Raw genomic sequence first — 115,343 nt, forward strand, 5'->3', positions numbered from 1 at the left:
GCTTTCGCTTTGTTTTCAGCGTCCAGTTTGGCTTTCGCCAAAGCGTCTACTTTTGCTTTTTGTACGGCCAATGCATCAATTTTTGCTTTATTTTCAGCTTCTGATTTTGTTTTTGCTAAGGCTTCGTTTTTGGTTTTTTCTTCGGCGTTTAGTTTTGCCCGGATTATAGAATCTATTCTGGCTCTGTTTTCGGCGGCTTTTTTTGCTCTGGCTAAGGCGTAAGCTTTGGCTTTTTCTTCAGCGGCTTGACGGGCTTTGGCTAAGGCCTCCGCTTTGGCTTTGGCTTCTGCTGTTTGTTTCGATTTGATTAAGGCGTCAGTTTTTGCTTTTGCATCAGCGGCTTTTTTAGCTTCTGTTAAGGCAACTGATTGTGCTCTTGCATCCGCGATGCGTTTGGCCTGCGCAATAGAATCGGCTTTTGCTTTTTGTTTTGCTTCAGCGAGTTGTTGCTGTCTTTTTTCTTGCTGTTCTAATCTTAAAGCTTCTTTAAGTTCTCTTAGTCTTTGCGCGTCTTTTGGAGATAGAAGCGGAGAATCTTTTTGCTTCGCAGCAACATATTTTTTCTTTTGTGCTGGCGGGATAATCGAACCCTGTTCGTCTTCGTCGTTGTAATAAAATGTCTTTTTGTTGAATTTGTAAGCAAAAACAATTTCGTGGGAAGCACCAAAATTGGATAAATTTCCGGTGCCTTTTTCGAAATTGTATTCAACAGAAATCTTTGGTGAGATGTTTACTCCAAGACCGGCACTCATTCCGTAAACGGAATTGTAACCTGCCTGAGCCCAAATTCCGCTTGGAACAGCAAATAAGACTAAGCCGGAAACTTCTGTTTTGTCTTTTTTCAAATCGGTTTTAATTAATGCCGAAAATTTACTTTTGTCAAAAAAACCATAGGTGTCAAGATAACCGGTGTGCATAATGTGAGCTTCAATGCTTCTTTCGGGATCATCCTGAACAATTTTTGAAGTTTTAAGGTTGTACAAAACCAAGTTGTTTACCGAAACCCCAAAATCCAGAAAAGCCGTTCCGTAGTTAACACCCGGATTGATGGTAATGAGGGAATTGTTAGGAATATTATTCAGTGAAGGATCATCGTAATTTGTAATCACTCGGCCTTTGTTGATGCCGCTTTTGTAAAAACCAAGATTTAATCCAAAGGTTAAATTATTGTCTTCCTGAAGCATGACGTTGTGTGCAAAATTGACGACTCCTCCAAAAGTGGAAAGGACACCGTAATTTTGTTGGAATAATCCAATGGCTGCTCCCTGATTTTCGGTTATCCTGCCGGAATAACCAAATAAATAAGTTTGTGGAGCATCATCAAATTGAACCCATTGTTTTTTGGTATAAAAACTAATATAAGAGCTTTGTTCGCGAACAAAACTAAAAGCAGGATTAATTAAATATCTGTTGAATTTTAAAGAATTTCTTATAGGAATACGGTACGAAACAACGCCGTCTTCCTGCGCCTGTAGCTGCTGGAGAACACAAAGAAATAAACTTAAAATTATAACAACATTCCTCATTTTATTTCACTAGTGTTATAGACCCCTTTTTGGTTTTTTGATCTTTTGTGGTAATGATATAGTAATACACCGGATTTACATTTTTGAAAGTAGTGCTGGTTTCCGGCCAGTTATTTTGATAATTATTGGTTTTCAGTACAATTTCTCCCGTAGCGTTCATCAATATAACTTCGGTATCGGTTCCGCTGGTATATTCCTGAGGAATAATCCAGGTATCGTTGAATCCGTCGTTATTGGGACTCACTAAATTGGGAATTTTTTCTGCATTAGAATCTACTGAAGAAATGATTCTGAAGGTCAGTTCCTGAGATAAGACGCATCCGGAAGTTTGGGTAATTGTCACTTTGTAATTTCCTAATGTGCTTGCCTGATAAGAAGCTGCGGTTGCATCAGGAATAAGAGTTTCGTTTAAAAACCACTTGTATTCCGGATTGATAGCATTTGTGGTAACAGCTGCTGACAGTGTTTCACCCGAATTAATAAAATTTGTTTCCGGAACATCGATGCTGCTTGTAAACTGATACGATTGTAAATTAATGGCAGCTGTTGCGGTACATCCTCCAAAATTTACGGCAACGGAATATTGTCCCGCCTGAGTTGCGGTGTAGGTTTGATTGGTTGCTCCTGAAATTGCTTTACTGTCTTTGTACCACTGGTAGCTGTTTCCGGAAACCGTACTCAGGGTGGTAGTGCCATCATTAGAACAAAACGGATTGCCCTGACTGGAACTGATGGTAGTGCTGTTTCCCGAAGCCGATTCGCTTACGGTTACTTTATTAGAATAAGAATCTGAAGTACAGGAGCCATAATTGGTTTTTACATAATACACTCCGGGTTGGGTTACTGTTAAATTGTTTCCCGTTGCAATGGGAGTTGTGCCGGGTTCTTTGTACCAGTTAAATGTTAGTGATGGGTATTTTAACGGCGAATCATTATTGCCGGTTCCGGGATTATCGATGTTTAAAATATAGCTTGCCCCCGGGCAATAAGAGGCAGTGGAAACTAAATTGTTAATTGAAAACGGGCTGTCCTGAATTTTGTAATAAGCAGGAAATGCGACTGAATTTGAACTGCTTGTGGCTGGATTGGTGCTTTTTATTCTCAATTTATAATTTTCTCCGCCCGTATTTGTGGGAATCGAAAAGGCTACGTTCGCAGGAGAAACAGTAATTGCACCCGGATTAGAAGTATAAAGTACGGTAGGATTGGCAAAAGTTCCGTTAGCATCCGAAAGTTCTACTCTAAATTGATTATTTGGTCCCAGTGTTGCGGGATCGAATGTAAATTGTACTTCGAAAGTATTAAAAGTATTATTGGCACAAATTTGATTAAACTCAAAAGATGGATTTCCAATAACTAACTGAGCATAAATTTCTTTAGTTAAAGGGGAAAGAAAAAAAACGAGACATAGGAAATAGTTGTGTAGTTTTTTGCTCATTATCTTCGGCGGTTTAATTATTTGTCCTTCGCATTTCGGATTTAATTAATTGATTTTGAATTGGTTTTAAGTTATTCGTTAGAAACAGTAATCTTTCCTATTCGCAATCTGTAATCGGGTTTTTTATCATCTGAAGTGTTTATGAAAGTTTCAACATTGTCGCTTTTAGCATAAACATTGGAGAAGGCGGCATTACCATACCAGTCTTCTAAATCTTCGTTGTTTTGATTAAATTCGGTAAAAATATTGCCGTTGCAGGAGTTGAAATACATGTCTTCAAAGCTTAATTTTCGCAGGTTTTCATCGTTAATTTCAATTTTGTTGCTTAGTAATACGGCCGGATTAAATCCGGAAACAACGGTTCTTTTAAAGTTTATTTCAGCATTTTCGGCAATGTAAATCGCTTCTTTGATAAGGCCGGACTGAATGTCGGCATTGATGTTTTCGCTGTCGTTAACCAGTGTCATATTAGTAGCGGTCACAAAGGTTTGTTTTTTAGAAAAATCAACTTCTTCTTTTTTGTCATACGAAGCTACATTCATACATCTTGAACCTAAACTGCTGGTTAAAAAGGAAGAACGAACCGCCAGTGAATTGTTTATTTTGCATTGAGCACCATAGTTGAATTTATAATCGTCCCGACTGCATTTGTACGAAACCATTTTGTTCATGTTAAGATTACCGCCGTATATTTCAAAAGAATCTCCTGCGGCATAGCTTACCATAATGTTTTCTAATACGGTTTTGTTTCCTACTCCGGCTAATAGTAATCCGTTGAAGTTTTCTTCACCTCTTATTTTTTTTCCGGCAAATTCAATACGTACATATCTCAAAATCCCGGAATTGCTTTCAGAGTTTTCACCTCCATAAGTTGTTAAAGAAGTATCCAAACCCAGATTTATCGAAGAGGAATTTCCGAATTTGTTAATTGGAGCGTCTCCTAAAACGATAATTCCTCCCCAGTCGCCGGCTTTTTTTAAACCCTTATTTGAGGTAAAAATAATTGGATCTGTTTCGAGTCCGTCGGCAATTATTGTAGCTCCTTTGGTGATAATCAAAGCGGCATTTGTTGCATAATCACCAATGATTGTTGTTCCGGGTTCGATGGTTAAAACAGCGTTATTGGTAATATATACATTTCCCTGTAAGATGTATTTGTTTTTCTTGTATAATTTGGTATTAACCGCAATATTGCCTGCTAATATTTGGTCGGCTTCACCATAATCGACTTTGTTTGGTCTAAACTCGGTCCAATTATTTAACCAATTGTTCGAACCAGTGATTCCTTTTTCCTGTTGAGCCTGAGCGCCAACAACGACCAAAAGGAAAATGCTTAAGATTTGGGATATGCTTTTCATAGGTTGCTAAAGTTTAATGGTTAATGTTAATTGTTTGGTTCTTAGTTATAAAATTAAGAATGCACCGGGTATGTATTGAATTGGTCGAATGAGTTATAATGCGCCTTTTTTTGTTTTGGCTAAAGGTTTAGCACTTATATTTCATTAAATTCATGCAAAGCTTTCAGTGTGTTCTCATAGAATAAAATGGCTGCAATTAAATTTTTAGTGTCCGAATAAGGCATCATTCTTTTTTGAAATTCAGTTGTTACATTTAGAAAATCAGCTGTGCTTTCTTCTTGTTCGGTTAATGATTTTTTGTTTTCGTTATTGTCCGGAATTCCTAAATCGGTCAAAGTAACGCCTGGTTTAGTAGCCAAAGCAATATAAGGCAGTGTTTTTACCAAAACAGTGATGCGTTCCGTATATAAATCCAATAGTTCTCCTTTTTTCATTTCCTGAAGCTCTTTCAGGTTGTGGTATTTTTTAATCGTGGCGCTAGTGCTAATGATGCTTTTGGATGCTTTTTTATCCTGAGCAGATGCCAGATTTATAGTTGTTAAAAAAAGAAAGCTTAGGAAAATAATTTTACTTTTCATGAAATGAGAATTATAAATTAATATTATTCAAACAAAAATAGATAATTAATCCCTATTAACAACTTTCTTGGAGCTTTTTTCTTTGTAAAAAGATTACAAAATTTTAAAAAAAATGCATTTTGTCCGATAAATTTGTATTTTAAACGATGTTTTTGTGGTTTTTGAAAATCCTAAAAGCCTTAAACAACGGAGCTTTTGTTTATAAGATGTTGAAAAAAAATAAATTAGAGTGATTTTTGGAATTATTTTTTTGTTTATCAAATAATTACTTACAATTTGTTTTTTCGGATAGAGATTTTTGAAAAAAATATTGAAAAATAAAGGGTTTTAAAGCTTTTTTTCGGGTAAATAAATTAGTGTTTTGGTGGTGAAAACACATTTGAAAAAGAAGAAATTGGACGGAAAAAATTATTTAACCTGATTGTTTTGACTACGATATTCTCCCGGCGTCAAACTAACGATTTGTTTGAAGATTTTCGAAAAATGAGGTAAATTAGAGAAACCGGTATCTAAGGCAATTTCTAAAAAAGTCTTGTTAGTAGTTGTAATAAGATATTGTGCTCGTTCTATCTTTTTTTCGTGAATGTAATTTAAGGGTCTTTGTCCGGTATGTATTAGGAATTGTTTTGAGAAATAATCCTGATTTTGATTGACTCTTTGGGCTAATTCAGCAATAGTTAAATTTTTGTCCAAATGAAGCTGGATGTAGCTCATTGTGCCTAAAATTTTTGAAGGAGTGCTTTGAGGAGTGCTTGGTTTGAAATTTTTAGTACTCAAAAATTTGGAAATTAACAGGAGCAGTGTCCCCTGATTTTCAAATTTCAAGTGTAGTTTGAGTTCTTTGTTAAGTGCTTGATATTCCTTGTAATAAGCTTCTTTTTCATAAACTTTAGGATTGTCAGAACGATTAATTCCTCTGCCGGGATTGTTTTGAAGCATTTGTTTGATAAGAGTGATGTCGGTTTCAGTGGCGGGTAATTTCATCACATTTCTATTTTGATTAAACAGTGAAATTCCATCGGGAGATTCTTCAAAAAACTGGATGAAATATTGGCTTAGGTATTTTTCACAGTTTAAATTACAAATGGTAAAACTTGGTATAAGATATAGAAATCCGGGTTCTAAAAGCAATTTTCCTGAATTATCCGAAATAGAACCCATGCCTTCATCTATGTAATAAAGTCGGTAATACGGACTAATTACATTGTTGAAATTCCATTTTTGATTCAGTTTTACATAATCAATGTGTAGCAGTGAAAAATAATATTTAAAAATGTTTTTGGACATAAAGTGTTTTTTGGTAAAAAAAGTCGGTTTTGTATAATAAATAATCGGTTTTAGGTAAAAATAGAAGTTGAAGCCTTGTTTATATTTGTGATTATATCCTTTTATTAAGAATCAAAAATAATGAATAATATATTTTTAATCTTAAATATTTGTTTAAAATATAAAATGAATTTGTTTTTGAGTAATTGATGTTCAATTTGATAAAATGAATTTGTTGAAATAATTAAAAATATAAAGTCGGAAATAAATAAATGACTTTTTCAAAATAAATACAAATGAACAGAAGAAATGCTTTGAAATTAGGTGCATCGGCACTGGCGGGACTTTATTTATCTCCTCTATTAGGACAATCCTCAATTTTGAATGCTGCTAAAATTGACGGTCCATTCCAGCCTGCCTGGGATTCCTTAGGGAAATATCAGGTGCCGGATTGGTTTCGGGATGCTAAATTTGGTATGTGGGCGCATTGGGGACCTCAGTGTGAACCCGAAGCAGGCGATTGGTATGGTCGGGGAATGTATGAAGAAGGCTCTCGCCAATATAAATTTCATGTTGAAAAATATGGACATCCTTCAAAATTTGGTTTTAAAGATGTAATTAATATTTGGAAAGCCGATAATTGGAATCCGGAGGAATTGGTGAATTTGTACAAAGATTCCGGAGCCAAATATTTTATGGCTATGGCTAATCATCATGATAATTTGGATTTGTATGATAGTAAATACCAGCCACAATGGAATTCGACCAAAGTGGGACCTAAAAAAGATATTATTGCCGGATGGGAAAAGGCTGCCCGAAAAGCAGGATTGCCTTTTGCGGTAAGTGTTCACGCGGCTCATGCCTGGAATTGGTTTGATACTTCTCAGGGTGCCGATAAAAACGGTTTGTTAGCAGGAGTGCCTTACGATGGAAAATTAACTAAAGCGGATGGAAAAGGAACCTGGTGGGAAGGTTTGGATCCTCAGGATTTGTATGCGCAAAATCATGAATTAAGCGCTAAACCATCAGGGAATTCGTCTGTACACAGTCAGTGGGATTGGGGAGATGGAGCTTCAGTCCCTAACTCGGCTTATTGCGAAAAATTTCACGATCGTACCATTGATTTGATTGACAAATACAATCCGGATATGGTTTATTTTGATGATACCGCATTGCCGTTATGGCCAGTGAGCGATGCTGGTTTGCGTATTGCGGCACATTTGTACAACAAAAGTTTGCAGAAAAATAAAACCGTTCAGGCGGTAATTACCGGTAAAATTTTAACCGAACAGCAGCGCAAAGCTATCGTTTGGGATATTGAAAAAGGGCAAAGTAATAACATCGAACCTTTGCCTTGGCAAACCGATACCTGTATCGGGAACTGGCATTACGATAGAAGACTCTATGATGAAAAGCGCTATAAATCGGCAAAAACGGTTATTCATACGTTGGTAGATGTGGTGAGTAAAAACGGAAATTTGATGTTAAATATTCCGGTGCGTGGCGATGGAAGTATTGACGAATTAGAACATGAAATTGTTAAAGAAATTGGTGTTTGGATGAAATTGAACAGCAAAAGTATTTATGGTACACGTCCCTGGAAAATATTTGGCGAAGGTCCGCAACAGGCAAGTGCAGGAGCTTTGTCTGCTCAGGGTTTTAATGAAGGAAAAGGAAAGCCTTATACTTCTGAGGATTTCCGTTTTGCACAAAAAGATAAAAAACTGTATGCTACGGTGATGGCCTGGCCGGAAAATGGGATGGCGGTAATAAAAAGTTTGGCAAAATCTAATTCGTATCATACAGAGAAAATTAAACAAATAAAATTAGTGAGCACCGGAGAAAAGTTGAAGTTTAAACAAACCGAACAAGGGCTTGAAGTGTATTTCCCGAGTCAAAAACCGGAGGCTTCGTATGCTAATGCGTTGGAAATTGTTTAAAAAACCATGCTGTTTATGAAAATTGAAAGATTATGCTTTGCCTGTGATTTAATTGATAATCCAAAGTTGATGGCTAAATATAAACGTTATCATTTAAAAGAAAATGCCTGGCCGGAAATTACTCAAAGTATCAGGGATTCCGGAATAGTCAATTTGGAAATATATTTATTAGCAAACCGCCTGTTTATGATTATGGAAGTGAATGAAACTTTTAGTCCGGAACGCAAACAAGAGATGGATGCGGCTAATCCAAAAGTGCAGGAATGGGAAAAGTTGATGTGGCAATTTCAACAGGCGCCTCCGGGAGCAAAAGAAGGGGAGAAATGGTTGCCTATGGAAAAGATTTATAAATTGCCTGACAATTAAACAACCTGTCGCTGTTGTCATTCTATTGTTGTTTAGGTTTTAAATAAGCTTTTTGCGTCTTTAAACTTTACCATCTAAAATTTTAGACTTATCCATTTTCTGCTATCTTTGCTTCATGCAATTTTCGGAAATTTTAGGACAGGAACATATAAAAAATCATCTTACCCGAACAGTCGATTTGGGTCGGATTCCACACGCGCAACTCTTTGTCGGACCGGAAGGCAGCGGAACTCTGGCACTGGCCATTGCCTATGCACAATATATTTTGTGTAATAATTCGGGAGGCGAAAATGATGGTGAAAATCACGCCTGTAATATTAAGTTTCAAAAGTTATCCCATCCTGATTTGCATTTTGCTTACCCAACAGTAACTACTGATGAAGTAAAGAGAAATCCACGAAGTATCGATTTTATCGCCGATTGGCGTGAGTTTGTGCTTCAAAATCCCTACGGCGGTTTGTTTGACTGGTACGCCGTTTTAGGGGTGCAAAATAAGCAGGGGGAGATTCGTGTAGATGATGCTCAGGAAATCCTGAAATCCCTTTCTTTAAAAGCCTACGAAGGTGGTTATAAAATTATGATTGTCTGGATGGCTGATAAGATGAATATTGCAGCCTCCAATAAATTACTGAAATTAGTAGAAGAACCGCCTGAGAAAACCATTTTTATCCTTATTTCCGAAAACGAAGAAGATATTATTCAAACCATTCGTTCTCGTTGTCAGGTGTTGCATTTTAACGGATTGAGCGAGGCTGTAATTGCCGATGCTTTGGTGGCTCGTGAAGGAATAGATTCTAAATTGGCAACTAAATTGGCACATCAGGCACAGGGGAATTTTAATACGGCTTTGCAATTATTGCATGATAATGACGAAGAACATCCGTTTGAACAATGGTTTGTTACCTGGGTTCGTGCGGCTTTCAAGGCTAAAAAAGATGCAGCAGCTATTCAGGATTTGATTCTTTGGAGCGAAAAAATCGCAGCTTTGGGAAGAGAAGCTCAAAAGAAATTCCTGCAATTTTGCATGGAAATGTTCCGTCAGGCTTTGTTGATTAATTATGAAGCACCTGCCTTAGTATATTTCGAACCAAAAGTCGATAAATTCAAATTGGAAAATTTTGCGCCTTTTGTAAACGGAAATAACATTCAGGATATTTTCAAAGAACTTTCAGATGCGATGTATCATATCGAACGCAACGGAAATGCCAAACTTATTTTAACCGATTTATCAATCAAACTGACACGTTTAATCCATAAAAAATAACTGTTATGAATAATCCTGCTTCATTTTTAATTTTGGTGTTCTTCGGGATTACCTATTTGCAATCCAGTTATGAAAAACTCTTTTATTGGGAAGATAATTTGAATTGGTTAAAAGGACATTTTGCCCAAACCCGATTAAAAAATCATGTAAAATTAGCGCTGATTAATCTGGTAATAATGGAGCTGATTTCAACCATTTTGTGCTTTGTGGGCTGTGTCGAATTGTATGTTAGCAATGGAAGATTATTTGGTTTTTATGGTGCGATATTTTCAGCTATAACTTTGCTTATGATGCTTTTTGGTCAGCGATTGGCCAAAGATTACGATGGTGCCCGAACCATTGTGATTTATTTTATTCCGGCAGTAATGGCGGTGTATTGGTTGAATTAGAAATCAATTGCAATGGCAATGACAAAAAACAATGTCGAGTAAATTTGAATTCAAAAATCCAAACCTGATAGCTTTACTAGAATTGGTAAAGTAATCTAGAATCAAAAAAATAAAAAGTATGCCATTAACCCCTAAACATCCATCGGAATCCTTAACGGTATTAACTGATTTGGTTTTGCCAAGTGAAACCAATCACATTCATAACTTATTTGGGGGTGAATTATTAGCCCGAATGGATCGTGCGGCCAGTATTGCGGCGCAAAGGCATTCCAGAAATATTTCGGTTACTGCTTCGGTGAATCATGTGGCTTTTACCAAGGCTATTTTGCTGGGAAGTGTGGTAACAATTGAAGCTAAGGTTTCCCGGGCGTTTAAGAGTTCGATGGAAGTGTATATTGATGTTTGGGTCGAAGACAGGAACTCGGGAGTTAAAACCAAGGCTAATGAGGCCATTTATACTTTTGTTGCTGTTGACGAAAAAGGAACGCCGGTAGAAGTTGCCCAAATCATTCCTGAAACCGAACTGGAAAAACAACGTTACGATGCCGCTTTAAGACGCAAACAGCTGAGTTTGGTATTGGCCGGAAAAATGAAACCTGAAGAGGCTACGGAGTTGAAGGCTTTGTTTGTGTGAATGTTATATAAATAAAATAGATTCTGTTTTATTTTATGTAATTTTGATACTATAATTTTATAAAAATGAACCTGATAGAAAGAGTAAATAAAGAAATATTCGCTTTGTGCAAAACACATAAAGTCAAATCTTTGTATGCTTTTGGTTCTGTTTTAACGGATAAATTCACTCCTGAAAGTGATGTAGATTTAATAGTTGATTTTGAACCCATAGACGTTTTAGAATATGGCGACAATTATTATAATCTTAAGTTTTCTCTTGAAAATATTCTAAAAAGAAACGTTGACTTATTAGAGGAAAAAGCCATTAAAAATCCCTATTTCCGAAAAACATTAAATCAAAATAAAAAATTGATTTATGGATAACAGTATTAAAACCTGGCTTTTTGATATTTTAAATTCTATAAATGAAATAGAAAGTTATTTTGTAGATACTCCTAAATTGTTTGAAGTGTATCAAAATGATTTAAGAACCAAAAGAGCAGTAGAAAGAAATATCGAAATTATTGGTGAAGCAATGAACCGCATTCTTAAAGAAGATAAATCTATCGAAATTTCAAATTCCAGAAAGATTGTTGATGTTCGAAATCGAATAATTCACGGTTACGATTCTGTTTCAGATGATGTAATTTGGGGAATTGTCATTAAAAACTTGCCTGTTTTACAAAAAGAAGTTGAAATATTATTAGAGGAATAGTAATAGGAAAAACTACGGAGTTAGAAGTGTTGTTTGTTTAATAAGTTATTTTTTTGATTTGAAATCTTCGCATCAAAAAAAGAAGTATTTTTACGAACATAAAAAATGAAATGAATCAGCGTTGATTGATTTTAAATCTTTTAAAAAAAATAATTTAACGATAGAAAAGCGAAATAGAAGATGAGTACAGAGAAAGAAGCCAAATTAAAAGCGTTACAGCTTACCCTTGATAAACTTGATAAAACCTACGGAAAAGGGACCGTCATGAAAATGGGGGATAAGGCGATTGAAGAAGTTGAGGTAATTTCTTCGGGATCTTTAGGTGTGGATTTAGCCTTGGGAGTAGGTGGATATCCAAAAGGAAGAATTATCGAAATTTATGGTCCGGAATCTTCAGGTAAAACTACTTTAACCCTTCACGCTATTGCCGAAGCGCAAAAAGCAGGTGGAATTGCAGCTTTTATTGATGCGGAACATGCCTTTGACAGAAATTATGCTGAGAAATTAAATGTAGATATTGAAAATTTAATTATTTCGCAACCGGATAATGGTGAGCAGGCTTTAGAAATTGCTGAAAACCTGATTCGTTCAGGAGCAATTGATATTGTGGTAATCGACTCGGTAGCAGCTTTGACTCCAAAAAGTGAGATTGAAGGCGAAATGGGAGATTCTAAAATGGGGCTTCATGCCCGTTTGATGTCACAGGCTTTGAGAAAACTAACCGCTACGATTAGTAAAACTAATTGTACTGTTTTCTTCATCAACCAGTTGAGAGAGAAAATTGGGGTGATGTTTGGAAATCCTGAAACAACTACCGGAGGTAATGCTTTGAAGTTTTATGCTTCGGTACGTTTAGATATTCGTCGTTCGTCTCAAATTAAAGACGGAGAGAATGTTATTGGAAACCGAACTAAAGTTAAAATTGTTAAAAATAAAGTGGCACCGCCTTTCAAAGTTGCTGAATTTGATATCATGTACGGCGAAGGAGTTTCTAAAACAGGAGAAATTTTGGATTTAGCAGTAGAATTTGAAATCGTAAAAAAATCAGGTTCCTGGTTTAGTTATGGTGAAACCAAATTAGGACAAGGTCGTGATGCGGTAAAATCCTTAATTAAAGACAATCCGGAATTAGCCGATGAACTGGAGGAAAAAATCAAATCCAGAATCAAAGAATTGGCTGATAATTAATAAAATACAGTTTGAAATTATAGAAAATGCCCGGTTTTTTGCCGGGCATTTTTTTGTTCAAAAAAGGTGTTATTGTAATTTTTTTGAAAAAAAATCGTTATATAAAGCAACCTTTTTAAATGTTCACGCTCTTTATAAAAGAAACCTAACGAAAGATTGTTAATTTATAAAATCAAAAGAGAATGAAAAAAATTGCTTTATTATTAGTTTTAATGACCACTTTTTTAAGTTGTAGTATTGGTGATTCGGATACGTATACTAATTATGTTTTGCCGGTAGATAGTTATACTTTGCCGGAAGGGACTTTAGAAGTTGGTCAGATTTATCAGGTAAAATTAAAATATGATAAACCGGGTGATTGTTTTAATTATAGAGGAGTTTATTATTATAAAGTTGAAGGGACTAAGGAAAGACTTATCGGTGTTTTAAATGATAAAAAAGATGGTGATACTTGTTCAGATGATTCTACTGAGCTAACGGAAGTGTCATTTAATTTTCAACCCGAAACTGCAGGAACTTATACTTTTAAATTTTATAAAGGAAAAGATGTAGATGATGCAGATGATGATGGGAATACTACCGAAGATCTTTTTGAAGATGTTGAAATCGTTGTAAACGAAGCGCCATAAAAACTTTTTTTGCCCTAAAATGAAAATGCACCTGCCTTGGCGGGTGTTTTTTTTATATGGTTTCCAGTTTTTTTTCGTTTTCAAAAATCACTAACTGCTGGTAAATGGTTTTATATACATCTTCTCTAATGGCTTTTCTGTGCGATTCGTTTTTGCTAATGGTGTCCTTCGGGTTGTGAATTTTTACTCTCATAATACCCGGACTTCCGGCAAAAAAAGTATAAGGGAAACGCTCTTTGTTGTCTCCAAAACTGATAGGTAAAATAGGAATTTGATGTTGAATAGCCAGTTTAAAAGCGCCTTCTTTAAAATGATCTAAAAGAATCGATTCGTCATCCGGAACACCGCCTTCCGGGAAAATACAAACACTGAGTCCGCGCTCGATTCGTTTGTGAGCTTTCGTAAAAACAGCCATTCGACTTTGGGAATCTTTTCGATCCACGAGAATACAAGTCCTTTTGTAGAAAAAACCAAAAACCGGGATTTTGGCTAACTCCTGTTTGCCCACAAAAACAAAAGGATTTTTGATTACAGCCAGCATCAGCATAATATCGGTCATCGAAGTATGATTGGCTACAATCATATAACTTTTATGAGGGTCAATTTCCTGTTCGTTTTCTACTTTGTAATAAAATCCCATGCCAAAAAGGATGAATTTGGCCCAAATTCTGGCTATCATAAAAAAATAAGGATAACCTTTTTCGGAAAGAATTGTAAGGATTAATATAGGAAATAGTAGGATTATAGGAAGTGCCATGAGGATGTAAAACCAAATGCGCCAAAGAATCCAAAAAATTATTTTTATGCTTTTCATGTTGTCAAATTTACTTTTTAACCGCAAAGTTTGCAAAGATTTTCGCAAAGTATAATAAGGAATGGATCTGTTTTTAGTGAAATTAATTAAATTTGATAGGAATTAACTGCAAGAAACAAAGTAACGATGACAGAAAATGGTATTTCAAAAATTATAATCGGTTTAGCGATTGAAGTTCATAAAGCGCTTGGTCCAGGGTTGTTGGGAAGTACTTACTAAAGAATGTTTGTTTTATAAAATAAATAAGTCTGGGTTTTTTGTTGAAAAAGAGAAATCAATGCCCGTAATTTTTGAAGAAGTAAAATTAGATTGTGGTTATCGGGTTGATTTACTGGTAGAAAATAAATTAATTGTTGAGCTTAAAAGCGTAGAGTCTTTGAGTGAGATACATCTTGCTCAGACTTTGACATATTTAAGATTGGGGAATTTTAAACTTGCTTTATTAATCAATTTTAATGAAATACTTCTAAAGAACGGAATTAGAAGAGTAGTTAATAATTTATAAAATTTTGAAATGTATGTCGCTTTGCGAAAAACTTTGTGACCTTTGCGTTAGAAAAAAACACAAATTTTGTGAACTTTGCGAAAACTTTGCAACCTTTGCGGTTTAAAAATTTCAGCTAGAGAAAAATATATAATGGCAAAAATACTTACGGGAGTTCAAAGTACCGGAACTCCACATTTAGGAAACTTACTTGGAGCAATCATTCCGGCAATTCAATTGTCCAACAATTCAGCAAATGAATCTTTTCTTTTTATTGCCGATTTGCATTCGGTAACCCAAATAAAAAACGGAGAAATCTTAAGAAACAATACCTACAGCGTTGCCGCTGCCTGGTTGGCTTTTGGATTAGATGTGAACAAAGTAGTTTTCTACAGACAGTCAGATGTGCCACAAACAGCAGAGTTGTCCTGGTATTTGAGTTGTTTTTTTCCGTACCAACGATTGACTTTAGCGCATTCTTTTAAAGATAAAGCAGACCGTTTAGATGATGTAAATGCAGGTTTGTTTAGCTATCCGATGTTGATGGCGGCTGATATTTTATTGTATGATGCCGAGTTTGTTCCTGTAGGAAAAGACCAATTACAACATTTGGAAATGACACGTGATGTGGCTTCCCGTTTTAATCATCAAATGGGGGAGACTTTTGTTTTGCCTGAGGCCAAAATTCAGGATGATAGTATGTTGATTCCGGGAACTAATGGTGGAAAAATGAGTAAATCGGCTAATAATATCATTAATATTTTCCTTGAAGATAAAGCGTTACGCAAACAGGTAATGAGTATTGAAACCGATAGTACGCCACTTGAAGCACCAAAAAATCCGGATACTTGTAATGCCTTTGCTATTTATTCGTTGTTGGCCAATGAAGAGCAAATTGCACAAATGAGAGCCAATTATCTGGGTGGAAATTACGGTTATGGTCATGCCAAACAGGCTTTGTTTGAGTTAATCTGTGATAAATTCAAAAACGAAAGAGAAAAATACCATTACTACATTAATAATCTTCAGGAAGTGGATGCTTTGTTGAAAATAGGAGCTGAAAAAGCTTCGGCTGTAGCCAATGGTGTTTTGGCCAGAGTAAGAGAAAAATTAGGTTTTGAACCGAGATAATTTTTAATAAAAATAATTTACCGCAGATTCGCAGATTATAATTTTAAAATCTGTGAATCTGCGGTTTTTTCTTTTCTAAGTTTTATGCTTTACAAAAGTTACAAATTATTAATTTATGGCATCATCCAATTGTTTTATTAATGTTTCTCTATTCATTGGATAACCTGCTTTTGAAAGTTCATAGCTTCCATCTTTTTTCAGAATAATATAAGTTGGATAACCTTTTCCTTTTGTTTTAGTCATGATGTCATTAGTCAATGCGTCATTGGCAAGTATATGATTCCCTTCAATGCTATGGTAGGCAATCATTTTTTTCCAGTTTTCAGGGTTATGAATATCATAATTAGCTATGTATAAAAATTGGAGTTCTTTGTTTTTGAAATATTCATGTAAAGCCTGGCTGTGTTGAGTAATTTCTTTTTTGCAAGGGCTACACCAAGTTCCCCACATATCTATTAAAACAGTTTTTCCTTTAAATTGATTGATGACTTCTTCAAAAGTTTTTAATTCTTCTCCTTTTTCAATAAAAGCCATTTTCTCGGTTAAAGTTTTGTTGTTATTTTCAATGATTTTATTGATTTTAGGTTCAAATTGAGCGATGTATTTACTGTTAGGGAATTGTTTCTTGAAATTTTCAAATATTTGAGGAAGGTTTTTATTGTTTTCTTGTTCAATAGAACCCTTGAATAAGATTGCATATGCAGATTCAGCTGATTTTCCGGTATAGTATTTTTGGATGATTTTCTCAGTTAATATATTTTCTGGATCGTCTATAAATAACTTGTTTCCTTCTACGATAGAACTATTGTACCATTCTTTGTAAAACTGTTCTTTGTTCTCTCCAGAAGATTCTTTCCAAAGTTCTTCTTTGGTACGGAGTAAAATGTCTCTAACAAGGTGTTGATAAGATTCTGAAATTAGTGCTTCGTCATTACTTATCTTTATTTTTGAAAATAATTTATTGCGGTAATTTTTCCATTTGTCAATATTTCGAGCATAGGAATCTCGAATACTAAATTTGTTATTGTGTTCAAAAGTATAGTATTCTTGAGGGGCTAAATATTCTAAATTAATTTGCCATGATTTGATGAATTCTTTTGTAGGTTTATATTTTGTGATATAATTTTCCAATTGTAATTTGTTGTTGTGAGTGATACGTTCAAGTTCGTTATAAACCTTGTCAGGTAGGGTGTCTCCTTTGAATTTTTGAAGATCAATATATTTTGATATATCTAGAAATTGATTGTTTTCTTTATGTTTACCGCTGACTTTAATGTTTTTAGGATTTAATGAAGTGTCGATGTTGATGTTAAGGTTGTCTCCGGGGGTCAGAAATAAATGGTGTAAAAGTCTTGTTTTAGAGTTTTTATCATAATATTGGAGGTGAATTATTTGGGGGTTTGAAAGCTTAATTTCCTGATAAAAATTTCCATTTTGATCAAGTTTTACATTATATATGCTGTTTTTTTCTTCTTGGCTGTAATATTGTGTTGCTAGTACTATTCTGAAGGATTCGTTTTTAACATTTTCGAAAGTCCCTTTTATAAGGGCTTTTTGTGCAAAAGACGCAATTGAACATTGTAAAATAAGAAAAAACAGCAAAGAAGTTTTTTGAAAAAATGAATGAGGAAAGGTTGTGGGTTGATTCATAAGTGTATGGTTTTTAATAGATAAATTAAAAATATTAAATAAAAACTTACAAAAATTAATTAATGTATAAGCTTTAACAAATATTTAGCATCTTTGTCGGGTATTTAACCTAGGCAGTTTTTGCAATTATATAAAGCTTGTAAAATGAATAAATCTGCGAATCTGCGGTTTTTTTAAATCGCCTCAAACAATTTTCCCGGTAAAGGTCTAATCACGCCTTTCAATTCCATATTTAATAAAATACTGGAAACTCTGTAAATAGGAAACTCACATTCCAGTGCAATAATATCCATTAATTCTTTTCCTGTTTTTATGAGGTAATCGTATATTTTTTGTTCTTCATTGTCGAGGGAAACGAATAATTGTTTTTGTATGCTTTTGGTTTCTTCTTTGATGTCCCAATTGAGCATATAAACCAAATCGGCGGCATTGGTGAGTACATTTGCTTTTTGGGTTTTGATAAGGTGATTACAGCCGGCGCTGTATTTGTCGGTGGTGCGACCCGGAACGGCAAAAACATCCCGGTTGTAATCATTAGCTATATTAGCGGTAATTAACGATCCGCCTCGTTCTGCGGATTCAATTACAATTGTGGCTTCGGCAATTCCGGCTACAATGCGGTTTCTTTTTACAAAATTTTCTTTGTCTGGATTGCTGCTGCTCCAAAATTCCGTCATAAAACCGCCGTTTTGTTCCATTTTGGCCATGTATTTCTTGTGGTTTTTGGGGTAAATTTGGTTCAAGCCATGAGCCAAAACGCCTATGGTTTGTAAATTATGTTCCATTGCCAACTGATGAGCAACAATGTCAACGCCATAAGCAAATCCGCTAACAATAACGGGATCTAAGGGGGCTAAATCTTCAATGAGTTTTTTGCAAAACTCCGTTCCGTAAGAGGTAATCTGGCGGGTTCCCACAATGCTGATGATTTTTCGGTTTTTTAAATCGATATTGCCAGAAGTGAATAAAATTACCGGCGCGTCAACACAATGTTTGAGTTTGTCAGGATAATTTTCGTCCTGAAAATAAGTAACATTGATGTCGTTTTTTTCAATAAATGCTAGTTCTTTATGTGCTTTGTCAAAAACGCTTTCGTCTTTCAAATTTTTGAGAAGCATGCTTCCAACGCCGTCAATAGAAGCCAAGTGTTGCTTTTTTGTTTTAAAAACCGCTTCGGCTGAACCACAATGACTGATTAGTTTTTTGGCCATGATGTCGCCTACGCCTTCAATTTTAAGCAAAGCCAGAGTGTAAAATAAATCCGATGTTGTCATGCTAAATATTTGAGATTGAAATGTATAAATTTTCGCTGGAATTGTTAATAAAAATTGTGAATAAAATTTTGATAACTATATTGGATGTTTAACTTTGTATGTATGAATATAGAACACTACATAAGCCAGCTATTATATCGTTACCAATGTGTTACCATTCCTGGGTTTGGTGCTTTTTTGACCGAAATCCAATCGGCACAGTGGGTTGAGAGCGCAAATTCTTTTTATCCGCCTAAAAAATTAATTTCTTTCAATACCAATATTAAAAACAATGACGGTTTGTTGGCTAATCATATTGCCAGAACCGAAAAAACCTCTTATGAATATGCTATTAGTGCAATTCAATATGAGGTGTTGAATTGGAAAAAGGAATTGGAACAAAACCGAACTTTGACGGTTAAAAATGTAGGTAGTTTTGTTTTGAATGCTTCTGATAATTTAATTTTTACGCCGTCGGAACAAAAGAATTATTTAACGAGTTCTTTTGGTTTGGCTTCTTTTATTGCTCCGGTTGTTAAAAGAGAAGTTGCTGAAGAAAGCATGTCGGCTGTTGAGGAAACAGAAGTTATTGCTTTGGTTCCGGAAGAAAGAAGTGGTCAATCTTATTTAAAATATGCGGCTATTTTTATTTTGGGATTAGGTTTGGCAGGAACTGCGGCTTATTCGGTTTACAATAATCAAATTGAAACGCAAACGATTTTAGTGGAGAAAGCAGTTCAAAAGAAAGTAGAATCTAAAATTCAGGAAGCGACTTTTTTTATCAAAAGTCCGATGGCTCCGGTGACCCTTTCTGTAAAAGCAGATAAAGAAGAAGCTAAAGAAGTAAAAATGCCTTATCACGTGGTGGCCGGTGCTTTTAGAGATGAAGCAAATGCGGAACAGGTGGTTAAGCAATTAACAAAAGCAGGCTTTAAAGCCAGAAGATTAGAAAAAAATAAATATGGTTTGTATCCGGTTCTTTACGGTAGTTTTGCAACTTATGCCGAAGCTCAAAAAGTAAAGAATGAAGTTCGCGCCTCTGAAAATCCCGAAGCCTGGTTGCTGGTGGAATCTTTATAATTTCAAAGCCTTTCTTAACGGAAAGGCTTTTTTTTTATTTCCTTTTTTTCTGTTGTTGCAGTTGAAATTTTCTGGGGCTAATTCCGTTGCGTTGTGAAAAAGTAGAAGTGAAATGCTGTAATGACGAAAAACCGCAACTAAAGGCAATTTCAGTCATGCTAATACTTGGATTGGTTTTGAGTAATTGAATGGCTTTTTCAAGTTTTAAACTGATGATAAAACTGTTGGGAGGAAAACCTGTAAGTTTTTTAACCTCATAAGTGAATTTGGTTTTTCCCATGTTGAAAACGGCGGCCAAATCTTCGATGTGCCATTTTTTAGTTAGATCACTTTCAAGTAATTGGGTGAGTTTTTCAATGAAAGTATCACTTTCCTGATTTTTATGGATTTTATTCGAAAGTTGGCGATGCAAATCGATAAACAAATTTTCCAGAATATTTTGCACTTTGATTTCAAAACCTTCTTCCTGATAAGCCAGTTCGTTTCGCAGTTCATCAAAATATTTCTTGAAATTCCTGGCTTTTTCAATAACGGAATTATCGGCGTCGCCAATCATTTTTCCTAAGTTTTCCTGAAATGCTGCAGGTAATTTGCTCCAGTTTCCAAAGTTTAATGCTTTTTCATTTGTGAATTCCTGAGGTTTGATAATAATCCAGTTAATCTGACCAATATCCATAATCCCTGAAATGCTGCCGTTTTCGTGCCAGGGAGCCGTTACCGATAAATTTTCGGGAAACAATTCAATTGCTTTGCCTTCAATAACCCAGTCGTATTTTCCACTGTTTACATAATGAATTTCGATTCCGTCATTAAGGTGCGGACGCATGCTGTCGTCAATGCGTACTTTCGAGAATTTCATGCTGCCAAATTGTTTGATGAAAGGCAATTTTTTTAGTGGTCCGGGATTGTTTTCGTGCCACCAAACTCCGTAATTTCCATGCTCATCTTTTTCTCTAAGGTTTTTTGGTAACAAAAAGGAATTCATAAAACAATTTATATTAAATTGGTATAAAGATAATTATTAAATTTATTTGTTAGAAAATTATCTGTTTTTATAAAATCGACCGTTGTTTAAAAGTATGATTTATTTTGAATAAAAATAGGTAACTTGCCCATTACAATTTATTTATTTAAAGGGTATTAGAGTCGGAAGACTTTTTTTTAACTTTAAAAATGATAACGTTTACATTTTGAGTTTGCTTAAAATGATAAGGTTTTGGGGATTAGGACGTTTTTGAAATTTATTTATAATTAAAAAATCATTATATGTTTTTAAAAAATCGATATGGTTTATTCGCTTTTTTAGCGTTGTTTTTTACTGCTCTTTCCATGCAGGCTGCGGATATTTGGGTGGCAACTAATGGAAAAGATACCAATGAAGGAACCAAAGAAAGCCCGCTGGCAACCGTACACATGGCTTTGCGAAAAGCCAGAGAATTACGCCGACTAAATGACGTTTCTATCAAAGGCGGAATCCATATTATTATCAAAGACGGAACTTATTATTTTGATGAAGCTTTATTCGTTAGACCGGAAGATTCCGGAACTGCAGATAGCCCGACAACTATTGAAGCTGATGTGAATGCAAATCCAATTTTTAGCGGGGGAATTGCCATTAAAAACTGGAAAAAATCAACTACTGTTATCAACGGACAGAAAGCTGGTACGGTTTGGATAGCCAATGCACCACAAATTGCCGGAGAAGTGATTAATTACCGCCAACTTTGGGTGAATGATGTAAAAGCTGTTCGTGCCAAAAGTACTGCCGGAAATAAAATGGAAAGAATTTTGTCCTGGGACAAAACGACCGAAACCTGCTGGATTCCTTTTAAAGACAAATCGGTGAAGTATGAACCGGGGATGGAAATGTATATTGTACAATGGTGGGCGATTGCTCATTTGAGAATAAAAAATATTGAAGTTGTTAAAGACAGCGCGAGACTTTCATTTGAAAAACCGGAAAGTCGCATTCAAAGTGAGCATCCGTGGCCGGCACCCTGGATTTCAAAGAACAACGGAAATTCAGCTTTCTTTTTAAACAATGCTAAATCTTTGCTGAATGAAGCCGGAGAATGGTTCTTGGACCGAAGAAATGCAAAGATTTACTATATCCCAAGAAAGGGAGAAAATATGGCTTCGGCCAAAGTAATAGCGCCGGTTTTAGAAAATTTGGTAGATATAAAAGGAACTATCGACAGACCGGTTCATGACGTAAAATTCAAAGGGATTTCGTTCCAGTACAGCAATTGGCTGCGTCCGTCGCAACAAGGTCATGTGCCGTTACAGGCCGGAATGTATTTGCTGGATGCTTATAAATTGAAAATTCCGGGAACGCCTAATCAGGCTTCTTTGGAAAATCAGGGTTGGGTAGGGCGACCAAGAGCCGCTGTAGAAGTGAATTTTGCTCATAACAATACTTTTGAGGGATGTCGTTTTGAGCATTTGTCTTCCACTGGTTTGGATTTGAATAAGGGAACCAATCATAATACGATTCAGGGAAATTTATTTAAAGACATTGGTGGAAACGGAATTTGTTTAGGCGTTTTCTCTGAAGAAGCTTATGAGTCGCATTTGCCTTTGCAGGTAAAAGACGAAAGAGAGATTTGTTCTAACGAATTGATTGCCGATAACCTAATTACCAATGTAGCCAATGACGATTGGGGATGCTTAGGAATCGCAGCTGGTTTTGTGAAAGATTTGACCATTGAACACAATGAAATTTCGGATGTGGCATACAGTGGTATTTCGATGGGTTGGGGTTGGACACATACCGAAAATGTGATGAAAAACAACAGAATTTTGGCAAATAAAATCCATCATTATGCCAAACATTTACATGATGTAGCCGGAATTTACACGCTATCTTCTCAGCCAAATAGTTTTATTGAGGAGAATTATATTGACAAGGTATATTACAGTCCGTATGCACACGATCCGTTTTTGTGGTTGTATTTGTACACCGATGAAGGTTCTCAGCATTTCACCATTAAAAACAATTGGATTCCGATTCAAAAAATCCTGAAAAACAATAATGGTCCTGCAGGAAATATTTGGCAGGATAACAATCAGTTTGTGAGCAATTCGATTAAAGAAAATGCCGGAATTCGTGCGCCTTATACCAATTTGAAAAAAGAAGTCGTAATTGACGAGGCATGGGGATTACAGGAAATGCCAAAATCGGTTGCGATTGAAGTGATAGGGAAGAATTTGGATGTAGCCAAAATCAAATCGACTATCAAAGGTTTCCGTATCGTGGGCGAAGAATTGTACCAATGGGAAAATCATCTGGTGATTTACGGTTTGATGAATCAACCGGAACGAACGAAAAGAAAATTGGCTTTGGCTTTCCCTGATTTGCAAATAAAAATTTATGAAAACCCGGTTTACGATTTTCAAAATTTTGAAAGATGTCCGGGAGTAAAACCAGCCTCTGAATGGGAAAATATTGTTTTGACAGCTAATCTGGTTGAAAACCCAAAAATGCAACAGGAATATTTGGATTATCATAAAACCCAGTTTGAAAAATGGCCGGAAATAGCAAAAGGATTTTGTAATGCCGATTTTCAACAATTGCAGGTTTTTAAAAATGGCCGACAATTGATGTTAGTCATCAGTATTCCAAAAGGAGAAGATTTGGATAAATTAAATCCGAAAACTACCGAAAACAATCCGCGTGTGGATGAATGGAATGCTTTGATGAAAAAATACCAAACCGGAATTGAAGACGCTAAAGCCGGGGGAACCTGGATTTTTTTGAAAAAAGTAGAAGAGAAAAAATAGAAAGCCAAAATAAACAGTAAGAACATAAAATTTTACCATTAAGTAATTAAGAAAATTAAGTTTAGAAAATATAAATGAAACTTAATTTCTTAATGGTTTTAAAAACGAATTAAACTAAATAATCAATGTTAAAAATAGCCATTTTAGGTCTTGGAGAAGGACGCAGTACCATGTCGGCCGCAATAGAAAGCAGCAAAGTAGAATTGGTAAAAGTGTGTGACAGAAATGAAGAACTGTGTAAGCAACGCGCTAAGGAATTTGATTTTCCGCACTACACTACGAATTATGATAATTTGTTGCAGGATGAGGCTATTGATATTATTGCTATTTATACTCCGGATCATTTACATGCCGAACATGTAAAACAGGCTTTATTGCATGGAAAACACGTAGTTTGTACCAAGCCTTTTATTGATGATTTGGCTGCTGCCAAAGAGTTAATTGCTATTAGTGAGCAAACAGGAAAAAAAGTTTTTGTGGGACAAAGTTCTCGTTTCTTTGAACCAGCTAAAAGACAAAGAAAAGATTTTGAAGCAGGAGTTATTGGCGATTTGATTACCATTGAATCACATTATCATGCAGATCACCGTTGGTTTTTAAAGAAAGAATGGTCTTTGTTACAATCTTTCAAATGGTTGTATGGCGGGTTAAGTCATCCAGTAGATTTCATCCGTTGGTATTTACCAAATATCGAAGAAGTAATGGGCTACGGAATGATAAGCAGCAACGGAAAAACAGCAGGTTTGAAAAACGAAGATACGATGCATTTTATTTTCAAAGCTACTGATGGACGTATTGCCCGCGTAAGTGGTGTTTATACTTCGCCAACACAGCCTACCAAACGAGACAGCGGAATGACCGTTATTTTAAGAGGAACTGAAGGCGCCAGTCAGGCTGATTATCACGAATTGCGTTATTCGGTGACCGATAAAGAAGGAGAAGAAAAAATCATTCACTGGGGTGATGCTACTATAAAATACTATTTCCGTTTTGAGGGGCAAAGTCACCATGGGGGAGAATATCAAAATTACTTAGAATATTTTGCGGATAGTATCGAACAAGGGTTTACGGCTTATCCGGATATGAAAGAAGGAATTGGAACCGTAGCTTTGTTACAGGCAATGGACAAGACTTTACAAACCGGAATGCCCGTAAAAATTGCCGATGTTTTGGGCGAATATGATATTCAACTTTAAAACCCATAAAAAATGAGTAAAATCAGTAGTTTTTTAGAACCAGTAGATTATGCAGTAGTAATAGGCTATCTTTTGGTGTTGATTGCTTTTGGATATTATATTTCTTTTATAAAAAATAAAAAATCAGAAGACGAAAGTATTTTTTTAGCCGGAAATACTTTAGGATGGTTAAGTATCGGATTGAATATGTGGGGAACCAATGTGGGGCCTTCGATGCTGATTGCTTCTGCCAGCGTAGGATTTACTACGGGAATTGTAGCCGGTAATTTTGCCTGGTATGCTTTTATTTTTATTTTGCTTTTGGCTGTCGTTTTTTCACCAAGATATTTAGGAGCAAAAGTTTTGACTTTACCGGAATTTATGGGAAAACGCTTTGGCGATTCAACCCGAAATATATTGGCCTGGTACACTTTGATTACTATTCTGATTTCGTGGCTGTCTTTAACCTTGTTTGCCGGAGGTGTTTTGGTGAAACAATTGTTGGATTTACCGATGTATCTTTCCGTAATTATGATGGTCATACTATCCGGTTTTTTTGCGGCTGCGGGAGGATTAAAAGCTATTGCTTATACGAATGTTTTCCAGATGTTATTACTGATTGGAGTTTCGTTATTATTGGTGATAATGGGGGTTAACAAAGCAGGAGGATTAGAACATATTTATCATAGTACTCCGGGTTCTTATTGGAATTTATTATTACCGGCAGACGATAAAAACTATCCTTGGTTGGCCATTTTATTAGGGTATCCTATTATGGGAGTTTGGTTTTGGTGTACCGATCAGTCGATGGTACAATCTATTTTGGGTGCCAAAAATTTAAAACAGGGACAATTAGGAGCCAATTTTATCGGTTGGTTAAAAATATTGGATGTGCCTTTGTTCATCCTTCCGGGAATTGTATGTTTTGTATTGTTTCCGCATTTAAAAAATCCGGATGAGGCTTATATGACTATGGTAACCCAATTGTTTCCGGCTGGATTACGTGGTTTGATTATTGTGGTGTTGATTGCCGCTTTAATCAGTACAATTGGTTCGGCTTTGAATTCCTTAAGTACAGTGTTTACTATGGATGTTTATGTGAAAAACCATAAACCGAATGCGACTAACAAAGAGATTGTAAAAATAGGAAGATTGGTGACTTTATTTGGTTCATTATTGGCCATTTTAATCACATTGGCTATTGACAGTATCAAAGGATTGAATCTTTTTGATATTTTCCAATCGGTTTTAGGATTTATAGCTCCACCAATGTCGGTTGTATTTTTATTTGGGGTACTTTGGAACAAAACCACCACAAGAGCAGCCAATTTAACCCTGACTTTAGGAACAGTTATCAGTTTAGGAACGGGAGTTTTATACTTATGGGTTTTTCCAAACGGAGTCTATCACTGGCCTCATTTCTTATTGTTGTCGTTTTACATTTTTGTTGCCTTGGCAGTAATGGCTTATGTGATTACAATTACTGACAAAGCGGGACAAAAAGACAATCAGGAGTTGTTGAAAATCAATCCGGCAGCCAAACCGGACAGGCAGGTGAAAATGTTATGGGTGGTGTTAACTTTAGTAATGATTGCACTTTACGTTATTTTTAATGGTCATTAAAATTTAAATAAATTATGAAAAACACTATTGCTTCCGGAAAAAATAAGTTGTTTAGTCTATTGCTTTTATTTGTGATTTGGGTTACTTCGTATGCACAAGAAAATCCTAATCTTCATATTAAAGCCAATAAAAATGCTGATAATACAGTTGACTTTTATTATGAAAAAGGAGCTGTAGGAAGTTTTATTGTAAGTTTAAATTTCTCAAAGCTTGAAAATGCAGAAAATGATAGCATTCCCAAATTTAATGTAACTGCCAATTCGGGTTTTCTTTTTAAATTAAAACCCTTAAATAAGAATAAAAAAATTGATTTCTTCTATAGTTATAACGTTACTCAAGGATATCTTAATCCTAAAATAAATTCTGCCTTAACTTATGAACTCCCATTTAAAAATGGAAAGAAAGTTAAGATTTATTGGGGGACTAGGCCAGGTATAAGTCCTGACAGATGGAAAAAATATATTGTTTATTCAAATAATCAAGATAGTGTTTTTACAATGAGAAAAGGAGTTGTTGTATTTCTAAGAACTTTAACAAGATTTGATAAAGACGAGACAGCTCAAGAGACTAAAAAAGTAGCGGTAAAAGAAATTGTTGTAGAACATTCGGATGGTACTTTCGCATCATATTCAGGGATAGAAGAAAATTCAATTGCTGTTAAAGTGGGACAAAATATCAATTCTCATGATTATTTAGGTCTTATGGACAAATCTAATGGAGGACGTTATAGTCTTACTTTTGATATTTATTATCATGAAGCTGATACGGAAGAATTTAGAGGGAATTTAGTGGCTGTTAATCCTATTTTTTTGACTCAAAATGGAAGTGAAAAATTAGAGAATAAAAAAGAATATGTGGTGAAACACAATTAATGTATTTTGAAAAAAGCAATAAAATATTAAACAATAACCTTATATGAAACATCAATTTTTAATTTTTAGAACATTAATAACATTGTTTATTCTGGTTATTCTATTTTCTTTTAATAATCTTAATGCACAAACGCAATCCAAAGAAAATAAAGCCACCTGGATCTGGTATCCGGGTGATTTTGAAATTTGGTTAAGCAATAAAATGCAGGTAAGACGTACCGAACGCGAAGCCGTATTTCCACCGCTTTGGCAATATTATAGTCCGTATGCTTTGGTAACTTTTCAAACAGAAGTAGATATTCCGGAAGCCGATGAGGTGAAAATCTTCACTGAAGGTCCTTTTCAATTGCTTTTGGATGGAGTGCAAATTTATGGCCAGCCAAAATCTTTAAAAATTCCTGCCGGCAAACACAAAATTTCTTTTAAAGTATATAATCAGGAAGTGTTGCCGGCTATTTATATTGCGGGTAAATATGTAAAATCTGACGCTTCTTGGATTGTGACGAATGAAGATAAATTGTGGATTGATGAAAATGGAAAAGCACAGCAATCGGGAACGCCTTGGGTGCCTGTGGGTTCCTGGAATTTTGATGCGCCTGAAAATAAGCCTTCTGGTTTTAAATTAACAACGACACCTTGGTTTGCCAAAAAAACAGAAAAAATTGGCGCTGGGAAGTTGGTGGATTTTGGCAAAGAAACCTTTGGTTACATCAAAATTCACGGTTTAAAAGGTAAAGGTAAAATAGCATTGTATTATGGTGAGTCTCGTGAGGAAGCTCTGGATACTGCCAAATGTGAAACCTTAGACCATTTGTCTTTTGACGGAAAACAGGCGGAAACTTACACGCATAATGGATCCAAAGCATTCCGTTATGTTCAGGTGGTTGCAGATCCATCGGTGCAATACGATTCCATTTCGATGGATTACGAATATTTGCCGTTAGAATATCGAGGTGCTTTCAAATCTTCCGACCAGGAATTGAATAAAATTTGGGATGTGTCGGCTTATACGATGCATTTAACATCCCGCGAATTTTTTATAGACGGGATCAAGCGCGATCGCTGGGTTTGGTCCGGTGATGCGTATCAAAGTTATTTAATGAATTATTATTTGTTCTTTGATTCGGCTTCGGTAGAAAGAACGCTTTTGGCACTTCGTGGCAAGGAGCCTGTGACGGCTCATATTAATATCATTATGGATTATTCTCTGTATTGGTTTGTAGGTGTTTACGATTATTATTTGCATACCGGCGATACGAAATTTATCAAAACTTTTTACCCAAGAATGAAATCGCTGATGGAATTTTGCTTGGAAAGAAGAAACAAAAACGGATTCCTCGAACCTTTAGAAGGAGACTGGGTTTTTATTGACTGGGCAAACGGATTACCAAAAACGGGCGAGGTGAGTTTTGAACAAATGCTTCTAGCCAGAAGTCTGGAAGCTATGGCGGTGAGTGCTAAAATTGCAGGTCAAAATGAAGACCAAAAACAGTATGAAAAATTAGCCGCCGATTTAAAAACCAAACTATTCGATGTGTTTTGGGATAAAAAAGAGAACGTCATGAAACACCAGCGTATTGATGGTAAAATGCAGGATATTGTTACCCGATACGCCAATATGTTTGGGATTTTCTTTAATTATTTTACGGAAGAACAAAAACAAAGTATTAAAAATAAAGTCTTGTTGAATGACAATATTCTTCAAATCACCACGCCATACATGCGTTTTTACGAGTTGGAAGCCTTATGTGCTATGGGCGAACAGGATTATGTATTGAAAGAAATGAAAGACTATTGGGGAGGTATGCTAAAAGAGGGCGCAACCTCTTTCTGGGAAGAATACAACCCAAATAAAAAAGGGGCAGCACATTTAGAAATGTACGGTCGTCCTTATGGAAAAAGTCTTTGCCATGCCTGGGGTTCCAGCCCGATTTATTTGTTAGGGAAATATTATTTGGGTGTAAAACCTACTGCTCCCGGATATGCTCAATACGAAATCAAACCTAATTTGGGCGGATTACAATGGATGGAAGGAAAAGTGCCTACACCAAAAGGAGAAGTTTCATTGTTCATAAGTAAATCTGAAATCAAAGTGAAAGCGGCTGAAGGCGAAGGAAAATTGATTATCGAAAGTAAATCAAAACCAAAAACCAATTCGGGAACGATTGTTGTGTTAGGGAAGAACAAATATCAATTAACGGTTAAACCAAATGTAAGCTATCAAATTAGTTACAAAGCAATTTAGTCATTGCGAGCGATAGCGCGGCAATCACACTTGCATAGTCAAGTTTTTTGTAATTGTTAGGAGATTCCTCCTTCGTCGGAATGACAAAATCGTAGAAAAACTGTTGCTTAAAAAGAAAAAATTATGTTTTCAAACAAAATGAAATATTATTTTAATTCAAAAATAAAAACCGCATTTGTTGCACTGTTTCTGTTATGTATTCAAGCAAATGCGCAAAAAAACAATTGGGAAGCTGCTTCTTTCGAAGTCGTAAAATCGAAATATAAAACTTTTAAAACAACACAATACGCTCATGTTTTTTCGGGAAGTAAACACAATATTGTCGGTTTGGCTCCGGAATTGGAAGGTTTAACAGGTGTTGAAATTCCATTAGATTTATATAAAAATGGAACGAATGCTCCTTTGAAATTGAAGTTCAAAGAAAAATCGGTGTTGTTGGTGGGGATTTTTCAGGAAAAAAGCGAACAATTTTTACAATTAGACAATTCGCCTTACAAAGCTACTTTGTTGTTGCAAAACGGAGTTACAATTACCGGATTGCCGCCGGTTAATGTGCATGCGCTTTCGTTCGAAAAAGGGACGCACACGATTTTACCTGATGCTAAAGGACTTTTTTCGGTTTTGGGTGTGGTTAAAGTGAAGCAGGCTTTGGAAGCACGAAATGCCGAAAAATTAGACGGAAGATTATGGAATCCAACGTATATCATCGAAGGATTTTCGGATGAAAAACCTTTGTTTGAAATTATCGGTGGAGAAAATAAACCGGTTATTGACGAAGGTTTTCCGGGAACTGAAGGGATTCAGGGCGGTTTTGAAGGCGGTCGTGTGGTAAAAGTTGGCGATACTTATCATATGTTTCCAACGGAAAGAGCCGGTGAAAAAGGAGTCGAAATGTATTACGACCGTGTGAAAACCAAAATTGGTCACTGGACAAGTAAAGATGCGATTCATTGGAAAAGAGAATCAACCATTTTGCAGGCCAGCGGAACGTATGCCATTACTGAAGATGATAATCCAATGAACGATCGTCGTGGAGCAATTTGGTCGTATATGCCGGTTTTTAACGAAAAAGAAAATAAATGGTACGGCTATTATTTGGCCTATACCGTTCACAAAGAAATTCAACCCAATCATTCTTTCGGACGTATCTGGAGATGCGAATCTACTGTAGCAGGAATCAACGGCATTGCCGGTCCGTACAAAGACATTGGAATTATCATGGAACCAGGATTGGATTCTCAACCTTGGGAAGGTCGTCAAGGTGTTGCTTCCTTTTTTCCGTATCAAGTAGGCGATAAATATTACGGTTTTTACAGCGGTGCTTATCCTTTTGAAAGCTGGAAAGATTATCCTAAAAAATCCGGAAAAGGTTGGTTTGTGGCTTTGGCTGAATCAAAAAGTTTAGAAGGACCCTGGACACGATTAAACAAAGGTTTGGAACCGATAAAATCCATTCATCCCATGTTTGTCGAAAATCCAATTGTGAGTCAGTTGCCAAACGGCTTGTACATCGCTGTTTTTGATGGAGGTCCCGAAGGTTGGGGGCATCATTTGCCAAATATGATGGGCTATACACTTTCTAAAGACGGAATTAACTGGTCAGAAGCACATTATTGGCCTATTGAAACCAAAGTCGACAAATGGTGGGATATTATGCGAACACCGCTTTGTTTGATTCCCGAAGGAAACGATGTGTATACGATTGTGTACAATGCCATCGACTTGAAAAAGCGTTTTCATCCTACCGGAATGGTTAAAGTAAAGTTGAATCGGGAGGTGATGGAGCAACGATTGAAAGAGTTGAAATAAATAGTAATAGGCCACTGATTATACGGATGAAACAGATTGGCACAGATTTAAATTTAAAAATAAATCTGGGATAATCTTTTGATCTGTGGCAAAAAAAAAATAAATCCGTGGGAATCTGTAAAATCAGTGCCATCCGTGGCCTAATAAAATTTATAAAATGAAAAACACAATTAAAAATCTCCTAACAGGAATTGTAGCTTTAGCTACAGTAAGCTGTGCCACACATTACAAGAAGCGTGATATCACCGATGCGGTAATGAATGAGATTTATAACGAAATCAAAACACCTTACAAATACGGTTTGGTGATGGTGCCAACGGATAATTCGTATAAAATGGACTGTCCTTCGGTTTTTCGTAAAGATGGAAAATGGTTTATGACCTATCTGATTTACGACGGAAGAGGTTATGAAACCTGGCTTGCCGAGAGTAATGATTTATTAAACTGGAAACATTTAGGAAAAGTAATGTCTTTTTCGAAGGATGAAAGTGAATGGGATGTCAATCAAAAAGCAGGTTATATTGCTTTGCAAGATTACAGCTGGGGCGGTTCATATGAGTGGAAAAAATATGATGGCAAATACTGGATGAGTTATTTTGGTGGAAATACTACGGGTTATGAAGCCGGAGTTTTATCAATTGGGATGGCTTATACCAAAGAATCACCTACTAGACCACATGAATTTAAGCGTTTGCCAAAACCGGTTTTAACTCCAAAGGATACTGATGTTAGTTTTTGGGACAACAGTACAATGTACAAGAACTCGGTGATTGAAGACAAAGAACGTATTACCGGAAATAAATTTATTATGTATTATAATGCCCGTGGCGATAGTATCAATCCGGCTAAAGGCGCAGAACGTATTGGTATGGCTGTTTCTAACGATATGGTAAACTGGAAACGTTACGGTAAAAAAGCATTATTAAATCACCACAGAGGAATTACGGGTGATGCTTTTATTCAACGAATTAATGATACCTGGGTGATGTTCTATTTTGGAGCTTTCTGGACGGGTTGGGATCAGGGCGCATTCAACCGTTTTGCGGTTTCAAATGATTTGGTAAACTGGAAAGAATGGAAAGGTGCTAATTTGATTGAATCTTCGGAACCGTATGATAATATGTTTGCCCATAAGTCTTTTGTGGTAAAACACGATGGCGTAGTCTATCATTTTTATTGCGCTGTTAATAAAGCAGAACAACGCGGGATTGCCGTGGCTACTTCGAAAGATTTAGGAAAAAGCGAAGTGCATTTTGTGGCTCCGCCTGAAAAAAAGAAGAAATAAAGTCTTCAGTATTCAGTAGCAGTATCAGTTTAAAGTTAGAAAAAAATAAGATGATCAATTTTGTTCAAGAGAATTTAAGTAGTAAACGGTGGATTGAAAGGTTTTTAAAATCAATGTGTATTGATTCGAAAAGCTTAATAATTAATACTTTATTCTTAATACTTCCTTTAATTAGCCATGCCCAACTGGTTACAGGTGAACCAGCAGGAATTCCGAGAATCCCTCAAAAGTATGCTTTTAATCCCTGGGAAAATCCAATGATTACCAGCATTAATCGGGAACCGGCTCGGGCAACTGCCTATTCGTATGCCACAGTGGCCGATGCTTTGGAAGGAAAACGTGAAAAAAGCCGAATTAAAATGCTGAATGGCGAATGGGATTTTAAATTTGCCAATAACCTTCAGGAAGCACCGCAGGATTTTTATAAAAATGAAGTAAAAGGCTGGGACAAAATAGAAGTGCCTTCTAATTGGGAAATGAAAGGTTACGGAATGGCGATTTACAAAAGTGCGGTTTATTCTTTCCGACCGGTCAATCCACCGTTTGTACCTCAGGATGATAATCCTGTTGGTTCTTACCAACGAAAATTTACGGTTCCTGAAAACTGGAATGGAATGACCGTTAGCCTTCATTTCGGAGGGGTAAGTTCAGCATTTCAGGTTTGGATTAATGGTGATTTTGTAGGTTACGGTCAGGATAGTTTTAATTCATCTGAATTCAACATTACATCTTATCTCAAAAAAGGAGAAAATGTTTTATCAGTTCGCGTTTTACGTTACAGTGATGGTTCTTATTTAGAAGATCAGGACCATTGGCGTTTAAGCGGAATTCAGCGTGAAGTGTATCTTATGGCTGAGCCAAAATTACGCATTGCCGATTTCTTTTACCAAACCAAGTTAGACAAAAACTATCAGGATGCACTTTTTCAATTGCGTCCTAGATTAGATAATTTGACGGGAGAAGTTGTTAAAGATCAAACTTTTGAAGTACAATTATATGATGCGCAAAACAAACCTTTATTTGAAAAAGCCTTAGTTCGAAAAGCTTCTGAGATTATTGAAGAAGTTTCGCCACGTTTGGATAAGGTGCGTTTTGGATTCTTCCAGGAAACGATTAAAAATCCATTGAAATGGAGTGCCGAAAAACCAAATCTGTACACCTTGGTCATGACGCTAAAAAATCCTGATGGAAGTATTAGTGAAGTAAAAAGCTGTAAGTTGGGCTTTCGATCGATTGAATTTTCCAAAGAAAATGGAAAAATGCTCATCAATGGCAAGGAAACTTATGTGTACGGAGTGAATCATCACGGTCATCATCCTGAAAGAGGAGAGGCAGTGAATCATCAGGATTTGGAAGAGGATGTAAAATTGATGAAAAAGTTCAATTTTAATTTTGTGCGTACAAGTCATTTTCCGGACGATCCATATTTCTACGATTTATGCGATAAATATGGCCTAATGGTCATGGACGAAGCCAATCTGGAAACACATGGTTTAGGCGGACATTTGAGTAACGACCAGCAATGGACAGCTGCCTATTTGGAACGTATGACCCGCATGATACATCGTGACAAAAATCATCCGAGTATTGTAATGTGGAGTTTGGGTAACGAAGCCGGTAAAGGTCCTAATCACGCTGCAATGGCTGCCTGGACTCATGATTACGATATTACAAGACCTGTACATTATGAACCGGCGCAAGGTAATCCACGATTAAACGGCTATATCGACCCTTTGGATTCTCGTTATCCTAAAACGGTAGATCATTCGCATCGTTTTGAAAATCCTCAGGACGAGCCTTATGTAGATATCGTAAGCCGTTTTTATCCGGGAGTTTTTACGCCTAAGTTTTTGGTTGACCAAAAGAAGGATACTCGCCCAATTTTGTTTGTAGAGTATGCGCACTCTATGGGAAATTCAACCGGAAATTTAAAAGAAATGTGGGATGAATTTCGTTCAACTCCCCGCGTGATTGGAGGATGTATTTGGGATTTGAAAGATCAGGGATTGCTTCGAAAAGATGTCAAAACAGGTCAGGAATATTTTGGTTACGGTGGTGATTTTGGTGAGAAAAAACACGATGGCAATTTCAATATCAACGGTATGGTTGCTCCGGACGGAAGACCAAAAGCTGCCATGTACGAAAACAAATGGATTTATCAACCCGCTACCTCTAGTTTGAGTTCCGATAATAAATTAAGGATTCATAACCGACAAACAGTCCAAAATTTAAGTGATTTTATTCCGGTTTTGAAGGTGTTGGAAAATGGAAATGTTGTTAAACAAGTGGTTTTAAAACCAATGGATATTCCGGCTGGAACTGATTTTGTATTAGATGTAAACAAATACCTTCCGAAGATGAAAAAAGATTCGGAGTATTTCTTGAATATCGAATTTCAATTGGCCAAAGACGAATTTTGGGCTTCAAAAGGCTATGCGGTGGCAACCGACCAATTTTTGTTGCAAAAGAAAACCGATGTTACTTTGGCGGAAGCCAAACAAAAAAGCAATTTGGCAGAAACCAATGACGATTATATAGTCAGCGGAACGGATTTTAGCATCAAAATCAATAAAATGAATGGTGCTTTAGATTCTTATCTTTTGAAAGGTAAAGAACAAATAAAAGCAGCTTTGTTGCCTAATTTCACTCGTGCCTTAACCGATAATGACCGCAAAGGCTGGAAACCTCATAAAATTTTAAAACAGTGGTTTTCGGCTAAGCCAATGTTGAAAAATATAAAAATGGAACAATCCGCTGCTGAAATAAAAATCACGAGTGATTACGAAATAATTAAGGATAGTGCAGCGGTAAAAGTGGTGTACAACATTCATCCAAACGGAATGATAAAAGCAGATTATCAGTTGAAAGCCAGTTCCAAACTGCCAAATATTCCACGTATTGGAATGCAAATGGGTATCAATAATGATTTTGACCAAATTTCATGGTACGGAAAGGGCGAAATGGAGAATTATTGCGATCGTAGTTTTGGGTTTACCGTTGGGGAATATTCGTTGCCAATTGACAAATTCATTGAGCCTTATGTCATGCCTCAGGAAAATGCCAATAGAACGGAGGTGCGCTGGATGGCATTTACAACGCCAATAAAGAATTCTGGCTTGCTAGTTGTGAAAGAAAAGCAAAACTTGAATATGAGCGCTTGGCCTTACACCCAACAAAATTTGGATGATGCCAAACATACCTGCGACTTGGTAAATCCAGGGTTTTTGACAGTAAATATTGATTTAAAACAAATGGGCGTTGGCGGAAATGACAGTTGGTCGCCGGTGGCAGCTCCTTTAGAAAAATATCAAATCCCTTCGGGTGATTATAATTATAGTTTTTATTTGATTCCTTTTACAGGTTCCAAAAACGAATTGGAATCTAATTTAAAAAAGTTCAATTATTAAATTTAAGAATGTTTTAATTCTGCAAGGTTTTCAAAACCTTGTAGGTATTTTAAATAATAGTTTATATCTGCAAGGTCAAAAGAGACCTTGCAGGATCAGCGAAAATCTGTCAAATCTGCGTGCAAATTTTTTTCACGCAGATTTAGCTGATTTTTAAAATGATACATTAGAAAAACAACAATAATGTTTAATAAAAAATACTTCTTTCTTATTTTACTTCTTTCGGGAATGCTTTCCGCACAGGAAGTTCGTCTAAAAGAGAACTCGGCTTTTCAGCCTACAATTGAATCCTCAAAGCCTTGGGTATATTGGTATTGGATGAAAGCCGCCTATTCCAAGGAAGGAATCACGGCCGATTTGGAAGCCATGAAACAAGTGGGGATAGAAGGGGCATATTTGATGACGATTAAAGGACCTGCCGAACCGCCACTCATCAGTCCGCCAGTTTTGCAATTGAGTCCTGAATTTTGGGATATGGTCAAATGGGCTTTTGTAGAAGCTGATCGTTTAGGCGTAAAATTGGCCTTTCACGCAGCCGATGGTTTTGCGGTGGCTGGAGGTCCTTGGATTACTCCCGAAATGTCAATGCAAAAAGTAGTTTGGTCCACTATTGAATTTACCGGAGGTAAAAAGATAGCGACGCAATTGGCTGTGCCGGAACATTACAAAGATTATTATAAAGACATTGCCACTTTTGCGATTCCGATAAAAGATTGGGAACAAAATTCGAAAGTCTTACTTCCAAAAGTCATAACTTCCAACGGTGAAAATGCAGATTTTTTGGTCAATCCAACACTTGATGGTAATTTGAAAATAAGTGAAAAAGGCTGGATTTTATACGAATTTGAAAAGCCTTTTTTGTGTCGAAATATAAATATTCAAACCAAAGGATTGGATTTTCAAGCACAACGATTGATTGTGGAGACCAGCAATGATGGGGTGAATTTTACTTTTCATCAAAGATTACATCCACCTCGACAAGGCTGGCAAAACACCGATTATGGAACCACAGCTACTATCAAAGCTATTTCAGCCAAATATTTCCGATTTGTTTTTGATCCGGCTGGAACTGAGCCAGGAGCCGAAGATTTGGATTTTGCCAAATGGAAGCAAAGCAGCTTGAAAGTAAGTAAAATTACACTTTCCAATCAGGCAACAATTGGAAATTACGAAGGGAAATCAGGGGCAATATGGCGTTTGAGTCCAGCAACAACCACCGATGAAATTCCAGATGCTTTTCCCAAAGCTTCAATTATCAATGTGAGTCAATTTGTAGATGCCAATGGTAATTTGAATTGGAAAGCACCAAAAGGGAAATGGAAAATTATCCGTATGGGACATACTTCTACCGGACATGAAAATGCGACTGGAGGTGCCGGAAAAGGTTTGGAAGTGGATAAATTCCATCCAGAACTGATTCGTTTTCAGCTCGACCATTGGTTTGGAGAAGCAATTCGAATTGCAGGTCCAGATTTGGCTTCGAGAGTTTTGCAAATTTTACATTTGGACAGCTGGGAATGTGGCAGCCAAAATTGGTCTTCCATTTTTCAAAGCGAATTCAAGAAAAGAAGAGGTTACGATATTGTAGACTATTTGCCGGTTATGGCCGGAATTCCTGTTGAAAATGTGGATACTTCTGAAAAGCTTTTGTATGATGTTCGAAAAACTATCGCCGAATTGGTAGCTGAGAATTTCTACGGGACAGTTGCCCAGATTGCCAAAGAAGCCAAGGTAAAATTCAGTTCCGAAAATGTGGCGCCAACCATGATGAGCGATGCCTTATTGCATTTTCAATATGTGGATTATCCTAGTGGGGAATTTTGGTTAAAAAGCCCTACGCATGATAAACCATTTGATATGTTGGATGCGATTTCGGGCGGACATATTTATGGAAAAGATATTATTCAAGCCGAAGCTTTTACCGCTTTGCGAATGGATTGGGATGAGCATCCGGGGAATTTAAAAGTCATTGCCGACCGAAATTATGCCTTGGGAATCAACCGTTTTTTCTACCATGTTTTTGTACATAATCCGTGGTTGGATCGAAAACCGGGAATGACTTTGGACGATATTGGTTCGTTTTTCCAAAGGGATCAAACTTGGTGGAAACCCGGAAAGGCTTGGTTTGATTATGCACAGCGTGTACAATTTCAATTGCAAAAAGGTAAACCCGTAGTGGATTTGGCTGTTTTTATTGGCGAAGATTTGCCTTCCCGTTCTTTGGTGCCGGATCGTTTGTTTCCTTTTGTGCCTCATGTTTTTGGTGAAGATAGAATTGCCAGTGAAAAAATCCGATTGGCAAATGAGGGGCAGCCCGATGCCAAAATGCCAAAAGAAGTAAGTTACTCAAAAAATAATACCGATTTGTCCCAATGGGTGAATCCGATGAATGGCTACCAATACGATTCGTTCAACGCCGATGTTTTTTTACGGAAAGCAAAAGTGATAAACGGAAAAGTGAGCTTTGATGCCGGAATTGAATATGGTGCATTGCTGTTCCCGGGAAGCAGAAGAATGGCTCCGAACAAAATTATTTCTTTGGCTGTAGCCGAAAAAATGTTGGCTTTGGTCAAAGAAGGAGCGACCCTTTTTATTGATAAAAAACCGATTGCAGCTCCAAGTTTTCAAACTGCTGAAGAAGCCAAAAAATGGCAGGTGGTCGTAGATGAATTATGGTCTAATGCAAAAAATACGGTGTCAGGTTCTTGGAAATTAGGAAAGGGAACCCTTATCCGGCTACCTTTTATGGATGCTGATTTTTCCAAAATTGGCATCACTGCAGATCTATTATTTGAAGATAAAATCGATAGTGACAGAGGTTCGATTGCCTGGACGCACCGCAGAAGTGGCGAGGAAGAAATTTATTTTATTTCCAATCAGTTGGAAAAAAAGCGAATGCTTACTTTTTCCTTTCGCGAAAGCGGAAAAATTCCACAATTGTACAATCCGGTGACGGATGAAACGACAGTATTGAATGAATGGAAAAGACTAAACGGAAGGACGATTATTCCATTAGAATTGGACAAAAATGAATCCTGTTTTGTAATTTTCAAAGAAAAAACCATTCAAAGTAAAGAATCAAAAGCTTCGAATATTGTGACTTTCAAAAGGGATCAAACTTTGGATGAAAATTGGAAATTGCAATTTGATCCGGCTTATAAAGGGCCAGAAAAAGCCTTACGAATCAGCAAACTTTTTGATTGGAGCTCTTCGGAGAATGAAAGTATTAAATATTATTCGGGGACTGCGGTTTATGAAAAAGAATTTGTTTGGAAACAAAATAGCAAAGAGCCGGTTTATATCAATTTGGGTTCAATAGCCAATTTGGCCGAAGTGAGCGTAAACGGAATAGATTGTGGAACGATTTGGACTTTCCCGTATCGATGTAATATTTCGAAAGCTTTGAAAAAAGGAAAGAATACCATTGTTATTAAAGTAACGAATACCTGGGCAAATCGTTTAATTGGTGACCAAAAATTGCCAGAAAATGAGCGATTAACCTGGACAACTGCCCGCTACCGATTGGTGGAAAGTGAAAATTTGTTACCAGCAGGTTTGTTAGGTCCGGTGATATTAGAAATAAAGAAATAGTACATAATCTAAAGGGTTTTAACCCGATGATTTGAAATTTAGAAATAAAAAAGGAAATTAATGGGCACGCAGATTTTGCAGATAAACGCAGATTTTGTTTTATAAAATCCAATAAATCTTTTTAATCTGTGGCAAAATAAATTAGAAATATGAAAAATCTCAGAAATTCAATTGTTGCAATTTTATGTCTTGTTGGAAGTTTCCAAATGAAGGCAGCGATTAAATTACCGGCTTTGTTTTCCGATAATATGATGTTGCAGCAACAAAGCAGCGCTCCTATTTGGGGTTGGGCAGACAAAAATCAAAGTCTGAAAATCCAAACTTCATGGGATGCAAAAACCTATGAAGTAAAAGCGGATAAAGACGGAAAATGGAAAATTGCATTGCAAACTCCGATTGCGGGCGGTCCTTATGAAATTAAAATTTCGGATTATGCGGAAACGAAAACAATTAAAAATATCTTGATTGGGGAAGTTTGGTTGTGCTCCGGTCAGTCCAATATGGAAATGCCGTTGAAAGGCTTTCCGGGACAGCCTGTTTACAAAGGAAATGAGGCAATAGTTCATTCTGCCAATAATCAAATACGATTTATTACGGTTCCAAGAGCCACAGTTTTGACGCCTAATGAAGATTTCGTGGGTAAATGGAATGCGGCAGCTCCTCAAGCTACGGGTGATTTTAGTGCCACAGCTTGGTATTTTGGTTCCTTGTTGCAGGAGGTTTTGCAAGTTCCAGTAGGATTAATCCATGTTTCTTATGGAGGTTCGAGTATGGAAGCCTGGATGAATCAGGAAATGTTGAGAGATTTTACGAGTGCTAAAATTCCAACCAAACAAGAAGATTTAGCCAAGGATCCCAACCGTGTAGCTACTACTTTGTTCAATGGGATGCTTTCTCCGGTAATTGGTTACGGAATCAAGGGATGTATCTGGTATCAGGGAGAATCCAATTATGAGCGTGCAGCACAATACAAAGAATTGATGAAGAAAATGGTGAGCAGCTGGCGCGGACTTTGGAATCAGGGCGATTTTCCTTTCTATTATTGTCAGATAGCCCCCTTTAATTATGCACAATTTCATCCAAAAGATAACAAAGAAGAATACAATTCGGCTTATTTGCGTGAGGCACAATTGCAGGCTTCCAAAGAAATTCCAAATTCCGGAATGGCTGTTTTGATGGATATTGGTGAAGAAAATAATATTCATCCTATTTATAAAGAAGCCGGAGGAACTCGATTGGGGTATTTGGCTTTGACAAAAACCTATGGATTAAGCGGATTTGAATTTGAAAGTCCGGAATATAAAGCCATGGAAATCAAAGACAATTCGGTAACCGTTTCCTTTGATAAGGCGCCAAATGGTATTACTGCAAATGGAAAAGATGTAACTGGATTTGAAATTGCGGGTGCAAACAAAGTGTTTTATCCTGCCAAAGCAGAAGTGAGAAGAAAATCGGTAGTGTTGACTTCGGATAAAGTTGCTCAGCCGGTTGCTGTACGTTATTTATTTAAAGATTTTGCCGAAGCACAAATTTTCAGTACCGGCGGATTGCCGCTTTCTTCGTTTAGAACGGATAATTGGTAAGAACTTAAAATAGTATAAACAAGAATAAAAAAAATTGAAAAAATTAATTTCCATATTTCTACTTCTTCTAACGCTTTCTGTCAAAGCGCAACTTCCTGTGCTTGATAATTACAATCAGGTTTGGAATACACAAAGCAATAATTCCTCCGAATCCATGCCGTTGGGTGGTGGCGATATTGGTGCCAATGTATGGGTTGAAAAAGGGGATTTGTATTTTTATTTTTCTTGTTCGGGAACTTTTGACGAGCATAATACTTTGCTGAAATTAGGAAGAGTAAAAGTAAGTTTGAGTCCAAATCCCTTTCAGGGAAATGAGGGTTTCCAACAGAAATTACATTTAAAAGAAGGATATATTACTGTCTCTCAAAATGGAACTACTGTCAAACTTTGGGTCGATGTGTTTCATCCGGTGATTCATGTTGAGGTTGCGAGCAAAAATCCAACCCAAATGAAAGTGGCTTACGAAAGTTGGCGTTATAAAAATAGAGCGTCCTTAGGCAAAGCCAATAATGCCAATTCGTACAAATGGGCTCCACAAGGGGAGATTGTCACGTTTAAAGATTCTATTTCTTTCGAAAAAAATGGAGTGCAATTTTATCATAGAAATAGAGCCAATACGGTTTTTGATGTAGCGGTGAAACAGCAAAAAATGGAAGCGGTAAAAGACCAAATGCTGAATCCATTGGCAAATCTGACCTTTGGCGGAAGACTTTTTGGTGTTAATTTAAAGACCGATGGAACTTACACAGGATTGTATCAGGATACGGATTTTAAAGGTTACCAACTTTCGAGTGTGAAAGCGGCTAAGAAATATCAGTTCCAAATCCAGTTGCATACCAATCAATCGGCAGATGCTACTTTATGGGCTAATGAATTGCAAAAACAGATTTCGACCTATAAAAAAGATGCCAAAAAAACGGTTGCCTGGTGGAATGCCTTCTGGAATCGCTCTTTTATTTATACGCAAAAAGCAAAAACGGATAAAGATTCGGTTTACCAAATAGGACAAAATTACCAGCTGTTTCGTTATATGTTGGGTTGCAATGCTTATGGCAAATATCCAACCAAGTTCAATGGTGGATTGTTTACCGTAGATCCGGTTTTTACCAACAAGGATTTGAATTTCACACCTGATTTTCGCAATTGGGGAGGTGGGACAATGACAGCACAAAACCAACGTTTGGTTTATTTTCCCATGTTGAAAAGCGGCGATTTTGATATGATGACTTCTCAATTGGATTATTATTTGAGTTTGCAAAAAAATGCCGAACTGCGTTCTCAGGTATATTGGAAACATAATGGAGCTTCTTTTACCGAACAATTGGAGAATTTTGGTTTACCAAATCCTGCTGAATACGAGTGGAAACGCCCGGCAGATTATGATCCCGGCATGGAATACAATGCTTGGTTAGAGTATGAATGGGATACGGTTTTAGAATTTTGCCAAATGATGTTGCAACAAAAAGTGTATGCAGGTAAAGACATTAAAAAATACAATCCGTTTATTTTGAGTTGCCTTCGTTTTTTTGACGAACATTACCAATATTTGGCCAAACAACGTGGTAGAAAAGCTTTGGATGGAGACGGAAAATTAGTTTTGTATCCGGGTTCCGGAGCTGAAACCTATAAAATGACGTACAATTCAAATAGTACAATTTCGGCTTTAAAAGTAATTACGGAACAATTATTGATGTTATCGGAAAATAATTTGTCAAAAGAGGATATAGAATATTTGAAAGCGTTTCAAATGCGCATTCCTCCTTTGAATTTTAGAGAATTTGACGGCCATAAAACATTGGCTCCGGCCAAACATTGGGAACGCATCAATAATAGCGAAGTGCCACAGCTGTATTCGGTTTTTCCGTGGAAAATACATGGTCTTGGCAAAGCCGATTTGGAAATTGCATGGAATACTTGGAAATACGATACAGATGCCTTGAAATTTAGAAGTCATGTGGGTTGGAAACAAGATAATATTTTTGCCGCCAGATTAGGTTTGACCGAGGAAGCGGCCAAATACAATTTGCTCAAAATGGCTAATTCCGAAAGACGTTTTCCTGCTTTTTGGGGGCCCGGATTTGATTGGGTTCCTGATCATAATTGGGGAGGTAGCGGGATGATAGGAATGCAGGAAATGCTGTTGCAAACTAACGGTGATAAGATTTATATTTTTCCTGCCTGGCCAAAAGAATGGGATGTGCATTTTAAATTGCATGCGCCCCAAAATACTACTGTTGAAGGAAAATTAGAAAATGGAAAACTGACTTTGTTGGAGGTTTTTCCAAAAGAAAGAAAAAAAGACATCATCAATCTGTTGGGGATGAGTACAGCAGATAAATTACAATTAAAATAAGTTAAGATATGAATTTAATGAAACAACTGGCTTTTTGTGCCGGAACAATGATAACGTTTACATCGGGTTTAGTGGCTCAGGAAAAGCAAATTTTTCCGCTTACACAGTCATTGAAAGTCGATTTCGATTTGGCGCAACGCCGCACTCAGGAAGTTAATGATCCTAATTATATTTCCTGGCCAATTAGTGAAGGAACTGTTATTGAAAAGAAATTTGGAACTATTAAAGTAACTTTAAAAGGGACTATTAATTCAAGTTGGTACAAAACCGGAGTGCAATCGCCTTATTATGCCCGACTGGTCAATGACGGAATTGTTGCCGATAAAAATGTTGAAATGCGAATTAGCGGATTAGCGAGAGGAAAACATACGTTGCTGACTTTTAATAATACGTTCGATAGTCCGGAAGTGGCTCATTTTGCTCCGGTGAAAGTGTTTGTAAACGGCGTTTATTCGCAAACTATTTTGCCAAGTAACAGAGCGACAGCAACTATCGATGCGGCTACTTCGTATATTAAATTTGAAGTAAAGGATGCTAAAGAAGTGGTTATTCGTTTTGAATCGGATGCTGAAGCTATTGGGAAAATTCAAAAAGTGGTTTTGAACGGTTTTGAATTGGATTTGCCAAACCTGAAGAAACAGGCCAATACGCCTAAACCGGTGAATAATGACGAACATGTGGTTTTAGCCGAAGATTTTAAATTGGAATGGAATGCACCGGAAGGGACGGTTTCGCATGATTTTTATTTTGGTGAAAACGAAAAAGAAGTGGCGGATGCCAATAGAAATTCGGCGGCATTCAAAGGAAATTTGAAACAAACAGAAGCGAAGATTGACTTAACTTCATTGAGTAATTTGAAAAATTATTATTGGAGAGTAGATGAAATTGATGCCGATAATGAAGTGACCAAAGGGAAAGTCTGGTATTTTAAACCGGCACAATTAGCTTTTCCGGGAGCCGAAGGTTATGGGCGTTTTGCCATTGGTGGACGTGGTGGAAAAGTCATTGCAGTAACCAATTTGAATGATAGTGGACCGGGAAGTTTGCGTGATGCTGTAGAAAAAGAGATAGGTCCTAAAACCATTGTGTTTAATGTTTCGGGAAATATCCAATTGAAATCTAGGTTAGTGGTGAGTCAGCCTTATGTAACTATTGCGGGACAAACCGCTCCGGGTAAAGGAATTATGATTAGCCGTGCGCCAATTGGTCTAACCGGAAATGACGGTATTATTCGTTTTTTAAGAGTGAGAATTGGTGGTGGTACTACTTATGATGGTATGGGATTAACAGGAGCCAACAATAGTATTATAGATCACGCTTCGATTAGCTGGACCATTGATGAATCGTTCAGTTCCAGAGGAGCACACAACATTAGTTTGCAACGTACTTTGATTGCCGAAGCACTAAATGTGGCGGGTCATGATAAATATGGTGCGGGTAAAATGCACGGTTATGCGGCAACCATTGGTGGTGATGTAGGTAGTTTTCACCATAATTTATTGGCGCATAATTATGGTCGTAACTGGAGTATTGGTGGCGGTTTGAACGGAGATGGTTATTATGGCGGAAAAATTGATATTCGTAATAATGTCGTTTATAACTGGGGACACCGCGCTACTGACGGTGGTGCCAATCAGGTGAATTTTGTCAATAATTATTACAAACCGGGTGCTTCGACTAATTTCTTTTTTGCTTTAAATGCACAGCATGAAGGCGTTGGCAAAGGGAAACAGCAATATTATTTTGATGGTAATGTGATGCCGGGTCATTTTAATGAAAAAAACCAGGAAAAAGGAAGAACAGTAACTTACTCGCATGGTGATAAATCAAGTTATGAAACTTATTTAAATAAACCATTTTTCGAATCTTTTGTAAAAACGCAATCTGCTGAGGCAGCCTATAAAAATGTGCTTTCTGATGTAGGAGCTAATCAACCGTTTTTTGATGAACACGATCAGCGAATTATCAAGGAAACTTTGAAAGGAACGTATACGTATAAAGGAAGTAAAAGTGGTTTAGGCGGAATGATTGATAATGAAAAGGATGCCGGAAGTTGGGAAGATTATCCAAATGAAAGCCGTCCGGCCGATTGGGATACGGATCAGGACGGATTGCCAAATTGGTGGGAAACTGCCAAAGGATTGAATTCAAATTCAACAATTGGTGATTTTACCGATGCGAATGCAGCTAGTGGAAATGGATATACGCAGTTAGAAGATTATTTGAACTGGATGGCGCAACCACATTATTTTGTGAATGCGGGAGAAAAATTAAATTTTTCGGTAGCTGATTATTTCAAAGGGTACGAGAAGAAACCGGTTTATTCCTATAATGATGTTGTTAATGGAAACGTAGTTTTAAAAAGAAAAGAAATTGAATTTTCTTCTAATAGTAAAGGATTTGCTTCATTGGTGATTTCAGTTAAAGATGCTGATGGAGATACAATGAACCGTACAGTTAATTTTTTTGTAAAATAAAGAAAAACATTTAGTAAGATAAAATCTGCTAGAATCTGTTTTAATCTGCGTGCCATATTATTTCACGCAGATTTAGCAGATTTATACAGATAAAATAAAAACATAAAAAATGAAAAGATATATTATCCTATCGTCAATTTTATTTATTACTGGTTCAATCGCGTTTGCCCAAAACAAAGGTTTAGTAGATAATTCGGCTAGCCCTTTTACCAAGTTAAAAAGTGTGGGTTTACAGGATGTACGATGGACCGGTGGATTCTGGCAACAACAGTTAAACGTGGAAAATAAGGAAACGCTGCCGTATATGTGGGATTTGTATCATAATGATGAGGTTTCACATGCCTACGCTAATTTTGAAATTGCTGCCGGACAGATGAAAGGAACTTTTAAAGGTCCTTCTTTTCATGATGGTGATTTTTACAAAATTTTTGAGGGTTTGGCAGCTACTTATGCCGTGACCAAAGATAAAAAGCTGGACAAACAAATGGATGAAGCTATTGCTTTGTTTCAAAAAGTGCAACGTAAAGATGGTTATTTGCATACTCCGGTTTTAATTGATGAACGTTGGGGGACTTTGGGACCTGAAGAAGTAAAAAAACAGTTAGGTTTCGAAAAATACAACATGGGACACTTAATGACTGCTGCCTGTGTACATTATCGCGCTACCGGAAAAAGCAGCTTTTTGAATGTTGCTAAAGGCGTAGCCGATTATTTGTATGATTTTTACAAAAAAGCCTCGCCGGAACTGGCTCGAAATGCCATTTGTCCATCACATTATATGGGAATTGTCGAAATGTACCGTACGACAAAGAATCCAAAGTATTTAGAATTAGCTAATAATTTAATTGATATTCGCGGAACTACGAATGACGGAACTGACGATAATCAGGATCGAATTCCGTTCAGACAGCAAACCACCGCGATGGGACACGCTGTGAGAGCCAATTACTTGTACGCGGGAGTGGCCGATTTATATGCCGAAACCGGAGAACAAAAATTATTGGACAATCTAAAATCCATTTGGGAAGATGTCGCTTATCGAAAAATGTATATTACCGGAGCCTGTGGTGCTTTGTACGACGGTGTTTCACCGGATGGAACTTCCTATAATCCGACTGAAGTTCAAAAAATCCATCAGGCTTACGGACGTCCTTTTCAATTGCCAAATGCTACGGCACATACGGAAACCTGTGCGAACATTGGAAATGTATTGTGGAACTGGCGTATGCTGCAACTTACCGCGGATGCCAAATATGCTGATGTAATTGAATTGGCTTTGTATAACAGCGTGTTATCCGGAATTAATTTAGAAGGAAATAAATTTTGCTACAACAATCCGTTGAATGTATCGGTTGATTTGCCATTCAAACAAAGATGGGGAAGTGAGCGTGAAGGTTATATTGCTTTGTCTAACTGTTGCGCTCCTAACGTAACCCGCACTGTGGCTGAAGTAAGCAATTATGCGTACAGTTTGACCAAAGAAGGATTATATGTGAATTTGTATGGAACAAATGCATTGAATTCTAAGACTGAGGAAGCTGCGCCAATTCAATTGCACCAACAATCCAATTATCCTTGGGACGGAGCGATTGCGATAACATTTGATAAGGCTCCAAAAGGAGATTATGCTTTGTTTTTAAGAATCCCAGGTTGGAGTAGTGGTACTGTTGTGAAAGTAAATGACAGGGTCGTAGATGCAAATAGTATTTCGGGAAGTTATTTGAAAATCAATCGCCAATGGAAGAAAGGAGATGTTATTAGTTTAAATATTCCAATGCCGGTACAGTTGATGGAAGCGAATCCCCTGGTGGAAGAAACTAAAAATCAGTTGGCTGTAAAAAGAGGCCCTTTGGTGTATTGTTTGGAATCCAATGGTATTTCTAAAGAGGCATCTATAAATGATGTTGTTTTAGATGTTAATTCCAATTTTAAAACAGAAACGATAAAAGTTGATCATAGAGATTTAGTTGCCATCAATGCTCAGGGTTTTTTGAACTCAGAATCCTGGGATAAAAAATTGTACCAACCGGTTCAAAAAAGTAAAACTGCGGTTTCTTTGCAATTAGTACCGTATTTTTCATGGGGCAATGCCAATAGTAAGGAGATGACGGTGTGGTTTCCGCATTAAAAAACTTATTAAAAGTAAAAAAATAATACGATAAAGAAAATTTAACATAAAAAAAACACGAAAACTAAAAAAAAATGTGCTAAAAAATCGTGTTGTAATAAAATTTTAGTACATTTGAAAAATGTAAACGTTTACATTTGATTGAGTTAGCTTAATTTCGGTTGTTAAAATCTGATTTGTCTTACGAAATGTAAACGTTTACATTTGGAATTTGTAAAGAATAAAATACAATTAAATGTTAACAAGGCCTGAAAAGAGGCAGTTGTAATTAACATGATCCATTTGATTTCTCATTTTTTTAGAAATATAAACCAAACGAAAACAATTAATTTTTTAACCAAAAGAAACACACTTATGAAACAAACATTTAAAATGGTATTTAGTGTATTGCTTTTCAGTATGATGGCTCTGACCGGCTTTGCGCAAAATGCAAGAGTTACCATTACAGGAAAAGTAATAGACAAAGACGGACTTGGTGTTGTCGGTCTTAACGTTATCGAGAAAGGTACTAAAAATGGTACGCTAACCGATTTTGACGGGGCCTATAAAATTCAAGTGGCTAAAGGGGCTGTGTTGCAGTTCTCTTATATTGGGATGAAAACCCAGGAAAGAACGGTAGGAGATGCAACATCAATTAATATAACGATGCTGGAAGATGCTTCTACCTTGAATGAGGTAGTAGTGGTAGGATATGGTACCCAAAAGAAAAATAATTTGACTGGAGCTGTAGCTACAATTAAACCAGATGATATTAGAGATTTGCCTGTTACAAATTTAGCGGAATCGTTGAGAGGTCAGATTCCTGGTTTGTCTGTTGGAGGTAATGGAGCTAGACGTCCTGGAGAAACCGCTGATTTGCAAATTCGTCAGGTTTTTTCTTATTCTAAAGATGGTAGTACATCTTTTCCATTAATCGTAATAGATGATATGGTGCAGATAGATCCTCAAACAGGACGTTCTTCAATGGAGATGTTTAATAGATTAGATCCTTCTGAAATTGAAAGTATTACAGTGTTGAAAGATGGTTCGGCAGCTATTTATGGTACACGTGCAGCTCAAGGAGCTATTATTGTAAAGACGAAAAGAGGTAAAGAAGGTAAAACTAAATTATCCTATTCTAGTCAATTTGCACTTAATGATGCCATTAGTCATGGAAAAACTATGTCTGCTTATGAAAATGGTATTTATAATAATAGATTATGGGGAGCAGCTGGTCAAACGGATCCAAAATACTTTTACTCTGATGCCGAGTTAGATGAAATGAAAACCTTAAATTACAATTGGTTGAAGAAAGCTTGGAAACCGGCAACACAACAAAAGCACACACTTACCGTAAGTGGTGGTACTGATAAAGCAACTTATTTTGCAGGTATCAACTATTTAACTCAGGGTGCTAATTTAGGTGAGCAGGATTTTAAAAAATGGAATTTCCGTACAGGAGTGAATGCTAAAGTAACTAAGGATTTGGATTTGTCTTTTTCTGTTTCTGGAAATACTGGAGATATCGAAAAATCATTTACAAAATCTTCCAGTAGTGTGAGAAATGGTTTTGCAAGTGCTGTTACTAATGCGGAGCAAGCAGATTATGGTTTTTTACTGCACATGCCAAAATTTGTGCCTTGGGAAACCACAATTAATGGAGAAAAACATTATGTTTCTCCGTTTCCTCGTACCGATCGTAATTTAGGAGGAACCCAAAATACAAACTCTTCTATTGCAGGTTGGAACTACTTTGCTTTACTAGATAGTGGTTCTAAACAAACTTCATCAGATTTTACGATGAACGTAAATACTTCGTTGACCTATAATGTGCCTTTTATTAAAGGATTGTCATTGAAAGGAACTTATGCCAGAACACAGTTCTCAGATCAAACAAATCAAGTAGCACTACCATTTGAGTTGGCAAGGATTAAAAATTTCAATGCTGCAGATCGTCATTTAGCTAGTGGCGCAGCTTCTGCTTCTGATTGGGATATTAGAGACAATGTTAGACAGTCGAGAGTGGTTTATGATAATACAACTTCTAAAAATATTCAGGCTAACTTTTTTGCCAATTATTCTAGAACTTTTGGAGATCATAGTTTTGATGCAATGGTAGGTGTGGAACGCTCTGAAGGTATCTATAATTTTGCTCGTTTGTATTATGAAAATCCTTCAAAAGATTATTTGGGTACTTCTGCAACTGCAGGAACTTTGACAACAAACTCCTTTAGTGATAAAAGAGAGTCAGGAACAATGTCTTACATGGGACGTTTTAATTATAGCTTTAGAGATAAGTATCTATTCCAATTTGTTTTTAGAGAGGATGCTTCAACAAAATTCGCGCCAGAAAATTATTGGGCATTCTTTCCTTCTGTTCAGGCAGGTTGGGTAATTTCTAAAGAAAACTGGTTTGCTGATAATGTAAAATGGATGGATTATTTAAAAGTTCGTTATTCAGTAGGTAAAACGGGAAGAGATAATGTTCAACCTTGGAGATGGGCTACTTATTATGATATAATTGTAGATAAAGGGTTGCAATTTGGTTCTAATGGAGGTTTGTTAGGAGGTGCAGTTGCACCAAAAGTAACACCTAATAGAAATGTGGGTTGGGATACCGACTGGAAATATGATTTAGGTATTGATATGACATTGTTAAATAACAGATTGTCTATTACTGCAGATTACTATGTAGATAAAAATACAGATATTCTTTTCCCGGTTACTGATGCAATTGGAGTGCCAATTTCTGTTGGAGGAGGTTTTGCAGAAGAAAACCTAATTGCAGTTACTGCTTGGGGTACTGAGTTTGCAATTAACTGGAAAGACAAAATCAATGATAACTTCAGTTACAATGTAGGTATCAATACTGGTTTCTCAAATAATGAAATTAAAAAATATACGGATCAGCCATTTTCTCATCCATCTAATAATGCAGCTATGGTGGGAAGAAAAGCAATTAATCCAGTATGGGGGTTTAAAACTTGGAATGAGACTTCAACAGGAGACGGTATCTTACGTACAGATGATGATGTAGCAAACTACTGGCAATATTTAACTGATCATGCTACGGCAGTTGGAGGTTCTCCTAACTTTTTGGGAATTACTAGCCAAGCAAATCTTAGAAAAGGTATGTTAGCTTATCAGGATTTAGGAGGAACTTATGATACAACTACTGGAATTCAGGCACCTGCTGATGGTAGAATTGATAAGAATTTTGATTATGGAAAATTAGCAAATAGTAACAGAACCTATAGTTTTACAACTAATCTAGGAATGAAATATAAAAATTTCTATATGAAATCTCAAATAGCTACATCTTGGGGAGGATATCAATCAATAGATAATGTGGCACAATATACTTCAACAAATGATGCTATCTGGAGTAGAGAGTCTTTCTGGACTGATATGTACGGGCCAGACAATGTAGATGGAAAATATCCTAATCTTTCTTTTAGAGATCAATTATCTGTTCCATCTGATTTCTGGTCAGTAAATACATTCCGTTGTACAGTAAGAAATTTGACTGTAGGTTTTGATTTTCCAAAAGAAGTGTTATCACAACTTGGAGTGTCTAATGCTTCACTGGGTCTAACTGGATATAATCTTTGGGATTTATACAATCCATATCCAGATCACTATCGTAACATGTATGATGATTCTTCAGTGGGTTATCCTACACTTAGAACTTGGACGCTTAATCTAAACGTAACATTCTAATTTTATTGTAATTATGAAAACAAAGATAAATAGATATTTAGCATTAGCACTTTTAATAATTTTAGGTGCTTCTTGTAGTGATGATTTCTTGCAGGAAAAGAAAAATTATGGACAGGTTGATAATTCATTTTATGAAAGTCAGGAACGTGCAGATTGGTATATTAATAAATTATATTATAATTTTTATTATGGATACAATTCACCACTATCCACTATTGTAGGTTCTTTCAGTGATGCAAGCTCTTATTATACAGAAGAACGAGCTGGGATTCAAAATTTAATTAATCCAGCAATTTCATATTCTACGATAAATGATATATCAAATGTGACGAGCTATTATGGTGCAAAATTAGGAGCTAGTTTGACTAATAACCCATATACAAGAATTAGAGATATCAATTCATTTATAGTAAATGTTGATATTTATGGATCAAACTTAGACCAAACTTATCGTGATCAGGCCAAAGGGCAAATGTATTATTTGCGCGCTATGCAGTATTTTGACTTAATGCGTGTTTATGGTGGTGTGCCAATTGTCACTACTGTTCAAAATGGTTCTTCGACTGATGAAAGTATTAAGTTACCTAGAGCTTCGGTAGGTGAAGTAGTGGCTCAAATCACAAAAGATTTGGACAAAGCTGCTGAATTATTACCTAATAACTGGAACGCAGCAAATTATGGTCGTTTTACAAAAGGAGCAGCAATGGCTCAAAAAGCAAGAGTTTTATTAACCTATGCAAGTCCATTATTTAACAAAAATTGGGATACCGATAATACAAGATGGCAAGCTGCTTTAGATGCCGGTCTAGCAGCTGAAACACAATTGACTCAAGATGGTTATGGCTTGTATGGAAGTTCTGCGAAAGACTGGGCAAATATGTTTTTAATAGATAATGCATTCTGTAAAGAAGCTATTACTGTTAAATTATTATCTTCTAATCAAACTGTAGCAGAAAATAGTGGTTGGGAAAAAGGTCTTCGTCCTGTTAGTCAAGGCGGCGGCGGAGCTTTTGAAGCACCAAAAGAAATGATTGACTTATTTCCAATGAAAGATGGTGCTAAGCCAGTAGCAGGAACAAATTATGATCCTTTTATTTTCTTTAAAGATCGTGATCCTCGTTTTTACAGAACTTTTACTTTCTCAGGAGATAAATATGCATATAAAGAAAATACTAATTCAGTTCTTTGGGCATATAGATACGTAGATGTAAATGATAAAGGGTATTTTAGTGATAATAATCAGGAATCAAGTCCTGCTTTCGTTAGAAAAATGTCTAATCCAGCTGCTTCAAATTCAAGTGCTTTTCAATATTCGTCAACGGATATTATGGAATACCGTTATGCAGAATTGTTGTTAAACATTGCAGAATCTTATGCTGCTTTAGGAGATATTCCTAACACTATAGCTTATATTGGAAAAGTTAGAAATCGTGTAGGTATTCCTTCTGTAAACAATTATGGACTTGGAACTTTAGCGGATAAATATGCTGCAATTAATGCTGCTTTATATGAAAGAAGAGTAGAGTTGGCTTATGAAGGAAAACGTTTTTGGGATGTGCAACGCTGGATGTTATATAGTGATGATGCGGTGTCAGGCATCACAAATAATACTTGTGCTAAATTAGGTTTAACTCCTATCAATGGAACAAAACGTACAGGACATTATTTACAATATAAAAATGCCGTACCTGCTCCTGTACCTGCAAATACGACTCCTCCAGATCCTTTAGCAGCTCAAAGAGCTCTTTTAAGTCCTGTTGATCCTGATTCTGCTAATTTTGCTGCTCAAATTGCAGCTTTAGAAACGTTCTACAATAATAATTTTGTGTTAGCCGATTTAATTACTCCATTAGATAGTTATAATAATGTGGCTAGTTACATTGATTGGAAACCAAACTATTATATTAACGGTCTTCAAACTGGAGTGTTGTCATACAACCCTTGGTTAGAACAAACCATAGGATGGGGTGATGCCTCAGGTTCCACAGGAACTTTTAACTATCAAGAATAGTAATCTAAATAAAGAAATGCCTGATTTATTCAGGCATTTTCTTCTATAATAACTAACAAAATTTTTAATTTAATAAATAGCAGTTCTAACCAAACATTTTTTATTAATTAAGAAAACTCTAAAATGAACAAATTAAATTTTTTATTGGCTTTTTTGGTTTTGGGAAGTGCGAATTGTTTTGCACAATATCCAAAAATATCCCCTGAAGTGCAGGCGAGAGAGAAAGCGATTAAGGCGGAAGCAGAAAAACTTTCTAATGAGGCTTGGGAAAGAGCTAAAGTAATTGTGGAACAGGACGCTAGTCATGGTAAACCATTCGTGCCTTGGGCATCCAGACCTACCGATTTACCACAGGCTTCCATTCCTGCTTTTCCAGGTGCTGAAGGAGGAGGAATGTATAGTTTTGGTGGTCACGGAGGTAAGGTGTACACGGTAACCAGTCTGGAAGACAGAGGACCGGGAACTTTGCGTGAAGCTTTGGAACAAGGCGGAGCCAGAATAGTGGTTTTTAACGTTTCGGGAATTATCAGGTTAAAAAGTCCTTTAATTGTTCGTGCGCCTTATGTTACCATCGCGGGACAAACTGCTCCTGGTGACGGAATTTGCGTAGCGGGTGAAACTATTTGGATTGATACACATGATGTGGTAATACGTCACATGCGTTTCCGTCGTGGAGAAACTTTTGTAGGTCGTCGTGATGATGCTATTGGTGGAAATCCGGTAGGAAACGTAATCATCGATCACGTTTCGGCTACCTGGGGATTAGACGAAAATATGTCTTTTTACCGTCACATGTACAACGATGAAACAGGAGGACCTGAAAAGAAAATGGGAATCGTAAATGTAACCATCCAAAACAGTTTGTTTGCCGAAGGTTTGGATACTTACAATCATGCTTTTGGTAGTACTTTAGGAGGTGAAAATTGTTCTTTTGTTAAAAATTTATGGTCTTCTAATACCGGTAGAAATCCTTCTATTGGTTGGAACGGAATCTTCAATTTTGCTAATAACGTAATCTTTAACTGGGTAAACCGTTCTATTGACGGAGGTGATTATACCGCTCAATATAATATCATTAACAACTATTTCAAACCGGGACCGGCTACTGATTTGAATGATCCGGTAAGTTACCGAATTTTAAAACCGGAAGCAGGTAGAAGCAAATTGCCTTATTTGACTTTTGGTAGAGTATATGTAAACGGAAATGTGGTGGAAGGAAACGAAAAAGTTTCTAAAGACAACTGGAATGGTGGGGTGCAAATGGAAAACAAAAAAGGAGATCATATGTCATTTGAAGAAGCTTCTACTTATTTTCCTAAAATGCGTTACGATAAACCATTTCCAATGCCTTGGTTGAAAAAGTTTATGACTGCTAATGAAACTTATGATTATGTAGTGAAAAATGTTGGAGCTACTTTGCCATTGCGTGATCCTGTGGATACACGTATTTTGAGAGTGGTTCAAACCGGAAAACCGGAATATGTTAAAGGTTTAGACCCAAAATCATTCTATCAGTTTGAGCACAGACGTTTAGGTCAGGATTCTTATAAATTAGGAATTATTACTGATATTTCACAAGTGGGTGGTTATCCGGAATACAAAGGAAAAGCCTATAAAGATTCAGATAAAGACGGAATGCCGGATGCCTGGGAGAAAAAATACGGTTTGAATCCTAACGACGCATCAGATGCTAACGGAGACATTAATGGCGATGGATATACTAACATCGAAAAATATATTAATGGTATCGATCCTACGAAAAAAGTAGATTGGACAAATTTGGATAATAATGAAGATACTTTGGCTAAAAACGGAGAAGAATTAGCAAAGTATAAGAAATAATTTAATTGTAAATGGCACACTTCTTGCTTCGTCTATAACGGATGAAGCAAGAATTTTGCTTTATAAATATTAAGTTTTAAAAAAGATAATAATGAAAATGATGAAAATATTTCAAAAAAATCTGGTAGCGGTTTTATTTCTTGCTATCTGTTCAAACGTTGTAGCACAATCTAAGGTTGATCCGGAATACGTAAAAGTAACAAACGAAAGAGCGCAGAAAATTGTAAATGATTTGAAGTTGAATTCTCCGGCAGATCAATTAGCCGTTAGAGATATTATTGCTGAACAATACCGTTCTTTAAATAAAATTCAGGATGGACGCGATGCGAAAATTGATGCTGTTAAAAAATCAGTTACTGATAAAGAAAAGCAACAAAAGTCAATTGACAAAATTAAAAATTCGGCTGACAAAGAAATTCTTTCTTTACATAAATCTTACTTGAAAAAACTAAGTAAAAAGTTAACGAATAGTCAGATTGTTCAGGTTAAGGACGGTATGACTTACGGAGTATTGCCTATTACTGTTTTAGGATACAATGATATGTTACCTAATTTAACAGAGGCTCAAAAAAAATATATTTATGACGCTTTAGTAGAAGCCAGAGAACATGCGATGGACGGAGGTTCTTCTAAAGAAAAACACGCTTGGTTTGGAAAATACAAAGGAAGAATCAACAACTATCTTTCAAAACAAGGATATGATTTGAACAAAGAAAGTGCCGACTGGCATAAAAGATTGGAAGAAAGAGAAAAAAATAAGAAATAGTAGTTGTTTTGAGATTCTCAAAAACGTCAGTTCGAGTGTTTTTTACGTAATGAAATGAAGTAAAAAATGTATCGAGAACCGTTTTTGATTAAACAAATAAATAATTCATTCTAAAAAAAATACAAAAATGAAAAACCATATAAAGCAGCTGTTAGGATTAGGTATTGTATTACTTAGCTCTTCAGTGATGTACGCACAATATCCGGATATTCCACCGGCACTTCAGGAAAAAGCGGATGCCGATTTGGCTCAGGAAGAAGTACGATTGGCTAAAATCTGGGCCGATAATGAAGCAACTATTAAAAAGGAGGCACTGCAAGGGCGTCCGTATTTGCCCTGGGCAGCTTATCCAAAAGATTTTGTTCCGGCAGCAATTCCTGCTTTCCCGGGAGCCGAAGGTGGTGGTGCTTATACTCAGGGAGGTAGAGGCGGAAAAATATTCGTAGTTAACAGTTTGGCTGATAGCGGATCGGGTACTTTTAGAGAAGCCTGTGAAGCAGTGGGAGCGAGAATTATTGTGTTTAATGTTTCGGGAATTATTCAATTAAAAAAACGCATTAGTATGCGTGCGCCTTATGTTACGATTGCCGGGCAAACGGCTCCGGGCGACGGAATTTGTATTGCCGGAGAAACTTTGGAAATCGATACGCATGATGTGATTATCCGTCACATGCGTTTTAGAAGAGGTGCTACCGAGGTTACCCGCAGAGATGATGCTTTAGGTGGAAATGTAATTGGAAATGTAATTATAGATCACTGTTCGGCTAGTTGGGGATTGGACGAAAATATTTCCTTATACCGCCACCAGTTTCAGGCGAATGAGAAGTCTAAATTAGAAAAATTACCTGCTGTTAATATTACTATTCAAAACACCATTTCTTCGGAAGGTTTAGATACGTATAACCACGCTTTTGGAAGTACTATCGGAGGTTTGAACAGTACTTTTATGCGTAATCTTTGGGCTGATAATATCTCCAGAAACTGCTCTATCGGGATGTATGGCGATTTTAACTTCGTAAACAATGTAGTATTCAACTGGTGGAACCGTTCTTTGGATGGTGGGGATTACCGTTCGATGTTTAATATCATCAATAATTATTTTAAACCGGGACCAATTACGCCAAAAGATGAGCCTATTCGTTACCGAATCCTAAAACCGGAATCAGGTTATATGGTTCCAAAAACTTTTGGACGTGCTTACGTAAACGGAAACTATATTGACGGTGTTCCGGAAGTAACAAAAGACAACTGGAATGGCGGAGTACAATTGGAAAATCTTAGTTTTGAACAAGCCAAAGAGAAATTGGCTTACATCAAACAAAATAAAGCCTTCCCAATGCCAAAAGTTACTGTGATGAATGCTCAGGAAGCTTACGAATTTGTGTTAAACAATGTAGGGGCTACTTTGCCAAAAAGAGATGCGGTAGATGAAAGAATCATCAAGCAGGTTCGTACCGGTCAAATCGATGTAAAAGACGGTCTGGAAAACACGATTGGCAAAGAATTTATCAAAAGAAGATTGCCTGCGGACTCCTATAAAAAAGGAATTATCACCCATCCTGATCAGGTAGGCGGTTATCCGAAATATAAAGGAAAAGCTTATAAAGATTCAGATAATGACGGGATTCCTGATGCTTGGGAAAAGAAATTTGGATTAAATCCAAAAGATGCTTCTGATGCAAACGAAGATATGAACGGTGATGGCTATACTAATATTGAAAAATATTTTAACGGAATCGACCCAACTACAAAAACAGATTGGACGAATCCTGATAATAATACGGATACTTTATCTAAAGCCTTATTGCAATAACTTTAGGCTTCTTAATTGTAAACTTCATTTTATAATGAATTCTATATTTAAAAATATCATTACAATAAATAAAGACAAACTGCTACTTTGCAGTTTGGCTTTATTTTTTTTTGTAAATAAAGCTACTTCGCAGGAAAAATATCCTGACATCGTCATTACTAAAGGAAAAATATCTCATACGTCGGATGCCTTAGGAAATCAAATTCCTGATTTTTCTTATGCGGGTTATCAGGCTTCAGAAAAGGCAATTCCGAATGTGGACAATAAAATCTTCGTTCCTGTACAAAAAGGCGATGCCACTCAAAAAATTCAGGCAGCTATTGATTATGTGAGTAATCTAAAAGCAAATAAATCCGGTTTTAGAGGAGCGGTTCTTTTAGATAAGGGAACTTTTAACGTTAGCGGAACTTTATACATTCGTACTTCCGGAGTAGTTTTGCGCGGAAGCGGGAATTCTGAAAACGGAACAGTACTTTTAGGAACGGGTATCAGGAGAGAATCGGTAATTCGGGTTTTAGGAACGGATGATAAAAAAATCGGTGAAAGTTTCGAATTGAATGCTGCTTATACCCCTCTTGGTACACAAAAAATCCAACTTAAAAATGCAGCTAAACTAAAGTCTGCTGACGAAATAATTATTACACAACCACTTACCGATAACTGGATTAAGGAATTAAAAATGGACGATTTTGGTGCCGAAACCGGATGGATAAGTTGGAAAAAAAAGGATTGGGATATTAGTTGGAATCGCGTTGTAACTGCTGTTAATGGGAATGTGGTTAGCCTGAACGCGCCTTTGACAATGACTCTTGATGAAACTTACGGAAAGGCAAAAGTAGCCCTTTACAACTGGTCCGGCAGAATTGAAAATATTGGGATTGAAAATATGTTGATGAAATCTGCTTTCAATGCCGTTAATCCAAAAGATGAGGAACACAGATGGCAGGCTATCAGTATCGAAAATACCCGAAATGCCTGGGTAAAGCAGCTTAATTTTAAACATTTTGCCGGAGGAGCAGTTTCCGTTTTAAAGTCTTCCCAACAAATTACTGTTGAAGATTGTATGGCTACGGAGCCCGTTTCGGAAATTGGAGGTTTCAGACGTCATACTTTTTATACCGAAGGGCAACAAACGCTGTTTCAAAGATGTTATTCGGAATATGGTTATCACGACTTTGCCGTGGGCGGTTTTGGAACTACGGGACCAAATGTTTTTATCCAATGTGAATCGCATTTGCCTTTTAACAATAGTGGCGCCATCGGAAGCTGGGCAACCGGAGTTTTATTTGACGTTTCTTATGTTGACGGTCATGCCTTAAGTTATAACAATCGCGAACAAAACGGTCGCGGTGCCGGATGGACGGCTGCTAACAGTGTGATTTGGGAAACTTCGGCTTCTAAAATAGATTGTTATAGTCCGCCAACAGCTCAAAACTGGGCTTTTGGAGTTTGGGGTGGTATCATGGGCGGCAACGGACATTGGAAAGATGTTAACAATCATATTGCGCCAAGAAGTTTGTTTTATGCACAATTGGAAAACAGATTAGGCAGATTGCCAATGAATCCTTTTGTTTTCGATTTAGGTTCTGAGCCTTCTTCGAGTCCGACAGTTGAAGTCGCTCAGGAGTTAACTAAAACAGCCTTGAATCTAACGGAAAGTTTGCCGGAATGGATTGCGGAAGTATCCAAACAAAATCCGATAAACAGCAATAGTAAAGGACTTAAAAACGCCAATGATTTAAAAATTGAAGCTCAAAATACGACTTCCAATTCGATAAAAGTAATGGCTAAAAACGGCTGGCTGACTTATGATGGCAAATTAATTGCCGGAAACAGACTGAGCGTTCCCTGGTGGAGAGGAAGTTTGAGAGACAGCGATTTGGCTAAAGCCGTTCCTGATATTACAAGATTTGTTCCGGGCAGAAGAGGTACCGGTTTGACGGATAATATCAACGAAGTCGTTTCTTATTTAGGAACGAAAAACATGATTGCAGTAGAACATAACTACGGATTATGGTATGAGCGTCGTATGGATGATCATGAGCGTGTACGTCGTTTTGATCCGGATGTTTGGCCTCCGTTTTATGAACAACCTTTTGCCCGTTCGGGTGAAGGCCTGGCCTGGGATCAGTTGAGCAAATACGATTTGACTAAATTCAATACTTGGTATTGGGATCGTTTGGCTCGTTTTGCAAGTTTGGCCGAAGCCAACGGACAATTGTTGGTTAATCAGCAATATTTCCAACATAACATTATCGAAGCGGGAGCGCACTGGTCGAGTTCGCCTTGGCGTTCGGCTAATAATGTGAACCAAACCGGATTTCCGGAGCCGCCTCCTTATGCGGGTGACAAACGTATTTTTATGGCGGAACAATTTTATGATGTGAGCAATCCGGTGAGAAGAAAATTGCATCAGGGTTTCATTCGTAAAAGTTTAGAAAATTTTGAAAATAATTCTAATGTTATTCAGTTAACCAGCGCCGAATATACCGGACCTTTACATTTTATGCAGTTTTGGCTGGATGAAGTTCAAAAATGGAAAGACGAAACGGGTAAAAAAGAAATTATCGGTTTAAGTGCGACGAAAGATGTTCAGGATGCCATTTTGAAAGATGCTAATCGAGCTAAAACCGTTGATGCGATTGATATTCGTTATTGGTATTACAAAGACGACGGAACGGCTTATGCTCCGGAAGGTGGAAAAAATTTAGCTCCGAGACAACACGCCCGCCAAATGAAAGTGGGTAAAGAAACCGATGAGCAGGTGTATCGCGCCGTTAGAGAATACCGTGAAAAATATCCGGAAAAAGTAGTTTTGTATTCTACGGACGGATCGCCACGTTTTGGATGGGCTGCTTTAATGGGGGGCGCTTCTTTGCCGGCACTTCCTAAAATTGCTTTACCTGAATTTTACCAATCGGTTGCTGATATGAAACTGGTTTCCGGAAACAGCTATACTGATGCGGTTTGGAAATTGGAAAACAAAGGCGAGAGTTATCTTTTTTATTTTAATAAAAATCAGGATCTTTCTCTTGATTTAAGTTCTTTTAAAGGTGTTTTTGAGGTTTACGCCATCAATGCACAAACGGGAGAAATTGTTAAAAAAGAAGTTGTTCAGGGTGGAAAATCGGTATTGTTTGCCGCTCAGGATAGCAAGGGAAAAGTATTATTTGTTATAAAAAAATAAAAATTAAATCTATTAAGCATGAATCTAAAGTCAAATTTTTCAGTTGCCTTTTTTATGTCTTTTTTGCTGTTGTTAGTAACGGCAAAAGGAAATTCGCAATCTAAAGCTTTACTTAAATTAGAAGTATCCAAAGAAAATCCGCATTATTTTCAAACCGAAGACGGCAAACCATTTTTCTGGTTGGGAGATACGGGTTGGCTGACTTTCGGAAAATTAAGTCGTGAGGAATTAAACACCTATTTCCAGGACAGAAAGAAAAAAGGATACAATGTGGTTCAGGTGATGGTTTTACACACTTTGGCCGTAAAAAATGTATATGGAGATTTTGCTTTAGAAGATAACGATGTTTCAAAACCATTGACGACTCCGGGAAATGATTTTAAAAATCCGGCAGAATATGATTTTTGGGATCATGTGGATTATGCTTTAAAAGTAGCGCAAAAAAACGGAATTTACGTTGCTATGGTTCCGGTTTGGGGAACTAATGTAAGCAGTAAAGACAGCAAAGTTACTAAAGCTGATGTGGAAAAATATGCGAAATTCTTAGCCGAAAGATATAAAAACCGTACCAATGTAGTTTGGCTGAACGGTGGCGATACCCGTGGAAATGAATTTATGGATATCTGGAACGCTATTGGAAGTACTTTGAAAAATAATACCGACCAATTAGTGACTTTCCATCCTTTTGGTCGTACGGATTCTTCTGAAAATTATCACAATGCCAAATGGCTGGATTTTAATATGTTCCAATCCGGTCACCGAAGATACGATCAGGATAGTACCGAAGGCGCTTTCAAAGAAGACAATTACAAATTTGTATTGAGAGATTATGCTTTGAAACCAACAAAACCAACATTAGACGGAGAGCCTTCTTATGAAGGAATTCCTCATGGATTGCACGATACCTTGCAGCCAAAATGGAAAGATAGTGATGTAAGAAGATATGCTTACTGGTCTGTTTTTGCCGGAGGTGCCGGTTTTACTTACGGAAATAACGCGGTAATGCAAATGTTTCATAAAGGAGAAAAGAAAGGAGCTTACGGAAACAAAGACATTTGGAGTGATGCTTTAAACGATCCGGGAGCGGGACAAATGCAGTATGTGAAAGATTTGATTTTGAAATTTAATTATTTTAATCGTATTCCGGATGCTTCTATGGTGGTCAATCAGGGTGAAAAATACGATTATCTGGCGGCTACAAGAGGTGAGGATTATGCCTTGATTTATACTTACAATGGCAAAACAATGTCGTTGAATATGGGGGAAATAAAAGGAGATAAGGTAAAAGCTTCCTGGTATAACCCGAGAAATGGTAAACTAAAAACAATTGGTACTTTTAATAACAAAGGCGTTCAGGAATTTAATCCTCCGGGAGAAAAAGAGGATGGAAATGACTGGGTTTTAGTTTTAACATCAAAAAAATAAATCTGCAATTTGCTTTGGCTTAAAATAATAACTATGAAAATTAAAAATATAATACTGCTACTTTGTTTTCTCATTGGATTCAATCATTTGAATGCCAAAAACGATGGTTGGATTAATATTTTGAATGAAGGCGGAAACAACAAAGGAATTTTGTGTACGCAGGCCATTCAAAAATCAATCGATAAAGCTTCCAAACAGGGTGGAGGAACAATCTTTTTTCCGGCTGGAAATTATTTAACCGGTCCGATAAAATTAAAAAGTAACATCACAATTTACCTGGATGCCGGAGCACTTTTAAAGTTTTCAAATAATTTTGACGATTATCTGCCTTATGTAGAAATGCGTTATGAAGGCTTGATGATGAAAACGTTTTCTCCTTTATTTTATGCTAAAGATGCCGATAATATCAGTATCAAAGGGCGAGGTGTTATCGACGGTCAGGGAGAAGCCTGGTGGAACGAAGTGTATCGAATTGAAACGGCCAAAGGCCCAATTCCGCCAACTAAATACCAAACGATGTGGGTAGAGCAAAACAAAGGAATTGTCTATTCGCCTTATTACCAAAGAACAATTGATAAGCATTTTTTCAGACCGGCTTTTTTTCAAACTATTAGCTGTAAGAATATTTTAATCGAAGGGGTTACGTTCCAAAATTCTCCTTTTTGGACCATAAATCCTGTTTTTTGCGATAATGTAACGGTTACCGGAATTACTATTTTTAATCCGCATTCTCCTAATACGGATGGAATCAATCCTTCTTCCTGCAAAAATGTACATATTTCAAATTGCCATATTAGCGTAGGTGATGATTGCATCACTATTAAATCCGGTCGTGACGAAGACGGTCGAAAATATGGTGTTGCAACAGAGAATGTTACTATAACCAATTGTACGATGTTAAGCGGTCACGGTGGTGTGGTTATTGGAAGCGAAATGTCCGGAGGAATTAAAAAAATCACCATTTCAAACTGTGTTTTTGACGGAACCGACAGAGGAATCCGAATCAAATCAGCACGTGGTCGTGGAGGTGTGGTTGAAGATATCCGCGTAGATAATGTAGTGATGAAAAATATCAAAGAAGAGGCTTTTATGATGAATCTTTTTTATGATAAAAACACGGTTGAAGAGCCGGTTTCGGAGCGAACGCCTATTTTTAGAAATATTCACATCAGTAATGTGACCGGTACTGATGTCAAGAAAGCCGGTACTGTTTTAGGAATTGCTGAAATGCCGGTACAGAATATTTCTTTTTCAAATATTAATATCCAATCTACAGAAGGATTTACTTTGAATACTACGGATAATGTTGAGTTTCACGATGCCAAAATTACAACAATACTTGGCGCTTCGTTCAAAATTGAAAATTCAAACAATTTGATTTTGGATAATGTGGCAACTATAAAACCAATTGCCAATACGCCATTGATTAAATTGAAAGATGTTTCCAATTTGGCTATAACTAACAACTTTCCAATGTTTGCAACAGATGTTTTCTTAGAAGCTGATGGTGCTAAAACCAAAGCGGTGTATTTGAAAAATAATATTTTTAATAATGTTACCAAGGTTTTGAAAAAAGGAAATGATTTAGATAAAAATGCTGTTGTTGAGTAGTAATCGTTAATCCTGCAAGGTTTTTAAAACTTTGTAGCTGTGAATTTTAATAATACCTGCAAGGTCAAAAAGAGACCTCGCAGGAAAATTTTAATCAATGAAAAAAGTAATTCTTATACTAATAGTCAGTTTTTCTGTTTTAAGTTGTTTTAATTCGAAACAAGCTTATTTGTTTACTTCATTCAGAGAGCCTGCAACCAATGGTTTGTATTTAGCATACAGTATGGACGGTTACCATTGGAACGGATTAGAAGGTTCGTTTTTAAAACCGGAAATTGGAAAAAGTGAAACCAAAATTATGCGTGACCCTTCTATTGTACAAGGCAAAGACGGCGTTTTTCATTTGGTTTGGACTACCGATTGGAAAGGCGGAAACGGTTTTGGTTGTGCCAGCTCCAGGGATCTGATTCATTGGTCTAAACAGGAATATGTTCCGGTGATGAAAAACGAATCGGAAGTAGTGAATGTTTGGGCACCTGAAATTTTTTATGATGATGAGCAGGAGCAATACATGATTATCTGGGCATCAACTATCCCGTTTCGTTATCCAAAAGGACAGGAAGAAGAAAGAAACAATCATAGAATGTATTATGTGACAACGAAAGACTTCAATACTTTTTCGGATGCTAAATTGTTCTTTGAACCCGGATTTTCGGTAATTGATTGTGTGTTGTTAAAAAGAGCCAAAAACGATTATGTTTTAGTTTTAAAAGACAATACCCGACCAATGCGAAATATCAAAGTGGCTTTTGGAAAAACAGCTTTGGGACCTTTTGAAAACATCTCAAAACCATTTACTGATTTCTTGTCTGAAGGGCCAACCGTGTTGAAGAAAGATAATTATTGGTTGATTTATTATGACAATTACGGAGCCAAAAATTATCAGGCTGTTAAAACCTATGATTTTAAAAATTTTGAAAATGTTTCTTCGCAAATTCAATTGCCGGAAGGACACAAACACGGTACTATTGTTAAAGTTTCAAAGAAAACTTTGAAAAATTTAATAGAAAAAAGTAAAATATAATGCCACAGATTTCACAGATTAAAAGGATTAGAAATCTTTAAAATCCGTTAAATCTGTGGCAAAAAAAAATTAAATAATAATGATTCTATTTCAAAACATAAAACACAATATTGTAATTGCAACGACTATTTTGTTGACTTGCGGAGCGATTCAATCGACAGTTGCCCAAAAAGACACCATCAGATATGTTGGAAAAACGCTTTCCAATATCGATTACCACCACGGACAGTTGAGTCCGGCTGTGGGTGTTCACGCGACACAAATTATGCGTGCCAGCCGGGAGCATCCTGAAAAAGCAGATGGTTTTGGCTGGACTTACAACCACCAACCGATGATGGCTTATTGGAATAATACTTTTTACTTACATTATTTGAGCGATCCTGCCGGAGAACATATTCCGCCAAGTCACACTTTGTTAATGACTTCCAAAGACGGGCAAAACTGGACAAAACCAAAAGTAATTTTCCCAATTTACCGCGTTCCGGATGGAACAACTAAAGAAGGTGTGGATGGTGTTGCTAAAAATCTGGATGCCATTATGCACCAGCGTATGGGATTCTATGTTTCTTCGGATAACCGATTACTTTCATTGGGTTATTACGGAATTGCCCTAGACAGAAAAGACGATCCAAATGACGGTAAAGGTATTGGTCGTGTGGTGAGAGAAATCTATAAAGACGGAAGTTTTGGGCCTATTTATTTTATTCGTTTCAATAAAAGTTTTGACCAGTCTAAAGCGGCTTATCCGTTTTACAAAAAGAGCAAAGACAAGAAATTCATCAAAGCCTGTGACGAATTATTGTCTAAACCTTTGATGATGCAACAATGGGTGGAAGAATCCGATCGGGACGATGCTTTGATTCCGTTGAAAAAAGAGTACAAAGCTTTTTCTTATTATCATTTGCCAAACGGAAACGTAATTGGTTTGTGGAAACACGCCCTGACTTCGATGAGTAAAGACAACGGAAAAACCTGGGAATACAATGCCTTGAGAGCTCCGGGATTTGTAAACAGTAATGCGAAAATCTGGGGACAAAAAATGTCCGATAACCGTTACGCTACCGTTTATAATCCATCAGAATACCGTTGGCCATTGGCAATTTCTACCAGTGATGACGGATTGACTTACAAAGATCTGCTTTTAGTTCACGGAGAAATTTCCCCAATGCGATATGGTGGAAATTACAAATCAGCCGGACCACAATATGTTCGCGGAATTTTAGAAGGAAACGGAACACCTCCTGACGGAAAACTTTGGGTAAGTTACAGTGTCAACAAAGAAGATATATGGACGGCTTCCATTCCGGTTCCGGTAACCAGTGAAGTAAAAGAAGATGTAAATGATGTTTTTAATAATTTACCAAATGGTGAGGAATTGCAACTATGGAATACTTATGATTTGGCTTGGGCGTCCGCCAAAATTGAAAAGAAAGCCGATGGGAAAAAATACCTGACCCTTCGTGATCATGATGCTTTTGATTATTGTCGCGTGGAACGTGTGTTGCCTTTTGCTCAAAAAATGGAAGCTACTTTTACTGTAATTCCGGAGCAAAATGACAAAGGATTATTACAAGCTGAGTTTTTAAATAAACAAGGTTTGCCGGCCATTAGAATCATTTTTGATGCCGACGGACAAATTAAAGTGAAGCATGGTGCCCGTCTGGGAGGAATGGGATCCTATGAAGCAGGAAAAGAATATACGATTAATGTAAAATTAGACGTCACCAGCCGTTCTTATTACATCAAAGTGAATGACAGCAAAGAGACGTTTAAAATTTTCTATGCGCCGGTGGATGGAATTTCTAGAATTATGTTTCGTACCGGAGAGCAACGTTATACACCCAATCCGGATACCGCTCCTGATACGCCGGAATATGTTGACTTGCCGAATACCGGTGTTGAAATACCGGAAGCAGTATTTAATATCAAATCTTTGGTAACTAAAAAATTATAATGTTTTTACCATTAAGAAATTAAGGAAATTTAGCTTAATGGTTTAATTAAAAATTTACAAAGTGAATATTTCAAAATCCATATTGTTGTTCTTTTGTCTATTAGTTGCAATGAGTACTAATGCTCAGGTTGCTGTGCAAAATTTGAGTTGCAATAGCGCTGTAAATCCTTTGGCTATTGATAAAAATCCAGGTTTTAGCTGGCAATTGATTTCCAAAAAAGCCAATGTCTTACAGACAGCGTATCAAATTTTAGTGGCTTCTTCCGAAGAAAAACTAAAACATAACAAGGCGGATATTTGGGATAGTGGAAAAGTCGTTTCTGCTACAAGTCAGGATCTTGCTTTTGAGGGAAAAAAATTAAAAGAAGAAACCAAATATTTCTGGAAAGTTCGAGTTTGGTCGAATGCTAAAAAGGCTTCCAAATGGAGTAAAATCAGTGCTTTCAGAACGCAACCTTCCGATTTGAATCCGATATGGATTGGTGCCATTACCAAGGCTGACAGTCATTTGCCGGAAGGCAGAAATTATCATACGGCAACCTTCAACAGACAGAAAAAAGACGCATTAATCAATGCTTCCGATTCGTTGTCACGCAGAAGTATTATGCTTCGTAAACCATTTTCGGTAAATAAAGAAATCAAAGAAGCAGTGGTTTACATTTCAGGATTGGGACATTATGAACTGACCATTAATAGCAAAAAAATCGGAAACAGTGAGTTTGCACCGTTGTGGACCGATTACGACAAAACCGTAAATTACAACGTCTACGAATTAAACACCGAAGAATTGCAAAAAGGAGAAAACGTAATTGGAGTTTTGCTGGGCAACGGAATGTACAACACACTGGCCGAAAGATATTCGAAATTTTATGTGAGTTTTGGTCCGCCGACTTTGTTTTTCAAAATGAAAATTACTTACAAAGATGGCTCTTCAGCAATTGTAAAATCCGATGCAAGCTGGAAATATAGTAAAAGTCCGATTACTTACAACAGTATTTTTGGAGGCGAAGATTACAATGCTAATTTGGAACAAAAAGGTTGGAATGCTAAAGGATTTAATGATACTAACTGGAAAAAAGTAGTGGTTCAGGAAGCGCCAAAAGGAATTTTGAGACCGCAGACTACAACACCAATTACAATCCAGAAAAGATATGAAGTTAAGGAAGTCAAAGAGTTAAAACCTAACTTTTACATTTTCAATATGGGACAAAATCTTTCGGGATTTACTACCATAAAAGTCAAAGGAAAAAAAGGACAAAGCATTCGTGTTTGGGTTGGCGAAAGCCTGAATGATGACGGAACAGTCAGTCAGGGAAAAACCGGAAAGCCTTACTATTACGACTATACGCTGAAAGGCGAAGGCATTGAAGAATGGCAACCAAAATTTAGTTATTACGGTTTTCAATACGTTCAGATTGAGAACATCAATTACAAAGAAACCAAGAATGAAAATTTGCCAACATTAGTTGATTTAAAGTCGAATTTTATTTACAATTCGGCTGGCGAAGTCGGAAGTTTTGAATGTTCCAATGATATTTTCAACAAAACACATTGGCTGATTAATAACGCCATAAAAAGTAATTTTCAAAGCGTTTTTACCGATTGTCCGCAACGCGAAAAATTGGGTTGGATTGAGGAAATTCAGCTAAACGGTCCTGGATTATTGTTCAATTATAATCTTGAAAGTTTCATTCCTGCAACAATGCAGAATATTGCCGATTCACAACGTGATAGCGGTTTAGTTCCATCAATTGTTCCTGAATATGTAGTTTTCGGTGGTGATTTTACGGATTCGCCAGAATGGGGTGTGACCGCTGTGATTTTGCCTTGGATGTATTATGATTATTACGGAGACGACTCATTGTTGAGAAAATATTATCCCGTAATGAAAAAATATGTAGATTATTTGACATCAAAATCAAAAGATGGAATTGTTTCTCATGGTTTGGGTGATTGGTACGATTACGGAGAACATGCAGCGGGATATTCTAAAAACAGCCCGATTGCACTTTCGGCAACTTCACATTATTATTTCGGAATTGATTTATTAGCCAAAGCGGCGAAACATTTAAACAAGCAAGAAGATGTTGTTTTTTACGAAAATTTGGCAAAAAGTGTAAAAAATGCATTTAATGGCAAGTTCTTTGATGCCAAGACGAAACAATACGGAACCGGAAGTCAGTTTAGCAATGCCGTTCCGTTGTTTTTAAACATGGTTGCTCCGGAAGACAGACAGGCGGTTTTGGATAATTTGGTTAACGATATCAAAACCAGAAATTATCGTTTAACAACCGGTGATGTGGGGAATCGTTATTTGTTTCAGGTTTTAGCTGATAATGGTTTGAATGAAGTCATGTACAAAATGCACAATCATTATGACGCGCCAGGTTATGGTTTCCAAATCAAATTTGGTTTAACCACTTTAACCGAGCAATGGGATCCGCGAAAAGGAAATTCCTGGAACCATTTTATGCTGGGGCAAATTGAAGAGTGGTTTTATAAAAGTCTGGCAGGAATTGTTCCGGATGAAAAACAACCGGGATTTAAACATTTCTTTTTGCAGCCGGAAATAGTGGGCGATATGACTTTTGCTAAAGGAACTTATCGTTCGGTTTATGGTGAAATCAAATCGGAATGGGAGAAAAAAGACGGGAAAATGTATTTCAGATGCAGTATTCCGGCTAATACCACCGCCACGATAAAATTGCCGGTTCCTAAGAATGCGGCGATTGAAGTAAACGGTAAAAAAATAAGTGAAGCAAAAGCAGTGCTGAACGTTTTAGAAAATAAACAGAAACTGTCATTTGTCTTAGGTTCAGGAAATTATGTTATAGAAGCTGCTTTGTAAATCAAAATAAAATGATAAATTTAAAGATGATAAGGGATTTCATGAAAAAGGGATTTTTGTTGCTAATGTTGCTGTTGTTGGCACCAAAAGCTGAAGCACAAACTTCGGATGATAATTACAGAATGCCAATTGCTGAAATCATTCAAAAAATAGCTTCGGTTTTTAATGTTACCATCAATGACAAAAACGAATTGCTTAAAGAAAAAGAATTGGATTACGCCGATTGGCGCATTCGTCAGGGCAATTTAGAGCTCTCATTAACAGCGCTTTTAGCGCCTTTTGATTTGACTTATTTCAAAGAAAATGATGCTACTTATGTGATTCGAAAGTTTGAATACGCCCGAAATTCGGATGCGGTTGGGGCTGAACGTTTGACTTATTTAGCGAATTTGTATCCCAATTTAAAAAACTGGGAAGCCAGAAAAGCCGATTTGAAATCCTGTATAATTAGTTCGATTGGTTTAGACAAAGCACCGGCGATGCCTAAGACAAAGCCAATTGTAACGCCAAAAAGAAAGTACGGAGATTATACGGTGGAAAATATTGGTTTGGAAATTATGCCGGGAGTTTATGCTACGGGTTCTATTTACAAACCTTATCCGTTAAAAGGAAAAGCGCCGGTGGTGATTACACCAAACGGACATTTTGGTGACGGAAGATATCGAAAAGACGAGCAATTGCGTTGTGCGATTTTGGCCAAAATGGGTGCGGTTGTGGTCAATTTTGATTTGTTTGCCTGGGGCGAATCGACTTTACAGTTTGAATCGACTTTACACAGACAGAGTATTGCCCAAACCATTCAGGTGTTGAGTGCCGAAAGATTATTAGATTATATGCTTACGCAAAAGTATATCGATAAAAACCGCGTGGGAGTTACCGGCGGTTCCGGTGGAGGTTCCATGACGATGTTCTTGGCTGCTATTGATGACCGAATTACGGTTTCGGTGCCGGTGGTGATGACTTCTTCTCATTTTTCGGGTGGTTGCCCTTGCGAAAGTGGTCGCGGCTTGCACCTTTGCGGAAACGGAACGAATAATGCCGAAATTGCAGCGATGGCAGCACCAAAACCACAATTAATTGTTTCTGATGGTGGCGACTGGACAGCGACTGTGCCGGAATTGGAATTTCCGTTTATCCAAAAAACCTATGGATTGTACGGTAAAAAAGAGTTGGTTGAAAATGCTCATTTTCCTAAAGAAGGTCATAATTATGGCGAATCCAAACGCATGGCGATGTATCCGTTTATGGCTAAATATTTAGGATTGGATTTGAAAAAAATACAAAATAAAAAAGGTGAAATTGACGAATCTACTTGTGTAATTGAACCTTATGAAAAAATGTATGTTTTTGGCGCAAAAGGAGAAAATTTACCTAAAAATGCTTTGAAGGACATCAATAAATTATATGAATTGTTCGGAGAAAAAAATCTAAAAGTTTCCGAAGTTAAAAAATGAAATTGAAACACAAATTTCACAGATTAACACAAATTTATTATTGCTTAAATAGGTGAAATTTTAAAGTCTTACATGTCTGTGTTAATTTGTGCAATTTGTGTCAAAAAAATAATTAGGGTTTCGCCCAAAAAAATAAAATATGAAGTTAAAGAATAGAATTATTGCAATCTGTTTTGGATTTTTTTCATTTGCTGTAATGGCGCAAACCAAATCTGATTTAAAATTATGGTACGATAAACCCGCTGCCATCTGGAACGAAGCCTTGCCTTTGGGTAATGGTCGATTGGGCGCCATGGTTTTTGGTAATCCATCCATCGAAAGATTGCAATTAAACGAAGAAACTATTTGGGCCGGTTCGCCAAATTCCAATGCACATACCAAATCTTTAGCGGCTTTGCCAACGGTTAGGAAATTAATTTTCGAAAGAAAATACGATGAAGCACAGGCTTTAGCTGATTCGGATATTATGTCGCAAACCAATAACGGAATGCCGTATCAAACTTTTGGAAGTTTGTATATTTCGTTTTCAGGTCATGATAAGTTTACCAATTATTACCGTGATTTGAATATTGAAAATGCTACGGCTACGGTTAAATATACCGTGAATGGTGTAGAATACAAAAGAGAAATTTTGACTGCTTTTGCCGATCAGGTGGTGGCGGTTCGACTGACAGCCAGCAAACCGGGAATGATTAGCTGTAATCTGATGATGAACAGTCCTTTTGATAAAACGGATCCGTATTCTGACGGAAACCAAAGTGTACTTTCAGGAGTGGGAAGCACGGTGGAAGGACAAAAAGGGAAAATTAAATTTCAGGGACGCACTGCTGTTAAAAATATCGGGGGGACCGTAACTTCTAAAAACGGGATCATCAGCATCGATGGCGCTGACGAAGCGACAATTTATGTTTCTATTGCAACTAATTTTGTGGATTACAAAACTTTAGATGAAAATCAGGAGCAAAAATGTAAACGTTTTCTCGAAGCGGCTCTGACTAAAAATTTTGAGGATATTAAAAAAGCGCATGTGGCTTATTATCAAAAATTCTTCAACAGAGCGAGTTTGGATTTAGGTTCAAATTCGGCTATGAATGCCCCAGCTGATGAGCGTATCAAAAATTTTGCAAAACAATATGACCCGCAACTGGTTTCCCTTTATTTTCAATTTGGACGTTACTTATTGATTTCCTGTTCGCAACCCGGAGGGCAACCAGCCAATTTACAGGGGATTTGGAACGATATGTTAGCACCGCCATGGGAAAGTAAATACACCATGAACATCAATGCCGAGATGAATTACTGGCCGGCTGAACTGACTAATCTTTCGGAAATGCACGAGCCTTTTATCCAAATGGCAAAAGAATTGGCTGTTACCGGTGCCGAAACGGCTAAAACCATGTACAATTGTGGAGGCTGGGTGTTGCATCATAATACGGATATCTGGCGCATTACCGGTCCTATTGACCATGCTACTTCGGGGATGTGGATGACTGGTGGTGCCTGGGTTTGTCAGGATTTATGGGAGCGTTATTTATATACCGGAGATAAAAAATATCTGGCTGAAATTTTTCCAATTATGAAAGGAGCAGCACAGTTCTTTTTAGACTTTATGGTCATCGATCCAAATACCAATTATTTGGTGGTAGTTCCGGCGAGTTCTCCGGAAAATGCACACGCTGGAGGTTCGGGAAAAGCCACGATTGCGTCGGGAACTACGATGGACAATCAGCTGTTATTTGATTTGTTTACCAATGTGATTAAGGCTACTGATATACTTTCAGATGATACGGCTTTTGCCAAAAAAGTAAAAGAAGCCTTGGCGAAAATGCCTCCGATGAAAATTGGACAATACAATCAATTGCAGGAATGGCAGGACGATTGGGATAACCCAAAAGACAATCACCGCCATGTGTCACATTTGTACGGTTTGTTTCCAAGTAACCAAATTTCGGCTTTCAGGACGCCGGAATTATTCGAAGCAGCTAAGCAATCTTTGATTTACAGAACCGATGAATCTACCGGATGGTCGATGGGTTGGAAAGTGAATTTATGGGCACGACTTTTAGACGGAAATCATGCGTACAAATTAATTCAGGATCAGTTGCATTTAGTAACTCCGGAACAAAGAAAAGGCGGCGGAACGTATCCGAATATGTTAGACGCGCATCAGCCTTTCCAAATTGACGGAAACTTTGGCTGTACGGCCGGAATTATTGAAATGCTGATTCAAAGTCAGGAAGGTGCTATTCAGTTGTTGCCTGCTTTGCCATCGCTTTGGAAAAACGGTTCGGTAAAAGGAATTGTAACCCGTGGAGGTTATGTAGTGGATTTAGAATGGAAAAACAATAAAGTTTCTAAGTTGCAAATTCATGCCAAATTAGACGGAAATTGCCGATTGAGATTGGAAAATTCGTTAAAAGCAAACGGGTTTGCAATGAAAAAAGCCAAAGGTCAAAATCCGAATCCTTTGTTTCAGAATGCGAATGTGAAGAAACCAATTGTATCTGAAAAAGCCAAATTACCTAAATTGCATTTGCCTAAATACAATGAATACGATATTGCCATGAAAGCGGGTCGAACTTATACATTTTACGGGAATTAATAGTCATTGCTTCGTTCCGATAGCTATCGGAACGAAGCAATCTCATAACGGATATCACAATTATCATTTCTAGTAAAGAGAATTGACAAACTGAATTAAAAAACAAATTGAAATGTTTACAAATTTTAAATACAAAATAATCGCTTTTACAATTCTGATAGCTGCTTTCAGTAGTTGTAAATCAGTGGGAACAAACGGGAAAACACCTAAAGGATTTGTTTTACAAAAAGAAAACTTCAAACATTATGTTGATTATTTCAACACCATGGAAGATGAAAACCTGAAATTTGCCATTCCGAATGACAGTGCGTGGAGTTGGATGGAAAAGAACATTCCATTGTTTGAATGTCCGCAGCAAAATTTTGAGGAAATCTATTATTTCCGTTGGTGGACAGCCCGCAAACACATCAAAAATACGCCTCAGGGTTATGCTATTACCGAATTTTTGGTGGATCGTTCCTATGCCGATAAATACAATATGATTGCCTGTGCTTTAGGACATCATATTAACGAATTTAGATGGGTTCACGACCCAAAATACATTGAGCAGGATGTGCATTTATGGTACAGAGGTAATGAGGGCAAACCAATGAACAAGCTATATAAATTCAGTAGTTGGACCGCCAATGCTTTGTACAATATGTATTTGGTAAATAACGATAAGAATTTCTTGTTAGACATGATGCCGGATATGGTGACGGATTATGCGGTTTGGGAAAAAGACCGTCAGCGCAAAGATGGTTTGTTCTGGCAGCATGATGTAAAGGACGGTATGGAAGAGTCGTTGAGTGGTGGTCGTCGTGTGCAAAATGCACGTCCAACAATCAACAGCTACATGTATGGAAATGCTATGGCAATTGCTAAAATGGCTGCGATGAAAGGGGATAAGGCTTTGGAAGAAAAGTTCGAAGCAAAAGCCGGGCATTTGAAAGATTTAATTGAAGCCAAATTATGGAATCCAAAATCGGATTTCTTTGAGACTTTTACGGAGAAAGATACTTTGGCTCAGGTAAGAGAAGCCGTAGGATTTATTCCTTGGTATTTTAATTTGCCGGAAAAAGAAAAAGGTTTTGAAAAAGCCTGGGGACAAATTAAGGATGAAAAAGGGTTTTCGGCACCGTTTGGATTGACAACTGCCGAGCGTAGAAGTCCGCGATTCAGATCTCATGGAACCGGAACCTGTGAATGGGATGGGGCCATCTGGCCTTTTGCTACTTCGCAAACGCTGACTGCGATGGCTAATTTGTTGAATGATTACAATCAGGATGTTGTAGGCAAACAGGATTATTTCAAACAAATGAATTTGTATGTGGAATCGCAATATTATCGTGGGCGTCCTTATATTGGAGAGTATCTGGACGAAACTACGGGTTATTGGTTAATGGGCGACAGAGAGCGAAGCCGTTATTACAATCATTCAACTTTCAATGATTTGATGATTACAGGACTGGTAGGTTTACGCCCAAGAGCTGATGAGAAAATAGAAGTGAATCCGTTGATTCCTCAGGAAAAATGGGATTGGTTTTGTTTAGACAATGTATTGTATCATGGCAATATCATTACGATTCTTTGGGACAAAACAGGAGAAAAATACCACAAAGGTAAAGGTTTCAGAGTTTTTAAAAACGGAAAGGAAATTGCCGTTTCAGATAAATTGGAAAAGTTGATTTCAGAATAAAAAATAATTGCACACAGACTGAAACAGATAAAAACAGTTTTTTATATCAATTTTATTCAAATAAAATCTGCCTAAATCTGCGAAAACTGCGAGAAATAAAATAAAACTTATGAAAAAAATAATTCTACATGCATTTATTCTAATTGCATCATTCTGTTTTTCTTTGGCGCAAGCCCAAAATAAAATCAGCGTGATCAATCTGCAATGCGAAATGCTGAACAATCCGGAAGGAATTGATGTTATTCAGCCCCGTTTGAGCTGGCAGATAAAGTCGGATATGAATGATGTAAAACAAACGGCCTATCAAATTATGGTCGCTTCCACTTTAGAAAATCTGAATGCCAACAAAGCCGATTTGTGGGATAGTGGAAAAGTAAGTAGTAAAGAATCAGTAAATATTGTTTACAAAGGAAAAAAGCTGGGCGACCGACAAAATGCGTTTTGGAAAGTAACTGTTTTTACGAATAAAGGTGAAATAAAATCTACAGAAAAAGCTCATTTCAGCATTGGAATTTTAAATTATGCTGATTGGAAATCGACACGCTGGATTGGTTATGAAAAATTATCGAAAGACGATAGCATTTCCCAATATTCGAGATTGTCAGCCCGTTATTTGCGAAAAGGAATCGATTTGAAAAAACCAATTAAAAAAGCCAAAGTATATATCATGGGCTTGGGCTTATATGAATTGTATATCAACGGCGATAAGATTGGCAATCAGGTTTTGGCTCCGGTTCCTACGGATTATACCAAAAACGTAAAATACAATGTTTTTGATGTGACTGCGCAATTGAAAGAAGGCAAAAATATGTTGGGAACTATTTTAGGAAACGGACGTTATTTTGCGATGCGTCAGGATTACAAACCCTATAAAATAAAATCTTTTGGTTTTCCAAAAATGGCTTTGCAGTTGTTTGTAGAATACACTGATGGAAGTAATGAGGTAATTAGAACCGATGACACCTGGAAATTAACTACCGACGGACCAATTTTGGCTAACAACGAATACGATGGTGAAGAATATGATGCCCGTAAAGAAATGAAAGGGTGGAACACAACTAATTTTGATGATTCTGCTTGGATAAATGCGCGATATGTGCAGGAACCGGGTGGTTTTTTTGAAGCGCAGATGACGCCAAATATGAAAATAATGGGCGAAGTAAAACCAATTTCTATCAAAGCGACTCAAAGAGCAACTTACATCTTAGACATGGGTCAGAATATGGTGGGCTGGCTGCAATTGAAAGTAAAAGGAAAATCTGGCGACCAAATCACAATGAAATTCGCCGAATCCTTACAGGACGATGGTTCGTTATATATTGCCAATTTGCGTGATGCGAAAACTACCGATGTTTATACGCTAAAAGGCGGAGGAGAAGAAATCTGGGAACCACGATTTGTATTCCATGGATTTCGTTTTGTAGAAATTTCAGGGTTTCCGGGCAAAGCAACATTGGATAATTTTGTTGGGAAAGTGGTTTATGATGATATAAAAACTACCGGAACTTTTGAATCTTCAAATGCCACTATGAACCAGATTTTTAAAAATGCCTGGTGGGGCATCAGCGGAAATTACAAAGGAATGCCTGTCGATTGTCCGCAACGTAACGAACGCCAGCCTTGGTTGGGAGACAGAACAACAGGAGCTTATGGCGAAAGTTTTTTATTCGATAATCAAACACTGTATGCCAAATGGCTGGATGATATTAAATATTCGCAAACTCAGGACGGAGGATTACCGGATGTAGCACCTGCATTCTGGCGCTATTATGGAGATAATGTAACCTGGCCTGGAACTTATATCACGGTTGCGGATATGTTGTACCAGCAATTTGCAGATGCTGAAATAATTATAAAACATTATCATTCAATGAAAAAGTGGATGATGTACATGGAAGAAAATTATCTGAAGAACGATTTAATGAACAAAGATAAATATGGAGATTGGTGTGTACCACCGGAATCGTTAGAGTTGATTCGTTCTAAAGATCCTGCCCGTTTAACGGATGGAGAAGTTTTATCCAGTGCGTTTTATTATCAGTTGCTGAGCATCATGAAAAAGTTTGCCAAAATGGCAAATGCAGATGCTGATATTGCCCATTATAATGATTTGGCAACAAGAATTAAAAAAGCATTTAATGCCAAATATTTAAATATTTCGACAAACAGTTATGCTAATAATACTGTAACAGCTAATGTCTTGCCTTTGGCTTTTGGGATGGTTCCTGAAAACCTTAAAGAGAAAGTATTCCAAAATATGGTTCACGAAGTAGAGGTGACTAAAAACGGTCATATCAGCACGGGAGTCATTGGAACACAATTTCTGATGCGAACCCTGACTGATTTTGGAAGAGGCGATTTGGCTTATAAATTAGCTTCTAATACTACTTATCCAAGTTGGGGTTATATGGTCGAAAATGGTGCGACAACCATTTGGGAATTATGGAACGGAAATACCGCCGACCCAACTATGAATTCACAAAATCATGTGATGCTTTTGGGTGATTTAATGATTTGGTATTACGAAAATATGGCAGGAATAAAAAGTAATCCTGAAAATCCGGGCTTCAAGGAAATTATCATGAAGCCCGATTTCAATGCCGGACTCACTTTTGTAAATGCTTCTTATGAATCCATTCACGGACTCATCAAAAGTAACTGGAAAAAGAATAAAAAAGGATTGGACTGGAATATCAGTATTCCGGCTAATACAACAGCTTTGGTTTATTTGCCAACAACTGATATTAAAAAAATTACAGTAAATGAATCAAAACTGGAAAAAACAGGAATTGCTTTCAAAACAGAAAATAATCACCAGATTTTGAGATTGAATTCCGGAGATTATACCATTAAAATAGATTAGAGAACAAATTGATAATTATATAATTTTAAAAAAAATGAGAGGATTAAAAACAGCATTATTGCTTATTGGATTAATAACATTAGGAAGTTGCAGTTCTGCTTTGAAAAATAAAACATGGAAAGAAGGGATTTTGGTGGATGAATTTATTTATGATAAAGCCCCTTATCCTTCCTGTCATGCCGTAACAATTGTTGAGGCTACCAATGGCGACTTAGTGGCTTCCTGGTTTGGTGGAACTCACGAAAGACATCCGGATGTGTGTATTTATGTAGCTCGTAAACCTAAAGGAACTGATAAATGGACGGAAGGAATTCAGGTTGCTGATGGAGTCATGAAAGAAGGTCCAAGATTACCTACATGGAATCCGGTTTTATATCAAATTCCGGGTGGCGATTTGATGTTGTTTTATAAAATTGGACCAAAACCATCCGAGTGGTGGGGCATGTTAAGAAGATCTAAAGATGGTGGAAAAACCTGGTCGGAAGCTGAAAAATTGCCAGAAGGATTTCTAGGGCCAATCAAGAACAAACCGGTATTGTTGAGTAACGGAACTTTGTTACTACCGTCAAGTATTGAAGGTGATGGTTGGAGATTACGCATGGAATCGACTCCGGATTTTGGAAAAACATGGGTGATGGGCGATACTTTGTCCAGAGGAAAACAAAAAATCAATGCGATACAGCCAAGTATTTTATTTCATAAAGACGGAAGCATTCAGGCAATTGGAAGAACCAGAAACAGAGCTTTGTTCAGCACTTTTTCTAAAGATAATGGAAAAACCTGGTCGGATTTAGAATTGTTAGACATGCCAAATAACAATTCCGGAACCGATGCGGTGACTTTGCAAGATGGTAGACATTTATTGGTGTACAACCACGTTTTACCTCCTGGAACAGAAGCCAAAGGACCAAGAACACCTTTGAATGTTTCGATTTCAAAAGACGGAATTCACTGGAATGCGGCTTTGGTTTTGGAAGATTCAAAAATCAGCCAGTATTCTTATCCATCCGTAATCCAGAGTAAAGATGGTATGGTACATATCGTTTATACCTGGAGAAGAGAACGATTGAAATATGTAAAAATAGACCCTTCAAAATTAGTCACTTTACCAATCAAAAAAGGAATTTGGCCAGGTGAAAAAGGAAAAGTAGTTACTGCAGTTAAGGCTGAAGAAGAATAAGAATTTAAAATGAACCATTAAGAAATTAAGAAAGTTAAGTCATGTGCTTAACTTTCTTAATTTCTTAATGGAAAAACAAAAAATATGAACGTATTGAATTTTAAAAAGAACTTCATTGTTGTGATGTTGTTGCTAATAGCAGGAACTTGCAATAATTTGGTTTTTGGACAAGCCAAAAACAAGCAAAAGTATAAAGTTGCTGTTTGCGATTGGATGATTCTGAAAAGACAAAAATTAGGTTCGTTCGAATTGGCCAGTCAGATAAAAGCTGATGGTATCGAATTAGACATGGGCGGTTTAGGTAATCGTGAAACTTTTGACAGTAAATTGGCGGATCCGGTTGAGGTTAAAAAGTTTAAAGATAAGTCTAAGGAATTTAATGTGGGGATTTCATCCATCGCTATGTCCGGATTTTACGGACAGTCTTTTGCTAAAAGAGAAACCGTAAAGCGTATGGTTCAGGATTGTATTGATGCCATGAAAACCATGAACGTAAAAGTGGCTTATTTGCCTTTGGGCAATCAATGTGACTTGAAGAAATTTCCGGAATTGCGTCCGGTTATAATTGAAAGGTTGCGTTGGGCAGGAAAACAAGTTGCCAAAGTAGGTGGTGTAATTGCTGTAGAAACAACTTTGGATGCCACAGCCGAAAAAGCTTTTTTAAAGGAAATTGGATGCAAACGCATTAAGAGCTCGTTTAATTTTTCTAATGCTATAGAAAACGGAAAAGATATTGCGTCAGAATTAGAAATTTTAGGGAAAAAGAATATTGCTCAAATCCACGCTTCCAATACCGATGGGTTTTGGTTAGAAAATGACAAAGCCATCAATATGCCAAAAATCAAAAGCACTTTGGATAAAATGAACTGGAAAGGCTGGCTGATTATTGAGCGTTCCCGCGACACAACAGATGTGTACAATGTAAAGAGGAATTATGGTGCAAATGTGGCCTATTTGAAGAAAATTTTTCAGGAATAGAAGAAATGTTTCTCATTTTTGTCATCCCGAGAAACGAGGGATCTCCGCATAGTAAATTAAGTATTGTGGATTAAGCGAACGGAGATTTCTCCTTCGTCGAAATGACAAACTAGACGGAATGAGGATTCAAAATAAAATTATAACTGAATGAAATATTTAGCCACAGATTAGAAAGATTTAATGGATTAAAATCTGTGTGAATCCTTTGAATCTGTGGCAAAAACAACCGATTCAATTTGTGTTAATTTGCACAATGTGTGGTCAAATAAAAGAAAAATAATGAAATATTTAAGTTTACTTTTTTTAAGTTTTTGTGTGTCTTTTGCGGCAGCGCAAAATCTTACGATTGTTCGTGATGCAAATGCACCAAGAGCACAATTTGGTGCCGAAAAATTATCAGAAATAGCAACTGCGAAAGGATTCAAAGTAGTTTTTGTTGACAAAGCGCCTAAAAAATCAAAAGACAAAGTAATCGTATTAGGCGAAAAAGGAACCGATTTTTGGAAACAAAACACAAAGAATGCTAAGCTCGACGATAGTAAATTGACGAAGAAAGAAGGTTTCCAAATCAGGACTCAAAAAAATATCATTTTTATCGAGGGATTTGATGCTTCGGGAGCTTTGTATGGCGCTTTGGAATTGGCAGATAAAATTAAAGAAACAGGACAAATACCGGCTGAAATTAATGTAAAAGACAGTCCCGAAATGGTTTTGCGAGGAACTTGTATTGGCATGCAAAAAACCACCTATCTCGAAGGACGCGGCGTTTATGAATATCCTTATACACCAAAAAGTTTTCCTTGGTTTTATGACAAGGCCCTTTGGGTCAAATACCTGGATATGATGGTTGAAAACCGTATGAATTCCTTGTATTTATGGAATGGTCATCCCTTTGCTTCCTTGGTAAAATTGAAAGATTATCCTTTTGCCGTTGAGGTTAGCGATGAGGACTTCAAGAAAAACGAAGCAATTTTTAAATTCCTGACTGAAGAAGCCAACAAAAGAGGAATTTGGGTGATTCAAATGTTTTACAACATTATTCTTTCGAAACCTTTTGCAGATCATTACAACCTAAAAACGCAGGAAAGAGAACGTGTTATTACTCCTGTTATCGCTGATTATACTCGAAAATCAATTACCGCTTTTATTGAAAAATATCCAAATGTAGGATTGCTGGTTTGTTTGGGAGAAGCCATGAACACAGTTGAAGATGATGTAAATTGGTTTACGCAAACCATCATTCCGGCAGTTCAGGATGGAATGAAAGCCTTGGGAAAAACTCAGGAACCACCAATTATTTTGCGTTCACACGATACCGATGCACCAGCAGTTATGGCCAAAGCTTTGCCTTTGTATAAAAATTTATATACCATGAGCAAATATACCGGTGAATCTTTGACGACTTACACGCCGGGTGGACCTTGGGGCGAAACGCACAAACAATTGAGTTCGTTGGGTTCAATTCATATTGAAAATGTGCATATTTTGGCTAATTTGGAGCCATTTAGATATGGTTCACCTGATTTTATTCAGAAAACTGTAAAGGCTATGCACAGTGCGCACGGTGCCAATGCCCTGCATTTGTACCCGCAGGCTTCGTATTGGGACTGGCCTTACTCAGCTGACAAAACCAAAACCGGAGAAAGATTATTGGAAATGGATCGCGACTGGATTTGGTACAAAGCCTGGGCACGTTATGCCTGGGACAGCCAGAGAGACCGCAATCAGGAAATTAATTATTGGGATAAGCAGTTTGTAGCAAGGTTTGGAGTGGATGCCGAAGCTGGAAAAAATATTTTGGAAGCTTATGAGCAAATTGGAGAAATTGCGCCAAAAACCCTTCGAAAATTCGGAATTACCGAAGGAAACCGTCAAACCTTATTGTTAGGTATGTTTGAAAGCCAATTAGTGAATCCGGCTAAATGGCGTGTCTATCCGGGATTTCATGAGTCTTGCGGGCCTCCGGGAGAATTGCTTCAGGAATATGCCAAAAAAGAATGGAATCACGAAGCACATTCAGGAGAAATTCCTCCGCAGTTGATTAGCGAAATTGTGCAACATGGTAAAATTGCCGTAGCATCCATCGAAAAAGCAGCGCCAATGGTGACTAAAGACAAAGAAGAATTCAATCGTCTGAAAAATGATGTCTATTGTTATGATGCTTTTGCCAATTGTTTTTCCGAAAAAGTAAAAGCAGCCATGTTGGTTTTACGTTACAGTTATTCCAATGATATTGCAGATTTAGACAAGGCCGTTCCGCATTTGGATAAAGCCTTAATTTATTATGAGGAATTAGTCAAATTAACCAAAGATACTTATTGGTATGCCAATAGTATGCAAACAGCCCAACGCCGAATTCCAATAGGTGGCGATGACGGTAACAACAAAACCTGGGCGGAATTGTTGCCACATTATGAAAGGGAATTAGCCAACTTTAAACGTAATATTAGCTTGTTAAAAGAGGCAAAAAACGGCAAAATGAAAACCAAAGACGTTGCAACTTGGAAAACAGCTCAGGTAACAATGTTGAGCCCGAAAGCAGCAAGCTATGCGGTGAAAGAAGGGACAAAAGTGTATGGAACCGACATTTCTGAGTTGGTTAAAGTAGCTCCGGAATTAAAGAATTTAAAAGGAATTTCATTGATGGAAGAACAGCAAAATACCGAAGGGACTACTTTGAAATTCAAGAATGACAAGGATGTGAAATTGGTAGTTGGCTATTTTAATTCCGATCAAAAACGCTTTTTGTTTCCGCCAAGTTTGGAAACCAATGCGGCTGGAAATGAAAGGGGAGAAGCCGAAGTAATTTTGGCGAATGCCATTAATTTGAAAGATTTGCCAAGAATTAACATTCATACCTACCGATTCAAAGCAGGAGAAAACCAACTGACTTTAGGAAAAGGAAGGGTGCTGATTTTAGGTTTTATTGATGCCAACCAAAAAATTGAACCACGCGATGTGGGTTATATTGGAAAAGACGAAAAAGAAGCAGTAGATTGGTTGTTTTATTAAGATAATTTGGGCGTGCCCACGTCTCTCCGAAAAAGTCGGGATGAGGTCGGGCTATATGTTCCCGCTTCCCGATGAAAAATCGGGAGAGATCCACTTCCATCTCTCACGCGAGCGAATGGTTAAATAAAACGTTCCTGCAAGGTCTTTTTTGACCTTGTAGGTATCATTGCAAAATAGTTAAACCTACAAGGATTTTAAAAACCTTGCAGGAATACATCAATATTAGCCAACTAAAAATGAACTTATATGACTTATATGGTTTAAAAAAAATGAAGAAATTACTATACATACTATTTTTAATCACCACTTTTTCCTGGGCGCAAACGCGTGAAGAAATTTCACTGAATGCCAATTGGAAAACCACAATGGTAGAAACCAATTCCAAACAGGATTTCGCAAATGATGTGAATGCCGATGCCAATTGGGAAACAGTTGATGTTCCTCATAATTGGGATCAATACGAAGGCTTTCGCCAAATGAAACACGGCAATTTGCACGGAACGGCTTGGTATTCGAGAAATCTGAAGATAGGCAAACAACAAAAAGGCAAACGCTATTTTCTGTTTTTTGAAGGCGTAAATAGTTATGCTACGGTGTGGTTAAACGGTAAAGGAGTAGGACAACACAAAGGCGGACGCACGACTTTTACTTTGGATATTACAGATGCTTTGCGTTTTAATGCCGAAAATAAATTGCTCGTAAAAGCAGCTCATCCGGCATTTATTTCGGATTTGCCCTGGGTTTGTGGTGGTTGCTCCGGCGAATGGGGATTCTCAGAAGGTTCGCAACCAATGGGGATTTTCCGTCCGGTGACTTTGGTTGTTACCAATGATGTTCGCGTGACTCCTTTTGGTATTCATATTTGGAATGACAAAGCTACTTCAAAGGAAAAAGCAGTTTTACATACCACAACAGAAGTTCAAAATTACAGCGGATTGGATAGAACAATTACAGTTGTCAATTCACTTTTGGATAAAAACGGAAAGGAAGTAGCTTCGGCGAAGAATTCAATTTTACTTTCGGCAGCAACTAAGGAGATTCAGCAGACCTTACCTAAAATTCAAAATCCAATTTTATGGTCGCCTGAAAATCCGTATTTGTATTCACTTTCAACGACTATTCTAGAAAAAAATAAGGTTTTAGATAAAATCACTACGCCTTATGGAATCCGTTGGGTTTCCTGGCCGGTGGACCGAGCGGGTGATGACAAACGATTTTTTATCAACGACCAGCCGGTTTTTATCAACGGAACTTGCGAGTACGAACATCAATTGGGTCAAAGCCATGCTTTTTCGGATACCCAAATCAAAGCCAGAATTGAACAAATTAAGGCAGCTGGATTCAATTCGTTCCGAGAAGCGCATCAGCCACATAATTTAAAATATCAGGAATTGCTGGATGAAAGTGGAATTTTGTTCTGGAGTCAGTTTTCGGCGCATATTTGGTATGATACGCCTGAATTTAAGGAAAATTTCAAAACACTTTTGCGCGAATGGATTAAAGAACGTCGTAACAATCCATCGGTAGTTTTGTGGGGATTGCAAAACGAAAGCACGATTCCTAAGGAATTTGCTCAAGAGTGTACTCAAATTATTCGCGAAATGGATCCTACAGCTTCATCTCAACGCAAAGTAACTACTTGCAATGGCGGAGAAGGAACCGACTGGAATGTAGTGCAAAACTGGTCTGGAACCTACGGTGGCGATCCGTTTAATTATAATGTCGAAATGACCACCCAATTGTTAAATGGTGAATACGGAGCTTGGCGTAGTATCGATTTGCATACCGAAGGTGAATTTGACCAAAAAGGAATTTTGAGCGAAAACCGTTTTTCGCAATTAATGGAAATTAAAATCCGTGAAGCCGAATCGGTAAAAGATAAGATTGCGGGTCAATACAATTGGTTGTTTGCTTCGCATGAAAATCCAGGAAGAGAACAAAATGGTGAAGGTTTTAGAACCATAGATCAGGTTGGGCCGGTGAATTACAAAGGATTGTTCAGTATTTGGGGCGAACCGCTGGATGCTTATTATATGTACAGAGCGAATTATGCTTCTAACAAAACGAATCCTATGGTCTATATTGTTTCGCATACCTGGCCAAATCGTTGGGAAACTACGGGAGTCAAAAACGGAATCGATGTCTATTCCAATTGTGATGAGGTCGAATTATTCAATGATGTGAACAATCATTCGTTGGGAAAACTGAAAAATCCGGGAAGAGGACAGCATTTTCAGTGGAATAATGTGAACATTGCTTACAATGTGTTGTATGCGGTGGGTTATGTAGATGGCAAGAAAGTGGCTCAGGATTATATTGTGCTGAACAATTTACCAGAAGCACCACATTTGAATTCGTTGAGTTCGAAAGAAGAGGTGGTTTCGTCAAAAGCTAATTACAATTACATCTATCGAGTGAATTGTGGTGGTCCTGATTTCAAAGATACCGCTGGAAATTTATGGTTAGCCGATGTACACAAAACAGCAGCGAACACTTGGGGTTCTGTTTCCTGGACAGATGATTTTAAAAATTTGCCTGCTTATTTTGCGAGTCAGCGTTCATCTTATGATTTGGTTGATGGCACTCAAAACGATGCCTTATTTCAGGATTACCGTTACGGAATGGATCAATTAAAATACGTATTTCCTGTGTCAGATGGTGAATATTTGGTCGATTTGTATTTCTCCGAGCCTTGGTATGGGACTGGCGGTGGATTGAATTGCAAAAACTGGCGCGTTTTTGATGTGGCAATTAATGATAACATTGTTCTGAAAGATTTTGATATTTGGAACGAAGTTGGTTTTTCTAAAGCGGTGAAAAAAACGTTTACTGTAAAAAGTAAAGACGGTAAGCTAGTAATTGATTTTCCAAAAGTAACTTCAGGAGAAGGAATTGTTTCGGCAATTGCCATTGCTTCCAAATACAAATCGGTGAAAGCGGCAGCACCTTCGCCAAAAAATATTTTGGATGTGAGTAGTACTACATCTTTCGAAATTGGTTCCTGGTTGAATCTGAATCAGAAGCAGTATCAGGATGCAGAAACGGTATTTACTCAATTGCCGCCAAGCTTGTATGCTGCCGATTATCTTCGGTTTTCGAATAAAAACAATGTTTCCGGTTCTTTTGTTTCGAAAGAAGACGCAACGGTTTCGGTTTTTGTAGATTCGAATATAAAAACAAATTTGCCTTGGCTTGCCGATTATAAAAAATCGGAAGAAACCGCAAAAAATAGCAAAGGAGTTGTTTTTTCTATTTTCGAAAAAGAAGTCAAAAAAGGAGAAAAAGTCACTTTCAAAAAGAATGCTGATTCAGCAGCGATGTATTCTATTGTAGTTGTGCCAAGTTCCGATTTAGGAAAAGTGAAAGACGATAGACCATCATTAAAACTGGAAGCGGAAGCTGCTAAAATTAGTGGAGACGGAATTGTAAAAGGGAATTTCAAATCCAGCGATTATGTTGAATTTATGAAAAACACGGCAAATAGCATCGAATTTGAAGTAAATCCTGGCGTTGCCAATGTGTATTTGATGCGTTTTAGGTATATGAATTTGACTCCCGAACCGATAAAAGTAAAACTGATTATCGAAGATGCTTACGGAATTTTGTTGCGAAATGATTGGATTGAATTCCCTGCACCAACCGAAAAATGGAAAATCTTAAACACCACTTCGGGCAGTTATATCAATGCCGGAAAATATAAAATCAGACTTGAATCTGAAAATATGAAAGGATTGCGTTTGGAATCTTTTGAGTTTCAATAATATTCATTGCGAGGAACGAAGCAATCTCATAACGAGAGCAACAACTGTGATGGCGCCCGTTCCTTGCAATGACAAATAGTATAAAAAATATTACAATGGTAAAAGAACATAAAAACGTTTTACAAAAAATAGGAACAGCGGCGGTTTTGTTGTTTCTGGTTGCCTGTGCAACGACAAAAAAAGAGAGCCGAATAGTTACCGATTTCAATCCCGATTGGCATTTTAAATTGGGTGATTTTCCCACAGCTATTCAGGCAGATTTTGATGCCAATGACTGGCGTGCGCTCAATTTGCCACACGATTGGAGTATTGAAGGGGCTTTTAGCAAAGACCATCCAACCAAACCACAAGGAGGGGCTTTACCCGCCGGAATGGGATGGTATCGCAAGAGTTTTACTTTGTCGGAATCAGCAAAAAACAAAAGTATCGCCATCGAATTTGACGGGGTGTTTTGTAACAGCGAGGTTTGGATCAATGGTCATTATTTAGGAAAACGTCCGTTTGGATACATCTCTTTTTCTTATGATTTAACGCCTTATTTGAAGTTTGGCAACCAAAAAAATCACATTGCAGTCAAAGTCGATAATTCGGCTCAGCCAGGTTCGCGCTGGTACACTGGTTCCGGGATTTACAGAAATGTACGTTTGGTAACGACTAATAAACTGCATGTGGCACATTGGGGGACTTATGTAACTACCCCAGAAGTTTCCAAGGAAAAAGCAAGAGTAAATTATGAAGTTAAAATTCAAAATGATGCCAATATTGCGAAACAAATTAATGTGGTGACACGTATTTTGGATGCGTCAAATAATTTGATTATTAGATCTGAATCGACAGAATCGGTTGAGGCAAAATCCATTTTGAAAAAGGAACAAAGTTTCGAAGTCAAAAATCCAAAATTGTGGGATACCAAAAATCCGAACATGTATAAAGTGGTGACAAAAATTTACGACAAATCCACTTTGACTGACGAGTATGAAACACCGCTTGGCTTTAGATATTTTGCATTTGATGCCGAAAAAGGCTTTTCTTTAAATGGCGTGCCTACGAAAATTTACGGCGTTTGTCTGCATCATGATAACGGAGCATTAGGAGCCGTGGCTAATTACCATGCTATCAAGAGAAAGTTGACGATTATGAAAGAAATGGGGGTGAACGCTATCAGAACCGCTCACAATCCGCCTTCTTTGGAGTTGTTGCAATTGTGCGATGAAATGGGTTTTATCGTCCAGGATGAGGTTTTTGATGTCTGGAAAAAGAAAAAAGTTTCGAATGATTACAACAAATATTTTGACGAATGGCACAAACGTGATTTGGAAGATTTTATCAAACGCGACCGCAACCATCCTTCGGTGATGATGTGGAGCATTGGGAACGAAATTAGAGAGCAATTTGACAGTACTGGTATTGCCATTACTAAAGAATTGGTACAAATTGTAAAGTCTTTGGACAAAACCAGACCGGTAACTTTGGCATTGACCGAGAATGTTCCAGAGAAAAATTTTATCTATCAATCGGGAGCCTTAGACCTTTTAGGTTTTAATTATAAACATGCCGATTATCCAACATTTCCCGAGCGTTTTAAAGGACAAAAAATCATTGCTTCCGAGAGTGTTTCGGCTTATGCAACGCGCGGACATTATGATATGCCAACAGATGCCATTCGATTTTGGCCTAAAAAATACGGAGAAACCTTTGATGGGAATCCCGATTTAACCGTTACAGCTTATGATAATATTGCATCGTATTGGGGAACTACCCACGAAGAAAACTGGAAAGCAGCCAAAAAATACGATTTCATAGCCGGAACTTTTGTCTGGACTGGATTTGATTACATTGGCGAGCCAGATCCTTATCCGTATCCTGCGCGTAGTTCGTATTTTGGAATTGTGGATTTAGCAGGCTTTCCAAAAGATGTGTATTATATGTACCAAAGCGAATGGAGCGATAAAACCGTTTTGCATTTGTTACCACATTGGAACTGGAAAGCCGGACAGCTAATTGATGTTTGGGCGTATTACAATAATGCCGATGAGGTGGAATTGTTCCTGAACGGGAAATCATTAGGTTCGAAATCTAAAAAAGGTGACGAATTACATATTGCCTGGAAAGTACCTTACGAAGCAGGAACGTTAAAAGCGGTTTCCAGAAAAGCAGGTAAAATAGTGAAGGAAACTGAAATTCATACCGCAGGCGAAGCAGTAAAAATTAATTTACAAGCCGATAAAACTACAATTAAAAATGATGGTTACGATTTGGCTTATGTGACGGTTACGTTACAGGATAAAGATGGAAACGCATTACCTACAGCCGATAATCTTATTAATTTTAAAGTTTCTGGAGGGGCAAAGATTGTTGGAGTAGATAATGGCTACCAAGCCAGTTTAGAACCTTTTAAAGCCAATTACCGCAAATTGTTCAATGGGAAATGTTTGGTGATTTTACAATCGAATAAAAAAGGGGAAAACATAACACTGGAAGCTACTACAGCAGGGAATATTAGTGTAGGAACTGTAAATATTAAAGTGGAGTAACATTTTAGTCTATAGATTTTAAAAGCACGAATTTTATGTTCGTGCTTTTTTTATGTTTAGTCCTAAAAAAGTAATATTGTTATTTGGGTTATTGAGATGATGAAAAACAATATTAATGGAATTTTATTTTTAATTGATGGTGAATTAACATTTAATTTGAAATCTAACACTTCAATCATAAATTGGAAAAAAAATAGAATAATGTTTAGAAAAAAATAATTAATAAAGACACTTAAACTTAAAGATAAAAGCATAATATAAGTGTCTTTAGAAATTAGTTCTTTTGAAATGAAGAAATAATTGTAAATATTTGATATTAAAATAATTGATATTATAAATAATACGATGTTTTTTAATTTTAAGAAACTAAAACGATTGCTTGATAATAATTTGAAAATTATAAAGTTGAAGATTGAAAAAAATATAATATTAAAATAAAGCATTTTATTTAGTTACTTGTTTGGATTTAAACAAATATAGTTAAATCATTAGAAAATTATATTTTATAAATATAACATGAATAAGTTTTTAAAAATTTTGTAAATACTTGTTTTTCAAACGATTTAAATCTTAATTCTGCCAAAACCCTATTTTTTCAAGAACAATTTTATACTTTTGCACTTTAATTCCAAAAAACAAGGAATTGAAGTACTGATTATATGAAGAAGAAAGTAGAAATTCTTGCTCCGGCTAAGAATCTGGTTCAGGGAATTGCCGCTATCAATGCGGGTGCAGATGCTGTTTATATTGGAGCACCACATTATGGCGCACGTACTAATGCAACCAATTCTGTTGCCGATATTGCCGAAATGGTGAAATATGCCCATTTGTTTAAGGCACAGGTTTTTGTGGTAATCAATACCATTTTATACGACAACGAATTAGAAGATTGCAAAAAGTTAATCTATCAATTATACGATATTGGAGTCGATGCGCTGATTGTGCAGGACATGGCGATTATGGAAATGGATTTACCTCCAATTGTGATTCATGCCAGTACTCAGGCGAACAATCGTGACCCTAAACATGTGAAGTTCCTGAAAGATGCCGGAATGCAACGTGTGGTTTTGGCCAGAGAGTTGAATTTGGATCAAATTCGTGATATTGCCGCAGCGACTGATGTGGAATTGGAATTCTTCGTTTCGGGGGCGCTTTGCGTGTCTTTTAGCGGGAATTGCTATATGAGTATTGCCGGTGGAGAACGTAGCGCCAACCGTGGTTCCTGTGCGCAAAACTGCCGTTTACCTTACAATCTGATTGACGGAAACGGAACAACTTTGCTTACCGAAAGTCATTTACTTTCGATTAAAGATTTGGATTTAAGTGACCAATTGCCAGCTTTGATTGAAGCGGGAATTACTTCCTTTAAAATTGAAGGCCGATTAAAAGATATTGTTTACGTAAAAAACAACACTTCGTTTTTAAGAAAGAAACTCGATGCTTTCTTAGAAAATAATGATTCGTTCCAAAAAGCCTCTTCGGGAAGAACCTTCTATAATTTCGAACCGGAAATGGACCGCAGTTTCAACCGTGGTTATACCGATTATTTTGTAAACCAACGAAAAGAAAAAATCGGGAACTGGGAAAGTCCGAAATCTCAGGGGCAGCATATTGGTAAAGTGACTGAAATCAAAGCCAATGGGTATGTGATTGAAAATTTTGAAAAATTAAACAACGGTGACGGTCTGTATTTTATCAATGTCGAAGGTGTTGCTGATGGGGTACAAATCAATATTATTGTCAATGATATTGTAGTGCCAAATACCTTCAAAAATATTCCGGTAGGAACGATGATTTATCGTAATTCGGATGCGGAATTCAACCGAATTGTAGAAAAAGAAAATGCAGCAGTTAGAAAAATCGGGGTAGAAATGCGATTTGTGGAAACTGCTGAAGGTTTTCAATTGATTGTAACGGATGAAGACGGACATCAAAGTATTACGACTTTAGAAACGGCAAAAGAAGTGGCAAAAAGTGAAGAATCGGTAATTCCGAATATCAAAAAGAATCTGGCCAAGACAGGAAATACCCCTTTTATTGTGGATGCGCTGGAAGTGGAATTTTCTAACAATTGGTTTTTGCCTATATCAAAAGTGAATGAAGTTCGAAGAATTGCTTTGGAACAATTGATTGACATTCGAATAAACGAATACCACAGAGAAGAATTCCAAATCGTTCCAACCGATCATCCTTATCCAACTGAAAAATTGGATTTTACTTTTAATGTTTCGAATAAATTGGCTCGTGCTTTTTATAAAAGACATGGCGTAACCGAGATTGAAAAAGCCTTTGAATTGCAATGGGATCCCGGAAAAGCACGTGTGATGACGACCAAATATTGCGTGAAATACGAATTGGGTAAATGTGCCCGTTTCCAACGTGAAACCATGGGAGAAAAAGTGGCTGAACCGCTAACCCTGAAACACGGAGAGAACGAATACAAACTGAAATTCAACTGTAAGCCTTGTGAGATGGAAATTTGGGAAAAAGATGCCGAATTTGAAATCATCGATCAGGATGTACAATTGGATTACGTGAAGAGAAGATAAAACACTTCGAATTGTCAGGCTGAGCTTGTCGAAGCCTAAAATAACGTATCGGGACAAATATTTAGAAAGCTGCAACTTCGGTTGTGGCTTTTTTAATGATTTAACCACGAAGAACACAAAGAATGCACAAAGTCCTCAAAGTTTCTTATAAACATTTAGGTATTAAGATTAGTTAAGAATGCTTTGTGTCCTTTGCGTAAAAAATGAGTGTACTTTGTGGTTAAAAAGCTTTATATCCAGTAGTTTATATTTCAAAAAGACTAATCTCAGCCCCATTTAAATCGGCGGTGATGTAGATTTGACAGGAAAGACGAACATTGGCTTCGTGAAATCCTAATTTGAATAGGGTTGCAGGTTCTTTTCGGTCTTTTATGACTGAATTACCAGTTATTCCTTTGGTTTTTACCACACAGGTTGCACAGCGTCCCACACCGCCACATTCACCAAAACTTTCCAATTGCAATTCTTCTTTCAGCAAATACATCAAATTAGCATAGCTGCCATGACGTGTTGAAATGGGAATTTTGATTCCGTTTTCTATAACGGTGAAGTTGATATTTTTGAGTTCTTTTTCCAATTTTTTTTACCGCAAAGAGATGAAGTTTTACGCAAAGTTCGCAAAGATTTTTTAAAGAAACGATTAGAGAATTAATTTAGTTCTTTTCTGTTTTTTATGTATCAAATACTAATCCTTGGCATTATGTTAAGGTAAACTTAAAATTCCATATTTAGAAGACCAAAAAAGATATTTTTGTAAAAAAATTATTATTTCTAATTTCTATTTATGAAATCATTTTTAAGGTTTTTATTAGCCGCAACAGTTTTGTTTTCAATAACCATTCAAGCACAAAACGAACAAAAATATAGTGGTTTGTATCTTAGTATCAATAATGGAGCTACCAGAATACATTTAAGGGATTCTGTAAAAAAGGTCTATTTCAAATTAAATGAAAGAGAAAACTTGTCAAGACACGATAAAGAACGTGTTATTCTTTACAATGGAATTCGTCACGCTCCTTATTACGAGTTTGATAAATACAGTAGAGTTAAAGCAACTTTAGGTACTATTCCTGAAAAGGACTATTTTACCACTATTGATTATAGCAAAGCTGATGAATATGTATATGATGATAAAGATTGGTACGAAAAGAACAAGTACAAAACAGCTTTAAAGCAGTATTATCCAGTAGCAAATTACAATTTGTTATTGAAATTAAATACTACTGAAGTTCAAAAAGAAGTAACAAAAGTTAAAGATAAAATATGGCAAAGTTTTGATGAAAATGTATATATATATATATATGATAAAATAGGTAGAATAGTCGAAGAACAAGAGTATGTTGTATTTAGATTTGGAGAAACCATAGAAAACAAAACGGCTCAAAAAGAAGATTTAAGAACCCGAAGAATATTTATCTACAATGAAAAAGGTCAGGTTGTTAGTCAGAAAATTACAGCAGGACCTTTTGCTGAAGGTCAACTCGCTTATACTGATATGGGCACAGAGTGCGATTATTGCGATGATTTACAACTGCAGTATGTTTATGATTCACAAGGTCGCATCACACAAGTTACTATGTTTGGTTGTGGCGAAATTGTAGCTAGGGAAGACTACATATATCATCCTACTAAAGATTATGTAGAAACAGTGAAATATTATGTTACAGGTCCCGGAGAAATGTCTAATCCTACTAAAAGTTTTATACGAACCTTTAACGAGCAAGGTGATATGATTAAGAAAAAGTTTATTCCTAATTACCCAGAGCAAGATATACCAGTAAAAGAATATTATTACAGCTATGAGTACGACAACCATAACAACTGGATAAAATGCAATATCTATATGGAGGGCACCAAAGAAGGAGAACCATCTGCAATTGCTGAACGTAAAATAGAATATTATAATTAATTTTTTACTTAATGTTCTTTTTGGGTTAAGTTTTGCAATGCTAAGTTTCTTTAATTTCTTAACGTTTTAAAATAAAAAACCGCAAATTCACATCAAAAAAATCTGTGAATCTGCGGTAAATATTCTTTGTGTAAAACTTAACGTCCCGATAGCTATCGGGATTTGTGTTTAAATACTAGTCTTAGCAAAATTCGTTGTAAGCATCTTGTAAGTTCTCAGCAATCATTTCAGCTGGACGACCTTCAATGTGGTGACGCTCTAGCATGTGAACCAATTCTCCGTTTTTAAACAAAGCCATTGAAGGCGAAGATGGAGGGAAAGGGAACATGTGTTGTCTGGCTGCATCAACCGCTTCTTTGTCAACACCTGCAAAAACAGTGATCAAATGATCCGGTTTTTTAGCTCCTTCTAAACTCATTTTTGCTCCCGGACGTGCATTTCTAGCCGCGCAACCGCAAACAGAGTTTACTACTACCAATGTAGTTCCTTCTGCTTTGATAGCGTTGTCAACTTCCTGAGCACTATGTAAATCTTGAAATCCTGCAGCTGTTAGTTCCGCCTGCATTGGGATTACCATTTCTTGTGGATACATATCTTTTGTGTTTTAATTTGTAAAATTGTTTTGCAAAGTTACAAAGAATCTAACGAACTCTATGACTTGGATTATAAAGTTTTGTTATAGTTTGATAGCCATTTGTGAAGTTTATAAATAGCGAATCGATTTGAATAATGCTTTTATAAAAAGCAATTTTGGACATTTTAAAATCACTTTTATATCTTCAATCAATGAAGTTTCTTCGTCCAGAAATTTAAAAATTAGCAACGGATTTCCTTTTTTAAACATCGAAGAAAATATCGAAGCGCCTAATTCATTTTTTCTATCCAGAATATCCAATAAGAGCAAATCGTAAAACCAGAATCTGTTTTTGCAGTGGAATTTTCTAAAATCAGTTTCTTGCTGAATAAAGTCAATTAATCTCGACGATTGCTTATCCGAGTTTTTAAAAGTATAACCCGTACTGGCTTTTGTCCATCCGCCGGCAGTGCCTATGTTAATTACTCTTTTGGTGTTTTTTTTCCAAAATGGATAGCAAGTCATTGGGATGCTGCCTTGTTCTTTTTCGATGATTTCGTAGTTTTTGATACCGAGTTTTTTGATGTAATTTTCAATCTCATTTTCGTATTCTGATTTTGCTAAAAGCGAATGCGAAAACAAGGTGTATTCCAGTAAAGCTTCGGTTTTTGATGTTGGCAACACATACATAAACCGTGTGTTTCCTTTTTGAGCTACTGAAAAATCCATAAAAGTAGCCTGTTCCGGATTGAAAACTGCTTCTTCTGATTTTATTTTCCAACCAATAAAATGCTGCTGTAAAACCGGAAATTTCGTTTGATTGCTTACAACAGCTTTGTTGTAAACGGAATTAAAAACCTGATCGCAAGTAAAGGAATTGTTTTCGGTAGCCACATAAACATGCTTTTCCAATTCGTTAATATCAGTTACTTTTTCATTTAAAAAAGTGATGTTTTTTTGTTTTGAAAGTAATTCAAAAACAAAATTATAAAAATCCAATCCCTGAATCATTTTGTATTGATAGGGTTGAATTTCTAAATTCCGACGAAAATCTTCATTAGCAAACAAAGCCGAATCCCATTTTTTTGAAACGATGGAGTCCCAAATTGCATTTTCTTTTTCCCAGAAACACCAGGTTCGGTCGTTGGTTCTTTTAGGATTTTCATCCAAAAGTAAAATGGTTTTGTCTTTAAATTTTTCGGATGAGACCATTTTATAAACCGTCATTAATGCGGCTAAACCGGAACCGGTAAAAATGTAATCATAGTGTTTCATGGATTTGGGAACGAATTCTTCTCAAAAATAGCTATTTCTTGTGTTTTTTCCAGTATTGAAATTAGTTCTTTTGCGGATAAATAAGATTGTTTTTGGAACAAAATAGTATTTTTTTTATTCAGAATGGTAATGGTGGGGTAGCTAATCTGGTTGTTTAGAGTTGCTAAAGCGGTTGCCAGTTCGTGTATTCCTGTGTTTTGTCCCGTAGGTTGGAATTTAAAAGTATGGTTTTCAAAGATGATATCCGTTTTGGTTTCGGCATTCAATGCGACAAAATAAAAGCTGTCGTTGAGTATGGAGATAATTTCAGGATTTTTAAAAGTGGAATTCTCCATCAATTTGCAGTATTTGCACCAATTGGTATGAATGAAAACAATAATGGGTTTTGGGTTTTCTTTCGATAATTGTTCTGCTTCTTCAAACGTATGTGTTTTCAATTGGGCAAAACCCGATGGAATTGCCCAAAAGAAAAGCAGTGCTATGAAGATTTGTTTTTTCATCACTTTAAAGTATAACGCAATCCGAAAAAGCTGCGAATGCCTTGGTTGGGACCATAAACATAACCGGGATCAAAGGTCAGCGCATACGGATTATCTGCTGTGTCGATTACCTGACCATTTGGAACAAAATTCCCTTTTTGGCCATAATTATTAGGATCATTAGTATTGCCGTCAGAAACTTTCACATTATCATCAAATGGATCGTTGGCGCGGGCAATAATAAACGGGTTTCCTTTATTAGGTGTCCAGTTCAACAGGTTTTTAATTCCGGCATAAATTTCGATATTTTTAAATTTATTGAAAGTGAACTGAATGTTTTGAATACTCCATGTAGGGGAGTAGTCTTTTCTTGGATCCAATTCTCCCAAAGTAGGTAAACGCATCGGTCCGTAAAGATTTCCGGTGTAATCAATGTCAAGGTAAAGTTTATTCATTCGATAAGAAATTGCCCAGGTTCCGGTGAATTTTTCGGTCAACATCTGACGGGTTTTTATTCCGTCTTCGGTTTTGGAAACATCCATTAACGTTGCACCTACAATGACTTTGAGACCGTTTTGAAAAACCATATCAATATTGGTACTGATTCCTTTGGTTACGGCAAAACCATCCAGGTTTTTATAGATAATCTGATTTGGATCGCTGTCATAATCCGGAATAATCGAATTGGTAAAATAGGTGTACCAGGCGGTAGTTTCCAGCCCGATAAAGTTGCCGTTACTCACGTACATTTTTCGTAAATAATTCAAATTGGCATTGTAGGAACGTTCCGGTTTTAATTCTTCCTCTACAACTACTTCGCGGGAACCTGTTAAGGCTGCATGTTCTTCGGTAAACAAATTGACAATTCTGAAACCTGTTCCGGTATTGAATCTTAAAATGTTATTATCATCGATTTTTAATTTGTAAGCTAATCTTGGAGTGAAAATATTTCCGTGATTTTTGTTGTAATCATAGCGTGCACCAAGAAGTATTTTGTGTTTTTCGCTGAGGTTTATCTCGTCTTGTACAAACAAACTCGGGATCCAGTTTTGATCTTTTTCAGGAGTCGCCGGAGTATTATCGTTGTAATATTGGTAACGAATAGCCATTCCGAAAAGTAAATCATGATTGTTGATTTTTTTGTCCCAGCTTAGTTGTCCAAAACCAATGCGTTGTTGTGCCAAATATGGTGTATTCCCGTAAACCGAATTTTGATCGTGGTTGGTATAGGAAAAGGAAAAAAGCATTTTTTCATGAATTGGTAGTTCGTAAGCGCCTAATAATTCCCAACGTTTGGTATAAATGCTTTCCCCATATATTTCATCTCCGCCGCGGTATTTCTTTTCCCATTGCATTTCACCTCCCCAGCGGTCTTCATAGAAAAAGCGTCCCGCCATCGAAAACAACTTGTTGCTTTTTCGACCAAAATTCCATTTTTGAAATAGGGAGATTCGATCCTGCAAGGTAACATCTGTAAAATTATCTCGATTGTTGTCAATGGGATTGCTGTAATTGAAGTAATTGACTCCGGTTAGTACAGATGTGTTTTTACTAATATTTGCTTTGAAACCCAAATCAAGATTGAGTTCGCCCCAACTATTGGTAAAAGCATCGGCAGAAAATACTGCAGCATTTAACGGATTTTTGGTAATGATATTAATTAAGCCTCCTACAGCCTCACTTCCGTAGAGTGATGAAGCAGGTCCTTTGACAATCTCAATGCGTTCCAACAAAGAATTTGGAATTCCTGATAAACCATAAACTGTCGAAAGTCCGCTTACGATGGGCATTCCATCAATAAGAACCAAAGTGTAAGGACCTTCGAGTCCGTTGATGTGGATATCGCCTGTGTTGCACACATTACAATTCAGTTGCGGGCGAACGCCGTTTACATTTTGTAGCGCTTCAAAAATATTGGCTGTTGGATTTTTTTTGAAAAAGGCGGGTTTATACACTTCAACCGGAACGGGACTTTCCAGTCGGTTGACTGCTTTGAGGGTTCCGGTAACCACCACTTCGTCGAGGGTGTTGTTTTCTTTTAAATTAAAATCTAAGGTGATAATAGTGCTGTCGGCAACGTTTATTTTTTGGATTTCGGTTTTTAATCCGGTATAAGAAACTATGATTTCGTGGTTTCCGGATTTGAATTTTTCGAGTAAAAAATTACCGTTTGCATCACTTATGGTGGCAATTTTGGTGTTTTTAAGCGAAATGTTGGCAAAAGGCAATGGTTGACCGCCGGAAGTTATGTTTCCTTTGATGCCAGTTTGAGCAAGTGTTAATAGGCTCCATAATATGCAAATAAATAAAATTAGCTTTTTCACAATTTATTTTTAGATTAATTTGTTTTTAAATTTAGACAAAGCTAAAAATTATATTTTAAGTAACAAAAAAATATAATTATATTTGCCTTAATCACTTAAGTTTCATTATGGGAAAATCACTTGAAGAAGTACATCAGTCGGTTTCGACACAAAATAAAAAATCAGTTTTTAGGAAAATAATGGCCTTTTTTGGTCCGGCTTATTTAATCAGTGTGGGTTATATGGATCCGGGAAACTGGGCTACCGATATTGCCGGAGGAAGCCAGTTTGGTTATTCTTTACTTTGGGTTTTGTTGATGAGTAATCTCATGGCTTTGTTGTTGCAAAGTTTAAGTGCCCGATTAGGAATTGTAACCCAGCGTGATTTGGCGCAGGCTTCACGGGAAACCTATTCGCCCTTTATCAATTACATATTGTATTTTCTGGCCGAGATTGCTATTGCAGCCTGTGATTTGGCTGAGGTTTTAGGGATGGCCATCGGGATTAATTTATTGTTTGGAATGCCACTTATTGAAGCCGTACTTATTACGGTTTTAGATACTTTTTTGTTATTGTTTTTAATCAATAAAGGCATTCGAAAAATGGAGGCTTTTATCATTACTTTAGTTAGTGTGATTGGGGTTTCTTTTATTTTCGAAATGATTTTTGCCCAGCCGGAAATGGATAAAGTAGTTCTGGGATTAATTCCTTCGATGCCAACTGATACGGCTTTGTATATTGCTATTGGAATTATTGGAGCTACGGTGATGCCGCACAATTTGTATTTGCATTCTTCTTTAGTACAAACCCGAAAATTCGACCGGACTCCCATGGGAATCAGGCAGGCTTTGAAATATAATTTTATTGATTCGACTATTGCATTGAACCTGGCCTTTTTTGTCAACGCGGCGATTTTAATTTTGGCTGCAGCCACTTTTTATAAAAGCGGAATGCATGAAGTAGCCGAAATTCAGGACGCGCATAAGTTTCTGCAACCTTTATTAGGGACTAAATGGGCACCTATTTTATTTGCTGTTGCATTAATTGCTGCCGGACAAAGTTCAACCGTTACCGGAACTTTGGCAGGACAAATTGTAATGGAAGGTTATTTGAATTTAAGAATCCAGCCTTGGGTGCGACGTATTTTAACCCGATTAATTGCGATAGTTCCGGCGGTGATTGTAATCAGTATTTTTGGTGAAGAAGTTACAGGAGAGCTGTTAATCTTTAGTCAGGTAGTGTTGAGTTTGCAATTAGGATTTGCGATTATTCCGCTGATTCATTTTGTAAGTGATGCGCAAAAAATGAAAGGGTTCCAGATTGGAAAAATCACGCAAATAGCTTCCTGGATTATTGCGACTATCATTGTTTCGCTAAATGCAAAGTTAGTTTTTGATGAAATTCAGGGTTGGCTGGAAGTGTCCGAAAATCCAATGGTTTTGTGGTTGACGGTGGTACCTTTGGCAATTGGTTTTCTGGTTTTGTTGCTTTACATTGTGTTCAAACCTTTTATTACCAAAAGCAAAATGGCTTTTCAAAATCATTCGCCACACCATTTGAAACTTCATTTTTCCAAATCAGAAAGTGATACCAAAAAGAATATTGCGGTTTCTGTTGATTTTTCTTCAGCTGATGAAATTGCACTGAACAGCGCTTTTGAATTGGGCGGAAAAGACGCCAATTATACTTTAATTCACGTAGTAGAAACTGTTGGAGCCATGGTGTATGGCGAACATATTGACGACCACGAAACTTTAGTTGACGAAAAATTATTAAAAGAATATCAGAAAATGCTTTTTGAAAACGGCTTCAAGGTAAATGTTCAGTTAGGTTTTGGAAAACCAACAAAGGTAATTCCGAAAATCGTGAACAGCGGAGGTTTTGATATTTTGGTGATGGGAACACACGGGCATACCGGCTTTAAAGATTTAATCTTAGGGACTACGGTAGATAAATTAAGACATAAAATTTCGATACCTTTGTTGATTGTTAAAAATAGTTACTAAGCTACTGAGTTGCTAAGTTTCTGAGATTTTGTCTTAGTTTCTTAGCAACTCAGGATCTTAGTAACTTAGAACCTTAAAAAAATGACTTTTTCAGAAGAAAATTACCTTAAAGCAATTTATCATTTAACTGTTGTTTCTACTTCCGGAGTGAGTACCAATGCAATTTCGGAAGCGATGGAAACCAAAGCTTCTTCGGTGACGGATATGTTGAAGAAACTGTCTGAAAAAGACTTGGTGAATTATAAAAAATATCAGGGGGTTAGCCTTACCGAAAAAGGAAAATTAGAAGCCAAAATGATTGTGAGAAAGCATCGTTTGTGGGAAGTTTTTTTGGTTGAAAAACTTGATTTTTCCTGGGATGAGGTACATGATATTGCCGAACAATTGGAACACATTAAATCAGAAAAACTCATCAATAAACTGGATGATTTTTTAGGGAATCCAACCGAAGATCCGCATGGCGACCCGATTCCGAATGCTCAGGGATTTTTGCCAAAAATGGAAAAACAATTATTATCAGAGTTGGCCGAGGGTCAAAAAGGAATTTGCGTAGGCGTAAAAGATACTTCTTCGGAGTTTTTAAAATACCTGGACAAACAGGGAATTGCTCTGGGTTCTGCTATTGAAATTATGGGAAAAGAAAGTTTCGATTTGTCACTTCGAATCAAAGTGGGAGAACAACTTTTAAATATTTCGAATAAAATTGCCAGTAATCTTTTTGTAAAACTGAGTTAGATTAAAAAAACACTACCGCAAATTTAAAAGCATCCTTTGATGATATAATTCGCGAATTTAAGGTAAATAATTTTGAAGAATTTTTCCTGTGCGGAAAATATTAATGACATCCACAATCATCGCCTCCGCAGTTTTTATCTTTTTTCTTTTTCTTCAAAAAGAACTTTTTAAAAAGATAAACAACGGCAATCCCAAGGATTAAATAGGCAATGATTTCCTGAAACATCTTGTTTTATTTTAAAATTTGATAAGCGATTAGAGCAGTAAGATACGCAAAACTACTCATAAAAATCAGCTGTCCCAACGGCCATTTCCAGCTGTTGGTTTCTTTTTTGATAATCGCCAAAGTACTGGCACATTGCATCGCGAAAGCATAGAATAACAACAGGGAAATCCCTGTGGCTAAATTGAATACTTTATTGCCGTTTTCCGGATGAATTTCCGATTCCATTTTGGTTTTAATAGTTGCTTCGTTATCGCTGTTCCCTACGCTGTAAATGGTGGCCAGAGTTCCTACAAATACTTCACGGGCAGCAAACGAACTGATAATAGCAATACCAATTTTCCAATCGTATCCTAAAGGTGAAATGACTGGTTCGATGCTTTTTCCCATAATACCGATATAGGAATTTTCAAGTTTGAAAGCGGTAACTTTATTGTCTAATTCTGTTGCTGAAATCGTTTTGTTTTCAATTTTATTGCTTACGATGGTTTCGGCATTTTTAAAATTTTCTCCCGGTCCGTAAGAAGCTAAAAACCACAAAATAATAGAAATTGCCAAAATGATTTTTCCGGCACCGCTAATAAAAGCTTTGGTTTTTTCCACTACATTGATAGCTACATTTTTTAACAAAGGCAATTTGTAATTGGGCATTTCGACCACGAAAAATGTTTTATTGCTTGTTCTCATGACTTTGTTAAGTATATAAGCGGACAAAATAGCCATTCCAAAACCTAAAAGATACAATAACATTAGTGTAAGTCCCTGTAGATTTAAAAAGCCCAAAATGCGATGATTTGGGATGACCAATGCAATGATAATCGCATAAACCGGTAATCGGGCTGAACAGGTGGTAAATGGTGTTACTAAAATAGTAATCAAACGTTCTTTCCAGCTTTCGATATTTCTCGTTGCCATAATTGCCGGAATGGCGCAGGCAGTTCCCGAAATTAAGGGAACGACACTTTTTCCGGATAATCCAAAACGACGCATGATTTTATCCATGATAAATACCACACGACTCATATAGCCACTTTCTTCGAGTATCGAAATAAAGAGAAATAAAAAAGCAATTTGAGGAATGAAAATTAAAATTCCGCCAATTCCCGGGATGATTCCCTGCGAAATTAAATCGGTTAAAATGCCGGCTGGAAGCTTTTCGGCTGCCAAAGTGCTTAAAGAGGCAAAAGTACTGTCGATGAAATCCATTGGTACGGATGACCAGTCAAAAATGGATTGGAATATCACAAAAAGAATTATAAAAAAGATGATGTATCCCCAGATTTTGTGGGTTAAAACACGGTCTAATTTGGAACGAAAATCTTTAGCAATACTCGAATCTACGGTCAGACCTTCTTTCAGGACTTCGTTGATAAATTGGTAGCGCTTGATGGTCTCTTTTTGTTGCAAACGCTTTAATTCGGTGTGTGATTTAGTAAACGAACTCTGGATTTCTTTTCGTTCCAAATTCAAAAAGTTTACGTCCTGTGTAATTACCAGCCAAAGTTTGTATAACAACTGGTCAGGAAAAGCTTTTTGCAGGTTGTCGAAGTATTCTTTGTCAATTACCGAAGCATTCAGGCAAGGCTCGGTAGTGAGGGATTTGTAATTGATAATCAATTCTTTGAGTTCTTCAATTCCCTGTGCTTTTCTTGAGCTGATTAAGGCAATTTTAGTTTTTAATTGTTCTTCTAAAAACGGAATGTCTAATGAAATTCCTTTGCTTTCCATTCTGTCGGCCATGTTGATGACTAAAATGGTTGGAATTTCTAAGTCTTTAATTTGGGTAAAAAGCAATAAGTTACGTTTTAGATTTTCCACATCGGTAACTACCAAAGCGACATCCGGATATAACTTGTCGTTTTTGTTTAGGAGCAGTTCAATTACAACATTTTCGTCAATAGAACTGGCATTCAGACTGTAAGTTCCCGGTAAATCAAGAATATTGGCTTTGATGTTGTGGTTTAATTTGCAAAAACCAATTTTTTTCTCCACCGTAATTCCGGGATAGTTTCCCACTTGTTGGTTTAGCCCTGTTAATTGATTAAATACAGAGGTTTTCCCAACGTTAGGATTCCCAATTAAAGCTACGTTTATATTTTGATGCATCATTAAAGTGCCGTATTGATTAGTTCTACTTCAATTTCTTTAGCGGTTTCCACGCGAATAGCCACGTGCGAACCGTTGACATCCAGATACAATGGATCGCCAAAAGGAGCAATTTGAAGTAATTCGACAGTGTTTCCGGGTAAGCAACCCATTTCCAGAAGTTTTAAAGGAATAATATCAATATCAAAATCTTTGATAATGGCTTTTTCGCTTTTTTTTAAGGAGTGTATAGTGGTACGCAAAGTCTTATTTAGATTGAATTAAGATTGCAAAAATACATATTAAATTATTAACTGAAATGATTATTATCAGTTTTATGATTTAATTAGACGGATTGAAGTCTAAAAAAGATGTTTTTTGTTTTTTGGGGTTTCTAATTGTCGTTTTTGTCCTGACAAAGAAAGTTAATGTCCTCAATTAAACGTTTAATTTCCTCTTTTTTAGTGCCGTCATAAAAACCGCGAACTCTTTTTTTAGCATCCACCAATACAAAATTTTCGGTGTGAACCATATCGTACAACTGGCTTGGTTTTCCCAGTTTTACCGCCAGATAGGATTTTCGGGCCATGGTGTAAATTTCTTTTTTATCGCCGGTTACCAAGTTCCATTTGCGGTCATCAACTCCGTTTTTTAGAGCATAGGCTTTCAAAGCTTCCACGGTATCGACTTCGGGGAAAACGGTGTGCGAAAGCAACATTACTTTGGGATTGTTGATGATGGCTTTTTGCACTTCGACCAAGTTTGTGGTCATTTTTGGGCAAATAGAACCGCAGGTGGTAAAGAAAAAATCGGCAACATAAATTTTGCCTTCATAATCTTTTTGGGTGATGGTTTTTCCGTTTTGGTTTGTAAAGGAAAAATCGGCAATTGTATGGTATTTGCTCACATATTGTACGGTGCTGTCCACCAACTCCGGATTCACATCGGCAGGATTGTAAATGGGAAGTGTTTTTTGAGGTTTTAATGCATTATAAAAAAGAGAAAGCGTAATAACCGAAAAAATAAAAAAGATACCAATGAAGATTCGGTATTTGTATAAAACAGATTTCATGAAATTTTTTTGCAAAAATACAAAAACCCTTTTGGAAATCAGGAAGTTTTACTTGATTAAAATGTTCGTTTTTTTACGGCTTTTGCGCAAAGATTTATTGACTAAATACAAACCAAAAAGTGTTACCGTGCCTCCAATGGCTATCGAAATACTTAGTGACTCATCAAAAATAACAGCTCCCAATAAAACCGCTACAACTGGATTCATATAAGCATAAAGACTACTCAATTCCGGTGGAAGATGTTGTAAAGAATAGATGAAAATGGTAAAAGTAATTAGTGAACCAACTACGACCAGATAGGCAATGGCAAGCCAGGTGTCAACAGGGATTTCGCTTAAGTTGACCGAGATTCCGGTAGCTCCGTTGTAAGCAAATAACAGAATGCCGGAAATGAACATTTGGAATCCCAAACTGAAATAAGGATTGTACGACGCTGCTTTTTTCTTGGTGTATAATGTTCCAAAAGCCCAGGTAATTGTTGCTAAAACCGAAAGCAAAATTCCAAGACGAAAATCCGGTTTTAAGAAATCGCCCAAATATTCGTAAAAAATAATGCAAACCCCTGAGAAACTTATAAGTACTCCCGTTACCGCCAATTTGGCAATTTTTTCACCTTTAAAGTAAGAAATGATTACCACCCAAATAGGAAAAATGGCTGCAATAATAGCGCCCAGTCCACTACTGATGTATTTTACTCCGGCAGTACTGAGTCCGTTGCTTAAGGTGAAATTCAGGATGGCAAGAATGACAATGGTGTTCCATTGTTTGCCTTTGGGCCAGGGCAATTTAGTAAACAGGAAAAAGAGAATGTAAAGTGCTCCGGCTAAAAATTGACGAATGGCGGCCATTTGAATTCCGGGAATATAACGAACGCCCTCTTTGGAAGCAATCCAAGTGGTGCCCCAAAAAAAACCAACCCAAAGCAATGCTAAAACAGGTAGTCCAATAGCACTAACTTTTGTTGAAACAGCAGTTTTAACTTTTGTAATCACTATAATTCAGTTTGGATGAATGTGTAATCTAATAATTGAACTAATTTCTCCGATACAATTGTTTTTCCTGCCGAAGGAATTTCGTGATTGAAGGTTGGAGGAATCAGCTTTTGTTCCAAAGCTTTTTGAGTGTAATAGTCTTTTCGGCTTGGATGAAAAGGTGTCACAGCATTAAGTATTTCGTTCCAAACGTTATTCTCAATTATTTTTTTGATTATACCAATGCAATCTTCCAAATGAATCAAATTCACCGGTGCATCCGGATTAGGAAGATTTTCTTTTCCGGCTAAAAAACGAGCTGGATTTCTGTCGGGGCCAATTAATCCGCCAAAACGGAGAATGGTTGTTTTAAAATGTGTATTAGCTAATAACAATTGTTCAATTTCCAGTAATTGTTTGCCGCTTTCGGTACCAGGAACAGTCGGGCTGTTTTCGTCAATTATTGCATTAGCTTCGCCATAAACCGCTGTCGAACTGATAAAAAGCAGTTTTTCTATCGAAGATTTTTCAATAAAAGGCAGCAGGTTTTTTATTTTTTGAACAAAAGAATTGTTCTGAGCATCCGAGTAATCCTTGTTCTTTCCTCTTAATTTAGGAGGAATAGTAATGATTAAAATTGGACTTCCGACTAAAAAATCAGCTGCCGGAGCAGAGAAATTTTCGGTTTCCAAGGCAATAGGGAAATGAGTAATTCCGGCATTTTCCAGTAATTCTTTTTTATCGGTTGTGGTTGTAGAACCTTTTACCGAATAGTTTTCTTTAATCAAGGCTTTCGCCAAAGGAAGTCCGAGCCATCCGCAACCCAGAATACTAATTTGTGTCATTTTACTTCTGATTTTTCAAGAAGCAAATTTCTGTATAATTATTTGACTTTTACGGTAACAGATTGTTCTTTTTTTAATTTAAAAAATCACTAAAAGTGGGTATTGTTTTGTCTTTCAGATAGATATAAATTGGCAACTTAATTAACATTTAATTAAGATGAATAAACTTATTGCTTTTTTGGTGCTTTTTATAGGTATAAAGGGTGCTGCTCAGGATAAAATCCTTTTTACTTATGATACTGCCGGTAATCAAATCCAACGATTATTATGTATTAATTGTACAACATCAAAGATGACAGAGGAAAAGACAAAAGAAATCACTGCATTAGAAACCGAAGATTTACTGAAATTTTCTCCTCAGGATGTTATTTCTTATTATCCCAATCCGGTAAGAGAAGAATTATATCTTCAATGGGAATTAATCGAGGGTAATTATGTTACCTCCATACAACTTTATGATTTAAATGGTCGTGTACTTCAGTCTTTTTACAATTTAAATCAAAAAAACAATCAGAATATTGCTTTTCAGTCTTATCCCATAGGAATGTATGCAGTAGTATTGTTTTATAAAAGCGGAGAACAAAAATCTATTAAAATTATTAAAAAATAAACTTTGTGCATATGAAACAATTTTACTTTAGTCTATTACTATTTATAGGATGTTCTTTTTTCATTGCTGCGCAAGAAAAAGAAATGGGTGGTACTCCTGTTGAAGGTCTTACTACATTTACAATTTCCAAAGAATCTAATAACAGTTCTTCCAAAAGTTCTAATATGACAACTGCAATGTCAGAAATGCAGTCAATGTTGGCAACAACTACTCCCACAGGGAATTCTACAGAAGTAGGCACAACCGAAGGACAATTATCGGTTTCACTTTCGGGAGGAGCTACTTATAATATCCCTATCACTGTTCCACTTGGTATAAATGGAGTCGTCCCTCAAGTAAGTTTAGTTTATAACAGTCAAGGAGGTAATGGCATGGCTGGATATGGTTGGAATATTGCCGGAGTCTCAAAGATTACCAGAATCCCAGCGACAAAGTTTTACGATGGCACTATAGACGGAGTAGATTTTGATAATTTAGATCGTTTTGCATTAGATGGTCAAAGATTAATTGCTAAGTCAGGAACATATGGAGCGAGTGGAACAGTTTATGAAACAGAAAGTTTTTCAAACCTTAAAATCACTTCTTTTGGGGTACACCCAAGTGGTTCTAATTATGGCCCCTCTTATTTTTTAGTGGAATATCCGGATGGTTCTAAAGCCTATTATGGAAATTCAACCGATTCCAGAAGTATTATGGAATATTCCATTACCTATTGGGAAAACCCACAAAATGTTCGTATTAGTTACACCTACAACTATACTAACAATAATCTTATGATTGCTTCAATCAATTATGGTACTGTGGGATCAACAACAGCAATAAATAAGGTTCAATTTAATTATAATACTTCGAATCGACCTGAGGTATCTTATACAGGTGGCCAAAAAATTACCCAAGACAAAATTCTAAATAATATTGTAGTTACTGGTAATTCCGTAGGTTTTAGAAGTTATTGGATGACATACGATTATAATACTTTAGGTTATCAAAGATTAACAAGTATTACAGAAAAATCAGGAGATGGCACTAAAAGTTATAATCCAACGGTTTTTAGCTACAGCAACACTGCTGATAGTTTAATTTACAGTGGAAATTTAACTGCTAATGTTAATATTACCAATGTAAATAATTCAAATGCAGCTTCAGTTTCCGGAGACTTCTATGGTAGTGAAAATATGGAGTTTTTGCTTTACCCTACGATTGGAACCCAAACAAAATCTATTTATTGGTTATTTCCAGAGATAAGTCAGGGAAGCTCTTATAATTACGGTTACCAGCATAACGTTGGAGTATTTGAGGAAATTTTTTCTGTAAAATGGTTGACCTGGAACAATAAATTATTTCCTAAAGATGGATGGGCTGTTGCTAAAAAAACAGATACGAATTATAGTTTTACTGTATATTCATTTGGTTCAACATACTCTATATATGAACAGTATAGTAGAACTGTAAATTTTCCTACTGAATCAATTGGCGTCCAAGTAGATCCGGCAACTTGTTGGGTACAAAAAGCACCCAGAATTTTTCCTAAAAAAATTCTATCAGGTGATTTTAATGGAGATGGTCTTACTGATGTTATTGCTCTTGATTCAGGTGAGCTACAAAGCTTATATAACAAAGAAGTTATTCCTCCCGATTGTAATAATATAGGAATAAACAAATTGACATCTAAAAAAGTATATTTTGTAGATCTAAAAAGAGATAATACCACCAATTTTTTAACTTATTCAGGAGAATTATCAGCAGTTTTATCGACGAATGCTAGGTTAAGAGTTGCAGATTTTAATGGAGATGGGAAATCTGATTTTATAGTATATGAACAAGATAAAGCAACTATTTATACTTTAGATAATAATAATCAATTGGTTTTATTATGGAATTTGACCGAAGGAAATATTTCTGTATCGCCTTCAGATACAAGACCTATGTTGTTGGGAGACTTTAATGGAGACGGCAAAACTGATATGATTTTTCCTAAAAACACCGGTATCACCGACTGGTTTACGTTTACATCTACAGGTACTGGTTTTATTAAAACAGTAAGTACATTTAATAATTTACCATATAATGGAAGTAATTCCTCAACTACATATTCTTACATAGCGTCTGATTATGATAAGGATGGCAAAACAGATATTATTCAAATTAAAAGTACTCGTAATTCTGCAAATACTCTAGGAAGTATTAATATTACTTGCTATAAAAACATTAACAATACTTTTAACAAGAATAATTTTTCAATTATTTCTACGCCAGATCAAACAGACATTTATCAAAACGTGATGCCTGTTTTTTTGACACCAGAAAGCATATTTCAAAACAAAGAAAAGCCATATAATCCAGCATTAGAAATTGCATGTTATACTAATAATGCAATTAAATATTTTCATTCAGAAAAAGATAATGTTCAAGATCAGCTAATGAGGTCAGTCACAACAGGAAATGGTGTAACAGAATCAATAACTTACAGACCGTTAAACTCAAGTATTGATTATGACAATGGTTTCTATAGCCCAATTTACAATAGCTCGTTATCTGAAAATTATCCTAATTTTAATATAGAATCTGCTTCAAGTATGCAGGTGGTTTCGATGCTGGAAAAACAATCTGCTACCGATTACAAAAAACAATTGTATTCCTACTATGACGCAATTTCTAATACCGAAGGATTAGGTTTTTTAGGATTTAAATCTACAGCCAATACCAATTGGTTTGATGATAATAATCCTGTTATATCTACAGTTTCTAAATTTGACACTAACTTAAGAGGGGCTAATATTGAAACATATACTGTTCCAGGGGAATACAATGCCAGTAGTTATGCTGCACCAGGTAATTTTATCAGCAAAACTACTTCTACCTATACGAGTTCTTTAAGTTCTGCTAAAGTTTTTAAATTGCAACTTTCCAATTCGCAGCAGTATAATGGTTTGGAGAATACCAGTACAGAAACCTCGGTGGTTTATGATGCTTATAATAATCCTACTCAAACCACCGTATTGGTAAAAGAAGGAGGGGCAACTCAACAAACTACTACAACCAATTTGACGTACGCTGCACCTACCAGTTCGCCTTATATTGTGGGTAAGCCAGTAAATAAAACCCAAAGTGTTGTTATTTCAGGAGACACTATGACCTCTGAAGAGCAATACACCTTTAATACGGGCTATTTATTAACTCAGGTAAAGAAAAAAGGGCATAATACCAACTTTGTAACTGAGGACAATGTTTATGATACTTTTGGGAACATCACTAAAAAAACAATTTCAGGCACAAACTTCAGTCCCAGAGAAACGAATTATGAATATGATTCTTCTGGTCGTTTTTTAACTAAAAGTATTGATGTTGAAGGCTTAGCCACTTCTTATAGCTACAACACAGCTAATGGGGTATTAAATTCTGAAACTAATCCGTATGGATTAACCACTTCTTATTTGTATGATGCCTGGTTCAAGAAAACAAAAACAACCGATTATTTAGGTAAGAGCAATACTTATGCTTATACCCGAGTTTCTGAAAAAACAAAAATTATCACAACCGGAGACGACGGAAGTTTCAGTGAGGAATTATATGATGATTTAGGACGAAAAATAACGGCTAGTGTAAAAGACCTCAATGGAAATACCTCCAGCGTATCCTATCTCTATGACATTTATGATCGAAATTATAAAATAAGCGAACCTTATTCCGGCGGAAGTGCCACGCAATGGAACGAAACTCAGTATGATGTTTACGGAAGACCTATACAAAATATAAGTTTTACAGGAAAAACTACCAGTATCAGTTATTCCGGTTTAACTACTACCATAAATGACGGAACGAAGACTAAAACAGTGACCAAAAATGCTTTAGGTAATACTGTTAGTATCACCGACAGTCCCGGCGGAACCATTAGCTATACTTATTTTGCCAATGGGAATCTTAAATCATCTAATTATGATGGTGTAATAACCACTATCGAGCAAAACGGTTGGGGCAGAAAAACCAAATTAACAGACCCATCAGCGGGAACCTATACTTATACCTACAATGATTTAGGGGAAGCTTTAACCGAAACCACTCCTAACGGAACTACTACTTATACATTAAATGCTGTAGGCAAACTGACCCAAAAAACAATAGTAGGTACTAATACTAATAGCGCCACGACCTATACGTATGATGGTACTAGTAAATTGTTACTGTCCAGTACTTTTACAGATGTTTTAGAAAATAATGCAACGACTACTACAGTCTATACGTATGATGCGAATAAAAGAGTAACCTCTTCAGTTGAAACTACGCCTTATGCCACTTTTACCAAACAACTGACGTATGATGGGTTTAGCAGGGTGAATACCGTAACTTCGACTGCAGCAGCAGCCGGAAAATCGAGTGCCAAAACGGTACAGCATACCTATAAGAATGGACAACCATGGCAAATTATAGATTCTTCTAATTCTCAAATATTATGGCAAACCAATATGGTGAATGCCAGAGGACAATTGACGGGAGCATCGATGGCTAATGGTAATATTGCCGTTACAAACACCTATGATTCTTATGGTTTTATTTCTCAAACTAAGCAAGATAGAATGATTGTTTCTCCTGGGAATATTATGACCCTCAATACGGTGTTTGACCCGCAAAAAGGAAATTTAAGCAGCAGAACCAATAGTTTGTTTAATTGGAGTGAAAGTTTTATTTATGATTCCTTAGACCGTCTTACCTCGTTTAAAAACACCGCAGGTGTAACCGAAACCCAAAGCTATGATGACCGCGGAAGAATAACCCAAAATGCGGTAGGAACTTATAATTATACCAATAGTTCTAAAGCCTACCAAAACACTTCTGTAACGGTTACACCCGCTGCTTTAGCACATTATCAGGTAAATCACGAACAAAATATTACGTATAATGCTTTTAAAAGTCCTTATCAAATTGAGGAAGTAGGAAAAGATAAAATTAGCTTTACCTACAACGACAACAATAGCCGTAGCACGATGTTTTATGGTAGTCTGGATAATAACAAATTATTGAGACCCTTACGCAAATACTACTCTGCTGATGGAAGTATGGAGATTAAACACAATATCCAGACTGGGGCAGTAGAATTTGTAACCTACATAGGTGGCGATGGCTACACTGCTCCCATTGTGTTAAAAAGTGACGGTACGACACAAAATTATTTATATTTACAACGGGATTACCAAGGCAGCATTGTTGCCATTAGTGATGCTACCGGGCAAGTATTGGAAAAACGTTTGTTTGATGCCTGGGGAAATGTATTAGTAAAAGATGGAGCAGGTAATAGCTTAGCAGGTTTAACAATTTTAGATCGTGGTTATACTGGACACGAGCATTTGCAAAGCGTAGGACTCATACACATGAACGGGCGTTTATTTGACCCTAAATTACATAGATTCTTACAACCAGATAATTATGTTCAAGATCCTAGTAATACGCAGAACTATAACCGTTATGGGTATGTACTGAATAATCCTTTGAAGTATATTGATCCTAGTGGAGAACTATCCTTTAAATCTATTGGAAAATGGTTTAAGCGAAATGCGAATGATATAGTTGCAGGACTTCAGATAATTGGAGGAACAGCTTTAACAATATTTTCTGGAGGAACATTAGCAGTGGTAGGAGCTGGAATGATTGGTGCTGGCGTTACGCACTTTGCAGCTGCGTATAATGAATATAAGCAAACAGGAGATTGGTCATCGGCATCAAAAAATTCAGGAGTATTTTTTAATGTGTCCTTTAGTACTGATTGGGGTTATAATAGCGATAAAAAAAATGGTGTTAATCAAAATGAGCCAGTTGTAAAACCTAAAACGGAAGTAAAAGGAGATAATTCCTCAACAAATAATGTGAATTGGCAAGGTGTTGCAGATTCAAGTATCGGAATAGTTGGAGGAACTGCAGAAATTATATTAGGTGTTGCAGGAGAAGCTTTTACAGGGGGACTTAGCACAGCGCTTATTATTGATGGAGGCTATAGAATTGGAGCTAATAGCTTGAGACTTATCTCATATGTTAGTGGTAACAATGATATTGGAAATTCATTGCCTAGTAATATTGGAGGCACTATTGGAAAAATTACTGATGGAATGAATGGGGGTAGTTTTATTCAAGTTGGTAAATGGCAAAACCGATTGGGTATAGCAAACGATATTAGTTCTTTTATTTTATCAGGTGGCAATGGTAGTGCAATGTATGGACTTATGTCAACGCAAGGGGCTGTAAAGGGATCACATCTGTATTCAATTTTTAGCAATTACTATTCCGTATGGAATTATGCAAATCAAAAAAAGAAATAATTATGACTTATATTTCTTCTATAGAACAAGTATTGTGGGTGAAAAAATTTGTAAAATTAATATTTTATGAAGTGCTTTTTGGAATAATCATATTTCTTTTCTTTTCTTTTATGATGTACTTAAAAGCAAATAGCCCTTTATTTTTATTTATTGGTGTCTTTGGACTGGCTGTTTTTTTATTTATATACGCTTATGGAAGTGTAGTAAATAAATGTAAAATTATTAATCATACAATTTCAAAAATTAAATTTGAAAATAAAAATATCTGTATTGAAACATTTGCATATAAGACGTTATTTAAAAAAAGAGATTCAATATTAATAGATTTGGATGTATCAGCTATTAAATTTCGTAATGATAAATATCCAATATTAGATAAAAATATTACAAAATATGAAGTGTTATTTTTTTTAATTAACGATAAAGAGTTTTATTTAGTATTGGACTTTTTTGATAAAGATTTAGCGAATAAATTAAAATCTTTTAATGATTAAATGTTTTATTCTTTATCAACTATTTAAAGTATTCTTATCATTCTATTATACATAAACGATAGGCGTTGACTTGTTCTGTAAAGAGGAGTATAAGCAGTAAAAAAGTTGTAGTCATAAAATGCTACAACTTTTTTGTTTTGTTCCTATCTAATTGAAGAAGTAGGAAAAGATAAAATAAGTTTTACCCGATGGCGCAGATTTGTAGTTATCGTTAGCGCAGGCATTTGCCTGTGCCTGCAAAGTAAAAAAAGTTGTAGTCGTAAAAGGCTACAACTTTTTTGTTCTAAACAAAAAGTGACCGTAGCACGATGTTTTATGGTAGTTTAGACAAAAAAAAACTTTTAAGACCCTTACGTAAATACTACTCTGCCGATGGCAGTATGGAGATTAAACACAATATCCAGACAGGAGCAGTCGAGTTTGTAACTTACATAGGCGGTGATGGCTACAGTGCCCCTATAGTGTTAAAAAGCGATGGAACCGCTCAAAATTATTTATATTTACAACGGGATTATCAAGGCAGTATTGTTGCTGTTAGTGATGCTACAGGAGTAGTTGTAGAAAAACGTTTGTTTGATGCCTGGGGGAATGTGTTAGTACAGGATGGAGTAGGCAATACCTTAGCAGGTTTAACCATTTTAGATCGTGGT

General features: G+C 36.6%; 73 protein-coding genes (1 of these 73 running past the window's edge). 53 read left to right on the top strand and 20 right to left on the bottom strand.

What is annotated here, in order from left to right:
* The 5 genes from H599_RS0109580 to H599_RS0109605 all read right to left on the bottom strand — a co-directional run.
* The coding region (locus H599_RS0109580; RefSeq protein WP_026713937.1) for a PorP/SprF family type IX secretion system membrane protein at positions 1 to 1,526 on the bottom strand (1,526 nt) is incomplete at its 3' end.
* A 1-nt stretch (position 1,527) separates the two neighbouring features.
* A complete protein-coding gene (locus tag H599_RS0109585) occupies positions 1,528 to 2,964 on the bottom strand; it encodes a T9SS type B sorting domain-containing protein (protein WP_026713938.1) in 1,437 nt (478 codons plus the stop codon).
* Positions 2,965 to 3,035: 71 nt separating this feature from the next.
* Positions 3,036 to 4,322, bottom strand: a complete 1,287-nt coding sequence (locus H599_RS0109590) for a hypothetical protein (protein ID WP_026713939.1) — start codon at positions 4,320 to 4,322, stop codon at positions 3,036 to 3,038.
* A 134-nt stretch (positions 4,323 to 4,456) separates the two neighbouring features.
* Complete coding sequence (locus H599_RS0109595; protein ID WP_026713940.1) at positions 4,457 to 4,900, bottom strand: hypothetical protein; 444 nt, start codon at positions 4,898 to 4,900, stop codon at positions 4,457 to 4,459.
* A 408-nt stretch (positions 4,901 to 5,308) separates the two neighbouring features.
* A complete protein-coding gene (locus tag H599_RS0109605) occupies positions 5,309 to 6,187 on the bottom strand; it encodes a helix-turn-helix domain-containing protein (protein WP_026713941.1) in 879 nt (292 codons plus the stop codon).
* A gap of 275 nt (positions 6,188 to 6,462) precedes the next feature.
* On the opposite strand from H599_RS0109605, the gene H599_RS0109610 reads away from it, so the two are divergent.
* The 9 genes from H599_RS0109610 (at position 6,463) to H599_RS0109655 (ending at position 13,272) form a co-directional block, all read left to right on the top strand.
* Positions 6,463 to 8,106, top strand: coding sequence for an alpha-L-fucosidase (locus H599_RS0109610; RefSeq protein WP_026713942.1), 1,644 nt, complete (start codon positions 6,463 to 6,465; stop codon positions 8,104 to 8,106).
* Positions 8,107 to 8,121: 15 nt separating this feature from the next.
* Positions 8,122 to 8,472: an L-rhamnose mutarotase gene (locus H599_RS0109615; RefSeq protein WP_026713943.1), complete on the top strand. Its 351-nt coding sequence runs from the start codon at positions 8,122 to 8,124 to the stop codon at positions 8,470 to 8,472.
* Positions 8,473 to 8,587: 115 nt separating this feature from the next.
* Positions 8,588 to 9,736 (top strand): DNA polymerase III subunit, encoded by a 1,149-nt coding sequence (locus H599_RS0109620; protein ID WP_026713944.1) that lies wholly within the window; start codon positions 8,588 to 8,590, stop codon positions 9,734 to 9,736.
* 5 nt (positions 9,737 to 9,741) lie between these two features.
* A complete protein-coding gene (locus H599_RS0109625) occupies positions 9,742 to 10,125 on the top strand; it encodes a hypothetical protein (protein WP_026713945.1) in 384 nt (127 codons plus the stop codon).
* Between the two features lie 118 nt (positions 10,126 to 10,243).
* Positions 10,244 to 10,759, top strand: a complete 516-nt coding sequence (locus H599_RS0109630) for an acyl-CoA thioesterase (protein ID WP_035141406.1) — start codon at positions 10,244 to 10,246, stop codon at positions 10,757 to 10,759.
* Between the two features lie 65 nt (positions 10,760 to 10,824).
* The gene (locus H599_RS0109635) at positions 10,825 to 11,124 is read left to right on the top strand and encodes a nucleotidyltransferase family protein (RefSeq protein WP_026713947.1); all 300 of its coding nucleotides are present in this window, start codon (positions 10,825 to 10,827) and stop codon (positions 11,122 to 11,124) included.
* Positions 11,117 to 11,455, top strand: coding sequence for a HepT-like ribonuclease domain-containing protein (locus H599_RS0109640; RefSeq protein ID WP_026713948.1), 339 nt, complete (start codon positions 11,117 to 11,119; stop codon positions 11,453 to 11,455). The genes H599_RS0109635 and H599_RS0109640 overlap by 8 nt, the downstream gene beginning before the upstream one ends.
* Before the next feature lie 180 nt (positions 11,456 to 11,635).
* Entirely contained in the window at positions 11,636 to 12,643 is a 1,008-nt protein-coding gene (gene recA, locus H599_RS0109645; RefSeq protein ID WP_026713949.1) for a recombinase RecA, read from the top strand.
* A gap of 182 nt (positions 12,644 to 12,825) precedes the next feature.
* A complete protein-coding gene (locus H599_RS0109655) occupies positions 12,826 to 13,272 on the top strand; it encodes a hypothetical protein (RefSeq protein ID WP_026713950.1) in 447 nt (148 codons plus the stop codon).
* A gap of 52 nt (positions 13,273 to 13,324) precedes the next feature.
* Here H599_RS0109655 and H599_RS0109660 read toward each other — a convergent pair whose 3' ends face one another.
* Positions 13,325 to 14,086 carry a lysophospholipid acyltransferase family protein gene (locus H599_RS0109660; RefSeq protein ID WP_035141407.1) on the bottom strand — a complete coding sequence of 254 codons (762 nt, stop codon included), beginning with the start codon at positions 14,084 to 14,086 and terminating at the stop codon, positions 13,325 to 13,327.
* A 226-nt stretch (positions 14,087 to 14,312) separates the two neighbouring features.
* Here H599_RS0109660 and H599_RS19435 point away from each other — a divergent pair, with 226 nt between their 5' ends.
* The gene (locus tag H599_RS19435; protein ID WP_316930442.1) at positions 14,313 to 14,591 is read left to right on the top strand and encodes a GxxExxY protein; all 279 of its coding nucleotides are present in this window, start codon (positions 14,313 to 14,315) and stop codon (positions 14,589 to 14,591) included.
* A gap of 132 nt (positions 14,592 to 14,723) precedes the next feature.
* Positions 14,724 to 15,701 carry a tryptophan--tRNA ligase gene (gene trpS / locus H599_RS0109670; protein ID WP_026713952.1) on the top strand — a complete coding sequence of 326 codons (978 nt, stop codon included), beginning with the start codon at positions 14,724 to 14,726 and terminating at the stop codon, positions 15,699 to 15,701.
* 108 nt (positions 15,702 to 15,809) lie between these two features.
* Here trpS and H599_RS19440 read toward each other — a convergent pair whose 3' ends face one another.
* Both H599_RS19440 and dprA read right to left on the bottom strand, forming a co-directional pair.
* On the bottom strand, positions 15,810 to 17,351 hold the full coding sequence (locus tag H599_RS19440; protein WP_051590696.1) for a TlpA family protein disulfide reductase: 1,542 nt from the start codon (positions 17,349 to 17,351) through the stop codon (positions 15,810 to 15,812).
* Between the two features lie 173 nt (positions 17,352 to 17,524).
* The gene (dprA, locus tag H599_RS0109680; RefSeq protein ID WP_026713953.1) at positions 17,525 to 18,625 is read right to left on the bottom strand and encodes a DNA-processing protein DprA; all 1,101 of its coding nucleotides are present in this window, start codon (positions 18,623 to 18,625) and stop codon (positions 17,525 to 17,527) included.
* Between the two features lie 102 nt (positions 18,626 to 18,727).
* Between dprA and H599_RS0109685 the strand changes: the two genes are divergently transcribed.
* Positions 18,728 to 19,684, top strand: a complete 957-nt coding sequence (locus H599_RS0109685; RefSeq protein ID WP_026713954.1) for an HU domain-containing protein — start codon at positions 18,728 to 18,730, stop codon at positions 19,682 to 19,684.
* 34 nt (positions 19,685 to 19,718) lie between these two features.
* Here H599_RS0109685 and H599_RS0109690 read toward each other — a convergent pair whose 3' ends face one another.
* Positions 19,719 to 20,669: a helix-turn-helix domain-containing protein gene (locus H599_RS0109690; protein WP_035141409.1), complete on the bottom strand. Its 951-nt coding sequence runs from the start codon at positions 20,667 to 20,669 to the stop codon at positions 19,719 to 19,721.
* A 281-nt stretch (positions 20,670 to 20,950) separates the two neighbouring features.
* On the opposite strand from H599_RS0109690, the gene H599_RS0109695 reads away from it, so the two are divergent.
* From H599_RS0109695 to H599_RS0109865, 34 genes are all read left to right on the top strand, one after another.
* The gene (locus tag H599_RS0109695) at positions 20,951 to 23,464 is read left to right on the top strand and encodes a right-handed parallel beta-helix repeat-containing protein (RefSeq protein WP_026713956.1); all 2,514 of its coding nucleotides are present in this window, start codon (positions 20,951 to 20,953) and stop codon (positions 23,462 to 23,464) included.
* 125 nt (positions 23,465 to 23,589) lie between these two features.
* On the top strand, positions 23,590 to 24,660 hold the full coding sequence (locus H599_RS0109700; RefSeq protein WP_026713957.1) for a Gfo/Idh/MocA family protein: 1,071 nt from the start codon (positions 23,590 to 23,592) through the stop codon (positions 24,658 to 24,660).
* Between the two features lie 12 nt (positions 24,661 to 24,672).
* A complete protein-coding gene (locus tag H599_RS0109705; RefSeq protein ID WP_026713958.1) occupies positions 24,673 to 26,262 on the top strand; it encodes a sodium:solute symporter family transporter in 1,590 nt (529 codons plus the stop codon).
* Between the two features lie 14 nt (positions 26,263 to 26,276).
* The gene (locus H599_RS0109710) at positions 26,277 to 27,134 is read left to right on the top strand and encodes a peptidoglycan DD-metalloendopeptidase family protein (protein WP_026713959.1); all 858 of its coding nucleotides are present in this window, start codon (positions 26,277 to 26,279) and stop codon (positions 27,132 to 27,134) included.
* 43 nt (positions 27,135 to 27,177) lie between these two features.
* A complete protein-coding gene (locus H599_RS0109715) occupies positions 27,178 to 29,379 on the top strand; it encodes an alpha-L-rhamnosidase-related protein (RefSeq protein ID WP_026713960.1) in 2,202 nt (733 codons plus the stop codon).
* A 123-nt stretch (positions 29,380 to 29,502) separates the two neighbouring features.
* The gene (locus H599_RS0109720) at positions 29,503 to 31,188 is read left to right on the top strand and encodes a glycoside hydrolase family protein (RefSeq protein WP_026713961.1); all 1,686 of its coding nucleotides are present in this window, start codon (positions 29,503 to 29,505) and stop codon (positions 31,186 to 31,188) included.
* 157 nt (positions 31,189 to 31,345) lie between these two features.
* Positions 31,346 to 32,473, top strand: a complete 1,128-nt coding sequence (locus H599_RS0109725) for a glycoside hydrolase family protein (protein ID WP_026713962.1) — start codon at positions 31,346 to 31,348, stop codon at positions 32,471 to 32,473.
* 113 nt (positions 32,474 to 32,586) lie between these two features.
* Positions 32,587 to 35,880, top strand: coding sequence for a glycoside hydrolase family 2 TIM barrel-domain containing protein (locus H599_RS0109730; protein WP_051590697.1), 3,294 nt, complete (start codon positions 32,587 to 32,589; stop codon positions 35,878 to 35,880).
* 183 nt (positions 35,881 to 36,063) lie between these two features.
* Positions 36,064 to 39,471 carry a glycosyl hydrolase gene (locus H599_RS0109735; RefSeq protein WP_026713964.1) on the top strand — a complete coding sequence of 1,136 codons (3,408 nt, stop codon included), beginning with the start codon at positions 36,064 to 36,066 and terminating at the stop codon, positions 39,469 to 39,471.
* Between the two features lie 149 nt (positions 39,472 to 39,620).
* Entirely contained in the window at positions 39,621 to 41,054 is a 1,434-nt protein-coding gene (locus tag H599_RS0109740) for a sialate O-acetylesterase (RefSeq protein WP_035141412.1), read from the top strand.
* A 34-nt stretch (positions 41,055 to 41,088) separates the two neighbouring features.
* A complete protein-coding gene (locus tag H599_RS19445) occupies positions 41,089 to 43,407 on the top strand; it encodes a DUF5703 domain-containing protein (protein ID WP_035141413.1) in 2,319 nt (772 codons plus the stop codon).
* A gap of 8 nt (positions 43,408 to 43,415) precedes the next feature.
* Complete coding sequence (locus H599_RS0109750; protein ID WP_051590698.1) at positions 43,416 to 45,884, top strand: pectate lyase; 2,469 nt, start codon at positions 43,416 to 43,418, stop codon at positions 45,882 to 45,884.
* A 109-nt stretch (positions 45,885 to 45,993) separates the two neighbouring features.
* Positions 45,994 to 48,012, top strand: a complete 2,019-nt coding sequence (locus H599_RS0109755) for an aceric acid hydrolase (protein WP_026713967.1) — start codon at positions 45,994 to 45,996, stop codon at positions 48,010 to 48,012.
* 354 nt (positions 48,013 to 48,366) lie between these two features.
* The gene (locus H599_RS0109760) at positions 48,367 to 51,711 is read left to right on the top strand and encodes a SusC/RagA family TonB-linked outer membrane protein (RefSeq protein WP_026713968.1); all 3,345 of its coding nucleotides are present in this window, start codon (positions 48,367 to 48,369) and stop codon (positions 51,709 to 51,711) included.
* Positions 51,712 to 51,724: 13 nt separating this feature from the next.
* Complete coding sequence (locus H599_RS0109765; protein ID WP_026713969.1) at positions 51,725 to 53,722, top strand: RagB/SusD family nutrient uptake outer membrane protein; 1,998 nt, start codon at positions 51,725 to 51,727, stop codon at positions 53,720 to 53,722.
* Positions 53,723 to 53,845: 123 nt separating this feature from the next.
* Positions 53,846 to 55,564, top strand: a complete 1,719-nt coding sequence (locus H599_RS0109770; RefSeq protein WP_026713970.1) for a polysaccharide lyase — start codon at positions 53,846 to 53,848, stop codon at positions 55,562 to 55,564.
* Between the two features lie 97 nt (positions 55,565 to 55,661).
* Entirely contained in the window at positions 55,662 to 56,330 is a 669-nt protein-coding gene (locus H599_RS0109775) for a DUF3826 domain-containing protein (RefSeq protein WP_026713971.1), read from the top strand.
* A gap of 127 nt (positions 56,331 to 56,457) precedes the next feature.
* Positions 56,458 to 58,143, top strand: coding sequence for a polysaccharide lyase (locus H599_RS0109780; protein ID WP_035141415.1), 1,686 nt, complete (start codon positions 56,458 to 56,460; stop codon positions 58,141 to 58,143).
* A gap of 34 nt (positions 58,144 to 58,177) precedes the next feature.
* Positions 58,178 to 61,330 carry a DUF6298 domain-containing protein gene (locus tag H599_RS0109785; RefSeq protein ID WP_035141417.1) on the top strand — a complete coding sequence of 1,051 codons (3,153 nt, stop codon included), beginning with the start codon at positions 58,178 to 58,180 and terminating at the stop codon, positions 61,328 to 61,330.
* Positions 61,331 to 61,348: 18 nt separating this feature from the next.
* The gene (locus H599_RS0109790) at positions 61,349 to 62,755 is read left to right on the top strand and encodes a glycoside hydrolase family 140 protein (protein ID WP_026713974.1); all 1,407 of its coding nucleotides are present in this window, start codon (positions 61,349 to 61,351) and stop codon (positions 62,753 to 62,755) included.
* Between the two features lie 33 nt (positions 62,756 to 62,788).
* A complete protein-coding gene (locus H599_RS0109795; protein ID WP_026713975.1) occupies positions 62,789 to 64,366 on the top strand; it encodes a glycoside hydrolase family 28 protein in 1,578 nt (525 codons plus the stop codon).
* Positions 64,367 to 64,463: 97 nt separating this feature from the next.
* The gene (locus H599_RS0109800; protein WP_026713976.1) at positions 64,464 to 65,390 is read left to right on the top strand and encodes a glycoside hydrolase family 43 protein; all 927 of its coding nucleotides are present in this window, start codon (positions 64,464 to 64,466) and stop codon (positions 65,388 to 65,390) included.
* Between the two features lie 79 nt (positions 65,391 to 65,469).
* Positions 65,470 to 67,344 (top strand): exo-alpha-sialidase, encoded by a 1,875-nt coding sequence (locus H599_RS0109805; RefSeq protein WP_026713977.1) that lies wholly within the window; start codon positions 65,470 to 65,472, stop codon positions 67,342 to 67,344.
* 61 nt (positions 67,345 to 67,405) lie between these two features.
* Positions 67,406 to 70,192 carry a glycoside hydrolase family 78 protein gene (locus H599_RS19450; protein WP_035141418.1) on the top strand — a complete coding sequence of 929 codons (2,787 nt, stop codon included), beginning with the start codon at positions 67,406 to 67,408 and terminating at the stop codon, positions 70,190 to 70,192.
* Between the two features lie 41 nt (positions 70,193 to 70,233).
* Positions 70,234 to 71,646 (top strand): prolyl oligopeptidase family serine peptidase, encoded by a 1,413-nt coding sequence (locus tag H599_RS0109815; protein ID WP_026713978.1) that lies wholly within the window; start codon positions 70,234 to 70,236, stop codon positions 71,644 to 71,646.
* Positions 71,647 to 71,785: 139 nt separating this feature from the next.
* Complete coding sequence (locus H599_RS0109820; RefSeq protein WP_026713979.1) at positions 71,786 to 74,248, top strand: glycoside hydrolase family 95 protein; 2,463 nt, start codon at positions 71,786 to 71,788, stop codon at positions 74,246 to 74,248.
* 112 nt (positions 74,249 to 74,360) lie between these two features.
* Entirely contained in the window at positions 74,361 to 75,926 is a 1,566-nt protein-coding gene (locus H599_RS0109825; RefSeq protein ID WP_026713980.1) for an MGH1-like glycoside hydrolase domain-containing protein, read from the top strand.
* Positions 75,927 to 76,035: 109 nt separating this feature from the next.
* Positions 76,036 to 78,789, top strand: coding sequence for a glycoside hydrolase family 78 protein (locus H599_RS0109830; RefSeq protein ID WP_026713981.1), 2,754 nt, complete (start codon positions 76,036 to 76,038; stop codon positions 78,787 to 78,789).
* Between the two features lie 34 nt (positions 78,790 to 78,823).
* The gene (locus H599_RS0109835) at positions 78,824 to 79,969 is read left to right on the top strand and encodes a sialidase family protein (protein WP_026713982.1); all 1,146 of its coding nucleotides are present in this window, start codon (positions 78,824 to 78,826) and stop codon (positions 79,967 to 79,969) included.
* 84 nt (positions 79,970 to 80,053) lie between these two features.
* Positions 80,054 to 80,947 carry a sugar phosphate isomerase/epimerase family protein gene (locus H599_RS0109840; protein ID WP_026713983.1) on the top strand — a complete coding sequence of 298 codons (894 nt, stop codon included), beginning with the start codon at positions 80,054 to 80,056 and terminating at the stop codon, positions 80,945 to 80,947.
* A 279-nt stretch (positions 80,948 to 81,226) separates the two neighbouring features.
* Positions 81,227 to 83,959 carry an alpha-d-galacturonidase gene (locus H599_RS0109845; RefSeq protein ID WP_026713984.1) on the top strand — a complete coding sequence of 911 codons (2,733 nt, stop codon included), beginning with the start codon at positions 81,227 to 81,229 and terminating at the stop codon, positions 83,957 to 83,959.
* 269 nt (positions 83,960 to 84,228) lie between these two features.
* Positions 84,229 to 87,720: a malectin domain-containing carbohydrate-binding protein gene (locus tag H599_RS0109850; RefSeq protein ID WP_026713985.1), complete on the top strand. Its 3,492-nt coding sequence runs from the start codon at positions 84,229 to 84,231 to the stop codon at positions 87,718 to 87,720.
* A gap of 95 nt (positions 87,721 to 87,815) precedes the next feature.
* Positions 87,816 to 90,254: a beta-galactosidase GalB gene (galB, locus tag H599_RS0109855; protein WP_026713986.1), complete on the top strand. Its 2,439-nt coding sequence runs from the start codon at positions 87,816 to 87,818 to the stop codon at positions 90,252 to 90,254.
* A gap of 659 nt (positions 90,255 to 90,913) precedes the next feature.
* Positions 90,914 to 92,803, top strand: a complete 1,890-nt coding sequence (locus tag H599_RS0109865; RefSeq protein WP_026713987.1) for a peptidase U32 family protein — start codon at positions 90,914 to 90,916, stop codon at positions 92,801 to 92,803.
* A 244-nt stretch (positions 92,804 to 93,047) separates the two neighbouring features.
* Here H599_RS0109865 and H599_RS19455 read toward each other — a convergent pair whose 3' ends face one another.
* Positions 93,048 to 93,380: a 2Fe-2S iron-sulfur cluster-binding family protein gene (locus H599_RS19455; RefSeq protein WP_035141420.1), complete on the bottom strand. Its 333-nt coding sequence runs from the start codon at positions 93,378 to 93,380 to the stop codon at positions 93,048 to 93,050.
* Between the two features lie 207 nt (positions 93,381 to 93,587).
* On the opposite strand from H599_RS19455, the gene H599_RS0109875 reads away from it, so the two are divergent.
* Positions 93,588 to 94,712, top strand: a complete 1,125-nt coding sequence (locus H599_RS0109875; RefSeq protein WP_026713988.1) for a hypothetical protein — start codon at positions 93,588 to 93,590, stop codon at positions 94,710 to 94,712.
* Positions 94,713 to 94,893: 181 nt separating this feature from the next.
* On the opposite strand, the gene H599_RS0109880 is transcribed toward H599_RS0109875, so the two are convergent.
* The 4 genes from H599_RS0109880 to H599_RS0109895 all read right to left on the bottom strand — a co-directional run bounded on the left by H599_RS0109880 (position 94,894) and on the right by H599_RS0109895 (position 99,364).
* Positions 94,894 to 95,304, bottom strand: a complete 411-nt coding sequence (locus H599_RS0109880; RefSeq protein WP_026713989.1) for a BrxA/BrxB family bacilliredoxin — start codon at positions 95,302 to 95,304, stop codon at positions 94,894 to 94,896.
* 111 nt (positions 95,305 to 95,415) lie between these two features.
* Positions 95,416 to 96,561, bottom strand: a complete 1,146-nt coding sequence (locus H599_RS0109885; protein ID WP_026713990.1) for a lycopene cyclase family protein — start codon at positions 96,559 to 96,561, stop codon at positions 95,416 to 95,418.
* Positions 96,558 to 97,061, bottom strand: coding sequence for a thioredoxin family protein (locus H599_RS19460; RefSeq protein WP_051590701.1), 504 nt, complete (start codon positions 97,059 to 97,061; stop codon positions 96,558 to 96,560). The genes H599_RS0109885 and H599_RS19460 overlap by 4 nt, the downstream gene beginning before the upstream one ends.
* Entirely contained in the window at positions 97,061 to 99,364 is a 2,304-nt protein-coding gene (locus H599_RS0109895) for a TonB-dependent receptor (protein ID WP_026713991.1), read from the bottom strand. Before H599_RS0109895 ends, H599_RS19460 begins: the two co-directional genes overlap by 1 nt.
* Before the next feature lie 107 nt (positions 99,365 to 99,471).
* Between H599_RS0109895 and H599_RS0109900 the strand changes: the two genes are divergently transcribed.
* Together H599_RS0109900 and H599_RS0109905 are read left to right on the top strand one after the other, a co-directional pair.
* Entirely contained in the window at positions 99,472 to 101,349 is a 1,878-nt protein-coding gene (locus H599_RS0109900; RefSeq protein WP_026713992.1) for an Nramp family divalent metal transporter, read from the top strand.
* An 81-nt stretch (positions 101,350 to 101,430) separates the two neighbouring features.
* Positions 101,431 to 102,084 (top strand): metal-dependent transcriptional regulator, encoded by a 654-nt coding sequence (locus H599_RS0109905; protein WP_026713993.1) that lies wholly within the window; start codon positions 101,431 to 101,433, stop codon positions 102,082 to 102,084.
* 100 nt (positions 102,085 to 102,184) lie between these two features.
* Here the strand turns inward: H599_RS0109905 and H599_RS20780 are convergent, their stop codons facing one another.
* The 6 genes from H599_RS20780 to H599_RS0109935 form a co-directional block, all read right to left on the bottom strand.
* The gene (locus H599_RS20780) at positions 102,185 to 102,310 is read right to left on the bottom strand and encodes a FeoB-associated Cys-rich membrane protein (RefSeq protein ID WP_155960768.1); all 126 of its coding nucleotides are present in this window, start codon (positions 102,308 to 102,310) and stop codon (positions 102,185 to 102,187) included.
* A gap of 6 nt (positions 102,311 to 102,316) precedes the next feature.
* Positions 102,317 to 104,416: a ferrous iron transport protein B gene (gene feoB / locus H599_RS0109915; RefSeq protein ID WP_026713994.1), complete on the bottom strand. Its 2,100-nt coding sequence runs from the start codon at positions 104,414 to 104,416 to the stop codon at positions 102,317 to 102,319.
* Positions 104,416 to 104,655 carry a FeoA family protein gene (locus H599_RS0109920; protein ID WP_026713995.1) on the bottom strand — a complete coding sequence of 80 codons (240 nt, stop codon included), beginning with the start codon at positions 104,653 to 104,655 and terminating at the stop codon, positions 104,416 to 104,418. The genes feoB and H599_RS0109920 overlap by 1 nt, the downstream gene beginning before the upstream one ends.
* A gap of 131 nt (positions 104,656 to 104,786) precedes the next feature.
* On the bottom strand, positions 104,787 to 105,464 hold the full coding sequence (locus H599_RS0109925; RefSeq protein WP_026713996.1) for an SCO family protein: 678 nt from the start codon (positions 105,462 to 105,464) through the stop codon (positions 104,787 to 104,789).
* 48 nt (positions 105,465 to 105,512) lie between these two features.
* The gene (locus H599_RS0109930) at positions 105,513 to 106,457 is read right to left on the bottom strand and encodes a DMT family transporter (RefSeq protein ID WP_026713997.1); all 945 of its coding nucleotides are present in this window, start codon (positions 106,455 to 106,457) and stop codon (positions 105,513 to 105,515) included.
* Complete coding sequence (locus H599_RS0109935) at positions 106,457 to 107,281, bottom strand: NAD-dependent epimerase/dehydratase family protein (RefSeq protein WP_026713998.1); 825 nt, start codon at positions 107,279 to 107,281, stop codon at positions 106,457 to 106,459. The genes H599_RS0109930 and H599_RS0109935 overlap by 1 nt, the downstream gene beginning before the upstream one ends.
* 157 nt (positions 107,282 to 107,438) lie before the next feature.
* Between H599_RS0109935 and H599_RS0109940 the strand changes: the two genes are divergently transcribed.
* The 4 genes from H599_RS0109940 to H599_RS21085 form a co-directional block, all read left to right on the top strand.
* Positions 107,439 to 107,891, top strand: a complete 453-nt coding sequence (locus H599_RS0109940; RefSeq protein ID WP_026713999.1) for a T9SS type A sorting domain-containing protein — start codon at positions 107,439 to 107,441, stop codon at positions 107,889 to 107,891.
* 11 nt (positions 107,892 to 107,902) lie between these two features.
* Positions 107,903 to 114,199: an RHS repeat-associated core domain-containing protein gene (locus tag H599_RS0109945; protein WP_026714000.1), complete on the top strand. Its 6,297-nt coding sequence runs from the start codon at positions 107,903 to 107,905 to the stop codon at positions 114,197 to 114,199.
* Between the two features lie 2 nt (positions 114,200 to 114,201).
* Positions 114,202 to 114,693, top strand: a complete 492-nt coding sequence (locus H599_RS0109950; RefSeq protein WP_155960769.1) for a hypothetical protein — start codon at positions 114,202 to 114,204, stop codon at positions 114,691 to 114,693.
* A 380-nt stretch (positions 114,694 to 115,073) separates the two neighbouring features.
* Positions 115,074 to 115,343: the 5' end (the start) of an RHS repeat domain-containing protein gene (locus H599_RS21085; protein WP_155960770.1), read on the top strand. Its footprint extends 1,002 nt past the window's final position; only the first 270 of its 1,272 coding nucleotides appear in the window; the start codon lies at positions 115,074 to 115,076; the stop codon falls past the right edge of the window.

Origin of the sequence: Flavobacterium daejeonense DSM 17708 (assembly GCF_000425425.1) — a bacterium.
GTDB lineage: Bacteria > Bacteroidota > Bacteroidia > Flavobacteriales > Flavobacteriaceae > Flavobacterium > Flavobacterium daejeonense.

Excerpts from the sequence above, each read along its gene's own strand:
- H599_RS0109585 (WP_026713938.1), bottom strand. The coding sequence starts at position 2,964 with ATGAGCAAAAAACTACACAACTATTTCCTATGTCTCGTTTTTTTTCTT.
- H599_RS0109590 (WP_026713939.1), bottom strand. The coding sequence starts at position 4,322 with ATGAAAAGCATATCCCAAATCTTAAGCATTTTCCTTTTGGTCGTTGTT.
- H599_RS0109595 (WP_026713940.1), bottom strand. The coding sequence starts at position 4,900 with ATGAAAAGTAAAATTATTTTCCTAAGCTTTCTTTTTTTAACAACTATA.
- H599_RS0109605 (WP_026713941.1), bottom strand. The coding sequence starts at position 6,187 with ATGTCCAAAAACATTTTTAAATATTATTTTTCACTGCTACACATTGAT.
- H599_RS0109610 (WP_026713942.1), top strand. The coding sequence starts at position 6,463 with ATGAACAGAAGAAATGCTTTGAAATTAGGTGCATCGGCACTGGCGGGA.
- H599_RS0109615 (WP_026713943.1), top strand. The coding sequence starts at position 8,122 with ATGAAAATTGAAAGATTATGCTTTGCCTGTGATTTAATTGATAATCCA.
- H599_RS0109620 (WP_026713944.1), top strand. The coding sequence starts at position 8,588 with ATGCAATTTTCGGAAATTTTAGGACAGGAACATATAAAAAATCATCTT.
- H599_RS0109625 (WP_026713945.1), top strand. The coding sequence starts at position 9,742 with ATGAATAATCCTGCTTCATTTTTAATTTTGGTGTTCTTCGGGATTACC.
- H599_RS0109630 (WP_035141406.1), top strand. The coding sequence starts at position 10,244 with ATGCCATTAACCCCTAAACATCCATCGGAATCCTTAACGGTATTAACT.
- H599_RS0109635 (WP_026713947.1), top strand. The coding sequence starts at position 10,825 with ATGAACCTGATAGAAAGAGTAAATAAAGAAATATTCGCTTTGTGCAAA.
- H599_RS0109640 (WP_026713948.1), top strand. The coding sequence starts at position 11,117 with ATGGATAACAGTATTAAAACCTGGCTTTTTGATATTTTAAATTCTATA.
- recA (WP_026713949.1), top strand. The coding sequence starts at position 11,636 with ATGAGTACAGAGAAAGAAGCCAAATTAAAAGCGTTACAGCTTACCCTT.
- H599_RS0109655 (WP_026713950.1), top strand. The coding sequence starts at position 12,826 with ATGAAAAAAATTGCTTTATTATTAGTTTTAATGACCACTTTTTTAAGT.
- H599_RS0109660 (WP_035141407.1), bottom strand. The coding sequence starts at position 14,086 with ATGAAAAGCATAAAAATAATTTTTTGGATTCTTTGGCGCATTTGGTTT.
- trpS (WP_026713952.1), top strand. The coding sequence starts at position 14,724 with ATGGCAAAAATACTTACGGGAGTTCAAAGTACCGGAACTCCACATTTA.
- H599_RS19440 (WP_051590696.1), bottom strand. The coding sequence starts at position 17,351 with ATGAATCAACCCACAACCTTTCCTCATTCATTTTTTCAAAAAACTTCT.
- dprA (WP_026713953.1), bottom strand. The coding sequence starts at position 18,625 with ATGACAACATCGGATTTATTTTACACTCTGGCTTTGCTTAAAATTGAA.
- H599_RS0109685 (WP_026713954.1), top strand. The coding sequence starts at position 18,728 with ATGAATATAGAACACTACATAAGCCAGCTATTATATCGTTACCAATGT.
- H599_RS0109690 (WP_035141409.1), bottom strand. The coding sequence starts at position 20,669 with ATGAATTCCTTTTTGTTACCAAAAAACCTTAGAGAAAAAGATGAGCAT.
- H599_RS0109695 (WP_026713956.1), top strand. The coding sequence starts at position 20,951 with ATGTTTTTAAAAAATCGATATGGTTTATTCGCTTTTTTAGCGTTGTTT.
- H599_RS0109700 (WP_026713957.1), top strand. The coding sequence starts at position 23,590 with ATGTTAAAAATAGCCATTTTAGGTCTTGGAGAAGGACGCAGTACCATG.
- H599_RS0109705 (WP_026713958.1), top strand. The coding sequence starts at position 24,673 with ATGAGTAAAATCAGTAGTTTTTTAGAACCAGTAGATTATGCAGTAGTA.
- H599_RS0109710 (WP_026713959.1), top strand. The coding sequence starts at position 26,277 with ATGAAAAACACTATTGCTTCCGGAAAAAATAAGTTGTTTAGTCTATTG.
- H599_RS0109715 (WP_026713960.1), top strand. The coding sequence starts at position 27,178 with ATGAAACATCAATTTTTAATTTTTAGAACATTAATAACATTGTTTATT.
- H599_RS0109720 (WP_026713961.1), top strand. The coding sequence starts at position 29,503 with ATGTTTTCAAACAAAATGAAATATTATTTTAATTCAAAAATAAAAACC.
- H599_RS0109725 (WP_026713962.1), top strand. The coding sequence starts at position 31,346 with ATGAAAAACACAATTAAAAATCTCCTAACAGGAATTGTAGCTTTAGCT.
- H599_RS0109730 (WP_051590697.1), top strand. The coding sequence starts at position 32,587 with ATGTGTATTGATTCGAAAAGCTTAATAATTAATACTTTATTCTTAATA.
- H599_RS0109735 (WP_026713964.1), top strand. The coding sequence starts at position 36,064 with ATGTTTAATAAAAAATACTTCTTTCTTATTTTACTTCTTTCGGGAATG.
- H599_RS0109740 (WP_035141412.1), top strand. The coding sequence starts at position 39,621 with ATGAAAAATCTCAGAAATTCAATTGTTGCAATTTTATGTCTTGTTGGA.
- H599_RS0109750 (WP_051590698.1), top strand. The coding sequence starts at position 43,416 with ATGAATTTAATGAAACAACTGGCTTTTTGTGCCGGAACAATGATAACG.
- H599_RS0109755 (WP_026713967.1), top strand. The coding sequence starts at position 45,994 with ATGAAAAGATATATTATCCTATCGTCAATTTTATTTATTACTGGTTCA.
- H599_RS0109760 (WP_026713968.1), top strand. The coding sequence starts at position 48,367 with ATGAAACAAACATTTAAAATGGTATTTAGTGTATTGCTTTTCAGTATG.
- H599_RS0109765 (WP_026713969.1), top strand. The coding sequence starts at position 51,725 with ATGAAAACAAAGATAAATAGATATTTAGCATTAGCACTTTTAATAATT.
- H599_RS0109770 (WP_026713970.1), top strand. The coding sequence starts at position 53,846 with ATGAACAAATTAAATTTTTTATTGGCTTTTTTGGTTTTGGGAAGTGCG.
- H599_RS0109775 (WP_026713971.1), top strand. The coding sequence starts at position 55,662 with ATGATGAAAATATTTCAAAAAAATCTGGTAGCGGTTTTATTTCTTGCT.
- H599_RS0109780 (WP_035141415.1), top strand. The coding sequence starts at position 56,458 with ATGAAAAACCATATAAAGCAGCTGTTAGGATTAGGTATTGTATTACTT.
- H599_RS0109785 (WP_035141417.1), top strand. The coding sequence starts at position 58,178 with ATGAATTCTATATTTAAAAATATCATTACAATAAATAAAGACAAACTG.
- H599_RS0109790 (WP_026713974.1), top strand. The coding sequence starts at position 61,349 with ATGAATCTAAAGTCAAATTTTTCAGTTGCCTTTTTTATGTCTTTTTTG.
- H599_RS0109795 (WP_026713975.1), top strand. The coding sequence starts at position 62,789 with ATGAAAATTAAAAATATAATACTGCTACTTTGTTTTCTCATTGGATTC.
- H599_RS0109800 (WP_026713976.1), top strand. The coding sequence starts at position 64,464 with ATGAAAAAAGTAATTCTTATACTAATAGTCAGTTTTTCTGTTTTAAGT.
- H599_RS0109805 (WP_026713977.1), top strand. The coding sequence starts at position 65,470 with ATGATTCTATTTCAAAACATAAAACACAATATTGTAATTGCAACGACT.
- H599_RS0109815 (WP_026713978.1), top strand. The coding sequence starts at position 70,234 with ATGAAAAAGGGATTTTTGTTGCTAATGTTGCTGTTGTTGGCACCAAAA.
- H599_RS0109820 (WP_026713979.1), top strand. The coding sequence starts at position 71,786 with ATGAAGTTAAAGAATAGAATTATTGCAATCTGTTTTGGATTTTTTTCA.
- H599_RS0109825 (WP_026713980.1), top strand. The coding sequence starts at position 74,361 with ATGTTTACAAATTTTAAATACAAAATAATCGCTTTTACAATTCTGATA.
- H599_RS0109830 (WP_026713981.1), top strand. The coding sequence starts at position 76,036 with ATGAAAAAAATAATTCTACATGCATTTATTCTAATTGCATCATTCTGT.
- H599_RS0109835 (WP_026713982.1), top strand. The coding sequence starts at position 78,824 with ATGAGAGGATTAAAAACAGCATTATTGCTTATTGGATTAATAACATTA.
- H599_RS0109840 (WP_026713983.1), top strand. The coding sequence starts at position 80,054 with ATGAACGTATTGAATTTTAAAAAGAACTTCATTGTTGTGATGTTGTTG.
- H599_RS0109845 (WP_026713984.1), top strand. The coding sequence starts at position 81,227 with ATGAAATATTTAAGTTTACTTTTTTTAAGTTTTTGTGTGTCTTTTGCG.
- H599_RS0109850 (WP_026713985.1), top strand. The coding sequence starts at position 84,229 with ATGAAGAAATTACTATACATACTATTTTTAATCACCACTTTTTCCTGG.
- galB (WP_026713986.1), top strand. The coding sequence starts at position 87,816 with ATGGTAAAAGAACATAAAAACGTTTTACAAAAAATAGGAACAGCGGCG.
- H599_RS0109865 (WP_026713987.1), top strand. The coding sequence starts at position 90,914 with ATGAAGAAGAAAGTAGAAATTCTTGCTCCGGCTAAGAATCTGGTTCAG.
- H599_RS0109875 (WP_026713988.1), top strand. The coding sequence starts at position 93,588 with ATGAAATCATTTTTAAGGTTTTTATTAGCCGCAACAGTTTTGTTTTCA.
- H599_RS0109880 (WP_026713989.1), bottom strand. The coding sequence starts at position 95,304 with ATGTATCCACAAGAAATGGTAATCCCAATGCAGGCGGAACTAACAGCT.
- H599_RS0109885 (WP_026713990.1), bottom strand. The coding sequence starts at position 96,561 with ATGAAACACTATGATTACATTTTTACCGGTTCCGGTTTAGCCGCATTA.
- H599_RS19460 (WP_051590701.1), bottom strand. The coding sequence starts at position 97,061 with ATGAAAAAACAAATCTTCATAGCACTGCTTTTCTTTTGGGCAATTCCA.
- H599_RS0109900 (WP_026713992.1), top strand. The coding sequence starts at position 99,472 with ATGGGAAAATCACTTGAAGAAGTACATCAGTCGGTTTCGACACAAAAT.
- H599_RS0109905 (WP_026713993.1), top strand. The coding sequence starts at position 101,431 with ATGACTTTTTCAGAAGAAAATTACCTTAAAGCAATTTATCATTTAACT.
- H599_RS20780 (WP_155960768.1), bottom strand. The coding sequence starts at position 102,310 with ATGTTTCAGGAAATCATTGCCTATTTAATCCTTGGGATTGCCGTTGTT.
- feoB (WP_026713994.1), bottom strand. The coding sequence starts at position 104,416 with ATGATGCATCAAAATATAAACGTAGCTTTAATTGGGAATCCTAACGTT.
- H599_RS0109925 (WP_026713996.1), bottom strand. The coding sequence starts at position 105,464 with ATGAAATCTGTTTTATACAAATACCGAATCTTCATTGGTATCTTTTTT.
- H599_RS0109935 (WP_026713998.1), bottom strand. The coding sequence starts at position 107,281 with ATGACACAAATTAGTATTCTGGGTTGCGGATGGCTCGGACTTCCTTTG.
- H599_RS0109940 (WP_026713999.1), top strand. The coding sequence starts at position 107,439 with ATGAATAAACTTATTGCTTTTTTGGTGCTTTTTATAGGTATAAAGGGT.
- H599_RS0109945 (WP_026714000.1), top strand. The coding sequence starts at position 107,903 with ATGAAACAATTTTACTTTAGTCTATTACTATTTATAGGATGTTCTTTT.
- H599_RS0109950 (WP_155960769.1), top strand. The coding sequence starts at position 114,202 with ATGACTTATATTTCTTCTATAGAACAAGTATTGTGGGTGAAAAAATTT.